Origin of the sequence: Acidaminococcus timonensis (assembly GCF_900106585.1) — a bacterium.
In the GTDB taxonomy this organism is placed as follows: domain Bacteria; phylum Bacillota; class Negativicutes; order Acidaminococcales; family Acidaminococcaceae; genus Acidaminococcus; species Acidaminococcus timonensis.
This window is the reverse complement of the sequence record NZ_FNWH01000006.1, coordinates 748,106-863,145: the sequence shown is the minus strand read 5'-3', so window position 1 is coordinate 863,145 and position 115,040 is coordinate 748,106. Positions and strand designations below refer to the sequence as shown.

The window sequence follows — 115,040 nt, the reverse complement described above, 5'->3', positions numbered from 1 at the left end:
GACGCCGAAGGAATTTTACGACAAGTATGTGGGTATTTCCCTGGCCGATTTCCAGCCGGTGATCAACGAACCCACTCCGGATAAGGAAATGGACCGGCTCATCGCCTTCCATGCGGTGGAGAACATGGTGGGGAAGGATATGCTGGCTCTGAACCTGTCCCAAAAGGCGCTGGAGGACCTTTGCGTGAAACAGCTGAAGGCCGGCCAGCCCGTGTGGTTCGCCTGTGATGCCGGTGCTTACGGGGCCCGGAAAGAGGGCATCTGGGATCCGGCCAGCGTGCAGGTGGAACAGCTCCTGGGTGGGTTCGACACCACCATGGCAAAGGGCGATCGGCTGTGGTACGGCGCCAGCTCGGCCACCCATGCCATGCTGCTCACCGGCGTGGACTTTGACGCCGAAGGCAACCCCACCCGCTGGAAAATCGAAAACTCCTGGGGCAAGGATGTGGGCAGGGACGGTTATTTCGTCTGCTCGGAAGCCTATTTCAAAGAATTCGTGTACGAAGCCGTCATCCACAAAGATTACTTCACCCCGGAACAGCTGGAAATGCTGAAGAAAAAGCCCCAGTACATCAATGCCTGGGACGAGGACGTGTGATCTTCACCCGGTTTTCATCCAAAGCTGATACAGTGGAGCTGCAGAAGGGCGTCTCCTTCCTGCAGAAAAGGAGCTGATACCATGGATCTGATGAAACGCTGCCGGGTGCTGTTATTGGCAGGCTACCTGGCCCTAACGGGTGCGGTGCCGGCCCTGGCCGATTACACCTCCTGGCAGGATCCCCAATATGATTTCAGCAAAGTCAGGACCGTTTATATGGCCCAGATGGATATGAGCGGCTATGGGCTGCAGAATCTGGCCAAAAAGCAGAAGATGGTGGACCATTTCAACACCAGGGCAGCCAAAACGAAGCTGAAGAAGGCCAAACTGGTGGTGGAGCCGGTGAGCCAGCCCCGGGCCCTGCTGCCCGGGGAAAAGCCGGCAGTCCCGGAGAAGGGGACGGAAACGGCCCGGCAGCAGGCCCTGGAAAAACAGCTGGAGCCCAGTAAGATAAATGACGCCACCCAGGTGACCATCCCCCAGGCGGCCCTGGACGCCAAAGCGGATCTGTACATCCTGCCCCGGATGGACTATTGTGCCGTGAGCAGTTATCTGGTGCCGGCCCATACGGAATGGAGAACGGATGAGATCCCGGAAAGCTGGCGGGATGACGATGGCCACTGGCACACCTTTTACCGGACGGTCACCTATCCGGAATATTATCCGGATTCCTACGTGCCCTATACGGCGGTAAGCGTCCAGTTCCAGTGGTTTGACACGAAAACCGGAAAGCTGGTGGCTTCCAGCCAGGACGCCCGGGCCCGGGGCAGCGAGAACAACCCCATGGATATCTACGACCGGATCCTGGACCGGTTCTTCAAGAACATGAAGACAACATTGAATAAGTGATCAGAGGGTGTGAAAAAATTGTTTTCACACCTCCTGTCACTAGTCTCTAGTCACTAGTCATCAGCCGTTGGAAGCCAGCTGCGCTGGCAGGAATAGAGGAGCTGTGAACGATTGTTTCACAGCTCCTTTCCTCTGTAGAAAAAGCTGTATTTCAAGTCAGAGCTGTGCTATAATATGGATAATAATTATTATTTAGAAAGCAGGTGGATCCTATGGCCTTTCCTTTGTACTGCATCACGAACCGGAAATTATACAATCGGCCTTTGCTGGAAGCTCTGGAATCCATCCTGCGGAGGCACCCGGCGGGGCTGATCCTGCGGGAAAAGGATCTGACGGAAGCAGCGTACCGGAAACTGGCCATCCAGGTGCTGGCCCTGTGCCGGCGCCATGGGGTGCCCTGCTGGCTCCACACCTTTGCGGGAGTGGCGCGGGAACTGCAGCCGGAGGGGCTCCACCTGCCCCTGCCTGTGCTGCGCAACCTGGGACCGGCAGAACGGCAGGGGCTGCCCAAACAGATTGGAGCCAGCTGTCACAGCCTGGACGATATCCTGGAAGCCGCAGAGCTGGGGGCCACCTGCTGCACCTTCAGCCCGGTGTATCCCAGCCAGTGCAAGCCGGGGGTACCGCCCAAGGGGCTGGTATTGTTGCAGCAGGTGTGTCAGGAAAGCCCCATCCCGGTCTACGCCCTGGGCGGCGTGACACCGGAGCGGGCAGCAGAATTGAAAGCTGCCGGGGCAGCCGGCGGAGTAATGATGAGCGGGTGGCTGAAGGGGGAAGGGGGGAAGAACCCACCACCATCTCCTGCGGAGATGGTCCCCCGCCCTTAAAAGGGCGGATAATCGCAGAATGGACGGATACGTTTCTGAATGGGGAATGCTTCAAACTGAATTTACTGTTCAACCTGTCTTTGGCCAAGAAACGTCAATCATCTGATACCCAGGATATCCGCCCTTTCTAAGGGCGGGGGACCGTTGCGCTTCAGCGCAATGGTGGTGGGTTCAATCCCCAGGAGGTGTACAATATGGGTTTCTTTACGAAAAAAATCACTGTGTATAAGGAAAAAGGCTGCAAGGCGGACTGGAAAGCGGCAAAGAGGCTCCTGAAGGAGCAAGGCATAGACTTTTCTTCCACGGAGCTCCCCAGCGAAGCTCCCACCTGCGGCTGCGGGGCCAAGCTGGACATCCGGGATTTTGGCCCCAAAGGCAAGATCGACCGGAATTTCTACTACATCGACGTGGCCGAGGCCGACGTGCCCCGGGCCAGAGAGCTGCTGGCAGGCCGGGTGCGGACTTCCTCTTGACTCCCGGGCAGGTATCCTATAATATGGAAGGGAGAAATTACCAGAGATTGGAGTAGGCACATGAAAAAACAACTGCTGGCCCTGACCGCCGCCTGGGTGACCCTGTGGGGGTCCGGCACGGCGCTGGCCGCCAAACCTGTGGAATGGAGCCTTCTGGGGGAGAATCCCTCCGGAGCGTACTATGCCGACCTGGCTTCCTTCCAGCAACAGCCCAGGACCCCGGACATCATTACCGCCGATACCCGGGCGGTGATCAAAAGTGCTTCTTTCATCCGGCTGCTGAACCATCTGTATGAAAAGCACCTGCCGGAGGCGGATTCCGCCAGGGAATGCCTGATGACCGTGGAAATCAACGGAAAGGATCACACCTACCGGATCGACCAGATCCAGGTGCTGACCCGGAAGGGAAAGAGCCTGGAAAAGAAGAACGTCAAAGAAGCATTCACCCCCATTCCCCAGAAGACCTTCGTGGCCGCCCTGGAAAAAGAGATCCAGGCCTGGGACCTGGAAAAAGGAAAGGTGTCGAAGCAATGACAAAAGTCCGCGGTTTTGAAAAAATCACTTCTTATAAGGATGTCGACTTCCCACTGCCCAGCCGGCAGACGGCCCGCAGCGCCGGATACGATATTTACCTGCCGGAAAGGGTGACCCTGCCGGCCCATACCCAGAAAATGGTCCCAACGGGGATCAAGGCCTATATGCAGGACAACGAATACCTGGGGATCCACATCCGGTCCAGCATGGCGGTGAAACGCCACCTGCGACTGGTGAACAACGAGGGCATCGTGGATGCGGATTACTACAACAATCCCGACAATGAAGGCCATCTGCTGCTGGCTCTGTACAACGACAGCGACAGCGATGTGACCCTGGAAAAGGGCGAGCGGGTGGCCCAGGGAATCTTCTATACCTATCTGCTGGCGGACGACGATGCCAGAGCTCCCAAAAAGGAGCGCAGCGGCGGCTTCGGCAGCACATCAAAGTGAGGCGTACACATATTGGACAACAACTGGAAGACCCTGATCTCCGTGGTGGATACCATGGGAGACTGGGGCGGCTATCAGCTTTATGAGTGGTTCAAACTGTTCCCGGAACAGCGGGAAACGGCCCTGCGGGAATACATCTACCTGAAGGCCCATCTGGTGCGGGGCTGTATGGCGGCCCTGAAGCAGGACCTGACCCCGGAGGAATGGAACGGGTTCTACCTGGCACTGGGCAAACAGATGGAGGCCACCCCGGATTACAGCTACGGGGCTACCTATGAGGGACTCCTGGAAGCCCTGCACAGCTATGAGGGGCAGAGCCTGGCCAATCAGAAGGCCATCTTTGCCAAACGGAGTACCCTGGACAGTACGGTCTATTCCCGGCAGTTTGTAAAAGACTTAACAAATTTCTTCAGCCGGACCCAGGCCGAACTGCGGAAAAATCTGCGAAAATAAAAAAAGTACAAAATTAGGGGGTTCCCAGTTGACAAGTGAGCGGGAAACTCCTATACTGTAACCATAATTCAAAACAAGATAGAGGCGCGGAAAACATGAGTAACTCCCAGAGGGACACCGTTGAAGGAAGCGAAAGGGGAACCGCCGAAGCAAAGCTGCGGGTGCGCGCTTATGCTGGGCTGCAGGTGAACAAGCTGCAGACTGTCGCCTTTGGGTGGAGAGCTATCAATGGGAACGGAATCAAGTCCCCTGCTGTGGCAGGAGCGGCTTCCTTTCTTGCAGGTCATTGGGCTCGACTCGATGACCTGCTTTTTTGTCTCCCAAAGGAATCGTAGAAGGAGCGATGGACAAGATGATCAAAGTGATGGTAAACGGTGCGCTGGGCCGCATGGGCCATACCGTGGTACAAACGGTCCTGCAGCAGAAGGACATGGAACTGGTGGGGGCCGTGGATGTCTTCGGCAAGGATAAAGCTGTGGAAGGCTGCCCGGTGGACACGGATCTGAAAGCCGCCCTGGATGCCCACAAACCCGATGTGGTGGTGGACTTCACCCGGCCGGATGTGGTCATGGCCAACCTGCGGGTGATCCTGAACGCCGGCGTGAACGCCGTGGTGGGGACCACCGGATTCACCCAGGAAAACCTGGATGAACTGAAGGGCCTGGCGGAAAAGAACAACGTGGGCATCCTGGTCTGCCCCAACTTCGCCATGGGCGCTGTGCTCATGATGAAAGTGGCTGCCGAGATCGCCAAATATTTCCCCCAGGTGGAAATCATCGAAATGCACCACGATAAGAAGCTGGATGCTCCCAGCGGCACCGCCATCCTGACGGCCCAGAAACTGGCCCAGGTCCGGGGCGGCTTTGTACAGCAGGGCAACCCGGATGAAGTGGAGAAACTGCCCCATGCCAGAGGCAGCGAATACGAAGGCATGCGGATCCACAGCGTACGGCTGCCCGGGTTCGTGGCCAGCCAGGAAATCATCTTCGGCAGCATGGGCGAGACCCTGACGGTACGCAACGATCCTGTGAGCCGGGAATGTTACATGCCGGGCGTGATGCTGGGCTGCCGCACCATGGTGGAACGCAAAGGCCTGGTGTACGGACTGGATCAGATCCTGGATTGAGAACCATCACCGTACAGACACGGTTCCCCGCCCCTGGAAAGGGCGGATCGAAACAGAAAGGGGCGCCGCAGTGCTGCGTCTGCTGAGATAAAGGAGAGACAATCATGAAGGAATACAACTTAGCAATCTTGGGTGCCACGGGCGCCGTTGGCCATGAATTCATCAATCTGCTGAACGAACGGGATTTTCCCTTCAAGAACCTGAAACTGCTGGCTTCCGCCCGCAGTGCCGGTACGGAACTGACCGTACGGGGCAAGACCTATACCGTGGAAGAAGCCAAGGCAGATTCCTTCAACGGGGTGGATGTGGCCCTGTTCGCCGGCGGCAGCATTTCCAAGACCTTTGCTCCCATTGCGGTGAAGGCCGGGGCTGTGGTCATCGATAACTCCAGCACCTACCGGATGGATCCGGATGTGCCCCTGATCGTTCCGGAAGTGAACCCCCAGGACATCACCAAACATCACGGCATCATTGCCAACCCCAACTGCTCCACCATCATCATGGTGATGGCCCTGAAACCCATCTACGACCTGGCCCGGATCAAACGGATCATCGTTTCCACCTACCAGGCGGCTTCCGGCGCCGGCAAGGACGGGCTGGATGAACTGGAAAACCAGATCAAACAGGCAGCCCGGGGCGAAGAAATGACCGCCAAAATCTTCCCCAGCGCTTCTGCCAAGAAGCATTTCCCCCTGGCCCTGAACCTGGTGCCCCAGATCGATATCTTCCTGGATAACCTGTATACCAAGGAAGAAATGAAGATGGTCAACGAAACCAAGAAAATCTTCTCCGATCCGGAAATGCGCATCACCGCCACCACTGTCCGGGTACCGGTGTACCGCAGCCACAGCGAAAGCGTCAACGTGGAACTGGAACATGATGTACAGCTGGAAGACATCCGCAAGGCCCTGTCCAATTTCCCGGGTGTGGTGCTGCAGGACGATCCGTCCCAGCAGATCTATCCCATGCCTCTGTACACCTCCGGCAAGAACGATGTGTATGTAGGCCGTCTGAGAAGAGACGAAAGTGCTGCTAACAGCTTCAACTTCTGGTGTGTGGGCGACCAGATCCGCAAGGGTGCCGCTCTGAACACCCTGCAGATCGCAGAAACCATGGTGAAGAACGGCTGGCTGTAAGATAGCAGTGTGAGAAGCGCAGGAATTTGAGAGGGGAGCCTGACTTAGATGAAAATCATTGTACAAAAATTCGGAGGAACTTCCGTAGCTACGCCCGTAACCCGGGAAAAAGTCGTAGGAAAAGTCCAGGAAGCCATTGACCAGGGGTATGCCCCCATCGTAGTGGTATCTGCCATGGGCCGCAGAGGGGATCCCTTTGCCACCGATACCATGATCGATATGCTCAAGAGCGTAAATCCCAATCCGGCGCCTCACGAACTGGATCTTTTGATGGCCTGCGGGGAAATCATCTCCTCTACGGTGATGGCTTCCACCCTGCAGGAACACGGCCTGAAGGCCAGAGCCATGACGGGTGGCCAGGCCGGTATGATCACCGATGAAGAATACGGCAATGCCAAGATCCGCACGGTGGAACCGGACAACCTGCTGGAACTGGTGGAACAGGGCATCATCCCTGTGGTCTGCGGGTTCCAGGGCGTTACGCCGGACCACAAGAACATCACCACCCTGGGCCGGGGGGGCAGCGATACCTCTGCGGCCGCCTTCGGGGTGGCTGTCCATGCGGACAAGGTGGAAATCTACACGGACGTGGACGGGGTCATGACCGCCGATCCCCGGATTGTGAAGGATGCCCATATCATCAAACAGATTTCCTATGACGAAATCCGTGAAATGGCCCACCAGGGCGCCAAAGTCATCCATCCCAGAGCGGTGGAGATCGTGATGCGCTACGGGGTTCCCATGGTGGTGAAGAGCACCTTCAGCGATGCCCCCGGGACCCTGATCAGCAAGGAAGACCAGCCCAAGGAGATGGAGGAGGGGGACACCCTGGAAAGCAACCATGCCTGCGGCGTGGCCAGCAAGAACAACATCACTTTCTTCTCCGTATCCCTGGATACCCAAAACGGGGCCGAACTGTTCGATACCCTGGCCAGAAACGGTGTCAGCATCGGGACCATGAGCCTGCAACCTCATTCCCTGATGTTCGCGGTGTACAGTGCAGCCACCGCTGACGCTGAAAATGTACTGAAACAGGAAAACTGCAACTATACAAAAGTGGAAAACTGCTCGAAAGTAACCGTAGTAGGCTCCCATATGGGTGGGGTGCCCGGCATCATGGCCAGATTCATCAATGCCCTGGCCAAAGCCGGCATTGAAATCCTGCAGACCACGGATTCTGACAACCTGATCTCCGCCATCGTACGGGAAAGCCAGGTGAAGGAAGCCGTGAATGCCCTGCATACGGCGTTCCAGACTCAGGAAGGTGAAACGAAATGAATACAAAACCCTATTTTGGCCGTCTGATCACCGCCATGGTGACCTTCTTCAACGAAGACGGTTCCCTGAATGCAGACGGGACCGCAGACTTTGCTGCCTGGCTGCTGGATCATGGCTCTGATGCCATCCTGGTCAGCGGGACCAGCGGGGAAGCTCCCACCATGACCTATGAAGAAAAAGAAGAACTGTTCACCAAAGTCATTGCCAAAGTGAACCATAAAGGCAAAGTCATCGTTGGTACCGGTTCCAACAACACAGCCGATGTACTGAAGATGAACGAACTGGCAGAAAAGGTGGGTGCCGACGGTGTCCTCATCGTCAGCCCCTATTACAATAAGCCCTCCCAGGAAGGGATCTATCGCCACTACAAGACCATTGCAGAGCACACCCGGCTGCCCATTGTGATCTACAATGTGCCCGGCCGTACCGGCTCCAATGTACTGCCGGCTACCGTGGCCCGCCTGGCTCACGACTGCAAGAACATTGTAGCTGTGAAAGAAGCCAGCGGCAGCGTGAACCAGGTGGCTGACCTGTACCGGCTGTGCCCGGATGACTTCTCCATCTACAGCGGTGACGATGGCGAGATCCTGCCGTTCATGAGCGCCGGTGCAGTGGGCCTGATTTCTGTGCTCAGCAACGTGAACGGCCAGCTGCTTCAGGACCTGATGCAGAGCTACGAAAAGGGCGATGTGCAGAAGGCCCGGGATCTGAACAAGGTGATGATTCCCCAGGCCCGCAGCATGTTCCTGGTCAGCAATCCCATTCCGGTGAAGGAAGCGGTGGGGAAGATGACCCCCTTCAACCCGGGGCCCTACCGTCTGCCCCTGTGCCCTATGACCGACGAGGAACGGGCCAGAGTGACGAAGGCCTGGAAGGACAGCGGTCTGCTGAAATAAGAGAAACCCCGCGCCGATGGTGGAAATCCGCCATCGGCGTTTTTTTGCGTGGAAGACAGGAACCGGCCTGTTTTGCACTTTGCATGGACGCCCTGGCCGACGCCTGCTATCCCGGCAACCCCAGAGAAGCCACCAAGGAACAGGTCATCGAAATGTTCCGCCAGCTGATGTAAGCGGCAAAGCAATCCAAACTCCACACATAAAAGGAAAGGGGCTGTGATAACAGCTCCTTTCCTTTTTGTCATACGTCGATAGCAGAACCCACCACCATTGCGCTGAAGCGCAACGGTCCCCCGCCCTTGAAAAGGGCGGATATCCTGTTATCGGAAGTTTTACGTTTCTTGTCGATGAATTAGTTTAACCGAAACAATCAATTGATACAAAACTCCAATTCGAAACGCAGCACTTCGCTTCAGGATTATCCGCCCTTTCCAAGGGCGGGGGACCAGCCGAATGGCTGGTGGTGGGTTCCCTACACTAGCCACTAATCACTAATCACTTCCTCAGATTTCTGTTATAATAAGTCTATCCTACAATCCACGGAGTGACCCTTATGCCTGAATCCTTACCGACCATTGCACAGCTGGAATGTTTCATCATTTATGGACGGGTGGGCAATTTTGCCCGGGCGGCCCAGGAGGCCCATATTACCCAGTCCGCCTTCAGCGCCCAGATCAAGCGGCTGGAAACCACCCTGGGCGTCACATTGATCCACCGTTCCAGGCGGGGCAGCCAGCTGACGGAGGAGGGGAAACTGTTCCTGGCCCGGATCACCGGCTGGATCGACGGGCTGCGAAAAATTGTCTACGACACCCGGGCCACCGCCGAAACAAAGCCCACGGAATTGAACGTGGGGATCCTCCGTTCTCTGGGAGACATCCATATGAACCGGCATATCGCCCATTTCCGGCGGGATCTCCCTTCTCTGCGATTCAATGTACTGGACCTGCCCACCTACCAGATCCACCGGGCCCTGACAGAGGGACGGCTGGATGTGGTGTCCACTTATTTTGTGAAGGAGAGCCTGCCCCAGAAGGCCCGGCCCGGGGATTTCACCATTGTCCATTTCTGTACGGACAACCTGGTCTACTATGCGCCGCTGCTGAAACTGGAGGAAAGCCGCCTGACCCGGGAACGGATCCTCAGTTTTCCCCTGGTGCTGTATCCCACCAGTTATTACATGAACGAGATCTACCACCGGTACTTTGCCGATTCTCCCATGGAACCGCTGATCTATGCCCGGCTTTCCACGCCCTATGCCATGATCCACTACTGTCAGGAAAACGAAGTGGGAGCACTGCTGCCGGAACGGCTGCTGAAGACCCTGGGGCTCCGGGATGGGTGGCACCAGCTGGAGAAACCTCTCAAAGCCGGAGGATTCCTGATCTATCGGAAAAACAATCCCAAACGGCCCCTGATCGAAGCCTATGTGAACCAGGTGCTCTCCAGTTTCCATGGGAAAGAGTCGCCGGCCATCCAATAAAGGCGTCCTTTGCATGTTATCGTTTTTTGCGATCACATGCATCTTTTTTATCCGCTATAAAAAGGAGCGGCATCCTCGTATAATCAGAGTAGATACAAAGAACCGTAACCCTGTACAAAGAAAGGATGCTGATTTCTGTTATGGCTGCCAAACCTCGTCTGTGGACCAGAGGGTTCGTGCTGGACACCCTGGTCAATTTCCTGATCTACATCATCTATTATATGCTAATGGTCATCATTGCTTCCGAGGCCATCCATTCCCTGAATGCTTCCGTCAGCGAAGCGGGCCTGGCTTCCGGGCTGTTCGTGCTGGGGACCCTGGTGGCCCGTCTGTTTGCCGGCCGCTCGGTGGAACTGTACGGTCGGAAGAAGATGCTGTACGCCGGGATCCTGTTCTACCTGGTGACCACCTGCATGTACTTCCTGGTGGACTCCCTGCCCATGATGTACGGGGTCCGGCTGCTGAACGGGGTGGGCTACGGCATTGCCTCCACCGCCACCAGCACCATCGTGTCCGCCATGATCCCTGCCGAACGCCGGGGCGAGGGCATCAACTACTATGCCCTGAGCATGAGCCTGGCTGCGGCCATCGGACCCTTCATCGGCATGCTCCTGCAGCAGGTTTTCCCCTTCAGCGTGATCATTATGTTCTCCATCGCCATGGTGCTGGTGTGCCTGGCCGCTGCTTTCGTGATGAAAGTAGACGAGATCCAGCTGACCGAAGAACACCGGGCTGCCCTGAAACAGCTGTCCCTGTCCAATTTCCTGGAACCCCGGGTCATGGGGATCTCCATCGTGGGCTTCTTCGTGGCCGTGTGCTATTCCAGCGTGCTGAGTTTCCTGGCCACCTATGCGGCTGAACTGAAACTGATGACCGCCGGGACCCTGTTCTTCGTGGTCTATGCCCTGTCCATCACGGTGGCCCGGCCCATTGCCGGCGTCCTGTTCGACCGGAAAGGGGAGGACTTCGTGATGTATCCCACCTACGCCTGCCTGGCCATCGGCCTTTTGGTGCTGTCCTTCACCACCCAAAGCTGGGAGATGCTCGTGGCCGGTGTATTCGTGGGGCTGGGGTACGGGACCTTCATGTCCAACGGACAGGCCATCTGCGTGAAGCTGGTGGAAGAAGTCCGGATCGGCGTGGCTGTTTCCACCTACTTCGTGATGCTGGACCTGGGACTGGGGGTAGGGCCCTACATCCTGGGTGCCTTTAAGGAATCCCTGGGCTTCCAGGGCATCTACTCGGCTGTGGGCCTGGGAGCCATCGGCTGTGCAGCGCTATACTGGCTGCTGTACGCTAGAAGACGCAGCAGCAGGGTAGAAGAGGAAGAAGCCGAAGAACTGGAAGAGGTGTAATAGGTAAAACGGAGACTGCAAAATTCGCAGTCTCCCGACGTATGACGAGCGAGTGAAAACTTTTTCACTCGCTCTATTTTTTTGCACCACTCCCCGTGCACACCACCCTGTATACTACCCGTAACAAACCAAAAAGGAGTGGATATCATGGCATGGCACAACTGCAAAATCTGTAACGGTTGCGGGCAACCTATAAAAAACAAATGACAGAAAACACAATAAATAGGGTAAAATTAAAAATATGAAGCTTTGGTGTAGAAAATAGAAACGACTGCGATTTGACTGAAGGAGGAGTGTTGAATTGAAGAAACAACGAAACTGTCTGACCAAAAATGATAAGCAATGGGTGCCCTGAAAACAGTAAATTACGATCATGCACTGATTCTGGTGCACTACTTTTTTTAAACTTGAATCAGAAAAAGCCTATGAAAAATAATGTGGAATCCGAGCTTACTATAAGGCATTTTGAAAGGAGTTAAAGACCATGACTGAGAAACAACCCTCCCTTTACCGGATCAATTTGAAACCCGGAAATTGTAAAGATAGAAAGAAACTGATTCAATTTTGTTTAAAGGATGATTTTGAGAAACAGTATGTTGTCATCGGCTGGAGTTCGATTTACAAAGACGATAATAATTCTCAATTTACTGATTATAATGGATTCTATGATGCAGTATTGAAAAAAAGAGGCAAGTCTCATCATGCCTTGAATGTCTTTCGGAATGTAGTACCGAACGATTTGTTCTGGACCCGGGATCTGAACGGATATTACTGGATCTGTCGGGCTAAAGAGGGGGCTGCGCCATATAATCAAGAGAATGATCTGGATATCGGGGCCATGGTCCCTGTAGAAGCTTACAAAGTGGGACTGGAAGTTCCTGGGCAGATTAAGGCATCTTTTACTGCAGTAAGAAATACTATCCATGATTTAACTGGTAACGAATTAGTTTTGAATTACTCAAAGTATGAATTCAATAAACGGTCCCGAAAAGATGTGTACAGCTATGATTGCAAACCGGGGGAAGGCTCATTCCTGGATAATCTTCCGGATTTCGATCTGGAGGAACTGGTCATTTCCTACATTCAGCTGAAGGAAAACTATTATGTGCTTTCCAACTCCATTGCCAATCATTCTACAACTATCAAAATTGAATGTGAATTCATTTCCAGGGACCCGGCAAAAAAAGGGCAACGTGCAGTTGTACAGGTTAAAGGAGGCAGAGACAGAAAGCTGAAGGCTGAAGATTTTAAGGAATTTACGGAAAAAGGGTGTTTGGTGTATTTGTATGCCCCTTATATCGAGAATCCGGAAAAGGATGAGCGGATCATCGTCATTACAAAAGAAGAACTGGAGCGATTTTATCAGGAGTACAAAGGGCTCCTGCCGGACTCCATTACCCAGTGGGAGAACCTGTTCCAATAATGTAAAAAGGAGTCCTTATCGTGTCTCACTTAGTGGACATCCAACCTTGGTTATTGATGCATCCGGGAAATGATGTGCTGGCGCCGGACGAGATGAAAGCTGCTACAAAAATCATGGGGAAGTTACTCAGAGGATATATCGATTTCACAGGAGATTTGATTGAATCCTATGTAGATTTCGCGAAAGAGGAGATTACGCCAGAAGTGGTTGTTGCCATCGGTAAGCTGGCAGCTGCGGGGAATCTATCGGCTCAGACTTGTATCGGTATCCTGTTTGAACATGGATTACAATTTCCTTTGTCAACACGGCGTGCTTACAGGGCCGCTTACAAGGCGCTCTGGGTTCCTGCTTGTCGGGGCTATGCCCCGGCACAGTACTGGCTGGGGCTTCTCTATGTATTGGGGGAGGGGTGCCGGAAATCTTACAAGAAAGCGACCGAGTGGTTCCTGAAAGCGGCGGAACAGGGGTATTCTCTGGCACAGCATGATCTGGGAATCTTGTATCGCGATGGCCTGGGAGTTCCAGCTTCTGAGCATCAGGCTGCGGTTTGGTTTCGCAGGGCGGCAGAGCAGGACCTGGACAGGGCGAAATTCAAGCTGGCGGAGTTGTACGAGAAGGGGAAGATAGCCCGTTCCATCCCGCTGGCGATGCAATGGTATGAACGGCTGGCGGAAGTTGGGTATATTGTAGCTCAATATCGGCTGGGTATGATGTATTATAAGAACAGGAATATTTCTCAGGCTGAAGGAAAAGCTGTCCACTGGATCCTGAAAGCTGCAGAAGGAGGGTTTGGAAGGGCACAATACTGGCTGGGGATGAAGTATTACAGGTACAGAAAAAATCCTCAGGCTGAAGAAAAAGCCATCCATTGGATCCGAAAAGCTGCGGAAGGAGGACATGAAAGGGCTCAACTGGTGTTGATTTCCCTGTTTCTGCAAGGAAAAGTGTAATCATCCATAGAAAAGGAGGCTTCCCCTTGCTTGACCAGAAAGACAAACGTGTTACCCTGCTCTTGTTGGTGCAGGTGTTGAAGAATCATACGGATGCCCGGCATCCGCTGCCCATAACCGGTACGGTGAGCCTCCAGAGCCGGCTTTGCGAAGATTATGACCTGCCGGCGGCGCCTTCCCGGAATACGCTGGGACGGGACCTGGCTCTCTTACGGGACGGGCTGGGGTATGACATCCACCGGGTGCCCCGGAAGGGGTTCTACCTGGAACAGCGGACGCTGACCCGGCCCCAGAAGCAGCTGTTGAAGGACATGGTGGAACGGGCGGGCTTTTTGACAACCGGCAATCGGGAGACGCTGCTGCGGAACCTGGACAGCCTTTTCGGAAAGGCGAACTACCGGGGCGTGGCCCAGGTTTCCAGGCCCTTTTCGGGCATCAACCTGCGGAACCCGGACTTTTTCCACAACCTGGAGGTGCTGAACGACGGGCTGGACCGGGGGTGCCAGGTGCAGTTCACTTACAACCAGATGCGGCCGGATGGGTCGCTGGAGCCCCTGCCCATTGCGAAACGGGTCCGGGGCGGCTGGCAGGTGCATCCCTTCGGGCTGGTGTACACCAATGACCAGTATTACCTGATTGCCAGCGTGGGGGCGTACCGGAACCTGCGGCATTTCCGGGTGGACCATATGACGGGAGTGACGCTGCTGCCCCAGCAGCCCCGGCGGCCCCTGGCGGACATCGAGGGGTACGAGGGAGAGACCCGGCTGGACCTGGAGCGGTACATCCGGGAACACCTGCAGATGTACGGGGGCGAGGCGATGCCGGTGACCTTTGCGGGCACGGAGAAGCTGAGCCGGTACCTGTGGGATACCTTCGGGGACCATGTGAAGGTGGAAAGCCGGGATCCGGAAACGGGAGACATCCGGTTCACGGTACCCCTGTCCGAAGCCGCGGCCCGGCAGTTCGCCCGCCAGTACGCGGGAGAATGTACGGTGGTGGCGCCGGAGGAATTGAGGAAAAAGCTGGCAGATGAATTCCGAAAAATTGCAGAAAGATACAAATAGCGGGCTTACCTTGTCATACGTCATAGGTCATACGTCATACGCCGAAAGGTGCCAGCTGACGCTGGCTTCCTTCAGCTAGTGACTGTGGACTAGTGACGAGTGACTGGGAAGGGGGGAGTGAAACTATTTTCACTCTCCCTTTCCTTATGGTATAATCAAACTGTAGTGAATACGGAGGAAGATACCATGCTGGCTGACTTACATATCCATACCACATTTTCGGACGGGGTCTATACCCCGGAACAGATCGTGACCCAGGCCCAGGCTGCGGGCATGGGCTGCATCGCCATCACCGACCATGATAACATCCAGGCCTACGACCGGGCCGAACGGCTGATCCATTCCCGCCACCTGGGGCTGAAGCTGCTGCGGGGCGTGGAGATGGACACGGACTACAAGGGCAAGGATGTGCACGTATTGGGCTACCATTTCGACCCCACGAACCAGGAATTCCTGCAGGCCTTGCGCTGGAACCGGGTGAACCGAATTGGCCGGACGGAGAAGATGGTGGCCAAAGTGAACTCCCTGGGGTATCCCATCACCTTTCATGAGGTGCGGGAGGAGGCTGGCGGGGCCAAGAGCCTGGGCCGTCCCCACATCGCCCGGACGCTGGTGAAGAAGGGCCTGTTCCCCACGGTACAGGCGGTGTTCGATGCGCTGCTGGGCGCGGGCAAGCCGGCCTACTACCGGCAGGTGAAGATGAGCCCCAAAGAGGCGGTGGACCTGATCCACCGGGCGGGGGGCATTGCAGTGCTGGCCCATCCGGCGGAGATCGAGAATCCGCCCATGGTGGAAGAACTGCTGGACAGCGTACCTTTTGACGGCATGGAGGTCTGGCATCCTTCGGTGCTGAAGGAGGAGCCGCACCATGACTGGCTGCAGGTGGCCAGAAATCATCATCTTATTCCCAGCGGCGGCAGCGACCTCCATGGCAACAAGGGACGGTTCCCCCTGCACCTGGGAGAATTCCCTGTGAATTACGAGGACGTGGCAGGTATCATTAACGCATAAAGCAGGTGTTACTATGAAAGTTGTAGCCTTTGTGGGTCCCAGCGGTACCGGGAAAAGCTTCCGGGCCATCGGGGTTGCCCATGACCACGGGTGTGACGGCATCATCGACGACGGGCTCCTGATCGAGGGGACAAAGATCCTGGCCGGCACCAGTGCAAAGACGGAACAGAATAAGGTACAGGCGGTGAAACGGGCCATCTTCATGGAAAAGGACCACTGCCAGGCCGTGCGGGAGGCCCTGACCCAGAGCGACATCAAGACCCTGCTGGTGATCGGCACCTCGGACAAGATGGTGCGGACCATCTGCAAACGGCTGCAGATCCCCATGCCTTCGGAAACGGTGTATATCCAGGACATTTCAACCACCCGGGAAATGAAGAAAGCCCGGGAAATGCGCATCAAAGAGGGCAAACACGTGGTGCCGGTGCCCACCATCGAGCTGAAGCCCCATCTTTCAGGGGTCCTGGTGGATCTGCCCCACCGGCTGTTCTCCCGGAACAGGAAGCACCACGCCCTGCCGGAAAAATCCATTGTGCGCCCGGCGTTCAGCTACTATGGCAAGATCACCGTATCGGATTACGTGGTCAGCGACATTGTGCGCATCGTGGTGAAGAAGAACCGGGAAGTGGACCGGATCACCGGCATCAAGGTGCGCCGGCCTTCGGACACCAGCAAGGGCATGACCATCTTCCTGGAAATCGTGCTATTTTTCGGGGCGCCCATCTACGAAGTGGTGAAGGCCCTGCAGACCAGGATCAAACTGAAGGTGGAAGGCATGACCAGCATGCCGGTGAAAAATATTGACGTTTCCATCCGCAGCCTGACGGTGCGGCCCCCGGATATTCCGAAGCATCTGGCGGAGCACGGAGAGATGGCGGAGGGACAAAAGGAGGAAACCGGGGCATGACCCCTTACGATTTCGACCAGTATGTGAGTCTGGTCAAGGAAAAACTCCAGCTGCTGACGGACGAACCGGTGGAGCAGAAGGAGATCAACTACGGACAGCAGCTGAAGGTGAAACAGGCGCCTTCTTCTGTGACCCTTTCCCTGTATAACGGCAAAAAAGGCTTGAAAACCGTATGGGGCGGCAAAGAGACGCCCCTTTTGCATGCCTGCAAGGCGGCGCTGGACGAAGCTCCGGAAGAGGCGGGTGCCCTTCCGGAAAACCCCTTCCACCATGGCTGCCTGCTCAAGGAAAAACCCGGGTTCGACGGCCTGTGGTGCGGCAGCGACGAAAGCGGGAAGGGGGATTATTTCGGCCCCCTGGCAGTGGCAGCCGTGTGTGTGGATGAAGCCACGGCGGCAAAGTTCGCTTCCTGGGGCGTCTGCGACAGCAAGGCCCTGACGGATGACAAGATCCACCAGCTGGCAGCGAAAATCCGGGAAACGGCCCGGGCTCATGCCACCCTGGTCCTGAGACCCCAGTTCTACAACCAGCGGTACCAGCAGCTGAAGGACCAGAAGATGAACCTGAACCATCTGCTGGCCAGCGGGCACATCCATGCCCTGGGCAAGGTGCTGCAGCAAGTGCCGGAGTGCCATTTCGCCCTGGTGGATCAGTTCACCCGGCACAACAGGATTACCGGGACCCTGGAACAGGCCTTCCCCGGCCTGCAGGTGTACCAGCAGCCCCGGGCGGAGGCGGACATGGCCGTGGCCGCAGCTTCCATCCTGGCCCGGGATGCCTTTGTGGCCGTCATGGACCAGCTGACGGAACAGGCCGGCTTCCCGCTGCCCAAAGGGGGCGGGGCCCAGGCTACGGCTGCAGCCCGGCGGATCGTGGAGGAACAGGGAAAAGACGCACTGGTCCGGTTCGTGAAGCTGCATTTTGCCAACAGCCGAAAGGTATAGAAGCCGTTTTACGGTTTGTTCCCCTTTTTGTCACGTACTTATGCTATAATATAAAATATATGTACTCAATTGGTAGAAACAGGGATCCAATCCCTAATATAACATACTGGCAGGTTATCATTTATGAATAAAAATGTTTTTCGCGTGCTGTGCGTCCTGTTTGTGGTCATCGTACTCGTATCAGCAGGCGTTATTTACTTTACGTTTGATGTCCGGGCACTGGAATACCTGACCACCTTCAAGTGGTATTATGCCCTGCTGGCTCTGGGGACGCTGTCCATCGGGCTGTTCTTCGATGCTACCCGGCTGATCACCCTGACCCGGATCTCTGGGGAGAAGATGGACTATGCCCATATCTTCTATGCGGTGTTCAGCAACTATTTCCTGGCGCTGATTACTCCCGGCCAGGGCGGCGGGGGCATCGCCATGCTCATGTTCATGAAGCGGGCCGGGGTGCCGGTGGCCAAATCCACGCTGATCATCATCGTGCGGACGGTGTTCTCCATCCTGTTCCTGTTTTTGATGATGCCCATCGTGTTCTTCTTTGACCCGGCCCTGGTGGACTGGATGCCCACCAGTGTCATCGCACTGGTGTGTGCCTTCTTCATCGGCGCACCCTGGCTGTTGTGGCGTCTGGTGATGGGGGGCCGGGTGGAGAAATGGCTGGCCCGGTTCAGCCGCCGGTTCTCGCCCCGGGTACAGGAAGCCATTTTCCTGGGATACCGGGATTTCCAGCAGGCCATGTTCATGCTGAAGGACAATCCCAGGCAGGTATTCCGTGCGTTCCTGGAATCCGGCATCAGCCTGCTGTTTATCTATTCTGTGGTACCTGTCTTCATCAAGGCCTTCGGCATCAACCTGCCCCTGCACATCATCATGGGGCGGATGTGCCTGATCAACCTGATCCTGTATTTCACCCCCACGCCCGGTGGCAGCGGCGTGGCCGAAGGGGGATTCCTGATGCTGTTCAACAGCCTGCTGCCGCCTGGGGTATCCGGGGTACTGGCCGTACTGTGGCGTTTCTTTTGTGAATACATTCCGTTCACCATTGGCGCTGCCGTCACCATCAAATGCTTCGGATTCGATATTTTGAACAAGATCCGTGATCGGAGGGGGATGGATTCATGAGAAAGATCCTGGTTACAGGGGGAGCGGGGTTCATCGGCTCCCATGTGGTGCCGGAACTGCTGGCCCATAATGATTGTGAAGTGGTGGTCCTGGACAACCTGTCCACCGGAAAACGGTGTCATGTCCCGGAGGGAGCCCGGTTCCAGCTGCTGGATATCCGCTCCCGGGAGCTGTGGGATTTCATGGCCCAGGAAAAATTCCAGACGGTGATCCATCTGGCGGCCCAGACCCTGGTGCCCTATTCCATGGAGCATCCGGAAGAAGATGAGGACCTGAATGTGACGGCCATGGTCCACCTGCTGGAAGGCTGCCGGAAGACGGGGGTGGAACAGATCATCTTCTCTTCCAGCGCAGCCGTTTACGGGGACAACCAGAACCTGCCCCTGAAGGAAACGGAAGTTCCGGCCCCCACGTCCTTTTACGGACTGTCCAAGGTGGTGGGGGAGGAGTACATCCGCATGTACAGCCGGTGCTTCGGACTGAAGCACCTGATCTTCCGGTTTGCCAATGTATACGGTGAACGGCAGGGAGAAACCGGCGAAGGCGGTGTGATTTCCGTATTTGCCCGGAAAATCGCTGCCGGTGAACCGGTGACCATTTTCGGAGACGGCAACCAGACACGGGATTTCGTCTATGCCGGCGACCTGGCACGGGCAATCTCCGCAGGGATCGGCTATGAAGGCTGCGCCACCCTGAATGTTTCCACCAATCAGGAGGTATCCCTGAATCAGCTGATCGCCATCCTGGAAAAGATCCTGGGACGGCCCATGGAAGTGGAGCATGGCCCGGTGCGGCCGGGGGATATTTACGCTTCCGTACTGAGCCACCGGGCCCTGGTGGAGACCCTGGGCATGAAGGAGTATACGGACCTGGAAACAGGCCTGGGGAAGACCCTGGCTTATTTCCTGAAATAAAAGAAGTGGGGGAGAACAAGGAGGATTGGCTATGAAAAAACGGCTCCTTTTGGTTCTGGCCCTGCTTTTTTTGGTTGCAGCAGGATGCGGCCAGAACAGGGCCCAGGTGCGGGGCGGCCATCAGGCTCCGAAGGAACTGGTCCTGGCGGCCGGCCAGAATGATGGAGATTACGGCACCCTGGGAGGAGAACTGGTCAAGCTGTACAACGGGGACGGCAGACAGCCCCTCCTGAGAGAAACGGGCGGTTCCGGTTCGGTGGCCAATGTGGAGCTGCTGGCGGAGGGCCGGGCGGACCTGGCCTTTGTCCAGAGCGATGTGGCGGATGCGGCCGTTAACGGGACGGATCAGTTTGCAGGAAAACCCATGGAGAACCTGCAGGTGCTGGGGGTCCTGTATCCGGAGACGGTGCAGATCATCACCTACGACGTGACGGGCATCCGGAAACTGGCAGACCTGCGGGGCCGTACCCTGGCCGTAGGGGCGGCCGGTTCCGGATCCGCCTACGATGCCCGGAAGGTGCTGGAGGCTGCCGGGATCCCGGAAGATGAAGTCCGCATCCAGTACCTTTCCGTGGAAGATGAAGTGAGGGCGTTGAAAGAAGGCACGGTGGATGCGGCCTTTGTGACCTCGGGGGTGCCCCACCAGGCCTTCCGGGATCTGGCCCGGCAGCGGCAGCTGGTGCTGGTACCGGTGGAGGGGCGCACGGCAGAGGATCTGCTGGAGGCCTACCCCCGGTTCCGGAAGACCGTGATCCCGGTGGGGACCTATCCCAACCAGTTCCAGGCCTGCAACACGGTGAGCGTGGACTGCCTGCTGCTGGCTACGGATCGGCTGGATGCCGGCCAGACCCGCAGTTTCCTGGAACGGCTGTGGAGCCACTGGGGTGAACTGCACAGCAGATACCCGTTCCTGCCGGCAGATCCGAAACAATCGTTCTTCCGGGAAGGGGATTTGCCGTTAGCACCCGGTGCCGAACAATTCAGGAAAGACCAGAAAGTCAGTTCCTGACTATTTTGGTAAAACTTTATTTGCAAAACAGGCGTCAAACCTGTATAATGTTGAACAAGAGACTAGTCCTATAGGGTCCGGAACGAAGCGTATCGTTCGGATTCGTAGGGGATACGGGAATTGAAAACATAGTTTCGAAAACGGAGTATGGACGAAAGATACTCCAGTATTTCTATATGTCAAAATCAGGAACAAGAAAGAGGAGGTACCCCTTTGAAAGAGGAAACGAACAACAATACCAGTAAAGGGCAGAAGAGAGAACAGAAACGGGAACAGAAGAGAGAAAACAGGCGGGAACAGAAGAAACTGTCCATCATCCCCCTGGGCGGTCTGGGCGAAATCGGCAAGAACATGACCGCTTTCGTGTACGGCAACGATATGATCCTGGTGGATGCCGGCCTGGCATTCCCTGATGATGATATGCTGGGTGTGGATCTGGTGATTCCGGATACCACCTTCCTGCAGGAAAACAAGGACAAATTCAAGGCCATTTTCCTGACCCACGGCCATGAAGACCATATCGGCGCCCTGCCTTATGTGATGAAGGATTTCGACGTACCGGTATACGGCACGCCTCTGACCCTGGGCATCCTGAGCGGCCGGCTGAAAGAAAACGGTGTCTCTGACAGCAAGTGCAAAATGGTGAAACCGGGCGCCACTGTACGGGCCGGCGCTTTCCGGGTGGAATTCATCCGGGTCAACCACAGCATTCCCGATGCGGTTGCCCTGGCCATCCATACCCCGGTGGGCGTCATCGTGCACACCGGCGACTACAAGTTTGACCAGACCCCGGTGGACGGCCAGGTGGCGGACTATGCCAAGCTGGCAGAAGTGGGCCGCAAGGGCGTACTGCTGCTCATGAGCGATTCCACCAACATCGAACGGACCGGGTATACCCCCAGCGAAAAGAGCGTGGGCAAGACCCTGGACGAACAGTTCCGCGCCGCCAGGAACCGGGTGATCGTGGCAACGTTCTCCTCCAACGTGCACCGGATCCAGCAGGTGATCGACGCAGCCGTCATGACCCGCCGGAAGGTGGCTGTCATCGGCCGCAGCATGGTGAACGTGGTGAACATCTCCATTGAAATGGGATACCTGAAGGTGCCCCAGGGTGTGCTGATCGACATCGATGAATGCCGCAACTATGCACCCCGGCAGATTGCCATCATCACCACCGGCAGCCAGGGCGAACCCATGAGTGCCCTGACCCGGATGAGCAACAACGACCACCGGAAGGTGTCCATCATGCCCGGGGATACGGTGATCATCTCCGCCACCCCCATTCCCGGCAACGAGAAGGGTGTGGCCCGGACCATCGACAATCTGTACAAACAGGGTGCGGAAGTGGTATACGGCCGTGAACAGGGCATCCACGTTTCCGGCCACGCCAGCCAGGAAGAGATCAAACTGATGCACCGTCTGATCCATCCCAAGTTCTTCATGCCGGTCCACGGCGAATACCGTCACCTGGTGAAGCATAAGAAACTGGCCATGCAGCTGGGCATGCCCAAGGAAAACATCGTCATTGCCGAAAACGGCTCCGTGGTGGACCTGACCCGGGATTCTATCGGGATCACCGGAAAAGTGACGGCCGGCCGGGTGCTGATCGACGGCCTGGGCGTGGGCGACGTGGGCAATGTAGTGCTGCGTGACCGCCGTCAGCTGTCCCAGGACGGGATCCTGATCGTGGTGGTGACCATCGACCACAGCACCTACCGGATCGCTGCCGGCCCGGATATCGTATCCAGAGGCTTCGTGTATGTGCGTGAATCTGAGGAACTGATGGAAGGGGCCCGGGACCGGGTGCTGAGCACGCTGGACAAATGCCACGAGAACAACATCACCGAATGGTCCGCTCTGAAGAGTGCCGTCCGGGACAGCCTGGGCCGGTATCTGTTCGACAAGACCAGACGGCGTCCCATGATCCTTCCGCTGATCATGGAGATCTGATTGCCATAAAATAAAATCTTCAGGAAGGGAACAGCGTGGAGAAAAAAGAACGAACTCGCAGAAACAACAAAAAAATCGAATTCACCTTCAACCGGGAAGTACTGGGCATCCTGCTGGCGGCTTTCGCCATGGTGATGCTCTGTGCCCTGGCCGGGCTCCCCATGGGGAGTGCCGGGGCGTTCCTGGAAAGAGTGCTGAGATTCGCACTGGGAATCGGGGCTTTCCTCTTCCCTCTGTATGTGCTGGTTCTGGGGCTGGGGTATATCCTGAACCACGAACATCTGCGGTTTTCCAGGAAGTTCTTTACTCTGCTGCTGTTCCTTGTTTCTGTCCTGAGCCTGTGGCACATGCATAAGGTGCCGGAGGGCCGGGAACTGATCCCTGAATACCTGATGAACGGTGGTGGCCTCCTGGGAGGCGCCATCGTGTTTGTTTTAACGAAGGTGGTGGGCCGCATCGGGGCCATGATCGTGCTGATCGCCTGGGCCCTGGCTTCCATGGTGCTTTCCGGCAAATTCTCCCTGCGCTCCCCTCTGCGGACGGCCAGCGACGGGGTGAAGGAAGGGGCCGAGAACGTGGCCCAGAAGTGGGAGGAATACCAGGACCAGCGGAAGCGCAGCCATAATGCCTTCTATGACCAGGAAAAGGACGATGGAAACTACCCGAAATCCAAAGCCGGGACCGGGGAAAAGAAACCCACCCTGGCCGAACGGCTGAAGGAAAAGGTGAGCAGAGCCGGGAATGCGCCGCTGCTGAAGTTCCAGAAAGACCAGGTGGATACGGCGGAACCGCCCCGGAAGTTCACCATTACCAACGGCCAGGATACGGCCCGGCCTGTGGCGGCAGCAGATGAGTCCCAGCCGGTCCAGACCACCCGTCTGGAAAATGCGGAGACCGGGGAAGTGATTCCCTATGAATTCCCATCCCTGGACCTGCTGAATCCGGATGCTTCGGTGAACCCCCGGAACTACCAGGCGGAAATCCAGGAGCAGGGCGGCACCATCGAGCAGACCCTCCACGATTTCGGCGTGAATGCCACGCTGGTGAACGTGACCCGGGGACCTTCGGTGACCCGGTATGAACTGGAGCCGGCTCCTGGGGTCAAGGTGAACAAGATCCAGAACCTGGCGGAGGACATTGCCCTGAAACTGGCGGTTTCCAGCGTGCGGATCGAGCCCATCCCGGGCAAGGCGGCCATCGGCATCGAAGTGCCTTCCAGGACCAGCCAGCCCGTTTCCTTCCGGTCCATTGTGGACTGCCCGGAAGTGAAGAATGCCAAAGGCAAGCTGGCCATTGGCCTGGGCAAGGATATTTCCGGCCATGTGGTGGTGGCCGACCTGACCAAGATGCCCCACCTGCTGATTGCCGGCAGCACCGGCAGCGGCAAGAGTGTCTGCATCAACACCATCATCTGCAGTCTGCTGTACAAGGCAGCTCCCGACGAGGTGAAGCTGATCCTGGTAGACCCCAAGGTGGTGGAACTGACCAATTACAACGGCATCCCCCATCTGCTGACCCCTGTGGTTACAGGACCCAAGCAGGCGGCCAGTGCCCTGCACTGGGCTGTGGTGGAAATGGAACGGCGGTACAGCCTGTTCGCCAAGACCCAGGTGCGGAAGATCGACGATTACAACAAGCTGGTGCAGCCGGGAGAGAAGCTGCCGTTCATTGTGGTCATCATCGACGAATTGTCCGATCTGATGATGGTGGCAGCGGTGGATGTGGAAGATGCCATCCTGCGTCTGGCCCAGAAGGCCCGTGCGGCCGGCATCCATCTGATCCTGGCCACCCAGCGGCCCAGTGTGGACGTGCTGACCGGGACCATCAAGGCCAACATCCCCAGCCGGATCGCCTTTGCCGTATCCAGCCAGATCGACAGCCGGACCATCCTGGACACCAGCGGGGCCGAAAAGCTGCTGGGGAAAGGGGACATGCTCTTCTTCCCCACTGGCGAAAACAAGCCCATCCGTGTCCAGGGTGCCTACATTGCGGATGATGAACTGAACCGGGTGGTGGACTTCATCAAGGCGGAAGCCATCCCCACCACCTATCACCAGGAAGTGACCACCCAGGAGCTGAATGGGGAAAAGGACAGCAAGAAGGATGGCGCAGAGGACGAACAGGACGAGCTGTTCCAGGATGCGGTGGAAGCCGTCATGGATGCCCACCAGGCGTCCTCCTCCATGCTCCAGCGCAAGTTCCGCATCGGGTACACCCGGGCGGCCCGGCTGGTGGATGCCATGGAAGAAAAGGGCATTGTGGGACCGGCTGACGGGAGCAAGCCCAGGCCTCTCCTCATGAGCCCCACCACCATCAGGCAGAAGTTCTTCACCAAAGGGCTGAAAGAAGACCCGGATGAATCTCTATGACCTATCCTGCTAAGAAAGAGGACGAACCATGAAAAACAAAATTGGAACCTATTTACGGCAGCACCGGGAGGAAAAGAAGCTGACCCTGGAGCAGGTTGCCGAACATACCGGAATCCGGGAACCCTATCTGGAAGACCTGGAAAACGGGGACTTCCACAAGATCCCCGGTGATGTGTTCATCCGCGGTTTCCTGCGGAATTATGGGAACTATCTGGGCCTGGACGGCAATGGCCTGGTGGAGGCCTACCGCACCGGGAGCGAACCGGGCAAGATCCTGAAGGAGGTGGACCAGGCCGCACCGGCTCCGAAACCTCCTGTAAGTACGGATACCGTCATCCTGCGGAAGGCGCTGGATACCATGGAACCCAGAAGCACCACGGAACCGGAACCCCAAGGGGCAGAGCCTGCGAAGCGGGCTGCCGAACCGGCCGGACCGGAAGCGGAGCCCTTCGATAAGGTGGCAGCCCTGAAGGAAATGGAACCGGTGGGGTATGGCCATCCATCCCACAAAGAGAAACCGCAGCCGGCAAGGCCGGTGGATCCTCCGGAGAAACAGGCCATGGAAGAGACCCGGATCATGAAACCGGTGAAGCCTTCTGTCCGGCCGGAGCCGGCGAGCACACCGGAGGAGAAACCGGCAGAAACGGCCAGAACCGGGGCTCCCAAAGCGGCTCCGGAAAAACAGAAGGCGGCTTCCCCGGCCCCGAAACCGGCAGAGGCCACGAAAAAGGGCCCGGACGGAAAACCCGAAACGGCAGCTGTGGCTGCAGCTCCGGTACAGGGAAAGAAACATGGTTCGCCCAAACAGACCCTGAAGAAGATGGAAAAAGCCCTGAACAAGGAACATGTGGAGGAAGCACTGACGGACAGCAAAGCCAAGATGGGGGGCTTCCTGGATCGTATCCATCAATTCATCGACGACAACCTGTACGAGACCGTGCCCGAGGACGAAGAGGGCGAGGAGTATGGCGCCACTTCGGTGGATACCGGCAGCAAAGCTCCGGCCTTCAGCTTCAAGGTGTTCACCGGTGTGTTCGTGGTGTGCCTGGCCATCTTCACGGTGGTCATGGCCTACTTTGTGTTCGGCGGCAAGACCACCCCGGATCTGAAGGCCACGGAATCCATCACCGACGGGGTGAAGTCCGATCATTCTTCGGAAAAAACGCCGGAGAACAAGAAAGAGGCCGAAGCAACCAAGGCCCAGCAGGAAGAAGCCAAAGGCGATGACAAGACCCTGGGCAAGGGCAATGGAGTCACCGTTGTGGTAACTTATAAGAAACCGGTGTGGACCCAGACCACCATTGATGGCAAACAGGTGGAAGCTGCCACCATCCCCAAGGGTTCCACCCGGACCTACAAAGGCAGCAAAAGCGTATCTGTAAACGTGGGCAGCATCCGTGACGTGACCATCAGCGTCAACGGCAAGGAAGTGCCCTATGGTTCGAAGGAATGGGGCGTAGTGACCCGTACCTTCAAGGCAAAGTGAGGCAGGGGGCGCCCCTTAGGTGCGCCCGCTCGTCGTAACCCGCAGGGACGGCCCATAAGGGACGTCCGCAAATGGAAGGAGTAACAATTTGGAAATCGGAGTAGTCAGCCTGGGGTGTCCCAAGAACCTGGTGGACTCGGAAGTGATGATGGGGCTCATCAGAGAGCGCCACTGGACCATCACCAACGATCCCACCCATGCGGATGTGATCATCGTGAACACCTGCGGCTTCATCGAAAGTGCCAAGACAGAATCCATCAACACGATCCTGCAGATGGCCGAATACAAGAAGGACGATGCCCATCGGAAACTGATCGTCACCGGATGCCTGGGACAGCGGTATGCCGATGATCTGTTCAGGGACCTGCCGGAAGTGGATGCCATCATCGGTACCGAATGCTATGACCAGATCGGCAGCGTCATCGACCGGGTGGAAGCCGGCGAACGGTTCACCCTGCTGAAACCGCCCCATACATATACCCAGAAGACCAAACGGGTGCTGACCACCCCCCGGTATACGGCCTATCTGAAAATCGCCGAAGGGTGCAACAACCGGTGTTCCTACTGCGCCATTCCCAAAATCCGGGGCCCCTACCGCAGCCGTCCCTATGAGGAAGTGCTGGAGGAAGCCCGGGAGCTGGTGAGCCAGGGCGTGCGGGAACTGATCCTGGTGGCCCAGGATACCACCCAGTACGGCATCGACCTGTACCACAGGCTGCGTCTGGCCGACCTGCTGAAGGACCTGGACCGGATCCCCGAGCTGAAGTGGATCCGCATCCTGTACTGCTATCCGGATTCTTTCACCGATGAACTGATCGAGACCATGGCCACCTGCAAAAAGGTATGCCATTATGTGGATCTGCCCCTTCAGCATGCCAGCAACAGCCTGCTGAAGACCATGCACCGCCGGGATACCCGGGAACAGGTGGAGGAACTGCTGGCCAAACTGCGCAGACGGATGCCGGACATCTGCCTGCGGACCACCTTCATCGTGGGCTTCCCCGGAGAGACGGAGGAACAGTTCCAGGAACTGCTGGACTTTGTGGAAAAAGAACGGTTCCAGTGTGCCGGTGTGTTCACCTACAGCCAGGAAGAAGGCACAGAAGCCGGAGAGATGCCCAACCAGATCCCGGAAGAGACCAAGCAGGACCGGTACCACCGGCTTATGGCCCAGCAGGCCCAGATTTCCGAGGAAATCCAGCAGGAGCGGGAAGGCCGTGTGCTGGAGGTGCTGATCGAGGGCAAGGACCAGGAAGACCCGGAACTGGCGGAAGGACGCAGCTATGCGGAAGCTCCGGACATCGACGGCAAGATTTTTGTGGAACAGGCAGGAGCCCTGAAGGCAGGGGACTTTGTAAAGGTCCGGATCAGCCAGGGTTTCACCTATGAAGCGGTGGGACAGATCGTAAAGGAGTGAATTTCCCGTGAACGTGGAAGTCATCAATACCGGAACGGAGCTGCTGCTGGGAGATATTGTCAACACCAATTTCCAGTATCTTTCCCGGATGCTCAATGACGCCGGTTTCAATGTGCTGTACCAGACCACCATCGGGGACAATGGGGACCGGCTGCTGGAAGTGCTGGACATTGCCCTGAAACGGGCGGATATCATCATCACCACCGGAGGCCTGGGGCCCACCCGGGGGGATATCACCAAGGAAATGGTGGCCAGGAAGCTGGGACTGCCTCTGGTGCCCAGTACATTCTGGATGGATAAGCTGACCCGGTACTTCGCCGCCCGCAGGGTGACCATGACCGAGAACAACAGGAAGCAGGCCATGATCCCGGAAGGGGCCGTGGTGTTCAACAACGAAGTGGGGACAGCGCCGGGCATCGGGGTCTGGACTCCGGACCACAAGCTGATCGTCATGCTGCCCGGACCTCCGGCAGAGACCACCCACGTGTTCAGCCAGCAGGTGATGCCCTACCTGCGGAAAAGCTATGCGGCCCAGGGCATCATCCATTCCCGGGTGCTCCATCTGCGGGGCCTGACAGAATCCATGGTGGCGGAAAAACTGGACAGGATCATCATGGCCCAGACCAATCCCACCATTGCCCTCTATGCCCGGAAGGGTGAAATCATCATCCGAATCACCGCCAAGAGCGATACCCTGGAAAAAGCGGAAGCTATGAACCATGGCATCGAGGAAAAAATCCGGGAGGTGCTGGGCCACTATATCTATGGGGTGGATTATGAAACCCTGCCTGAAGCCCTGGGAAAACGGCTGAAGGAGAAGAAACTGACCATCGCCTTCGCCGAATCCTGTACCGGCGGCCTGGCTTCCAGCCTGGTGACGGACATCCCGGGCAGTTCGGAGTATCTGATGGGTTCGGTGGTTTCCTATACCAATGATGTCAAACACCGTCTCCTGGGCGTAAAGCAGGAGACCCTGGACAAATACACGGCCGTCAGCGAACAGACCTGCCGGGAAATGGCCGAAGGGATCCGGAAGCGGATCGGCACGGACCTGGGCATCAGCATTACAGGCATCGCCGGTCCCGGCGGTGGTACGCCCACCCAGCCTGTGGGCCTGGTGTATGTAGGGGCTGCTGACAGGAACGGTACCCAGGTGCTGGAATGCCGGTTCAAGGCTTCCCGGACCACCATCAAGCTCCGGGCGGCCATGAATGCCCTGAGCCTGGCCATGGACCGGGTCAAGAAGTTATAAATAAGGAGAAATCAATGACTGAAACTCTGCAAGAAGAAAATAAGCAGGAAATCACTTCTTTTGAAGACCTGCAGCTGGATAAGAAAATCCTGAGCGCACTGAAGGAAATGGGCTTCGAAGAACCCTCTCCCATCCAGAAGCGAGCCATCCCTCTGGCCCTGGAAGGGGACGACCTGATCGGCCAGGCCCAGACCGGTACCGGTAAGACCGCCGCCTTCGGGATCCCCATCATCCAGAAAATCAACGAGAAGGACCGCCACATCCAGGCGCTGGTCATGAGCCCCACCCGGGAACTGTGCATCCAGGTGGCCGATGAAATCACCAAGATCGGCAAGAACAAACGGGTCCGGGTCCTGCCGGTGTACGGTGGCCAGCCCATCGAACGCCAGATCCGCAGCCTGAAACGGGGCATCCAGGTGGTCATCGGGACCCCCGGCCGTCTGCTGGACCATATCCGTCGGGGGACCATCGACCTGGAATATGTGAATTTCCTGGTGCTGGATGAAGCCGATGAAATGCTGGATATGGGCTTCGTGGATGATATGGAGAACATCATCAAGAACGTACCGCCCGAACGGCAGACCATGCTGTTTTCCGCCACCATGCCCCGGCCCATCCTGAGCATCAGCAAAAAGTACATGCGCACCCCCAAGATGGTGGCCATCCACAAGGAAGTGGTGACGGCCCCCACCATCGACCAGTACTACTATGAGACCCGGGATAAATTGGACGGTCTGTGCCGGATCCTGGACACCACCGACGACTGCAAGATGATCATCTTCTGCCGCACCAAGAAAGGTGTGGATGAACTGGTCATCGCCCTGGCCACCCGGGGATACGAAGCCGAAGGCCTGCACGGGGATCTGAGCCAGAACCAGCGGGACCGGGTCATGAAGAAGTTCCGCAACGGCCAGGTGGATATCCTGGTGGCCACGGATGTGGCAGCCAGAGGGCTGGACATCGACAACATCACCCATGTGGTGAACTTCGACGTGCCCAGTGACAGTGAAAGCTACGTGCACCGGATCGGCCGTACGGGCCGTGCCGGCAATACCGGTGTGGCCCTGACCTTCATCACCCCCCGGGAATTCCGCCAGCTGAAGCTGATCGAACGGAGCATCAAGACCCGGATCATCCGGGGCACCCTGCCCACCGATGCCAGCGTGCTGGAACGGCAGCGGGAACAGATCGTCTCCAAGATGCAGACCATCCTGGAGCAGGACCGGTTCCAGGATTACCTGCCCATTGTGGAAACCCTGGAAAAGGATTATGACATTCAGGATATTGCAGCCGCAGCCCTGAAGTTCATGCAGGAAGGGGCCAAGGCCCTGGAGGAACCCCAGGAGGAGGGCGCTCTGCCCGATGCCCTGGCCAATACCGGTGCCAAACCGGGCATGGTCCGGCTGTTCCTGAACATCGGCCGTTCTTCTCGGGTGACGGTGCGGGATATTGTCCAGAGCATTGCCATCGAAGCGGAAATCCCGGCCCGGAGCATTGGCCGGATCAGCATCTATGACAAATTCAGCTTTGTGGAAGTTCCCATGGAATATGCAGAAAAAGTCCTGGTGGTCATGCACCGGAACACCATCCGGGGCTGCCGGGTGAATATGGAACCTGCGAAAGCACGGGTATAATCGACAAGGAGTTCTCTTATGCCTCAAACGATCTACGGAAGGACGGAGGGCCTGAAGAAACAGGTCCTCACCCAATTGGAAGCGATCTATGAGCTGAGAGCCGACGAGGGCCAACTGATCAGTCATGAGTTGGCCCTTGTTTTGCGCGACCTTTCGGAGGAAATCAACCGGGAAATCTCCCTGTACATCGACCGGAAGGGCAAGGTGACGGCTGTGGCCGTGGGCAGCGACTGCCATGTGGATCTGCCCCAGGTGGAGTCCCGGCGCAGCCAGAACCGGCTGTGCGGGGTAGCCTGCATCCATACCCATCCCCACGGGGCACCCCGGCTCAGCGGCGTGGATTTTTCCGCTCTGCGGGATCTTCGCTTCGATGCCATGGCGGCCCTGGCCTGGGAAACGCCGGGCAGCGAACCGGTCCTGGGCTTTGCCATAATCACGGATCTGGACGACAATCAGCAGCCGGTGCTCCAGGAATTCGGACCCTATACGGCCAAGGACGTAGCGTCCATGCCCTTTGGCAACATCGTTCATCTGATCGAGAAGCTCCTGGCCAAACGGTCCCGGAACCATAATCTGGAGGAAGGGCCGGAGCGGGCCATGCTGGTTTCCCTGGCCTGGGGGGACCTGAATGCTCGCTGGAGCGCTGAGGATTCAGTGGAAGAGCTGGCCCAGCTGGCCGAGACTGCCGGAGCCCTGGTAGTCGGGAAATTTGTCCAGAGCCGGCCCAAGCCGGATCCGGTGTTCTTCATCGGCAAGGGCAAGGTCCAGGAAATGGCCCTGTTCGCCCAGCAGGAAGACATCGATCTGTGCATCTTCGATGACGAACTGTCCCCGGCCCAGCAGCGGAACCTGGAACGGGCCCTGGGGGTGCGGATCATCGACCGTACCGGCCTGATCCTGGACATCTTCGCCAAACGGGCCCGGACCAGCGAAGGCAAGCTCCAGGTGGAACTGGCCCAGCTGCAGTACATGCTGCCCCGGATCATGGGACAGGGGACCAGTCTTTCCCGGCTGGGCGGCGGTATCGGGACCCGGGGGCCCGGTGAAACCAAACTGGAAGTGGACCGGCGCCGGATCCGGGACCGGATCGCCTTCCTGGAAGAACAGATCCGGAAGATGAAGGGAAGCCGGAAACAGCAGCAGCGGGCCCGGAACAAGAGTGAAGTGAAGCAAGTGTGCCTGGTGGGCTATACCAATGCAGGCAAGAGTACCCTGCTGAACCAGCTGACCCATTCGGACATCTACGCCCAGGACCAGCTGTTTGCCACCCTGGACCCCACCACCCGCCAGCTGGAACTGCCTGACGGCGATGTGTGTACCCTGACGGATACGGTAGGGTTCATCCAGCGGCTGCCCCATCAGCTGGTGGCGGCGTTCCGATCCACCCTGGAAGTGGTGAAGGATGCGGACCTGCTGGTCCATGTAATCGACTGCTCCCACGAACTGTACAGGGAACAGGCCGAAGCGGTGTACCAGGTGCTCCAGGAACTGGAGGTCACCGACAAACCCATCCTGACCGTCTATAACAAGGTGGACAAGCTGCACCAGTTCCAGGGACTGCAGCACCGGCTGGAACAGGAGGAACATACGGTCTGCGTCTCTGCGAAGACCGGCGACGGCATCCCCCGGCTGCTCCAGACCATGGCTGGGATGCTGGGCCAGGACATGACGGAAGTCACCCTGTGCATCCCCTACGCGGAAACCAGGCTGGCGGCCCGGCTCCACAGCGATGCCAGGGTCCTCAGCGAGGAATACGGCGACCAGGGGATCCTGGTGAAAGCCAGAATGAAAAAAACAATGGCCGACAAACTGGCGGCCTATCGAAAATAAAATGCAAAATGCGACGGGAAGGAAGTAGAACCTAAATGATCCAATGGGATGAAATTGAGAAAAAAGCGCTGGACACCGTTGCCCGGCATACCCAAATCCATGAAGAAGCGGCCCTGGCCAACACCAAAAAGGTACTGGATGCCTTTGCCAAATACCAGGTGGCTGATTATTACCTGAAACCCACCACCGGGTATGGTTATTCCGATGTGGGACGGGATCAGCTGGACCTGATCTATGCGGACATTTTCAAGACGGAAGCGGCCCTGGTCCGCTCCCAGTTCGTTTCCGGCACCCATGCTCTGGCCGTGGCCCTTCTGGGGAACCTGAAGCCGGGGGATGAAATGATCGGCGCCACAGGGGAACCCTACGACACCATGCAGACCATCATCGGGTATCCGGTGAAGACGCCGGGCAGCCTGGTGGACATGGGGGTCACCTACAGGGAAATCCCCATGGAAGGCGACCATCCCGACATCCCGGCCCTGCTGAAGGCCATCACTCCCAGGACCCGTCTGATCCATGTACAGCGCTCCTGCGGGTACAGCAGCAGGCGGAAGACCCTGACCGTGGCCGAAATCGGGGAGATCTTCCAGGCTGTGAAGGCTGTCCGCCCCGATATCATCTGCTTTGTGGACAACTGCTATGGGGAATTCATCGAGAAACAGGAACCTACGGAAGTGGGGGCCGATCTGATGGCCGGTTCCCTGATCAAGAACCTGGGGGGCGGTTTCGCTCCCACCGGCGGCTATATCGTGGGGAAGAAAGACCTGGTGGAACAGGCTTCCTATCGTCTGACGGCTCCCGGCCTGGGCGGCGAAATGGGCTGTACCCTGGGGGACACGGCCCGGGAATTCTACCAGGGCCTGTTCATGGCACCGCACGTAGTCCTGCAGGCTGTGAAGACTTCCATGTTCGCCGCTTCCGTCTTCCAGGCCCTGGGATTCGAAGTGTCTCCGCTGCCTGATGAGGTACGCAGCGACATCATCCAGACCATTACCCTGAAGACCCCGGAGAACCTGTGTGCCTTCTGCGAAGCCATCCAGGCCCATTCTCCCATCGATGCCCATGTGACCCCGGTACCGTCTCCGTTGCCAGGCTATCAGGATGACATCATCATGGCAGCCGGCACCTTCGTACAGGGGGCTTCCATCGAACTGAGCGCCGATGGTCCCATGCGGGCCCCCTACAAGGTCTTCATGCAGGGCGGCCTGACCTTCGAACACGGCCGGATCGCCGTCATGGCTGCGGCCAGACAGATCATGGCCAGACAGGAAGGCAAGTAACAGGAGCTTTCAGTAGCATCGTAACTTGACTCTGGAAAGGAATGCATGTCCATGGACACTTTACAGGAAAAACTGCTCCATCGTTTTGAAGAGTATATTTCGTTCAACACCCAGTCCAATGAAACCAATACCCAGGCTTCTCCCAGTACCCCCGGCCAGATGGTGCTGGCCAGGCATCTGGCTGACCAGCTGAAGGCCCTGGGCCTCAGTGACGTTTCTCTGGATGGACACGGCTATGTGATGGCCACCCTGCCGGCCAACAACGGCAAAGAAGGCCCGGTGATCGGCTTCATCTCCCATATGGATACGGCTCCTGATGCTCCCGGAGGCCCGGTGAAGCCCGTGCTGGTCCGGAACTATGACGGCAAGGACATCGTCCTGAACAAAGAACAGGGCATCCTCTTTTCCACCAGGGATTTCCCGGAAGTGCTGCAATACAAGGGACAGGATATCCTGTTCACCGACGGTACCACCCTGCTGGGAGCGGACGACAAGGCGGGCATCACCGCCATCGTCACGGCTGTGGAATATCTGCTGGATCATCCGGAGGTGAAACACGGCCCCCTGCGCCTGGGCTTTACCCCCGATGAAGAAGTGGGGCGGGGGACCCGGTATTTCGACGTGGAGAAATTCGGCGCCGATTTTGCCTATACCGTGGACGGCGGCGAACTGGGCGGCCTGGAATACGAGAATTTCAATGCGGCCAACGCGGTGATCACCTTCCACGGTCGCAGTGTCCATACCGGTTCTGCCAAAGGAAAGATGAAGAATGCCCTGACCCTGGCCGGAGAATGGCAGGAAATGTTGCCGGCCGGAGAAAAGCCGGAATACACCGAAGGCCGGGAAGGCTTCTTCCATGTGTATGGCATCCAGGGCAGTGTGGAAACCTGTCGCATGGACATGCTGATTCGGGATCACCACAGGGAAAAATTCCAGGCCCGGAAGGCACTGCTGGAAAAAATGGCGGAGTTTTTCAATGCCAAATACGGAGCCGGCAGCGTGGAAGTAAGCTGCCATGATGTATATTACAATATGCTCAGTGTCATCGAAGACGGCCACATGGATGTGGTGGAGCGGGCCAAAAAAGCCATGGAAAAGGTGGGGGTGACGCCTGTGATCAGTCCCATCCGGGGCGGTACCGACGGAGCCGTCCTTTCCTATAAAGGGTTGCCCTGCCCGAACCTGTTCACAGGCGGCGCCAATTTCCACGGCCGGTTCGAATATCTGCCCCTGCCGTCTCTGAAAAAAGCCTGCGAAACCGTCATCGCCATTGCCGAAGAAAAGTAACACGCGAAAGGACCCACCCCGGTTGTTTCCATACCGGGGAGAGGATCCTTTTTCATTGCTGAAATTTTAATATTCTGAAAAAAATATCTGTACCTTGAACTGTAAATATGCTATAATGACTGTACTGTAGAGGTTTACAGTTTTATTATTTTTTACCATGCGTAATGAAAGGGGTTGTTTACTATGGATGCTGTCCAACCGAAGAAAAAAATGCCGCTGGCCGCACAAATCTTCATTGCTCTGATCCTGGCCATTGTGGCAGGTCTGGCTCTCCAGGGAAATGTGCCATTGGCCGTGAATTACATCAAACCTTTTGGAACAATTTTTCTGAATCTTGTGAAATTCGTAGTAGGCCCCATTGTACTGTTTTCCATTATGGCAGGGGTGGTATCCCTCAGTGATCTGCGGAAGGTAGGCTCCATCGGCGGTCTGACCCTGGTATATTATTTCTTTACCACCGCCGTGGCCGTCACCATCGGACTGGTCATCGCCAACAGCTTCAAAGGGGCGTTTCCCGCACTGTCCACAGCCAACCTGGCCTATAAAGTGAAAAATTCCAATCCGGGTTTCATGAAGATGATCGTGGATCTGTTCCCCTCCAACTTCATTGCCCCCCTAAACAGCAGCAACATGCTCCAGGTCATCGTCATGGCCATCCTGATCGGCATCGCCATCATCGCCCTGGGCAGGAAAGGGGAGAAGGCCGCTGAATTCATCAATACCTGGAACGATGTATTCATGAAAGTCATGGAAATGATCCTGTCCCTGTCGCCCATCGGTGTCTTCTGCCTGCTGTGCCCGGTGGTGGCCCAGAACGGTCCGGCGGTGATCGGCTCCCTGGCCAAGGTCATCCTGTGTGCCTACATTGCCTATGCACTGCACGCCATCATCGTGTACTCTCTGGCCGTACGGGCCATTGGCGGTATGAGCCCGCTGAAATTCTTCAAGGGCATGATGCCTGCCATGATCTTTGCCTTTTCCAGTGCCTCCTCCGTAGGGACCCTGCCCATCAACATGGAATGTGCCTCTAAACTGGGGGCTTCCAAAGAAGTGGTCAGCTTCACCCTGCCTCTGGGTGCCACCATCAACATGGATGGTACGGCCATCTATCAGGGTGTCTGCGCCGTCTTCATTGCGTCCTGCTATGGCATCGACCTGACTCTGCCTCAGATGCTGACCATCGTGCTCACCGCCACCCTTGCTTCTGTAGGCACCGCCGGTGTCCCCGGAGCCGGCATGATCATGCTGGCCATGGTGCTGGCGTCCGTGAACCTGCCCGTGGACGGCATTGCCCTGGTGGCTGGCGTGGATCGGATCTTCGATATGGGTCGTACCACGTTGAATATCACCGGTGACGCTTCCTGCGCCATCATCGTGTCACACATTTTGGACGAAAAGAAGAAGAAATAAACCCTGTACGGATCAGCTGAAATGGCGCACCCGCAACTTGATGCCACAGCTTTCCGCCACCTTCCGGCTGGCTTCGATCTGTTCCGGCGGCAGCACGTCCACCACGGTCATCCGGGTGTCCGGAATGGCTTTCCTGCATTCCCGGGCAAAATCCAGCATGGCCTCATAAGCACCCGGCAGGGTGGGGCGGGTCACCTTGTTGTAATCGGCTTCATCCGGGGCATTCAGGCTGATGGAAACCGCATCCAGCACCTGGGCCAGATCCGGAACGATATCCCTCCTGTTTTCCAGATTGCCCAGGCCATTGGTATTCACCCGCAGTTTCATCTGCGGGTGGATTTTTTTTACGTACCGGGCCGTCTGCAGCATCAGATCCAGGGCACAGGTAGGTTCTCCGTACCCGCAGAACACCAGCTCTTTGAAACCGGTAAAATCAAAGGCATCCACCGCTGCCTTTACCTGTTCCCAGGTGGGATTCACCTTGTGCCACAGGGTGGGGGCATCCCCAATGCCCTGGTGCTGGAACCGGACACAGAAGGTACAACGGCAGTTGCACAGATTGGTCAGGTTGGCGTATACGCCATCTTTATAGGTATATAAGATCTTTGCCATTTACAATCATCCTTTCTCCACAGCAGACAGCCGGGAACCGCTGTCTGTGAAAACTTTACTTTTGACATCCTGCCGGTCCAGCACGCCAGCCACCAGATAAAAGAACAGCAGGCTGCCGCCGGACTGCAGGGCACTACCCATCACAGAGGTGATCAGGGCTGCATACTGGCCGAACAGCAGGCCTTCCGCCAGGTAATACCCGATGGTGGAAAGAATCCAGGAAACAAAGGGTGCAATCCGGTTCCGGGTGCACAGGAGCTTCCGGCCCTTCCAGGTAAACGGCAGGGTGATCAGCGCCTTGATGAGGATGGTGGCCGGTGCCCACATGGGTGCTGTCAGCAGATCGGCCAGCCCGCCGCCGATGGATGCCGCCAGCAGCGCATAGGGCTGGGGCAGCAGAGCCGCGGCTACGTAAATCAGCGTATCTCCGAAATGCAGGTAACCGCCGTTGGCGCCCATAGGAATATGGCAAATGTACGCAGTAAACAGGCAGATCACAGCGGCAAACAGACCGGTCAGCACCAGCAGCCGGAGTTTTTCCTGAGGGGTTCTTTGTCGTTTCATCCGTTGATCATTCCTTTCTCAATAAAAACAGGTAAGGCTCATAGTTGATACCATCGTTGCAGGGGGTCCCTTCCTTTTTGGAGGATTGGATGGCCCGGCCGATCAGTGTTCCCGCCAGCCGTGCGCCCTGGATCAGGTCCCGGCCCTGGAGCTGGCTTCCCAGAAGGACTGCAGCAAGGAGATCTCCGGTACCGGAATAGGTGCCTCCCAGATGGGGAAAGGTCACCGGAACAGGGTGGCCCTCTGTCAAAACCAGATTGGTGACCAGGTGTTCACCTTCTGGTGAAGAGTGGGGGATGCCGGTAATGACAAGCTTCTTCCCTTTATAAAGAGAAGCCTTTTCCTCCAATACCTGGAACAGCTCCGCCGGTTCCTCCCGGCCCATCCTGAATATGGGGTCCATGTCCGTGCCGGTCAGGATGCAGAATTCTGTCAGATTGGGGGTCAGCAGATCCGCCCGCAGGGTCAGCTTTTCCATGGCCCGTATGGAAGCTGCTGAAAAGCCCCGGTAGACATGGCCATTGTCACCCAGCACCGGATCACACAAATACAATGTATCCGGCTTCTGGAAGCGATCCAGGAAGGCTTCCACCTGGTCCGCAGCTTCCGGGGTGGCCAGATATCCGGAAAGGATTCCCTGGAACGCCATACCCAGCTGCGCCCAGTGGAGGCGATAGTCTTCCATATGATCTGTCAGAGAGATACAACGGTAACCCGGATACCCGGTTTGGGTGGTCAGTACCGCCGTAGGCAGCGGACAGCATTCCAGCCCCATGGCAGCCAGGACCGCAATATCAGCCGTCAACGAACATCGTCCCAGGCCGGACAGATCATTGATGGCAGCAACACGTTGGTGCATGGCAAAAACTCCTTTGCAAGAAAATCAGATTGATCAAATATAAGATGGGAACCCTATAGTCAGGGAAAGTTAACATTCCATAAGCCAGTGATGGGAATCTTTCAGGTCTTTGTGAGTACGAATCCAGTTATACCATGGAACCACTTGACAAAAAAGAACCAATTTGAGAAATTTTTAAGCAGAACTGTGCATGTTTTCAGGCCCATCCTGTGATGAAAGACAAAGGCCCCCATCGTTTTATCAACATTTATTAACATAATATATATTATAGGACGTAAAATTTTCTCGAAAAAATGGGTGTCCATTGGTGTCGGGACACTTTCTCTTTTTTGTATGCAGGTAAACTTCCTGGAGCTCAAACAGTTGTTTGACACACAATTGTTTTCTTGTTATACTTAATAAAAGTGTAACTTGCTGAATTGACCTCAAAGCCGACATTTCGTTCGCCTGGATTGCCGGTCGTTTGATTCCAATACTTTTTCATCAACAGTGGTATGATTTCCGATTTGAGCCCTGTTGTTTGACTGACATGATAAGGAGAGTTGTCCTATGGCTGAAGCGACTGATAAGAAAATGGGTTCCCGGAGTTCCATCAATGCCCGGCAGAGCCAGATCCTTGAATATATCAAACAATATATCTTTTCCAACGGGTACCCCCCTTCCGTCCGTGAAATTGGCAAGGCTGTGGGCCTTTCTTCCAGTGCCTCTGTGCACAACAACCTGAAAAAGCTGGCAGAAGCCGGTTTTGTCAGCTGGGACCCTGAAAAACCCCGTACCTACGGCCTGACAGAAGAAATCAGCTGGAGAAAAAAGAGCATGGTCCCCGTTCCCCTGGTGGGCGCTGTCCATGCAGGTGACCCCATGCTGGCCGTGGAAAATATTGAGGACACCTACCCCATCCCCCTGGATCTGATTGGATGCAAGGAAGATGTTTTTATGATGGTGGTGGAAGGCGACAGCATGAAAGATGCCGGAATCCTGGATCACGATTATGTGTTCGTACGCAAACAGAATTATGCCACCAATGGGGATATTGTGGTGGCACTGGTCAATGGTGAGGAAACCACCATCAAACGGTATTTCCGGGAGTTGAAACAGATCCGTCTCCAGCCGGAAAACGATGCCTACACTCCCATTGTGGGGACCGATAACATTGAAATCAAGGGAAAAGTCATTGCCGTGTTCCGTACCCTGTAATTCAAAAAATGATTCAAAAAATCGTCTCTGAATTTGACTTCAGAGACGATTTTTCTATATGCCGCATGTACTTACTCATAAAATCAGCAAAAATCGCTCACAGACGAAATTTGGACGTCTGTGAGCGATTTTGCGTTTTTTGGTTTATTCATCGATCCATCTCCGGCCGTCGCAGGCCCAGGAGAGGGTATCGCCGGCAATACTCACCAGCTGATCATCCATAGCCGCAGCTGACAGGTGGGTTGAACCATCCATCTCTTTTGCAAGTCGTCCGGCTTTTTGTAACATTGTTACAGACGGTTTCGGAAAAATTCCTGCTGGCACAAGCACTTTGACTGGTAGCGGGACAAATTTTGACCATGGGTTGCAAAATTTGTCCAATGCTGTCATACTATAAGTGAAGGGAATTCCTGAAAGCAAATAGAATAGAAATTGATGATAGAGAAAGTGCGGTGACTTGGTATGATCAAAATCGGAATCAATGGGTTTGGACGTATCGGACGGTTTGTACTGCGTGTGGCTGAGCAGCGGGATGATATGCAGGTGGTTGCCATCAACGACCTGCTGCCCCTGGACTATATGGCCTATCTGCTGAAATATGATTCGGTCCATGGCCGTTTCTCCGGCACTGTGGAAATTGATGAAAAAGACGGGGATCTGATTGTGAACGGTCACAAGATCCGCATTACGGCGGAAAAAGATCCGGCCAACCTGAAATGGGATGAAGTGGGTGCGGAGTATGTGGTGGAATGCACCGGCCGCTTCCTGACCCATGAACTGGCTTCCAAACACCTGGAAGCCGGGGCCAAATACGTGGTGCTGTCCGCTCCCTCCAAGAAGGGCGCCGACGGCAAGCAGCCGGATATGTACGTGATGGGCGTGAACTCTGACACCTACCATGGGGAAAAGATCGTTTCCAATGCTTCCTGCACCACCAACTGCCTGGCACCGGTAGCCAAGGTCCTGAATGATGCATTCGGGATCGAATCCGGGCTGATGACCACGGTGCATTCCATTACCGCCACCCAGCATACGGTGGATGGACCGTCCGTGAAGGACTGGCGCCGGGGCCGTGCCTCCGCCTGCAACATCATCCCCTCCTCCACCGGGGCGGCCAAGGCTGTGGGCAAGGTGATCCCGGAACTGGCCGGCAAACTGACGGGGATGAGCATGCGGGTACCGACGCTGGATGTTTCCGTGGTGGATCTGACAGTGAACCTGAAAAAACCGGCCACCTACGAAGAAATCTGCGCCGCCATGAAGAAGGCTTCGGAAACCAACCTGAAAGGGATCCTGGGCTATACCGATGAGGACGTGGTATCCTCCGATTTCCTGGGCTGCTCCTACACTTCCATTTTCGACGCCAAGGCCGGCATTGCCCTTACGGACAACTTTGTAAAGGTGATTGCCTGGTATGACAACGAATTCGGGTATTCCAGCAAGGTGCTGGATCTGGTTGCCACCATGGACAAATACAATCGGGCACATTGACAATCAAGCAAAAGAGGCATCGCTGCGGCGGTGCCTCTTTTTTAGCTTATAGTCACTAGTCACTAGCCGAAGGAAGCCAGCTGATGCTGGCAAAAAACAAATGGCCCGTTGGGCGACCTGGGAGTTGGATTGGAATGTTTTATTTTTCTACAGGCAGGTTTTATGGTAAAATAGTTACATTATATTGTAGAAAAGGAAGTACCCATACATGACTGCTTTGACTGATGCCTGGGAAAATAAGGCAGAAATTTCGCTGGAAGAACTGGCGGCACTGCCGGCTGACCAGGTGTATTTGATAGATATCCGGGATACGGCGGCTTTTGGCCGGGGGTCCCTGCCCGGCGCTGTGAATGTGGACCCTCTGGCCCTGCAGCAGGGCGCCGTGGACCTGCCTGAAGACAAACTGCTGGTGTGCCTGTGCATGTGGGGCAAAATCAGCCTGGGCCTGGCGGCCAATCTGCGGGAACAGGGGTATACAGCCGTTTCCCTGACCGGCGGCTATTCCCTGTGGCTGCAGCAGAAGCTAAAAAAGGACGCGGAACTGGCGGCCCAGGACGAGAATCGGCTGAAACGGATCGAGACCTCCCTGCGGCGGAAATACAAGCGGCGGATCCTGAACAAGTTCGTCCAGGCCATCTGCGAGTATGACATGCTCCAGCCCGGGGACAAGATTGCCGTGTGCATTTCCGGAGGCAAGGATTCCATGCTCATGGCCAAGTGTTTCCAGGAGTTGAAGCGCCACAATAAGTTCCCCTTCGATCTGGTGTTTTTATGCATGGATCCGGGCTATAACGAAATGAACCGGAAGGTCATCGAGGAAAACGCCAAGCTGCTCCAGGTCCCCCTGACCTTTTTCTCCACGGACATCTTTGAAAACGTGTTCCATGTGGAGGACAACCCCTGCTACCTGTGCGCCAAGATGCGCCGGGGCTACCTGTATCGCAAGGCCCGGGAACTGGGCTGCAACAAGATCGCCCTGGGGCATCATTTCGATGATGTCATCGAGACCAATCTGATGAGCATGCTGTATTCCGGAGCCATCCGTACCATGCTGCCCCGGTTGAAAAGCACCAGCTGTCCGGGTATGGAGCTGCTGCGGCCCCTGTACTATGTACGGGAACGGGACATCAAGAGCTGGCGGGATGAAAACGGGCTGTACTTCATCCAGTGCGCCTGTAAATTCACGGAAACCTGCTCCACCTGCCATACGGACGGTACCACCGACTCCAAGCGGCTGGAAGTAAAGAAGCTGATTGCCAGCCTGGAAAAAGAAAATTCCCAAGTGCCGGCCAATATCTTCCACGCCCTGGAAAATGTGAACCTGGACACGGTGCTAAAATACAAGCTCCACGGGAAGGAACATCGTTTTTTAGAGGATTTTGAGTAAAAAAAAGAGGCGCTGTGAAAAAATCATCCACAGCGCCTTTATTTCGCTAGCGTCAGCTGGCTTCCATCAGCTAGTGACTAGAGACTAGTGACTAGTGACGGGGTGTGAAAAAGCATTTTTTTCACACCCCCTTCTTTATTGCCAGCAAAGCTGGCTTCTTTCGGCTAGAGACTAGTGACTGGCTTTCAAGCCATACACGTGGTGCAGTTCTTTGTCTGGGGAACCAGCAGCTTCCACAGGCAGCCTTCCAGGACTACGCCCTCATGGGGATCCGTCCCTGCCTTGATTGTGGTGTCGATGACAAAGCTCAGAAAATCGGCGGCTTCCTGGACACACCGGTTCAGATCCCGGCCGTTCAGCAGGTACCCCACCAGGGTGCTGGCGAACACATCGCCGGTGCCGCAGGTGGCAAAGGGCTGTTTGGTGACCAGGTAGGATTCCGGAAACAGGGAATTCTTTTCCATGCTGGCGATGCGGATCTTGTCTTCGGCACAGGGTACGCTGGTGACTACCACCGCTTTGGGCCCCATGGCCAGCAGTTTTTCACACAGGGTATCCAGTTCATCGTCCGTGGGGGCACCGGCTTTATAAGGCGTCCCCGTCAGCAGACAGGCTTCTGTATAGTTGGGGGTAATCAGACTGGCTTTGGCCACCAGTTTTTTCATGGCTTCCACCATGGAAGAATCGAAGACCGGGTACAGCTTGCCGTCGTCCCCCATGGCCGGGTCCACCACCACCAGCTGATCACCGGTGGCAAACCGGTCGATGGCGGAGATTACGGCTTCCACCTGGCCAGGGCCGGCCAGGAACCCGCTGTAGATGGCATCAAAAGGCAGTTTCAGTTCCTGCCACTGGTCCATATAGCTGGGCATCAGGTCCGTCAGATCCCGGGAAACAAATTTCCCGTAGGTCAGGTTGTTGCTGTAGAGCGCCGTGGGGAACGGGCAGACCTGGTGCCCCATGGCGGACAGCACCGGGATGGCGGCCGTTAAAGAGCAGCGGCCAAAGGAACAGAGATCATGGATGGCCAGAACACGTTTTATTTTCATGGGTGTAATTCCTCCTTATTTGCGTTTTAGTATCATTATAGCATATAAATTGCAATAAAAAATGTCCTCCCCTGAAAGGGGAGGGGTAAGCAGGGAGCCCACGCTTTAGCGTGGAACTCATCGCTTATGCCGTAGCTGACCAGCCGAATGGCTGGTGGTAGGGTCTAACATCGGACGAAAGATTTAACATCGGGTGCTGGACCCCCTACCCGCAAGCGGGCCCTTTCCCCCTTCCAGGGGGACACAGGTTAGGTTCTACTGGTTCTTGCGATTGAAGTAATCTATGATCTGGGGCGACAGGTCGATGTGCAGGGTGCCCATGGCGTAACAGGCCAGGCTGTAGGGCGGATAGATCAGGGCCAGGGCTCCATCGCCCAGCATGTAGTAGTTGCTGGAAATCTTGATGGTAGAGATGTACCGGCCCGTGGCAAAAGTCTTTTCCAGGGGTACCCGCTCCCCCCTGCTGTCGATGATGGGCTGGCGCAGAATCGTCATCTTGTCCTCCGGACGCACCTTTACGAAATAACTCAGAGGCAGCTTTTCCCCCGTGACCTTGCTGTAGTTCAAGCCATAGGTATTTGTATATCCGTGGGCAGCCCCCTGGTTGTAGCGGTAATCGGCCACTGTCAGGGAAATCACCTGGTCATCTTCATACTGCACTTTATAGGAAAAATTGCCACGATAGAACTTGCCGCCTTTGTACTGGTTCAGGAAACTGTCCACGTATTTCTGGATGTCCTCATTGATGGCCGCCTGGGCGGCAGCGTTCTTCTCCACGGTCACCACCGGGTAACGCATCTTGTAATTGATGGCCGAAGCTGTTTCTTCTCGAACACTGGCTCCTGCCAGCGGGGGCAGGCTTAAAAGCGCCGCCAGGATGAATCCCAACACTGCTTTCCGTTTCATAAAGATCACCTCCAGGGAGATTGCAAGTTCATCGTTCATAGTTGAGACTCGGTGCTTGTCGATTTGTTGTATTTTCTTACTTTTCAGTATAGCACAGATGAAGGAGAATATAACATAAAATCCCTTTCCATTCTATTTATCTCAGAATGGCATATATTAATTGCATTTGCAAGCAATTAACAACAAAACGCAGGCCTAGGACAGGCCGATCAGAGCAATCAGCACCTACACTGATAGTGTAGAATCAAATCCTGATTAACCCTGCCTCGTTTCCCTGTTTTCGGATCAGTTCCAGCAGATCGTCTGCCTGCAGCCAGACGGTGGCCGTATTGTCGTTGGGATGAATGCCGATCTTATGCCCGGCAAATTCTTCGTCCATCAGGAAATGGACCCGATGCTCCCTGTCGTTCAGGATACCCAGGGGCGTGACCGAACCGGGGGTCAGGCCCAGGATGGCCTGCAGATCGGCAGCTGAGGCAAAACACAGGGGCCGCAGGCCGTGTTCCCGGCGGAAGGTCTTCAGGTCCACCCGCTTCTCTCCCTTTACGGTGATCAGGAAATAGTTGCGTTTTTTATCATCCCGGATCAGCAGATTCTTGGCCAGCCAGTCAGGATAGGGCAATTTGGAAGGATCCAGTTCCCCCATGTGGAACACGGCCTTGTGTTCCGTCACTTCATAGGGGATATGCTGTTCAGTCAGGTATTGGCAGGTTTCTTCTTTGTCCATGGTTACCCTCTATTTCTTTGCTGTAGCCTTCTTTTTTGCAGGCTTCAGCACTTCCTTCACCCAGTAGAATTCAGGACATGGATTTCAAGCCGCAGACGCTGAAATTCACGGGGTTCCCGGCCCAGATCATCCAGCACGAGGTGGACCATCTGGCGGGGATTTTGATTTAAAAAATGGGGGCGTGAAAAAATGATTTTCACACCCCCGTCACTAGTCTTTAGTCACTGGTCACTAGTCTCTAGTCAGCAGTTCCCGGGCATCGGGGTCGGAAGGATCCTGGGTGCCCAGCTGCCCCCGGAACGCTCGGGCCAGGATGCTTTTTTTCAGCAGGTCGATTTGAGATAAAGAGCTTTGGGCAATTGTAGAAGCTTGATACTCTTTGTTTAACAAAGAATCAAGAATATCAACAATACGACACTGTTCTTCCAATGGAGGTAACATAAAGTTGTAGTTTTCAATAAAATCCTTTGGTACTCTCTGCTGTCCTACTGCTCCTGTCATATGTGCCTTCGCTTCACTTCTAAATTTAGGACTTCGAATAAAATAAAAAAGAAATTTGTTGTATAAATCTTGAGTTGATCTCAATACAAAAAATTCAGTTGTACCATAACCAATATGATTCATTAAAGGTCCAATAATAGCAGCTTTTCCATTTTCAAAACAGGGTGTGATTTTAGCCAATACAACATCAGCTTCGCTAAAATTTGTAAAGCCTTTTTTTACTTCGCTTAAAGTCCTTATTTCTGGTTTCGTAATCTTGCCAAGACGCTCATCCAATGATGCCATTGGAAAGAAAGATACTTTAAGGGAGTCATCAAGTCCTTTAGTAGAAATCTTTTTGGGATTAATGGCACATACTTCGGTTAGCTTGACTTTTTTCCACCCCTCTGGCACGAACTCCGTCCCTTCCGGATTTTTCGACCTCTCCTCTTCCCTCTTTCCTCTGCACTCTGCACTGCCTTTATGCCCCGTCAACTGCCCCGTGAACGCCTTGTGCAGAATGGCGGCTCTCCGGGCTTCCTGGGTATCCAGCACCTGCTGGAGCTTGTCCCGGGCGGCATCCAGTTTGGTGAACAGGCTCTCGATGCGGGCCACGATCCGTTGCTGTTCCGGGAGAGGAGGAAGAGGAATAATACATTTCCCCATTTTAGCTTTATTTACGATAGAAATAGTAGTAGATGATGATTTTTCAATTAGTTCTGTTTGAAATAAAGGGGATTGGCATAAGTAATAAATATAGAGATTATTAAAATAAGGGATTACAGAAGTTATTTGTTGGTTTGTACAACCTGGATTTTCTATAAAGCCACATTTGCCAATTGAACCTATACAACAAACTGACGTAGCACCTGTAGGTATTAAACGTCCAACAGCAGCTCCATTTTTGCTTAAATATTCTGATGGAGTACAAACATGTCTTCCAGCATCTAAATCAGCTGGTTTATAGAATGGAACATCATTACCATAATAGGTCTGTTCTTTTTTGCTAGGTGTATTACCCGTAATTAATTCCGCTATATTTTCTAACCTCGTCCACACCCATCCTTTCGGCAGCTTGTAGGGCTGCTGGTCTTGGGGCACCAGGGCCCGGGCCAGCTTTTCTTCCGGGGTGAAAGACTGTTTCTTTCCGGCCATCAGGCATCCTCCCCTTTCTGGCAGGCTTCCAGTTCCTGGATCACCTGCTGGAGCAGGCCGGTGGCTTCCTCCAGGTTTTGGGCGGCCTCCCGGGCGCTTTCGATGGGGTCTGGCAGGTCCTGGTAATCCAGTACGCTGTCGTCTTTGATCAGCCCCAGATCCAGGCTGTTCCCTTTCCGGGCAATTTCTTCCCGGGTGAAGCACTGCCACCGTTCGTCCGTTACGGCGGCCCGGTCACTGGCTCCATAGGCGGCCTCGAATCCGGTAAAGTCCTCTTTGGCCAGGGGATGGGTCTTGCCAAAGGAGGGCATGTTGGTGCGCAGGTCGTAGTACCACACTTCCCGGGTGTTATCCGTATCGCTCTGGCCCCGGGTAAAGAACAGCACATTGGTCTTTACCCCCTGGGCGTAGAAAATGCCGGTGGGCAGGCGCAGGATGGTATGGAGGTTGCATTTGTCCATCAGGTCCACCCGGATCTTTTCCCCGTCGCCGTCGGCAAAGAGCACGTTGTCGGGCAGGACCACGGCCGCCCGGCCGCCCCGTTTCAGGGAGCGGTAGATGTGCTGCAGGAAGTTCAGCTGTTTGTTGCTGGTGGGGAAGGTCAAGTCTTCCCGGGTGGCCCGCTCCCCGCCTTTCTTCGTCCCAAAGGGAGGGTTCGTCAGCACCAGATCGTAGTCTTTGAAGCTTTCGCCCAGGCTGGACAGGGTGTCCCCCAGGGTGATGGTACCATTCATATCGTGGAGCATGGCGTTCATCAGAGCCAGCCGGTGGGTGTCATGGACCAGCTCACAGCCGGTAAAGGCATCCCCTGCTTCGAAATCGGCCGTATCCTGATCCAGGCTGAAGAAATCGTCCGTCTGCTGCCGCACGTATTCGTGGGCCGCAATCATGAACCCGAAAGTGCCACAGGCCGGGTCATTGCACCGTTCTCCGGGCTGGGGCTTCATGAGCCGTACCATTACGTCGATGAGCACCCGGGGCGTGAAATACTGGCCGGCACCGGATTTTTTCTCGTTGGCGTTCTTTTCCAGCAGTCCTTCGTACAGGTTCCCCAGCCCTTCTTCCCGGGCGGAGAACCAGTCCAGTTCGTCGATGGTCCGGATGATCTTTTCCAGGTTTTTGGGCTCGTCGATCTTGGTCTGGGCTCCCTCGTAGATTTCCCGGATGCGACCGGTCCCGTTCTTTCCCAGTTCGGAAAGCAGCTGCTGGTAGTATTCCTTCAGTTCCAGTCCGCTTTTCCGGGCCAGTACGTCCCAGCGGTAGGCTTCGGGGATATGGGCTTCGGCGCCTGTCTCCTTGGCCATTTTCAGGAACAGGATATAGGTCAGTTCGGTGACGTATTCGTGATAGGTAATGCCGTCATCCCGCAGTACGTTGCAGAGATTCCACAGCTTTTGTACGATTTCCTGGGTATTCACGCCAGATTTCCTCCATTGGTATCGTCATATAAATAGTCGTTCAGTTCATCCAGGATGGCCCCCAGCTGGTTGCCAAAGGCCTTGTTGATCTGGTTGAAACCGCCGGCTTTCCTGAACCGGCTGTCTTCATCCAGGCTTTCCCGGTTGAAGATCTCTTCGTTCTGCAGCACATCTTCGAACCGCTTCAGCCAGTTTTCTTCCGTTTTGGTAAACGTATGGTTCTGCCGCAGCTTTGCCATGGCCCGACGGACCCGTTCTTCGTGGCTCACCAGGGGTGAACCCAGGGCAGCTTTCCGGATCAGGCTGATGATGTCGGCGGCCATGTCCTGACTGCTGACTTCCTTCAGCGCCGTATTCAGCTTCTTTTCGGTATACCCTTCCAGGTCCAGTTCGGCCACCAGTTTCTTCAGCTCGCTGCGCTTCAGGTCACGGGGTTTGGTGCACAGGATGTGCAAGGCTGCAATCTGGTTTTCGTTGCTGCGGATGAAGTCCGTGAACTCATCCAGATAGTCCTGGGGCCGTTTCGTGATATTGTCCTTGCCGTAGCCACGGGTGATTTCCACGATCTGATCCTGGGTATCGGCAATGTACAGGGGTTTGGGGTCGATGATTTCGTAGCTGTGGCTGTCCAGCCGGGTCAGTGCCTTTTCCCTGCTCAAAAGGTCCTGTTTCACCTGTTCCAGGGGCTTTTGCCGCAGCTGGTGCACATAGGCCTTTACGTCCGTTGTGCCCAAGGCAAGCAGCAGCTTTTTCTGGGTATCGGGCTGCAGCCGGGGCCATTTGCGCTGGAGCTTCACCACGATCTGGTCCACCTGTTCCTGGATGCCGGTTTCTCCGGTAAGGGCCTTCAGCCCGGCGAACAGGTCCTTAAAGGTGGTGGTGACGCTGGTGGCCACGGGCTTCATGGAGGTGACACTGGCCATTTGGGCGAATTCCCCCACCGCATCGTAGATGTCGAATTTGGCTTTGTGGATAGCGTCACAGCGGCGGGTGGCCCGGCCCAGCATCTGTTCGAACAGGATGCGGGACTTTACCCGGCGCAGGAACACCAGGCTGGTGATGGAAGGCACATCCACCCCGGTGGTCAACAGGTCCACGGTGACCACTACGGAGGGGTAATCCTCATTCTTGAACCGCTTGATGGCGTCGTTGATCTTTTTCCGGTCTCCCCCGCAGGCAGCCCCGGTGATCTTCATGATGGCATCTGCGGAAACACCCAGTTTGCCATAGATTTCCTTCAGCAGCTGCACCACCATATCGGCGTGCCGGTCGGTGGCCGCAAAGATCAGGGTTTTGCCGCTGTCCCGGGGGCTGGAGGGATCGATGTGCCTGGAAAGCTCCGTGAGCACGGCCCGGTTGAAACTTTCGGTGATCACGTTTTTGTTGAAGTCTTCCACGTCGAAATCCACATCGTCGGCCAGGGTGGTGGTATCCACGTTGCCCGGGTCGTCGGGCTGCAGCACCTTTACCTGGCTCCCCTTCTTCAGATGGATGCCGTTTTTTGACAGTTCCGTTTCGATTTGGACGGGGGCATCGTGGTCGATCAGGTAGCCATCGATGACCGCTTCCCGGTAGGTATACTGGTAGACGGGTTTGCCGAAGATTTCCGTGGTCTGCAGGGCCGGGGTGGCCGTAAGACCGATTTTCACTCCGTCGAAGTAATCCAGCACCCGGCGGTACTGGCTCTGGTAGGTGGCCTCATCCCGGTACACCAGTTCGTTCTGGCTCATTTCCCTATCCAGCAGGTAGCCCCGGTGGGCTTCGTCCACAATGACCAGGTCAAAGGCGGATACGGAAGGGATGGCTTCTTCAGTACGGCCGAACAGGCGGCGGATCATGCTCTGGACCGTGGCAATCTGCACCCTGGTTTCCGGCGCCAGGGCCGTGTCGGTGAGCTGGTTCACGTTATAGATCTGGTTCAGGGTCTTCAGGTCTTCCAGTTTCACTTCCGTAAATTTGTCGAAGGCCTGTTCGCCCAGGGTGTTCCGGTCCACCAGGTACAGGATCCGATGGAAACGGCCGCTTTTCAGGAACCGGTAGATCAGGGCCAGGATGACCCGTGTCTTTCCGGTACCGGTGGCCATGGCCAGCAGGATCCGCTTTTTCCCCTGTTGTACGGCTTCCTCCGCCTTTTTCACGGCCGTAATCTGGTACGGGTACAGGTTGAGGCCATTGGGGTCTTTCAGGAGCCAGTCTCCCAGGGCTTCCAGGGCCTTGTTTTCTTTGGGGATGTTCCGTTCCAGCAGGGTACGGAGTCCGTCGGGGCTCATCCAGCCCAGCAGGGCTCTGGGCGGGTTGTCCGGGTGACGCACGTCCCGGAACCAGATGCCGCTTTCGATTTCACACTGGCGGATGTAGGGCCGGCCGTTGGAGGCAAACAGGAAAGGGACCTGGTATTCGCCCCACTTGCCCATCAGATAGGCCTGGTCCTGGGGACGGATGTGGGTGGCGTATTCCCGGCACTGGCCGTCCAGCACGCTGCTCACGTTTTTGAACCGTTTCTTCGCTTCGATGATGCCCACCAGCTGCTTGCCGATGAACAGGGCATAATCGGCCCGATGGGCCCTGTGGGCGCTGGTTTCGGTGGGGTCTGTGGCTGCGGTGGGCCATTCGGCGATGGCCCGGCAGGTATTGCGGGCAGGACGGGTGCCTTTGGCGTAGGTCAGGTTCAGGGAATCCACCTCCCACCCCACCTGGCGCAGCTGGGCGTCGATGAGGTACCGGGTCTCCGCTTCGCTGATATCCCGATGGTAGGCTACATCGGCGTTTTTGGCGATCCGTTGCTTTTTGGGTACTTTGGGGGCCTTCCGGGCTGATTGAAGGGCAACGTTGGCCAGGGAGTGCTCTTTGGGGGTGATGGAAGGCGTGGTCGGTGCAGGGGCAGGGACAACGGGGCCGGAAGGCACAATGGTGGGCGCCGGGGCTTTTTCAGGCAGCACAAAAGGCCTGTGGGTGTACCGATAATCCCCATAGGTTGCCATGAACCATTCACAGATGCCATAGGCCACCTGCAGACAAAGGCCGGCATCCCGCTCGGAGGCATAGTTGTCGTGTACGGCTTTGTTCCCCACTTTACGCAGGACTGTCAGGCTGTCGGCCACTGTACGTGGCAGGTAGTCTTCAGCCTCCAGGTACCGGATGCGCTGGACCTGGGAGTGGTCGGTGGGGTCGGGCTCCTTGTCGTACTGGAACATGAGCTCCACCACTTTTTCTCCCAGGAACCGGAGCTTGAACAGGCAGGCGTTGGGGTCGGTATAGAGATAGTGCTCCCCTTTTTCGCCCAGTTCGGCCAGCAGGGGGAATTGATCCTGTAAAAAAGAAAAGTTGCTCATGCCCGTATCTCTCCTCTGTCAAAAACTGGAATATAAATATTATAGCATATTTCTGAAAGCGGAGGGAATGCGGCGGTTTTTCCGGTATTTTTCCCGCTCTTTGGTGGAGTCTCCTAGTCCCGTGGAAAAGGGGGAAGGGGCCCACTTGGCGGGTAAGGGGTCTCACTGCCGATGTGAGACCTATCCACCGTCCATACGGACGGTCCCCCTTCCCTTTCAGGGAAGGAATCTGGAGAACGGACTTCCCTGATGGCACATACCTGGGACGGGCGCACCGGGCGACACGGCTTCGCCGGTCTTGGTGCGCCCCTACAGTGACGGTGTTTTATAACGACATACGACAACAGAGCAACCCATCCATCACGGTATTCGTAGGGGGCTGCCAGCGGCGGACCCGCCCCCGAAACGTATTCTGCGACCGTAACACCCGGAGTGTGCGACCGCAACCCCGTAGGGCGGGTCGGCGACCCGCCCGCCTGCAGAAACTTGCGGCAAGCGAGGTTCCAGTATGATAACAAACAGCCCCATGCCGCATGGTATGGGGCTTCCTGGGCGATGGTATTAGCGATAAGATGATACCTTACATCGGGGAATCCGTAGTTATACTTCCAGGCTGCAGCAAATGGTGTGGATCATGGATGACTGTAAAACAGGAAGCCGGGTACCAGTAACAATCAAAGCTTTCATCCATAACCAGGTAAAAACCGTTCTCGTTACAACCGATGGCTTCATAGCACTTTCCGTAGTTCAAGTCCTCTGCGTTATCATCATATCGATGAGTTATGCATTTGACGATTGCAACGAAGTCGTTCAGTACATGATTTGGGTCTTCCAGTATCTCAAATTGATCAAGCTGATTGAAATCCCAAATCTCTCCATTGTCATCTTTGGCAACCAGCCCATTTCTTACTCCCAGCCAGAATTCAATATAATAGGCAGAATAAACCTTACCGTGTGTGAAATGGCCTGTGACCAGGTTAGGATCTAAACCAACGTATCTGACTTTTGCGCTTCTGGACATTGAAATGAGTCCTTTTTTATAAAATGCTACGGCTTAATTCCAGAACGTGGATAATGTGATGCTGTTCGGATAGTCATTGAACCACAGAAATTCGCCGTGGCCGATGCCGTAGGCTCCGTATTGGCCAGCTTTTGGAGCCCGTTTAAAACCATAGGCTTCCTGGAATTCAAAAGGTGCATTGGCACAGTTGAAGCCAGTACGGTCGAAATGGCGATCACCATTACGATACATCTTTATGATCCAGACCCGGCCATGCCTCATGGTCAGTTCCAAACCCAATTTTTGGTATTGCCAAGTATCCAGTTGAATCCAGGGCTTTACGCTTTGGATAGAATCAGGGCTGCCATATTTAGCCTGGACTTCAGTTGCAGGCATATCCAGGCCGATCCCACCCACGGATTCATAGTACTGCGCATTCGGGGCATGCAGGAGCAGCGTACCTTTCCGTTCATCCTGATTGTCATCGTTCATGATGACATGAGAATGATAACTACCTTTATACAGATTTTCACCGATAATCGGCAGGTCTCGGTAGCCCTGAGCTTCGATAATCCGGATGATGCAGCTGAAATCGCTGCTGCCTCCGGCAGGATTGTAGGCCCCCACGATGGTACAGCCGTTTACAGTGTTGCCCTGGAAATCTAGGACTACTTTACCGGAGGCATCATACCATTGTCCCTGGAGTCTGGACAGGATTCCCGGGGTTGGGTCATAGGATGCAAAGGCAAAGGGAATGAAGCAGAAACAAAGAAGCAGGGTAAGTAGCATCAACGATTTTTTAAAAATTTTCATCATATTGACTTCCTTTCTGCTTTTATTGTATCAGATTCTGTGGGTAGAAGAATGGACAGAATCAGAAAAATTCCCAGGCCTGGAGCGGGCTGATCACCGATCAGCACCTACGAAACAAAGTAAACTGCGGAGGTACAGGCCAGGGACAGACAAGGTTTATTTGTCGCCCTGCAGGCGACCTGTTTGGAATCCACTTCTGCTACAATGACAAATAGATCAAAAAGGCTGAGAAGCCACAGGAGGAATGACTTATGGAAAAGAGCAGAACCATCCGCGTCACGGGTAAGGGGAATTTGAAGGTCCATCCGGATATGACGAGGATCACCATGGAACTGACCGACGTATGCCCGGAATATGGGAAAACTCTGCAGCAGGCAGCCCGGCAGACCGAGACTTTGAAGAAGCTGCTGGCGCCGTTCGGCTTTGCACCAGCCGACTTGAAGACACTGCGTTTTTCCGTGGATACGGAGACGGAACGCTATGAAGAGGACGATGTATATAAGACCCGTTTTGTGGGCTATCGTTTCACTCATGTCCTGAAGGTCGAATTCGACTCTGACAACAGGCGGCTGGGAAAGATTGTATATGTCCTGGCCAAAAGTCCCCTGAACCCTGAATTCCACCTGAGCTATACTGTGAAGGATCCGGAAACCGTTAAGAACCAGCTGCTGGGTAAAGCAGTCAAAGATGCCAGAGAAAAAGCAAACGTGCTTACTTCTGCAGCGGGAGTCACCCTGGGAGCCATGCTTTCCATCGATTATTCCTGGAGTGAGATGCGTTTCGAAGAACGGCCGTTGGAATGTCTGGAGCCTCACCTGATGTGTGCGGAAGAAAGCTGTGACCTGGACATTGAACCGGATGATATCCAGGCGTCCGATACGGTGACCATTGTGTGGGAGATTCAGTAAGAGGAGTAAAAAGCAGACCTGTGGCGGGCTGATCAGGGCGATCAGCACTACGCGGGGATGTCAAGAATTTTGTGTTTTTAGATTAACCAATCGTATTTAGCGATTAGTTTGCTCATACGTTCGTCAATCAATAATTGGTTCATAACAGCCTGCCAGTTAAAGACCTTTCCTTTGCCCTTCCATTTGGTGTTCTTGAGCTCAAGAACACGGAGGTAGAGAAGCTTATGGAGATGAAACCGTGGTATTCCACACAATTCTTTCCCCAGAGGCGGAACATGTCCGGGCATTGCCGGATATTGTCTTTTGGGAAGGATTTTGTGTCCCCCGCGACGGAGACGACGAAGAGGAGTCTCCTAGTCCCGTGGAAAAGAGGGAAGGGGCCCGCTTGGCGGGTAAGGGGTCTCACTGCCGATGTGAGACCTATCCACCGTCCATACGGACGGTCCCCCTTCCCTTTCAGGGAAGGACAAAAGAATATATCATTATAAAAAAGTCAGGGCAGCTGCCATTCAGTTGGCAAACTGCCCTGACTTTTTATGCTCTGATTTCCGTCCCGTCCTTGAAGGTCACTCGGATATCGTCTTTGCTGTACACCTTGAACTTTCCGTTGCATCGATAGATGGTCCTGCGGTACTTGTTTGAGGAAAAGAGAAGGGGGTGCATTTGCACCCCCTCGGTGGGGATTTTGCTCCCCCCTAAATTGGACAAGTTCTGTCACTTTTCCATTTGTTCCATTAGCCAGTACGGATTCTTCAAAATCTCTCTGCCAACCCCAATCAAGTCCGCAGCATTATTTTTTAGGAGAGTTTCTGCATCTTCTAAGGTCTTAACTCCCCCCGTCAGCATGACGGGAATGGAGACAGCTTTTTTTATAGCACTGGACATATCCTGAAAATAACCCGGCTCGTTATGCCCTTGCCGTGTGTAGCGACACATTCCTCCGGTGATGTTAAGCATATCCACTCCGGCATCGGCCAATGCCTTGCTGGCATATACACTGTCTTCAATCGTGTTGCCGCCTTCAGCGTAGTCACAGCCACCTAAACGAAGGGAAAGCATAAATTCTTTGCCGACGGCACTACGCACAGATTGAATGATCTCCCGATGAATCCGCAGCCTCCTTTCTATGTCACCGCCGTAGTCATCCTCTCGATGATTGGTGAGCGGCGAATAAAACTGGTTCAGCAAATAAGCATGAGCAGAGTGGATTTCAACACCATCATATCCCGCCGCCTTTGCTCTCTTAGCAGCGCAGGCGAATTGCTCCACAATTTCAGCAATCTGCGATACGGTCAATTCTTCCGGTGCAGTTCCGTCACCCATCATCGGCGAGACGGGGAGGATCACGCTGCTCGGAGCTACTGCCCTTTCTCCTGTAACATCAGAGGGTGCGGCACTGCCGGCATGATTCAGTTGCGCTATTGCTTTTGCACCGCCTTGATGGATGGTATCCACCAGCCGCTTCAATCCCTCAATATCCTCATCGGAGGAGATGGAGAGTTGGTTCTTTCGCGCCTTGCCGCAAATATCAATGTAGCTGTGTTCCGTGATTATCATGGCGAGATTGCTGCCTGTTGCCCGCATTCCGTAGTACTCCAGCATTTTGCTCGTTACTTTTCCGTCCTCTGTACTTTGATAGGTTGCGATGGGCGGCATAACGATACGGTTTTTTAATGTCAAATTCCCTATGGTCATAGGTTTCATTGCCAGCTCGTATTTTTCTTCCACTCTGTCTTTCTCCCCTAAATCAGTTCAAAAATGGCGCATACCACGAGCGTTCCCGTTCTGCCCCCACCGTAGTCGGTTCCGTATGTCCGGACAGCAAGACGGTTTCCTGCGGCAGTTTCAGTATACGCTGTGTGATACTCTGCATCAATGTTTGCTCATCCCCACCGGGAAAATGTGTCAGCCCGAAACTGTTCTTGAAAATGGAATCACCCACGAAGGCCACATTGTCCCTGGCGCTATAATAGAATACGCTGTCCGTAGTATGACCGGGAACGTAGTGCATGGTCAAAGAAAATACAGGATTCCTTTCGAGGGCGATCCTGCTCCCGTCCGGCAAATAGCTCACATCATCCAGTTTGATATATAGCCCGCAACCTTCCGAGAGATTCCAACGAGGATTCTCTGTATATTCCCGCCCTCTCTCGTGCATACAGATAGGGATGGACAGTGCATCCTGGATTTGCGCTGCGGCACCCATGTGGTCGAAATGTCCATGGGTGAGCAGAATTTTTTCGATGACGAATCCTCTTTGTCGAATAACGGCTAAAAGAGTATCTGCTTCTGCGCCGGGGTCGAGCAAAAAGCCGTGTCCTGTGGCATCATCAACATAAAAGTAGGCATTGGTGTTAAAAACGCCTGTCACGGGCAACGATAAAATCATGATGCTCCCCCGCCTTACTGCGCAAAATGACAGCCATCCGCCCCGCAGACCATGCCATCTAATGATGTTGCTGCTGACGTTTCCTCAGCCAGTATCTTTTCGATGGCTTTTTTCAGCATGGCCGTCGGTTGTGCACCTGATGCCGTGTACTTGCCGTTGATAAGGAAATAGGGTACGCCGTGAATGCCGTGCTCCATTGCTTCCTGCTCATCGGCGCGTACCTCATCGGCGTATCGGTCGCCGGACAACACTGCAGTCACTTCGTCCTTGTCCAAGCCACATTCGCCTGCGATTTGTGTCAGCACATCATGGTCGCTGAGTTTCAGATTCTTGGTGAAGTAAGCATCAAATAACTTCGTGATAATTCCTGTTTTCCCTTTTTCCTGGGCATATTTCGTGAGACGCAGGGAGTCAAAGGTGTTGGTGTAACGTGTAGAGACGTAGCGAAAGTCGATTCCCTCACTCCTGCCCATGCGGGAGATGGCTTCAATACGCTCTGCTGCCTCCTCTTTGCTCAGATGATACTTCGCGGCAAAACGATCTACCGTAGAGGAAACGACATCCCGGCTGGCATAAGGGTCAAGTTCAAAGCTCTTGAATTCGATTTCCACTTTATCTCCGCCGTCAATTTCCGCCAAGGCCTTTTCCAGCCGCTTCTCACCGATATAGCAGAAGGGACAGGCGTAGTCCGACCATAATTCGATTTTCATTTTCCGTGCCTCCTTAGCAATATATAGAACTTGTTCGATATTGCAATTATACACAGGGCAGTATATAATGTCAATAAAAATAGAACGTGTTCTAAAAATAATTTTGAAGAAGGTAAGCGACATGAAAAAATGTGGTCGTCCTCCTAAAAAGGACAATCCCGAAGAAAATAAGGAAAAAATCATAGCTGCGGCCATAGCCCTCATCGAGGAACAAGGCGCGGACTGTATCACGGTGCGGCGTGTCTGCGAGAAAGCGGATATTGCCACGGGAACATTTTATTATCACTTCCGTAATAAGGATGACCTGATGATGCACTTTGTGCGAGGGCTCTCCTTCGAGACAGTCGAGCTTACGGCTCCACCCTCCGATATTGCCGGACGCATAGCAGAATTATATATGCTCCTTATCCGGAAGTACATGAACCTTGGCATAGCTTTTATGCGTAGTTTTTACACGCCGGACAATCAGGCACTCCACACCTATATGGGAGAAAAAGACGGGAAGTTTGCCGCTGGAACGGTCATGGCCAGATGCGAGCAGGAGTTTGTCAAGGCACAGGCAGAAGGCTTCATACAAAAAAATGCAGATATCCACCAAATGAGTGCGGATATCTGCACGATTGTAAAGGGCTGTATCTTCGAGTGGTGTCTCAGCGAGGGCAAGATGAAGCTGGAAATGGCTGTTCAACGGATGTTAAAAACTTATCTTGCCTAAAAAACAGCTCATTCCAAACTATACTCCTTCGGCCCTTCAGCATACCGAAGGAAGGCATGCGGAGCGGCGGTGAACAGTTCCTGGAAGCGCAGCTCCATCTCATCCATCGTCTTCCGCAGGAACGCTTCATTCCTGCCGCACAGATAGAGGATGCCCAGCGTGATGGACCCCGCCTCGGCCACCGCAACGATATAGCTCAAGGATTGGATCGTCATGCGCTCATCCTCCACTTCCCTGGCACCCGGAAATCATACGACGCGATAGCCTTCCGCAGCCAAGACGCTCAATGCCCGCGCAAAGTTTTCTTCTTTGACCAAAATGTAGTCTGTATTGTACGTGGATATCGCAAAGATGCCGATCTCATGTTTGGCAAGGATCCCGGACAATTTCGACAGGATGCCGATGAGCGAAAAGTCAAGGACGCCTTGAATGCGGAAGCCTCTCCACCCGTCATCCCGTTCTACCGTCTTTGCAGGTGTGTTCTCTGTCCTGCACACCAGCGACACTTCTTCATCCGTTTTCCCGACAAAGTAAAAATCAGCGGCCATATCGATCTCGGATGCATCTGCCACCTTACAGACCGTCAGCTTGTATTCGATTTTCTTCAGTTCCATTTCCCTGCCCCCGCTAGTTCACAATCAATAGTAGTACCCGCCATTACGAATATAATACGACCAGCCAATCTGATTCATAGTGTACTCAAACACACCGTTATGCACGATGACAACCGTCGTGTGTGTCCTGTCCATTGTGTTCGTCTCATATACCTCCTAGAATCAGCGGTTCATAAACTGGAATATAAATATTATAGCATATTTCTGATTGTGTTCCCCTTTAGGAAGGACAACTATGGTACAATGGTAGCAAATTTGATCAGTAACGGAGGTCTTTCTCTATGATTCGTGAAATCATGCGTGACGAGTATTTCCTGCAACAGAAATCCCTGCCTGCTTCCCCTCTGGATAAACCAGTAGCCATCGACCTTCTGGAAACCCTGAAAGCTCACCGGGAAGAATGTGTGGGCATGGCAGCCAATATGATCGGGGTGGCCAAATGCATCATTGTGGTGAACCTGGGGCTGATGGACATGGTGATGTTCAACCCGAAGATCACCAAACAGAAAGGCCCCTACGAAACGTCGGAAGGGTGTCTGTCCCTTTCCGGCGAGCGGAAAACCACGCGGTACCGGGAAATCGAAGTGGAATTCCAGGACATGGATTTCAAGCCGCAGACGCTGAAATTCACCGGGTTCCCGGCCCAGATCATCCAGCACGAGGTGGACCATCTGGCGGGGATTTTGATTTGAAAAATGGGGATGTGAAAAAATGATTTTCACATCCCCATCACTAGTCTTTAGTCACTGGTCAGTAGTCAGGCTGAGTCAAAATATTTACTTTATCATTCTGTCTATCAAATCGGTCTAAAAATTGCACAATCTTTTGTTGTTCATCTAATGGTGGTAAAGTAATGTTTAAATTTAAAACAACTTACGGAGAGTCTTATACATGTTTTGTAGATAGTAGTACAAGAAACGATTGTTTATGAAAGCATTGGGACGAAAAGCCATAATTTGCCTTGCAATATGTGCCTCTTGAAAATCTGCTATACAGACCTTTCCATATCCTGATCCTTTACATACTAATAATATGTCATTTTCTTTTGTGTGAATGCTAATATAAAAGTGAGCCATTTAAGATCTAAATGCTCATGAAAAAGTGAGCCACTCTGAAACAAGTTCCCCTATACTAGAGTCAGTAATTTGATTCTAAGGGGATTGATGTTAGGATGGTCATCACTATGAAAGATTATGGTCAAATTCGCCAGATGTACATTCGCGATGGAAAATCTATCCGCCAGATTGCCAGAGAAATGCATATCTCCCGTAATACTGTGGCCAAGTATTGCAAAGGAAATGCACTCCCGGGCATCCGCTGCGAATATCATCGGACATCTGCAGTGATTACAGAGGAGGTGACTCGATTCATCCAGAGCTGTCTGGATGAAGATGCGAAAGAACCCAATAAGAAGCAGCACCACACAGCCAAGCGGATTTATGACCGCCTGGTAGAAGAAACTGGATTTACAGGAGGTGCAAGCACAGTCCGGCGCTGCGTTCATCTGTTACGTGGCAATCTTCAGGAAGCCTTCGTCCCTTTGGCTCACCTTCCAGGTGATGCGATGCAGATTGATTGGGGTGAAGCTGTGGTTTACCTCAAAGGAGTGCGTACTAAAGTCAATTTCTTTTGTGCCCGCCTTTGCTACAGCTGTGCTCCTTTCGTGGTCTGTTTCCGCAGGAAGAATACGGAAGCTTTACTTGAAGCATTGAGAAAAGCTCTGGAATTCTTTGGGGGCGTCCCTGCTAAGGTCATTTTTGACAATGACCGGGTAGCCGTTAAGGAAAAAGGTGGCAAAGAAGCCATTGCCCAGGAAAAGTATGAAGCATTTGCAGCCCATTATTGCTTCCATACCGTTTTCTGCAATGTCCGGAGTGGAAATGAAAAAGGACTGGTGGAGAATCTCGTAGGCTGGGTCCGCCGGAATGTCTTTGTCCCTGTACCCAGAGTAGATGCGCTGGACGAATTGAACAGACTCCTGCTGGATAAATGCAAGGTGTATGCGAATACGCATAAAATCCCTGGACGGGAGAACCCTGTAAAGGATCTGCTCCTGGAAGACCAGAAACGTCTCTGCCCACTGCCGGGCAGCCCTTTTGATGCAAGCAGAGCAGCAGTCTGCCGAGTAACACCCTTTTCTGTTGTCCGATTCGTCGCTAACGATTATTCTGTGCCCGTGAAATATGTGGGACAGGAGGTCACGGTGCGAGCCTATGCTGAACAGATTCGGATCTTTGCCAAGGGGGAACTGATTGCTGAACACGCCAGAAACTATGGGCAAAACCAGCAGATTCTGAAACTTGCGCATTATCTGCCGTTGCTGGAATACAAGCCGCGCAGCATCCTGGAAGCAAAACCGGTACGGCAGAACCTCAGTGCTGCCCTGCTACAGTTCCTGGAGACCAATGCATTCAGCAGCGAACAGCTGGTTGAGATTCTGCGGCTATGTGCTGCCGACGGAGAGAACGCTTTTTGGGAGCACAAAGAGCAATTTATGGTTTCCGACAGGAAAGCGCATATCCTTACCGACCCGGTAAAAGTGCAGCAGACAGATCTTTCAATGTATGACCAGCTTTTACAGGAAGGAGGCACTATGTGCAGGACGCAGGTGTAAAGGAAGCACTCCGTTTCTATGCGAAACAGCTTAAACTTCCCACTTTCAAAGACGTCGGTGAACCAGCGGAAAAATTCCGCCCCGGACAAAGCCTGGAAGAATTCGTGCTCGGGTTGATGAAGCGGGAATATGCATCCCGTCAGGAAAAACAGCAGCAACGCAGGCTGAAGAGAGCGCACTTTCCCATGCTCAAGACCCTGGAAGAGTTTGATCTCACAAGGCTGGAACATGTTCGGCCTGAATATGTGAAGCAGCTGGCAAGCTGCGATTTCATAAAGAGGCATGAGAACCTGGTGATGATCGGTAATCCGGGGACGGGGAAAACACATCTGATGACAGCCCTTGGAGTGAAAGCCTGTCTGCTGGGCTGGAAGGTCATTTTCTGCAATGCCACAACGCTGGCAACTGAGCTATGTGAAGCCCATGATGATTACCAGTTGCGCAAGATGGAAAAAACTTTGAGCGGAGCAGACCTGCTGCTCATAGATGAATTAAGTTATGCAAGATTCAACCAGGAAGAATCTGAAATGTTGTTCAAAGTGATTGCCGAAAGGAGTGAAAGAGCCAGTACAGTGATTACGACAAACCTGGAGTTTTCCAAATGGACGGAGATGTTTGCCAGCGAGACGCTGGTTGCCGCATTGGTCGACCGGCTCACCTACCACTCCAGTGTTTTAAATATGAATGGACAGTCTTACCGTTTGCACAGCAGCAAACAGAAGATGACGAATGCTTAAGTGGCTCAAAAATTCGTGAGCAGGTGGCTCACTTTTTCATGAGCATGAGTGGCTCAAAAATTCGTGAGCAAGTGGCTCACTTTTTGGTTGACATTCACACTTTTGCAATTACTGTAGGAGTAGAAGTTCAGCTGTTTGTTGCTGGTGGGGAAGGTCAAGTCTTCCCGGGTGGCCCGCTCCCCTCCCTTCTTCGTCCCGAAGGGAGGGGGCGTCAGCACCAGGTCGTAGTCTTTGAAGCTTTCGCCCAGGCTGGACAGGGTGTCCCCAAGGGTGATGGTACCGTTCATATCGTGGAGCATGGCGTTCATCAGAGCCAGCCGGTGGGTGTCATGGACCAGCTCGCAGCCGGTGAAGGCATCCCCTGCTTCGAAATCGGCCGTATCCTGATCCAGGCTGAAGAAATCGTCCGTCTGCTGCCGCACATTCGTGGGCCGCAATCATGAACCCAAAGGTGCCACAGGCCGGGTCAATGAATTTAAAATTGCGGGGCTGGATGCGTTACGGTCACATAAAAAAGGTAGGAAAAAGACTTTGAGCCAATCAAAAACCCAAAAAATAGAGAAACAGGTTCATCAACCGATGGTCGACGTCAGTGTGGAACATGTCCAGGAATTGGAGGATGAAAATCTTAAACTTCGTATAGAGAATGCATTTTTAAAAGAAACGAGGAGACTGCGTTTAGAGGACGAAGCAAAAATGAGAGAGTTGCGAAAATCATCTCCAGTCTCCGAGGAGCATTCAAATTGAAAGATATTCTCTCCTATACGCAAATGCCCAAAGCAACCTATATGTACTGGCAGAAACGGTTTGACCGCGAGAATCCAGACCAGGAAGTAGGGAACAAAATACAGGAAATCCGCAGTCAGCATAAAGATTATGGATACCGGCGCATGACCGGTGAGCTAAAAAAACAGGGGATATGCGTAAACAAGAAGAAAGTTCAACGTATCATGCAGAAACTGAGCCTTCAGGTAACATCTTTTACCCGGAGGAGCCGTAAATACAGCTCCTATAAGGGTAAGGTAGGAACCGTTGCTCCGAATAGGATACATCGTCGTTTTGAGATGAATATCCCCCACCAGAAGATTACGACCGACACTTCAGAATTCAAATACTACGAAGCAGATTCACAGGGACACATGACCCTGCACAAGCTTTATCTGGATCCTTTCCTGGACATATTCAATAATGAAATCATCAGCTATGGAATAGCCAAATATCCTTCGGCTAACAGTATACTGGAAGCTCAAGCCGAAGCAATCGAAATTACTGCTGATTGTCCGTATCGAAGAACATTTCACTCCGATCAGGGCTGGGCATACCAAATGAAATCCTATACCAAAAGACTAAAAAACGAACGAATTTTTCAGAGCATGTCTCGAAAAGGCAACTGTCATGATAACGCTGTAATGGAAAACTTCTTCGGCTTACTGCAGTAGGAAATATATTACGGAGTAACCTACTACAGCTACAAAGAATTAAAAGGCGCTATCGAACGATATATCAAATACTATAACGAGCAAAGAATCAAGGAAAAACTGGGCTGGAAAAGTTCTGTTAAATACCGGCTTTCCTTGCAGGCAGCATAAAAAAGTAACGAGACGGTAAAAACCATCTCGTTATTAAGGTCTAACTTTTTAGGGTCACATCACCTATGCGATGGGGCAGTCTCTTCTTTATTGCTTCTTTACCATAAGAAACGAAGTCCTGCATTGAATTGCCATTTTGTTGTTACATCCCCACCAAAAGACTTTTCAACGTCTCCATAAAAAACAGTATTGTCCGTCAGGGAAACTTTACCACCAATTCCAAAGGTATACCACGTATCTCCGCCATCACAATGCTGATAATAGGAGGCATCGGTTCCCCAAAGGGCCATGTCCCAATCTCCGGAAAATTCATGGAGAGCATTGAATTTTAAGTAAATCTGGTTGGGTTCCTGTCCTTTTGCTGTAGTAGCAAAAGATTTGCCCAGGCGGAACCCCAGTCTGCCAATCAGACTGTCTTCTCCATCATCATGTACTTTAACACCATTCGATAACGTATAGTCGCTTCCACCAGATTTGCCATATACCAGCTGAGATTGCGGCTCGATGAACCATTTACCGCCCATGTCGAACTTACGGCCATATTCGGCACTAACCATCCAGGCATGATCCGAATAGTCTGCATCTGCCGCTTTCATGCCATCATGGTAAACATTGTATTTGTTGTTATAATGGCTGTAGGACAAGACATAATCCATATAATGGCCTTTGCTGCCAGCCCAGCCGGCATACAAGGAGCCACCGTAGCTACGCATGTCACCATCGCCATGATGGAAGTCTACATCCCCCATCGTACTGTGGAAAGCTCCGCCGATATGCCATTTGCCATTCTGATTATCGGCCACAGTCCGGTCATACCCTAATTGATAGAAGTTCCAACGATAGTTGTAATGACCATATTTATCCGATTCCGTTTCCCCAGATTTCATGCGGAACCAGACACCATCTTCCGTGTCACTATAGTCCCGCAGTTCACCCAGGCGCTGGTTCAATGTGTCGATGTTCCGGTGCGATAACAAATCACCATGTACGGCAGAGGCAGCGGCTACAGGAATCTTGATATTATCCGTCGGATTTTCAGAATAATCGACAAAATACCAGTCATTGCCGTTAGTCCCAAACCGTTCAGACACAATATTCTTATCAATGATCGGCGTATAATCAAACAGGGCCCCATCTGAAATATCCGAAGTTTTAGTAATCGCTTTAAAAGTAATGCCCGTAGCGGCATCGGCAAAGCGGACTGGATTATCAGGGCTGACGCCTTTTAATGCAGAAATATCCGCTGGCTGGACATAGACCAGGCCCGAGCCATCTTTAATGGTGAAGAAATCGGTACCCACGTTGCGATAAGCATTATTTACTTTAGCCCCACTGGCATCCATGACGAAAGTCCCTTCATTGGATTTAAAGTTATACAGGACCAGATTATTGACTGTATCCTTATCCTCAGTATGGACATTATAGGCATGCGTATCAATGATGCCACCTTTATCGAGGGTAATGGCACTCAGATAATTGCTCCGTGTATCCAGCCCCTGTTCATCTTTTCCGCGCAGCATAATGTCGGGAACCCACTTGGCACCATCGGCCAACGTAACCTGCAGCCAGCTGTCACCGCGGACATCACCATACGTTTGTGTCGCTTCATCATAGTTAATCAGGCCGACACCGGCACCATACCAATAGGAATCTTTACCAGAAAAGCCGACGCGGATAGTTCCTTTTTTTGCATCAAGGTTACCGTAAATTTGGACGGTATTCTCCGGATTCAGGATGGTTCCATCTTCGTTGGCATTAATATTGACCGTCGAACCGTCACCGTGCTTAGCTGATACGGCATCGTTCTTGCTGATGGTATTAACGTTTCCCTTAGTATCGATTTCATACTCATTGTCATAGCCTTCATGGGTTCCCGTGGCGATATAATCGTTGATATAGGTATTCCCCGTGACATTAATGACGGCCCCCTGGTCAGCATATAAGCCGTTATGTGCAATGCTGGCTCCCGTCGTGCTATTGGGATCCAGTTTGGTATCAATACATAAATTGCCGATTTTAGTGGTCCCTTTGTTGATGAAATAGGCATTGGTATTGACGATACCGTTGTCTTTAATGGCATTTGTTAAATCCGACTTTATCGTCAGATTATCAAGACTCATAGCACCTGAGCTATAAATGCCATAAACGCCAACACCACCGCCATACTTATGGGCTAGCAATCCATCGACCTGAAGATTCACATCGCGAATCGTAGCACCATTGTATTTCGGTTCCAACAAAACAGTCTGATAATCACTCTTTACGTAATCAGCCATGGTCTTAGACGAATCGGCTCCAAGTGTGGCACGAACAGTATATGAATTCAGGTCTTTCTTAGAATTCATGATGATAAGGCCCCGTTTTTCTTTTGAAAGCTTGTCGCCTGTATTATACGTAAAATTTCCATCCTTGAGCAATCCACTCGTATCTACTGTAAGGCTGGGATTTTTGTCATTCTGGGTTACCGTATTATCTTCGTTGATATACAAAATCTGTTCATAAGGGGGATATCCGTTAGCATACACATCTCCGCTACCTAATCCTCCCAGTGTACAACCAGCAACCAAACTGAACAAGATAAGTCGTCGCAAATTCCGTCCGTTCTTCATATGCATACCTCCATGTTTTTATATTTTTTTATGTACGACGAATTGTCAAGCTAAGTGAGACACTTTTGAGAAATAGACCTCATATGGTGTTTTGTAGCCAAGGCACTTCCTCGGGCGCAGGTTCAGCTCATGGTACTTCCGTTGGATGTAATCCTCTGGCGTATCCGTGATGCCTTTGCCCTTCGGGAAGAACTCCCGTAAAAGGCCATTGGTGTTTTCATTGGTCCTGCGCTACCATAAATGGTGCGGAGCAGGAAAGTAGAACGTCACACGCTTCAGCTCCTTTCTGAGCTGAGCATGTTTCGAGAATTCCTTTCCTCGGTCGGTCCGGCGTAACCGACAGATGCGGCTGCCCAGAGAGCGCTTCACACATCACCTTGTTGACTGCAGCGGCGGTCTCATGGCTTTTCCACCAAGCAAGTACCGGCTCTTCCGGTCCACCAGTGTGACGAGGCATGCCTTTCCTTGCTTGCCCACCACAGTATCCGCTTCCCAGTGGCCACGGACGGAACGGTTCGCTGCACTGGCAGGACGCTCTTCGATAGGGTGCGATATGACGAACTTGCCACGATGTTCTTCGCTGCCTTTCTTGTGACGCCGTTTCCCGTGATGCCGTAGTTTCCGAAGTACGAACTTCGCTGAAGCTCCTGGCGGGTTCAGCAGTCCTGCGTGGATAGCGCGGTAGATCGTCGGAACGCTGAGGAGACGGCAGCCATGCTCCAACTGGATCCGTCCGACAATCTCCTCTGGCGACCAGTGGTACTCCACGATACAGGTTTAGGTTTGGATGTAAGCGTGCAGTGGCGCATAGGCTCTCCTTTTGTTATAGGTAGTTCTTTTCAAACACCATTATAGCAAAGAAGTCTATGTGTCATTTTAATTTGGTTGTCTAGGAGCTATTGCACTTAGATTGTAAACCCATCACTATATGTTAGTACCAGCAGTTTACAACTTTATGTTAATATTATATATCTTATTCTAATTATTTCAATGTAGCATGTCAAGGCCGGGTTCAATTTGGTTAGTGTCAAGAAGTTTTCGGTCTTTCCTTTAGACCTAGGTAATAAGCGGGGTCTTATTTCCCCAATTTTACAAAACATGTGCCATTTGCAGTCCTTTTACCAGCTTTCCTAACGGACTGCTTGCTGAGGCTGTACGTTCCTATACTTCCTTGATGCACGCCCTTGTGAGGATGCACAGGGACACGTTTCATCACTTTCCTCATAATGTTCTTAAATCACTGGCTGATGGGCTTGTGGCCATACACGGCATCCCATTCTTCGTTTTTCATGGCTGTGATGAGCTGTAACCATGGCTTCCGCCCCTTCCTGGCTCCAGCACCGTCCCTGATGTTTCATGCGATAGCTGTATATACGATGGCCCGCCTCACATGCTCCGGGCTGTATCAGATGGATTTTCTCCGGCATCTGCCGCTGATTCAGTGGCTCTATATACGTCCAGTTTCGCGTTAAATACTTTCGTAACCGTTCCACGTCTTGTAATTCATCGGTTCCTTCTGCCTCCGATTCAGCTGTATCCAGCCAGAGCGCCAGACTCGTTTTATCATGGTTCCAGATACTCTGCCGGATTCCTTCCTGTACCTCCGGTGCAGCAAAATGCAGCCGTTCTTTCACCTTGCGGTGTACATGATATACATCCCGCTGGTGCTCATGCCACTTGCACCCTGCTGCCAGTTCCTGAAAGGCCTCATAGCCATATCCCATTCCGCCATCCCCGTTGCTGATCACTATCGTATGGCTTAATCCATACTGCCGACGCATGTACCACCCTGCTCGTTCCCATGTCTTTTCATATTCCGTAGAAGCCATGTGATACGCATGAATCAGCCGGGTCCGTTTCCCTTCTTTTTCCCGTCTTTCATACACCTGTCTCCGGTGTATTTCCAACTGCTTCTTATGCTGTCCCCGCAAGACCAGCCCGTCTCCTTCGATGTACACAACCGGGGCTTCCGTTTCTTCTACGGAAGTTTCCTACCGCTGAATGTCCTGCCATTCCTGACACAACGTCCCCGATTGCATCACAATATGCTTCACCGTTTGATGACTCAGGTTCGTCAGAGTAAATCGGTTTACGATATCGGCTGTTTTCCGATAGACACAGCTGGTAGCCGTTTCTGCCACTTTCTTCATCAGCAAAGCGGAAAACCGTTGGTAGGGTTTCAATCGTAGCTGCTTATCCAGTGGATAGATGCCTTTCTTTCCCGGCTTTTTCATCCGCCAGCGGACAAACGATATGGTACCGCACAAGCATTGCACTGTCCGTCCATCCTGGCGCTCTACGATATATCCCTGCTTTTTATATTCCGTTGCTAATTCCCGGTCGAGCTGTTCTAATGCTATCCCTAGGGCCGTTCGGAATAATTCGAAAAACAGGGTCAATAATTTCATATCCCGTTCAATAACTGTATCGGAATCCTTTATTGTTTTGATGATTTCTGTTACAATAATTTCCATAGAAGACCTCGGTTTGATGAGATTGGTGTGGTGACCTCTCAGTATTATCAGGGTCTTCTTTCTTTTTGACAAGTCTTACCGAGAACTATTTTACACTAAGTACTAAACAATAGAAAACTAGTCAGGTGACACGACAAATTATCTTTCTATGCCATTAAGGATGCCATTGCTATCGTTAATGGCATATCCACAGTGTTGCTAAGAACTTATACGATACCTTCTGATTCTACCAGCATTTCAGAGCATAAAAAATGCCGGCATTCTGCCGACGTTTGCCAAGCCCCCGCTATATATGGACTTTTCCACTATGCACACCGTTCTCAATATTGTATCAATTTCAAGCATCTTTGCTCTCAAAGGTGTCTGTATTTGATACAATCGAACGATAGCAGGGCTTTTGAACACCCCCGTGTTCAAAAGCAAATCGGTAATCGCAAAAGACATAATTATCCTTTCATGCGTAAAAATATAAAAAGAAGGACTCCCTTGGTGTATAGCAAAGTGTAAATTGCACACGCTAAAGGAATCCTTCTTGTCTTTTAACCTAATATAGCAAATTGTCAATAATTATCTAAAAAATCTTCCCATGTGAGCCTGGAATAAAAATGTCAAAAATCTGTTACTAGCGCATCTGCCTGCTGACAAAGTCCCGAATTTCCCTAAAGGAAGCCACGCTGTCATCCAGCTCCGGCATCATCAGAGAGAATTCATGAGACATACCGGGATAAACGGTCAAGGTTACATCCACATCATTGGATGCCGCCTTACGCATAAGCTCAATACTGTCATCCAGCAGGAGTTCATAGCCACCAGCCTGTATCAACATTGGGGGAAGCCCCGTAAGATTGGCATATAATGGGGAAAGTTGATGTTCTCCGGCTCAACACCTTGATTCAGGATATACTCATATGCTTTAAAGGCATCCTCTAAAGCAGCGGGGAAGGGATACTCTGGTGCAAGACGATAATGAACCATGTAAAGCGACTGTGCTTCCGTAAGCACTGCCTGATTTACCCCCATCTGACGGTGTCTGTCATGGAGTCCCTGTACATAGCCGCCGCCATGTAATTTCAGCAGAACCCGGCCCTTCTTGCCAGATGGATTTTGCACCTGCTCCATCTTCAGGCCATCTACTGTAAAAGTACGGTAGATCCAACCATCCGGCACCTCGAATTTCACAGGAGCAGGTTTTGCGTCTCCCGGTTGAGGATGGAAAAACTTGCCCATTTCCTTTGCAACATAAGCCTGTTTGGCTTGGCTTTCCATCTGCAGGCCAGTTTCAGGAAGCATCCAAGCTGCTGCAGACATGGCAGTCTGAGCCCCTGCCAGCATGACCCCAATGACGCCTACGGTGATGCCATAGATAATTTTATTTTTCATACCGCTCCCTCATAATCACTTATTATGGATTCCCTTATCACTAAGCACGATATTGCCAGGCATATTCTCAACCATGTGAGTCATGCTGAACATAGGCATGACCTCCATCATATATGTTTGGCATGCTTCGGAAGCCTGATATTTTTCGAAAGCTTCTCTGTCACGATAGATTTCCATGGTATGGATGACGTTTGGTGCGTCGTGTTCTGCAGTAACGAACATCCCCAGAACACCGTCATCTTCGTTTACAGCCCTGCGAGCCTCCTGGGTTGTCAGCTTCTGATACTTGGCCAGCTTTTCCGGGATGACTTCATAGCGGTGCATGTAAACCACCTTGCCCACGCCCTTGTCTTTTTGCTCCAAGGCGATGCCATTCGCTTCCAATATCCGCAAATTTTTCAAAACAGGCAGTCTGGCTGCCCGATATGCCTGAAAAGCTTCACTGGTGCTGTGTATGCGATAAGCTTCATAGCTTTCATAGATTTCCAGAAGCCTCATCACATCTGGATTCTGGGCATCGACACCACCATACAGCGCATACGTGCCTGCTTCGCGGGCCGACTGCGGTCCAACCGTTTCCTGGGCAATGCGTCCCATAGCTGTCATACCTCCCGGCGTAGATTCCACCACTGCCCAATGCACCATGGGCATATTCCCCTCCGGGGTACGGATAGAATGGGCTGAGCAAAAGGAATTTGCCATAAATATACCTCCAAGAAATGTGAAATGCTTATATTTTAGCTTGCATCATACATTAAAGTACCTGCTCCCTAAAATAGAAGCAGGTACTTTTATTGCATACGGACGAAAAGGGAATCTTTGATGGAACTGGGCACATCGCGCTCGTCAATCAGACGGAAGATGAACTCGGAAGAAATACCGCCTGCTTTCAAAATCCAGCAATGTCTTCCGCCAAGAGCTCCGGAAGCACATCGCCGAAGCATCAAAAACGAACAGTAATCTGCCATAAAGCCACTTGTTACGAGCCGATAATACAATCCGTCGCCTGTTGCTCATCTGCCCGGCAGTGTACAAACTTTGTGAGCAGCAGGGCAGCGGCCGCCAGCAGCAGGCCACCGCAGACGACGTAGGGCAGTCCGAGGCTGTGTATGAAAAAGCCGCTGATCATGGTTCCCGCCATGCAGCCGAGATTGGCCGCTGTCAGGAACAGGCCGTTGCTGAAATCCGGCGCATCCGATGCCACGCAGGCCAGCAGGTACTGATTGATGTTCGCATTGATGCCACCGAGGATGCCCCAGGCCCCAATCAGTGCCGCAAGAAGAGGCAGCAACTTCCCACCGCCCGCAAAGAGCAGGCAGTAGAGCGCGATGGTACACAGCGGGAAAAGGCGTACGGTCGTGCTGGGACACCTGGCGAGGAGATTGCCCCCCAGATAGCTTCCGAAGATGTTCAAGAGACCATAGACGAAGAGCAGCGCTGCGATAAGCTCTCCCGGCAGTGCCGCGATCTTCTGCAAATAATCAGCGAGGTAGTTGTAGACGCCGAAGATGGAGCCATTGAGGCAAATAACCGCCACGATGGCCAGCCAGACCGGCGGACGCTTCAGAACGGAAAGCTGCGCGCCGTAGCGCATTGGCTGCGTCACCGGCAAGTCCGGCACAAAGGCCATTGTCAGCAGAAACATGAGGCCCGTCACGCTTGCAAAGAAGGCCATTGCCACTGAGAAGTCAAACGTCGCTGCCAGGACATTGCTGATTGGCACGCCGACAACCATGCCGGCCGCGACGCCCATGTTGATGCGCGCCACAGCCCGCGGCGCATCCTCTGGAGCCACCGAAGCGGCGGCCACGCTGAAGGCGAGTGCACAGTAGACCGGGTGGAAAAAGGCCGGCACGACGCGCAGGACTAAAAGGAGCTGGAAGTCGCTCGCAACGACGGCCAATGCATTGCAGAGAGTGAACACACCCAGAACAAGCAGCATCACGTGCTTGCGATTGAAGCGCGAGAACAGCAGCGGCATCGTTGGCCCTGCGATGGCCACGCCAAGTGCGAACAGACTGACGAGCATCCCCGCCTGTACGATATCCACCTGGTACATCTCCGCCGCCATCGGCAAGATGCCGATGATGCCCATCTCCGTATTGAGGATGCTGAACACACCAAATGCCAGGATCAAGAGCAATAGCTGCTGTCGTTTCATATCATCTTATCCTTTCCGCCACCAGACCGCTCTCCCCATCTCATGGTTGCAAGGTCAGGAATACATCATCTGCCCCCAGAGCAGCGTCCAGATCATTGGCTGCTTCGACGCGACCCAGGCGCGTGTAGCGGTAGGTCGTCTGAAAATCCTGATAGAACACCACGACATACTGGCCGTCAAACAGCATGACATCTCCCTTATGGATCTCGCGGACATCTTCGTCCGCCGCTGTCAGGTGCTGCGGCAGTTTGTAGTATTTCTCGTTGCCATGGAGTTCTGTAAACGTCTTGGCCAGCGGCAACTGCTGCCGCAGCTCGGCAGCAGCTTCCGTGTCATCCCACTTCAGAGTATACGCTTTGCTGCCCGCCAGCAGGGATGCCGTTCCTGTCTCGTGCATCTCTGCCTCCTTCCCGGACAAGGATGTGGCTGTCACTCCGGGGCCGGCACATCCCAGCACGAGAAGTGCAATCAGAGCACAACAGCAAAAGAACAATCTGCTCATCAAACATCCTCCTCCCAGGTACGTCTTTCCAGCAATCATTCACCGAGGTACTTGTTGAAAAACGCGACGAGGCGGTCGAAGGGAATCTTGTCCATCTGGTCGTAAAGATCCGTATGCGTAGCACCCGGAACGACAATCTCCTCCTTCGGACCATCTGCCGCTGCATAGACCGCATCCGAGAAGTACTTGGAATGCGCCTTGTCCCCTGTGATAAGCAGCAGCGGGCGCGGGCTGAGTTCCTTAATGTGATCCATCAGCGAGAAGTTGAAGAAGCCGTACGGCGTCGTCGAATCCCAGGCCAGCGTGTTGGAGTTGATGGCGCGCGGATGGTAAGCGCGGCTGACGTAATAATCGTAGAAGCCCTTCACGACATCCGATGCATCCGCCGGCAGCTTGTCGGGGAACATGGTCTTCGTCGAGATCACCTTGCCATCCTTGTCGACGGCGAGCTCATGCGAGCCGGGAATGGACTTGCCTGTCTTTGCCTCCTCATCGCGCATCTCGGCCAATTGTTGCATCGTTGCAGCTCATCGCTGCATGCCCAGTTGTTTTACTTGATGCAATCATTATAAGGGAAGGGGTATATGATTACAAATACTTGGTTTTAATAACCTATGATACTCTTTAGGCATGATGAGAGAACGCAAGGACAAAACAATATATCATAGGGATGTTTTTGATGGGGAGGGTTTTGTGTTCCCCTTCAGGAAAAACAACTGGGGTGTGAAAAAATTTTTTCACACCCCTTTTTTTCAGGCTGTCAGCCTTTTGCTTCTTTGATTAGTGCCTGTCCCAGCTCATATGCCTGTTGCAGATCTTTGGGCCAATGCTCCTGCCGGTAGGCTTTTTTCTCGGCTTCGTTGAACATGGAGGACTCGTACTTGCTGTAATCGTTGAACTGCACCGTATTGTAGGCAAAAAGTCGGCGGGGCATCATGCCCAGGAGCGTAGAAGCCGCCATTTCGTAGAACAGCAGGCTGTTTTTCAAATGGTATTCCTCCCCCTGCTGTTCCGTGGCATTCATGGTATAGATAAAGGCAGAGGGCATTTTCTTCCCCAGCACGGTGGGGATTTCCCGGCTGTAGATGGTCAGGGGAAAGAAGAACCGCTCCAGGAATGCCTGCAGGCCGGAAGTCAGGTTCATGAAGTAAATGGGCGAACCAAAAATAACAGCGTCGGCCTCCCTGACTTTTTCCAATATCGGGGTCAGATCGTCCTTGATGGCACAGTGGCCGTGTTCTTTGTCTTTCCGCTTGCAGGAAAAGCAGCTGATGCACCCCTTATAGTTCAGGGTGTACAGATCGATGCATTCCGTTTCGGCACCGGCGGCTGCGGCTCCTTCCAGGGCTTTGTGCAGCAGGGTGGCCGTATTTCCGTTCCTGCGGGGGCTTCCGTTAAGGGCAATGATTTTCATGGTGAAGATTTCCTTTCAATTCAAATGCGTGTCCTGCATCCGGGCTTTTTCCAGTTTCAGGATCCGGGTCAATTCCTGGCTTTCGTCATTTTCCACGCTGCCGCAGGAGATGTGGTTTCCCTCTCCATCCCAGCTGTACAGCCGGTAGCCCATGGCGCCGGCATCATATTCCACGGTATAGTACCGGGGATCTTCTCCCTGGAGACCGTGGACCAGATAGGCTCTCGGGCACAGGGTATCCTGTGCCCAGCTTTCCTGGAAGGGAAAGTGCATGCGGAGTACGTAGCACTGGGGGGCCCCGGTATGTTCATTGCGGATTTCCAGCCCTTCGGCGGTGAAATCCTTTTCGGTGCAGGTGAGGGTCTCTCCCTCCCCTGCTTCTGCCAGGTCTTTCAGGACACTGGTACAGAAGGATCCAAAGGCGTTCCCCAAAAGAAAGGGGCTGATCTGGGGCCCTTCCGGGCCGGGATAGACGATGGATGGCAGGAACTGGTGTTCCAGGAAGTATAAGGGATTCATGGTTTCATTCCTTTCAGGCAGTTGCTTTTTTTGCGGCCAGGGAGTTCAGCACCATGGCGGCCACGATGCAGGCAGCGCCGATCAGGAGACTGGGGGTCATTTCCTCTCCCAGGAGCAGTACGCCCAAGATCATGGACGTGAGGGGCTGGAGCGGGTAGAACGACGCACAGTAGGTGGCAGGCAGCTTCTGCAGCAGCTCGTTCCATAAGAGGTGTGCAAAAGCCGTGCACACCAGACAGGTGTACAAAAGGGGTGCCCACAGGCTGTCCGTAAAGAGCACCGGGTCCCCAGTGAGCCGGACGAAAGCCCAGGCCGTGGGCAGGGACAGTAGGGCGGCAATGGCCATGCCGTAGCCCGTTACCAGCAGCGGATCATAGATGGCCGTGAGTTTCTTCAGGTGGATGGTGGCGTAGGCCCAGGAGAACAGGGCAAAGACGCAGATGCCCATGCCCAGGGGGGTCACCCCTGCGGTGGGTTTGCCGATGATGATCCCGGCCCCCAGCACGGCCACCAGCAGGGACAGCCCCTGGAACTTTGCGACCTTTTCTCCCAGAAGGGCGATGGCCAGGCCGGAAATCACCACCGGGGTCAGGGAATTGATCAGGGAGGCGAAAGAGGCGCTGGAATACTGGATGCCCAGGAACAGGGCGGCATTGGAAAGGTAGTATCCCACCACCCCGACAAAAAGCAGCTCGCCCCAGTCTTTCCGGGCGATGGCAATGTGACCGTGGAGGGTACGGTATCCCACGCCCAGCAGGATGACGGAAGAGAGCGCATAGCGGATGAACAGCACCAGAAGGGCCGGGATCTGCTGCAGCACCAGGCGGCCGGAGATGTACAGGCTGCCCCAGATGACGATGACCAATGTGCAAAGCAATGGGCTTTGCCAGGATTTTTGCATATGTAACGCCTTCTATTACTCAATAAGATAGGGGGTGTGATGGCTCACACCCCCGTCACTAGTCACTAGTCTCTAGTCACTAGCCAAAGGAAGCCAGCTGATGCTGGCGGAACTGGTTCCTTCCGGGAGGCTACGGACGAATTCTTATTGTCTTCAGCCTTCTACGGAGACCAGTTCGATCTTGAAATTCAGTTCCTTGCCGGCCATTTCGTGGTTGGCATCGAAAGTGATGGTGGTGCCGGTCTTTTCCGTGACCCGCACCGGGATCTGGTGGCCGTCAGGGGTTCCCAGGCCCACCCGCTGGCCCACTTCCAGATTTTCAGAACCGGGCATCTTGGCGATTTCCATGGTCAGGATGTTCTGGGGGTTGGGCATGCCGTAGGCTTCTTCAGGCATCAGGTGGATGTTCTTCACTTCGCCCACTTTCATGTCCCGGACAGCGTCATCGAAGCCTTTGATCATCATACCGGCGCCCACCACGAATTCCAGGGGCTCTCCCCGATCGTAGGAGGAGTCGAATTTGGTTCCGTCATTCAGGGTGCCTTCGTAATGGACTTTCACTTTTTTGTTTTCGTTGCTCATGAGCTTGCTCCCATCATGTAGTTTTTCCGAAAAAATTCAGATGATATCTATTGTACATGAATCCCAGGAAATTGTAAATGACAGGGACTTTTGTGTCCTTCCCTTTCAGGGAAGGACACAAAACCCTACACCGTCGCCAGCCGTCCTGCTTCTTTGATCACCCGGGCGAAAGCCGCCGGTACTTCCCGGCGCTCCAGGCTCTGTCCGATCAGCCGGCCCAGGATCACCCCCTTGTTGCTGTAGAGCCAGGCGAAATACGGGACCCACAGAGGGGCACCGTTATGGGTTTTGGCCTTGTTCAGGGGGCCGGGGGGAAAATCCCGGGGATCCAGCTGCAGCTTGTGGCAGGCCCGTTTGATCATGTCGGCGCTGGTCCGTCCGGTGGAGCCGCAGGCACTGTCAATGATCCTGTCCAGTGCCTGCCGCTTGCCCTTCTGGAGCATGGTCTGGGCCAGGTCCTGCTCGAAGCAGATGCCCTGGGTGAAGAATACGCCCTTTTCTTTGGCGTGGGCTTCCTTTACATCCGCGTCATAGAGCGCCACCACCGGAAGCTGGAAATATTCCAGCAGCTTCTTGATCTTGGCGATGGAACTTTCGCCCCGGGCGTTGATCAGGCAGATGCCGTAGTAATCGAAGGGGACTCCCACCTTCTGGCCGAACAGCTGGAAGCAGCCGAACTCCGTCTCCCCTTCCACCAGGATCACGCTGCGGGCGTACAGGGCCTCCTTCACTTCGGGAAAGTGCATGATCAGGTGCTTTTCGATCTCCCGTTTCACGTGGAAGCTGGAGCCGCAGGCAGCCCGGACCTGTCCCCTGGGGTTCCGGTACAGGCGGACGATGTTCCGGTAGTCGTCGATCAGGGAGTCGGTGGAATGGGTCACCACGAACAGCTGGCCCCGCAGGCCGTCCAGCCCGAACAGGTCCTTCAGGAGCGCGCAGAACTGGGCATCCTCGTTGCGCAGCAGCTGCTGGTAGTATTCCAGAATGGACCGTTGCATATAGGGATGGAGGTGGATCTCCGGTTCGTCGATGGAGATGATCAGGGGCAGGTACTGCCGGCCGTCTTTGTCCACGATGATGTTGTGCTCCAAGGGCACCGCCAGGCTGTGGGCCATCTGGTAGATCTGGGTGATCACCCGCAGGGCCGCCAGGGAAATGAACTTCAAATTGTCGGCCCGGTGCCGGTTGCTGCGGCACAGGATCCGGGACAGGTAGAAGATGCATTCATAATAGGAGGAATCGAAATTGCCCACGTTCACTTCGTGCTGGATGTACTGCCGCTCCTCTCGGGGAATGGGTCCGCAGTGACTGGCTTCCCACTGGGCCAGCCACCGTTCCAGGGCCCGGTACACCTGGGGACGCACCTGGGCATCCTCCTGGCTCAGGGCCGAGTAGCTTACGTAGCGCAGCCGCCGGATGGTCTCCAGAGGCAGCGTTTCTCCGGTGTCCAGGTCGTACAGCCGGGGTACGATGTCCGACACCTGCATTTCCAGCCGCACCCGGATGGTCTGCCGATGATCATCCGGGGTATCGGCAAAGTGTTCCTTTTTTCCTTCCAGCAACTGGACCTCCAGGTCGATGCGGATGGGCTGACGGGGATCGTCGTATTCGATTTCCTCCACGTTCCGGGCTCGGGTCACAAAGGAGACCAGGCGCAGGAAGCTGCTTTTTCCGATGTCGTTTTCCCCCACCAGATAGTTGGCCAGGGGATGGAAGGTCATGGAAAGGTCTTTGAAGTTGCGGTAATTTTGGATCCGCATTTGGGTGATATACATACGTTACCTCCCGAAGGTTTTGGCCAGGGCGGCCAGTTTTTCTGCCAGCGCCGGGGTCAGCTGGCCTTCCTGCAGCTGCCAGCGCCAGTTGCCGGTGGCTACGCCGGGTACATTCATCCGGGCCTGACTGCCCAGGGCCAGAAGATCCTGCACCGGGGTGATCACCGTTTCCGCCCGGCGGCTGTAAAGCAGGGCCAGCAGGGCCCACACGATGGTTTCCGGGGAGGCATCCCCAGGCAGCCCCAGTTCCTGGAGCAGCTGTCTCTGTTGCCAGGAGGGAAGCTCTTCCGTGAACCAGCCCCACAGGGTATTGTTGTCATGGGTGCCTGTATAGGCCAGGCACCGGGCCGGGGTATCGAAGGTCAGGTGGACGTCGCTCCGTTCCTTCAAGTGGAACTGGAGGATCTTCATGCCGGGCAGATCCAAGCTGTCCCGCAGCTGGAACACGTCCGGGCTCAGGCTGCCCAGGTCTTCCGCCACCAGGGGGAAATCTCCCAGACCGGTTCGTACAGCCCGGAACAGGGCTTCTCCGGGACCGGGGCGCCAAGTGCCTTCTTTGGCCGTTTTGGCACTGCCAGGAACGGCCCAGTAGGCGGCAAAGGCCCGGAAATGGTCGATGCGCAGGGCATCCACCAGGGTCTTCATCCGTTCCAGCCGGGCCTGCCACCAGCCGTAGCCGTCTTCTGCCATGGCCTGCCAGTTGTACAACGGGTTCCCCCACAACTGGCCATCCTTGCTGAAGTAATCGGGCGGCACCCCGGCCACTTCCCGGGGCAGGCCGCTGGGCAGCAGGTCGAACAGCTCCTGGTGGGCCCAACAGTCCGCACTGTTGTGGGCCACATAGATGGGCAGATCCCCCAGGAGGGTGATGCCCTTTTTCCGGGCAGATTCGTGGAGGGCCTGCCACTGGACCTGGAACAGGTACTGGAGAAATTTGATGTGATCCACGGTGCCCCGCAGTTCCCGTTTGTACCAGCTGAGGGCATGGGGCTGGTGGGTCCGCACGTCCTCAGGCCACTGGGTCCAGGGACGGCCTCCGAAGAAGGCCCCGATGGCTTTGAACAGGGCATAATCCTCCAGCCAGTCTCTGTTTTCCTGGCAGAAGCCGGCAAAGGGAGCCCAGTCCATGTTGTTATGGGGATCGTGGCTCAGCTGCCACAGGATTTTATTTTTGGCCCGGCGGATGGTATGCCAGTCGGTCTTTCCGGCGATCTTCTGCCGGAAGGATTGCCACAGGGCGTCGGACAGCCAGCCCCGGTCGTGGAGGTCTTCCAGGGAAATCAGGTCCGGGTTGCCCGCAAAGGCAGAATCCGCCAGGTAAGGTGAATCCCCCACAAGAGGCGGGGTCAGAGGCAGGATCTGCCACACTTTCTGGCCGGCCCGGTGCAGGAAATCCAGGAAGGCAAAGGCTTCCTTCCCCAGCACCCCATTCCCTTCATTGGAGGGCAGAGAGGTAATGTGGAGCAGCACACCGGCCTGTTTGCAAGTCGGTTCTGCCTTTTGCAGCACGGCGGCACCCAGGGGCGGCAGGGTCAGAGTCATGTCTCCATCGGAATTCCGGAGGGGCGCCTCCAGTTCTCCGGCTACACAGTGCCATGTTCCGGCCAGAAGGCCGTCGGAATGAATAGTCAGTGTGGCAGACTGGGTGCCGTTCCGGTTCAGGGCCACCAGAAAGGCCCCGTCCTCTGCTTTGTGGCCGAACACATCCCGACCCCCTTCGATGCTGCGCACAAAGGCAAACCCATCCCCGCTGGCATATACCGGCAGGAAACGGCCGGTGCGCAGGGCAGCGTGGCTTTGCCGCAGTTCAGCCAGCTTCCGCACCCAGCCCAGGATTTCCCGGTCCTCCCGGCCCCAGGGATAGGTGCGCCGGTTGTCCGGGTCCTTTCGGCCGGTGACGCCCACTTCGTCCCCATAGTAGATGCAGGGAGCCCCGGGCTGGGTGAACTGCCAGGTGAGCAGCAGGTGCAGACGGGCCTTGCCGGCCTCTGCTGCGTCCCGGCTGCCGGCGGCGCCTCCGTCGGTGAGCAGGGTCAGCACCCGCTCCACGTCATGGCTCCCGATCAGGTTCAGCATGGCATAGGTGTGCTCCAGGGGATAGTTCTCCCAAAGCTTCTGCAGCCCCATCGCCATGGCTTCCGCCGGTTGCTTTCCCAGTACGTAATCCAGCTGCAGGGCCCGCTGGGCGTAGTTCATGGCACTGTCCATGTCCCGGCCGCACAGGTACTGGCGCTGCTGCCCGTAGCTGACCTTGTTGGAGGCATCTTCCCACACTTCCCCGATGAGCACGGCGTCGGGGTTTTCCTTTTTCAGGGTGCGGTAGAACAGCTGCAGGAAGGGTTCCGGCAGTTCGTCGATCACATCCAGCCGCCAGCCGCTGATGCCCATTTTCAGCCATTCCTTCAATACGCTGTGGGGCTCCCGGATGATGAAATTCAGGTAGCTGGGGTTCATCTCATCCACATTGGGCAGATCCTTCACCCCCCACCAGGCTTCGTAGTCGTCCGGGTAGTGGCTGAACCGGTACCAGGAATAGTAGGGGGACTGTGGGGACTGGTATGCCCCCGTTTCCGGGTAGTGGCCGAATTTGTTGAAGTACCGGCTGTCGGCCCCGGTATGGCTGAATACCCCGTCCAGGATCACCTGCAGGCCGGCCTCTCCGGCGGCTTTGCAGAACCGGGTGAATTCCTCGTTGGTGCCCAGGAACGGGTCGATCTTATGATAATCGCCGGTGTCGTACCGGTGGTTGCTCACGGCCTCGAATACCGGGTTCAGGTACAGGGCCGTCACCCCCAGGCTCTTCAGGTAGTCGAACTTTTCCCGGATGCCGGCCAGGTTGCCCCCGAAGAAGTCGTAGTACAGAATGTCCCCGGTGGCCGGATCCTTCCAGTAGGCCGGTCTGTCATTCCAGTCGCTGTGGAGCACGGCGCCGGTCTTTCCGGTCAGGGTGGCAGTGGTGTTGCGGCCCCGGCGGAACCGGTCGGGAAAAATCTGGTAGACAATGGCCTCTTTGAACCAGTCCGGGGTGTGGATCTCTTTTTCAAAGACCGTGATCTGGTAGCTGGCAGGCTCCTTTGCCCACTGCTGGCCCCGGCCTCCCAGCTGACCGGCGTTGTTGCCGTAGTACCAGCGCCGGCCCTGCTGCTCCAGGATGAAGTAGTACCAGAGCAGGCAGCCGGTCCGGGGCAAAGCCAGGACCCCTGTAAAGGTATTGCCTTCCCGGACCATGGGGGTTATGGTCTCCCCTGCCCCGTTCTGCCACACCCGCAGGGTCACGGTCAGGCCCTCCAGGTCCTGACCGTCGGTTTCCAGACGCAGGAAAACAGAGCTGCCCGCAGGGGCAGCTCCGAAAGGAAACCTGTCATAGGGATTGTGGGAATCATGCCAAACCTGTACCGTCATAGGGTTCTCCTTTTACATACGATGGATTGTGTCCGGCGGGAGGTCACTCCGTCACTTTCTGATACAGCGCCAGGTACGCCTCTGCCGAACGGTCCCAGCCGAAGTCGCTGGTCATGGCATTGTGGATCAAAGAGTCCCACTGGGCCGCATCTTCGTAGCAGCCCATGGCCCGCTTGGTGGTGAACAGCAGTTCATGGGCGTTGTAATCGGCAAAGGTGAACCCGTTGCCCTGCTTCGTGTATTTGTCGTAGGGCTGTACCGTGTCTTTCAGGCCGCCGGTTTCCCGGACCACCGGGATGGTGCCGTAGCGCAGGGCAATCAGCTGGCTCAGGCCACAGGGCTCGTACCGGGAGGGCATGAGGAATATGTCCGCCGCTGCATACACCTGGTGGGCCAGGGCTTCATTGAAGCACAGATGGGCCGAGCATTTGGTGGGATGGCGCTGGGCCAGGCCCCGGAAATAGTCCTCGTATTCTTTGTCGCCGGTGCCCACCACTACCAGCTGTACATCTTCCTCCAGCAGTTCGTCCATGATCCGGGTCACCAGATCCAGGCCCTTGCTTTCGGTCAGCCGGGTCACCATGGCCAGCATGGGGACGCCCCGTTTGATCCGCAGGCCCAGCTGCTGCCGCAGGGCATCCTTGTCCACCCGCTTGGCCGCCCGCACGTTCTCCACGGTGTACCGTGCCTTCAGGAAGGGGTCTGTGGCCGGGTCATAGGCCCGGGTGTCCAGGCCGTTGATGATGCCCGTCACCTTGTCCTGGTGATCCCGGATGTACCCGTCCAGCCCTTCTCCGAAGTAGGGATAGGTGATCTCTTTGGCATAGGTGGGGCTCACGGTGGTGATCTGGTCCGCATAGACCAGACCGGACTTCATATAGTTCACGCAGCCGTTGCATTCCAGGTTGCCGTTGTCGAACAGTTCCTGGGGCAGGCCGATGATGTCGCTCATGATGCTCCGGTCATAAATGCCCTGGTATTTCAGGTTGTGGATGGTGTATACCACTTTGATGCCCTGGTACCAGGGATCATGCTGGAAGTCTTCCTTCAGGTACACCCCCATCAGGCCCGTGTGCCAGTCGTTGCAGTGGAGCACATCGGGATGGAAGCCCACTTTGGGCAGCATGGTCAATACGGCCCGGCAGAAATAGGCGAACCGTTCGGCGTCATCACCATAGCCGTACAGCTTGTCCCGCTTGAAATAGTATTCGTTGTCGATGAAGTAACAGGTCACCCCGTCCAGCTGCACTTCTTCCACGCCATAGTACTGCTGGCGCCAGGCCAGGTTCACCTGTCCCCGCACCACTTCCTGCATCTTGTTCTTCCATTCCTGGCCGATCCGGCTGTATTTGGGGATGACCAGCCGTACGTCCAGGCCTTTGGCCGCCAGAGAACGGGGCAGGGCTCCCATTACGTCGGCCAGGCCGCCGGTCTTGATGAAGGGCACGGCTTCGGAAGCCACGAACAGGACCTTCAGCGGTGCCTTTTTCGGGGCTTCTGCGGCTTTGGCTCCCGTCTCAGGAGCTTCCACTTTCTCCCCTTCGGGGATCAGTCCTTCCTTGGTCTCAATGGCCACTTCCCGCTTCACCAGCTTCCGCCGAACGCGGGTCTTTTTTGTCTTCAGGGTTCTCATGGGAATCACCTTCCTTTACCAGTTGCAAATAAATGGTACCCAGCGGCGGCAGGGTCAGTTCCAGGGATTGGGAACGTCCGTGCATGGGGATCGCTTCGGTGGTGAGATCCCCCGCATTCAGGATGCCTGAACCTCCGAACTCCGTGGCGTCGCTGTTCAATACTTCCTGATATACACCGGGCCGGGGGGCTCCGATCCGGTAGTGATGACGGACCACAGGGGTGAAGTTGCACACCACCAGGGTCATGGCTTTTTCGTCTCCGGCCAGCCGGCAGAAGGCAATGACGCTGTTATCGCAGTCGTCACAGCTGATCCACTGGAAGCCCTTCCAGTCGTAGTCTTCCTCCCACAGTTCCCGGTGGGCTCCGTAGTATCCGTTCAGGGTCTGCAGATATTTGTGCATGGCCGCATGCATGGGATAGTCCAGCAGGTGCCAGTCCAGGCTGTCGTCATACTTCCATTCGATGAACTGGCCGAAATCGGCCCCCATGAACAGGAGCTTCTTGCCCGGGTGGGTCATCCAGTAGCCGTAGAAAGCCCGCAGGCCGGCGAACTTCTGCCAGTAGTCCCCCGGCATCTTGTCCAGCAGGGATTTCTTCCCATGGACCATTTCGTCATGGGAAAGGGGCAGGATGAAGTTCTCCGAGAAGGCGTAGCACAACGAGAAGGTAATCAGATTCTGGTGGTCTTTCCGGAACAGGGGATCCATGCTCATGTATTCCAGCATGTCGTTCATCCAGCCCATGTTCCATTTGTAGTTGAAGCCCAGGCCGCCGTCCTTCACCGGACGGGTCACCATGGGCCAGGCCGTGGATTCTTCGGCAATCATGAGCGCCTGGGGTACTTCTTCGAACACGGCGGTGTTCAGCTTCTGCAAAAAGGCCACGGCTTCCAGGTTCTCATGGCCGCCGTTCCTGTTGGGGGTCCATTCCCCGGGCTTTTTGCCGTAATCCAGGTACAGCATGTTGGCCACGGCGTCGATCCGCAGCCCGTCCAGGTGGAATTCCTTCAGCCAGAACAGGGCGCTGGAGATCAGGAACGACTGCACCTCCGTGCGGCCGTAGTCGAAGTTCATGGTGTCCCACTCTTTGTTCTCGGCCAGGCTGGGGTTGCCTGATTCGTAGCAGGGTTCCCCGTCGAAGAGCCGCAGCCCGTGGGCATCCCGGCAGTAGTGGCCGGGTACCCAGTCCAGGATCACGCCGATACCGTTTTTGTGGCACTGGTCCACCAGGTACATGAAATCTTCCGGTTTGCCGTAGCGGCTGGTGGCGGAAAAATACCCGGTGGCCTGGTAACCCCAGGAGCCGTCGAAGGGATACTCGCACAGGGGCATCAGCTCGATGTGGGTATAGTGCATCTCCTTGACATATTCCACCAGCCGGGGAGCGATTTCCCGGTAGGTCAGGAGCCGCCCTTCCTCGCCCCGGCGCCAGGAGCCCAGATGGACTTCGTAGGTGAGCATGGGGTTATGGTAGGAATCGTACTGGGGCCGCTGTTTCTGCCATTTCTGGTCGTGCCACCGGTACGTGAGCTTCGTCAGCCGGCTGGCCGTGTTGGGCCGCACCTCCGACCAGAAGGCGTAGGGATCGCTTTTCAGGATCTCCTCCCCGCTGGCCGTGGTGATGGCGTATTTGTACAGATCCCCTTCCTTGAGGCCCGGGATGTAGGCCACCCATACCCCGTTTCCCAGGGGACTTTTTTCCATGGGACTTGCGGCCGGATCCCAGCTGTTGAAATCCCCCACTACACTGACTTTCTGCGCATGAGGTGCCCATAAGGCAAAGCGCACACAGGGTTTCCGTTTGTACACGGTGAAATGGGCCCCGAACAGGCGATAGCTTTCATAATTCGTTCCCTGATGGTACAGGAACGTACTGTATTCATCGATGGCGCTGCGCTTCATGGTCCATGCCTCCCTGTTTCCAATCGTTATTTTTTCGGTCCCACCGGTTTGATGTGCCAGATGTCCTCCGCGTACTGGCGGATGGTCCGGTCGGTGGAGAAATAGCCGGAATGAGCAATGTTGATGGCACTGCTCTTCCGCCAGCCCTTCTGGTCCTTATACCGCTGTTCGATCTCTTCCTGGGCAGCACAGTAGGGCTTGAAATCCTTCAGCACAAAGTATTCGTCGTTCCGGTCCAGGAAGGAATCGTACAGCATGCCGAAATGCTCGCCTCCCAGCTTCAGGTTCACCAGGTCGTCCATCAGACGGTGGATGTCCGGGTCGCCGGTGTACATGGACCAGGAGGAATAGTTGCCGTTGTGGTAGTAAGCCATCACTTCCTCGGCTCGCAGGCCGAAGATCACACAGTTGTCGTCCCCCACCTCCCGGTGGATCTCCACGTTGGCCCCGTCCAGGGTGCCCAGGGTGATGGCCCCGTTCATCATGAACTTCATGTTGCCCGTACCGGAGGCTTCCTTGCCGGCAGTGGAGATCTGCTCGCTCACATCCGTGGCCGGCATGATCAGCTGGGCCAGGGACACGTCATAGTTCTCCAGGAACACCACTTTCATGAGCTTGCTCACCCGGGGGTCGCTGTTCACCAGGTTGGCTACCACATTGATGAGCCGGATGGTCTCCTTGGCTTCCCCGTAGCTGGCTGCCGCCTTGCCGGCGAACAGGTAGGTATGGGGGATGATGGTCTTTTCCGGGTGGTCCCGCAGCTGCAGGTACTGGTACAGCACGTGGAGGATGTTCAGGGTCTGGCGCTTGTACAGATGGATGCGCTTTACCTGGGCATCGAAGATGGAATCCAGGTCCACGGTAGTGCCGGTGGTCTTTTCGATGTACCGGGCCAATACTTCCTTCCGGGCCCGCTTGATGCGGCCCAGGCGCTCCTGGACTTCAGGATCCGTGGCGTAGGGCTCGAATTCGATGAGCCTGGACGGGTCCTGCCGCCAGCCGTCCCCGATGCAGTCATCCAGCAGGGCGGACAGCTGGGGGTTGGACTGGATCAGCCAGCGACGATGGGTGATGCCGTTGGTCTTGTTGGAGAACCGCTGGGGGAAACAGGTGTAGAACGGGTGCAGGGTGGAATCCTTCAGGATCTGGGAATGGATTTCCGCCACCCCGTTCACGCTGTGGCTGCCCAGCACGGCCAGATGGGCCATGTGGACCTGTCCGCCCCACAGCACGGCCACGCCCCTGGCCTTTTCCTCGTCGCCGGGGAATACTTCCCGCACCTCTTCCAGCCACCGGCGGTTGATCTCGTCGATGATCAGGTAGATCCGGGGCAGCAGGCTCTTGAACAAGGGGATATCCCATTTTTCCATGGCTTCCGGCAAAATGGTGTGGTTCGTGTAGGCCATGGTCTTCGTGGTCACTTCCCAGGCCGCATCCCAGCTCAGCCCCTCGTCATCCATGAGGATGCGCATGAGCTCGGGGATGGCCAGGGCCGGATGGGTATCGTTGATGTGGATGGCCACGTATTTATGGAAATCGTACAGGCTCTTTTTATATTTTTTCTTGTAATGGCGGACAATGCTCTGGATGCCAGCGCTCACGAAGAAGTATTCCTGCATGAGCCGCAGCCGGCGGCCTTCCTCCGTGCTGTCATCCGGGTATAAAAACCGGGAGATCTGCTGCACATTGTCCTTGTAGCGGAAGGCCCGGTGCCGGTCGCCGATGGTCAGTTCCCGGTACACTTCCTCCCGGGAATATTCGGCCCGCCACAGCCGCAGGGTGTTCACCGTGTCGTTGTGGTAGCCGATGATGGGCACGTCGTAGGGCACGGCCCGTACGGTGTCATATTTTTCATGGACACATTCCAGGCCGCCGTGGCCGTCCGGACGCATATAGGCATTTCCTCCGAACCGCACGTACACGGCCTTGTCCACCTTCTTCACTTCCCAGGGGTAGCCGTCCACCAGCCAGTTGTCAGGCAGCTCCACCTGCTGTTCGTCGATGATCTTCTGTTTGAACAGGCCGTACTGGTAGCGGATGCTGTTGCCGTGGCCGGGCAGCTGCAGTGCGGCCAGAGAATCGATGAAGCCGGCTGCCAGCCGTCCCAGGCCGCCGTTACCCAGTCCCGGGTCCCGTTCTGCAGGGATCACCTGGTCCAGGTCCCAGCCCAGGTCAGCCAGCCCTTCCCGGCACAGCGCCTCCATATCCAGCCCGATCAGGTTGGAGTCCAGCAGCCGTCCGATCAGGAATTCAATGGAAAAATAGTACACCTGTTTGGCTTTTTCCTGGTCATACCGGCGGTTGGTGGCCACCCAGTCATCGCTGATCAGGTCCCGGATCATGAAGGCCAGGGTCTGGTACACTTCATTCCGGTTCATGTCCTGGATCTCTTTTTCCCACAGGATATGGGCCTTTTCGGTAAATAGCGCCTTGAATTCCTCTTTATCCTGCCACTTTTTCATAGGCCTGTCCTACTCGTTCCTTTCTTACAGTACGGCCTTCTTGCCGATGCACAGGGGCTGTTCGTCCGTGCCCGAAAGAGCCGCTTCCGGCTGGATCACCGTGTTCTTGTCGCAGATCACATGGTCCAGACGGGCATCATCACCGATTTCCGTATACTGCATGATGATGCTGTTTTTCACCACGGCGTTCCTGCCCACCTTTACCCGGCGGAAGAAAATGGAATTCTCCACCGTGCCTTCGATGATGCAGCCGTTAGCGATCAGACAGTTGGAGGCTTTGGCTTCTTCCATGTATTTGGCCGGGGCCTCATCGTTGATCTTGGTGTAGATCCGGTGCTGGGGATTGGGGTTCAGCAGTTCCCGCCAGGTCCTGGGATCCAGCAGGTCCATGTTCACCTGGAAATAGCTTTCCACGCTGCCCACCCTTTTGGCATAGCCCTTGAACTCATACCCGAACACCCGCAGCCGCTTCAGGCTTGTGGCCAGTACGTCTCCGATGAAATGATGATAGCCTTCTGCATAGGATTTTTCAATGGAATCCTGGAATATTTCACAATCGATCAGGATGCAGCCCAGGAACTTGTTGTCCCCTTCGGAAAGGGTGGCCGGTTTGTTCAGTTCCAGGACCCGGTCCTTGTCGCTGAAGGTCAGGGTATAGCCTTCCTCCGGACAATCAGCCGGGACCTTCTGGTAGATCAGGGTCACGTCCGCATTGTGTTTCCGGTGGAAATGGAGGGCTTCCTCGTAATCGATGTTGATCACCATGTTGCCGGAACTGAGGAGCAGGTATTTGCTCTTGCCCCGTTTCACGAACAGCAGGTTCTTATAATAGGTATCGATGTCCCCTTCGCTTTCCTTGCCGTTTTCCTCGGGCAGGTAGAACAGGCCGTCGCCTTTGTGGGCCAGGCCCCATTCCTTGCCGGAACGGATATGGTCCAGGATGGAACGGGACTGGTGGGGCAGCAGCAGCCCCACAGTGGTGATGCCGGAATTCACCATGTTGCTCAGGGTGAAGTCGATGAGCCGGTATTTGCCCCCGATGGGGATGCTGGTCACCGGCCGGCTTTCGTTGATTTCCTTCAGAGGCAGGGCATTGCGCATATTGATGAGTCCGATCATTTCTCTGGTCATGGTTATTTCCCCTCCTTGGCTGCTTTGCTGCATCGTCCGCCACGGCCCAGTACGGCCACGCTGCCGTCGCTGTTGCGGAAAGTGGCTCCGGCTTCCACCACGCAGTGTTCGCCCAGGATGGCTTTCTCCACCACGGCATTCTTTTCCACCACGGTACCGGGCATGATTACGGAGTTGGTCACCCGGGCCCCCTCCTGGATGACCACGTCATAGAAGATGACGGAGTTGGTCACGGTGCCCAGCACTTCGGACCCTTCCGCAATGAGAGAGCTCTTGGCGGACCCCTTGGGACCGATGAAATGAGGCGGGAAATTCAGGTTGCCGGAATAGATGCGCCAGTCTTTGTTGCGCAGGTCCATGGGCGGTTCGTCGGCCAGCAGGTCCATATTGGCCTGCCACAGGCTGTCGATGGTGCCCACGTCCTTCCAGTACCCTTCGAACGGGTACGCATACAGGGCCAGCTGATCGTGGAGCATGGCGGGGATCACGTTCTTGCCGAAATCGTGGTCGCTGTGTTCGTCGGCGGCATCGGCCTTCAGGTATTGTTCCAGGATGCTCCGGTTGAAGATGTAAATGCCCATGGAAGCCAGGTTGCTTTCCGGTTTGGCCGGCTTCTCCTGGAATTTGGTGATCTTCATCTGGCCGTCGGCCACCATGATGCCGAAGCGGCTGGCTTCGTTCCAGGGTACCCGGATGGTGCCGATGGTTACCTGGGCCCCGTGCTTTTTGTGGAAATTCAGCATTTTGGCATAGTCCATGGAATAGATGTGGTCCCCGGACAGGATCAGGACATAATCGTCCCCCACCATATCCACGAAATTCAGGTTCTGGTAAATGGCGTCCGCGGTGCCCCGGTACCAGTTGCTGCCCCCGTCACTCTGGTAGGGAGGCAGTACGAAGGTGCCGCCCACGTCCGAATCCAGGTTCCAGGAACTGCCGTTGCCGATGTACCAGTTCAGTTCCAGGGGCTGGTACTGGGTCAGGATGCCTACGGTGGAGATACCGGAATTCCGGCAATTGCTTAACGGAAAATCAATGATGCGGTATTTACCGCCGAACAGCAGGCCCGGCTTGGCCAGGTCCTTGGTCAATACGCCCAGGCGACTGCCCTTGCCACCGGCCAGGATCATTGCCAGGCAATTGGATTTTCTCATGTCACTTCCTCCTTTGATTGTGCAGACAGGACGGCGCCCAATGAGGAATATCGTGCAGCAGTTCCTGCTGGATGGATTTTTCAAGAAAACACATTATAGCAATAATTATACAACTGTATGCACAGAAAGCCAACCGGGAAAACCTTACCCCTGGTCCTTTGCCGGGATGGTCCGGAGAAACTTCCGGATCAGCAGGGCAGCCAGTGTGAAGGCGCAGACATCGGATACGCTCTGGCACCATACCAGGCCGTCCAGCCCCCAGAGCGCCGGCAGTACCAGAAGGGCCGGCACCAGGAACAGCCCGCTCCGTCCGGCGGCCACTACCATGGCACCGGCTGTGCGGCGGGTGGTCTGCAGGCACATGTTGGTCAAAATGGTGAGAGGCACCAGCACGAAGGTATAGGCCTGGCAGCGCAGGGTCCGGGTGCCGATGGCGATGACCAGAGGATCATCCCGGAACTGTTCCAGGATGGGGGTGGCGAAGGAAATGGCCACCAGGGCAGCCAGCAGGGAAAACACCGTCCCCGCCTTGACGGCGAACCAGAACCCTTCCCGCAGCCGGCCAAATTTCCGAGCCCCGTAGCTGAACCCGCATACGGGCTGGAACCCCTGGCCGAAGCCGATGATCACCGAAGCTGCAAAGAAGCTGAGCCGGGTGACGATGCTCATGGCCGCAATGGCTGCATCGCCGAAAGCCCCGGCGGACACGTTCAGGAAGATGGTGGAAAGGCTCTGGGTGCCCTGCCGTACCAGGGAAGGCGCCCCGCCGGCCACGATTTCCTTCCAGATGGCCCGGGAGGGATGGATGTTCCCCAGCCGGATGGGGATGTTCCCTCCCCGCCTCGTCATGGCAAACAGGATACAGAAGCTGACTCCCTGGCTCAGGATGGTGGCCAGAGCTGCCCCGGCCACGCCCATGTGGAATTGAAAAATGAACAGCGGATCCAGAAACATATTCAGGAAGCCTCCGATGGTGATGCCTACCATGCCGAAAGCGGCACTGCCCTGGAAACGCAGGTGGTTGTTCATGACCAGGCTGGTTATCATCCAGGGGGCCCCCATGAGGACGATGCCCATATATTGGATGGCATAGGGCAGGATGGTGGGCGTGGAACCGATGAGCACGGCCAGCTGGGGCGCAAACAGATTGCCCAGAAACGCGATGAGGATCCCGCAGACAAAGGCATAGAAAAAGGCCGTGGAGGCCATCACTTCTGCCTCCGGACGCCTTTTGGCCCCCAGGAGACGGCTCATACTGTTGCCGGACCCCATGCCGAAGAAAAAGGCGATGGCATGGAGGATCGCCATGGTGGAAAAGGCCACCCCCACCGCCGCTGTAGAAGCGGTGTCCAGTTTGCTGACGAAATAGGTGTCGGCCATGTTGTAAAAACTGGTACACAACATGCTCACGATGGAAGGCAGGGCCAGGGAAGCGATCAGGGGCTTCACCGGCCTTTCCAGCATTTTTTTGTATTTTTGTTGTTCTTTTGTCATTTCAGCCGTAGCGCATCCCACCATTCTGTCCGCCGGGGCAGGCGGACTCAAGAGTTATGATACTCATTATAACATAAAATCAAAAGAACCCATCCCCAAAGGGACGGGTTCAATATATATTGTGTCCCCCTGGAAGGGGAAAGGACAAATACTTTTCTTATTTCCCCAGCGCGTCGGCCTGCACAATGGCGGCGTACAACTGGTCTTCCGTCACGTCGGCCACCATGTTGTGGATGCTTTCGCCGGGTACGCAGGCGGCTTTGGCGATCTGGCGGATCTGCTCATCGGTGGTGATCCCCAGTTCGGCCAGGGTGGTGGGCAGACCCACTTCTTTGCAGAAGCCCTGCACATCCCGGAATTCGTCCTCTTCCACCCCTTCCAGCACCAGCTGCACCAGGGTGCCGAAGGCTACGCAGTTGCCATGGGGCGCACTGTGGCCACCCAGGGAAGTGATGCCGTTATAGAAGGAATGGGCGCAGGCCAGGCCGCCGTTGTCGGCGCCCACTCCGGACAGGTACACATTGGCCTCGATGATGGCATCCAGGGCCGGGGTGACCACCTGTTTTTCCACGGCCATTTTGGCCTGGGCACCGTAGTTGCGCAGGGTCTCATAGCACAGTTCGCACAGGGCCATGGCGCTGCGGGTAATGCCGCCGTTTTCCAGGCTGGGAGCGTCGGTGCGGTAGCAGGCCCGGGCTTCAAAATAAGTCCCCAGGGCGTCCCCCATACCGGCCACCAGGAATTTCACCGGAGCATGGGCGATGATGTCACTGTCCACCAGCACTCCGTCCGGGTTGTTGGGATAGAACAGATAGGTGTTGAAGGAACCGTCATCATTGTAGATCACGGACAGGCCGGTACAGGGAGCATCGGTAGCCACCACCGTGGGGATGATCACCACCCGCTTGCCTTCATAGTAGGCCGTGGCCTTGGCCGTGTCGATGGCGGAACCGCCCCCCACGCCCACTACCACGTCGATGGATTCCTCCCGGACCATTTTCCGGAACTTCTCGATTTCTCCTACGCTGGAGATGCCGCCGAACACCTCATAATGGCGGTGGGTATCAGAATCGCCAAAGCCCTTTTCCAGGGGATCGTGACAGGTACGGTTGCCGCTGCGGCTGCAGATGAACAGCCAGTTTTTGCCCAGATCCTTGAAGTAATTGTAGAATTCCAGCAGGGCCCCTTTGCCCTGTACATACTTTAACGGTGCACGCATCAAACGAAGTCTTGCCATACGTATCTCCTCCTTGGATCCACCCGTCTTCCTGACGGGTTCTCTTATTTGATATCAGTATACCATATTTTGAAGGATTTTAACAATAATTATTAATTTATAAAACAATAACTGGAAATGGCCGGAGGATCTGGAAAAGGAATTCCGGCCGTGACTTTACTGTTCTGTCACAGTACTCTAAATTATCTGTAGGCGAATGTTCGGAAATATGCTACAATAAGATTGCAAAGTTTTTACACTTTTTTTACACATACTTTACAAAGGAGGAACTTGTTATGAAACTGAAGAAATGGCTGGCGGCTTCTGCCCTCTGTGCGCTGACGGTAGCGGTGGCTGCCTGCGGAGGAAAGACGGCCCAGAAGAACCAGGGAGAATGGAAACCCAAGAAGGACATCAAGGTGATCGTTGCGTACAAGGCCGGGTCCGGTACGGATACCGGGGCCCGGGTGCTGTGCAAGGACGCGGAGAAGTTCGTGGGCAAGACCCTGGTCATCGAAAACAAACCGGGTGCGGATGGCAAAATCGGCTGGACGGAACTGGCCAAGGCCAAACCGGACGGCTATACCATCGGTTTCATCAATCTTCCCACCTACACCACCCTGGCCCTGGCCAAGAATGCTCCCTTTGATGACAAGAGCATCGTCCCCATCTGCAACCACCTGAAGGAAACCGGTGTGGTAGTGGTCCGGAAGGACAGCAAGTTCAACAGCCTGAAGGAACTGGTGGAATACGCCAAGGCCCATCCCGGCGAACTGAAGGCTTCCACCAACGGCGTGCAGGCTTCCAACCATACGGCGGCCCAACTGCTTTCCACCACGGCCAAATTCCAATACAATGCGGTGCCCTACGGCGGTACGGCTGACCAGCTGCTGGCCCTGCGTCAGGGCGAAGTGGATTTCTCCTGCGCCAAACTTGGCGATGTGGAACCTCTGATCCGCGGCAACAACCCTGCCCTGAAACTGCTGGGTGTGTTCAGTGAAAAACGGCTGGATGCCTACAAGGATGTCCCCACCCTGGGTGAACTGGGCTACTATAACAAATGGTATGGTTCTGCCCGTGCTCTGGTGGCACCGAAGGGCACTCCGGAAAACATCATCAAATTCTACGAAGACGCCTTCAAGATGACCATGACCGATGAACAGACCATCCGGGATCACAAGAACGCCGGACTGGAACTCCATTACATGGACAGCAAGGAACTGGGCAAACTGATCCAGGAACAGATGACCTTCTGCAAAGACGTGGTCAGCAAGCTGTACACCAATGCGTGACTGACTGGCAGGCCGGGAGCTGCCGGAGGGCGGCTTCCGGCCTTTGTATAAGAACCCACCACCAGCCATACGGCTGGTCCCCCGCCCTTGCAATGGGCGGATAGAAAGGTGAAATCAAATGAAAAAATCGGAACTTAGTGTAGTGATCTTTATGCTGGGGTTCTGTGCCTTCTTCTTTTACGAAACACTGCAATTGCCTCCGGCGGCACAGAGCTACCCCAAATTCGTCATCGGCCTTCTGACCGTGCTGACCCTGATGCAGCTGGTCAAGATGGGCGTAAGCGGCCATGGCCACTATAAAGTGGTCAACGACCTGCCAGAAGTCTGGAAGGGCTTCCTGTCCAGGCAGTTCTTTACCTTTTTCTTCGGCTGTATCAGCTTCTTTGTGCTCATGTACCTGGTTGGTTTCTATCTTTCTGCCATCATCTATCTGGTTGGCATGATGCACTATTTCCACATTGCCGGAAAGTATATGGCCATCACCGTTGCGGTACTGATGGTCCTGATCTATGTAGTGTTCAGCGAGTTCCTGGCCGTGCCGCTGCCGGACGGGCTGCTGCTGGAAGAAATCCTGTGAGAAGCGGAGGAATGGACAAATGGAAAATCAATATGCATTGATGGCCATGGGGTTCCTGAACGCACTCACGCCCATGAATATCGTCATCATGATCGCCAGTGTGACCATGGGGATCATCATCGGCTGCATGCCGGGTCTGTCGGCGGCCATGGGCGTGGCATTGCTGCTGCCCCTGACCTTTGGGATGGAACCTTCGGCCGGTTTGATCATGCTGGGTGGCATCTATTGCGGAGCCATTTTCGGGGGCTCCATTTCGGCCATCCTGATCCACACGCCGGGCACACCGGCTTCGGCGGCCACGGCCATCGACGGCTACGCCATGACCCTGAAGGGCAAGGCCGGGAAAGCGCTGGCCACAGCCTGCATCGCCTCCTTCTGGGGCGGTCTGCTGAGCTGCATTTCCCTGTATTTCTTCGCCCCGGCCCTGGCCCGGCTGGCCATGGAATTCGGCAGCCCGGAATACTTCTGGCTGAGCCTGTTCGGCCTGACCATTATCGCCGGCATCAACACCGATTCCATGATCCTGGGACTGATGAGCGGAGCCTTCGGGCTGGTACTTTCCACCATCGGCATGGACCCCATGCAGGGGGTGGAACGGTTCATGTTCGGCCAGGATTCCCTGTATAACGGCATCAACATCACCTGCGCTCTGATCGGGCTGTTCTCCATGAGCCAGGCCTTCATCCTGGCGGAAAAGGCCATTGTGAAACGGGCCAAAGCCGCCAACTTCAAGGACAGGATCATGCTGAGCCTGCAGGAAATGAAGCAGATCACCCCTACCGTGATCCGCAGCTGGATCATCGGCAACATCATCGGCATCCTGCCCGGAGCCGGTGCCTCCATCGCCTGCTTCCTGGGCTATAACGAAGCCAAGCGGTTCTCCAAACATCCGGAGGAATTCGGGAAAGGTTCCATTGAAGGGATCGCCGGGTCGGAAGCAGCCAACAACGCCGTGACCGGCGGTTCTCTGATCCCCACCCTGACCCTGGGCATTCCTGGGGAAAGCGTGACGGCCGTCCTGATGGGCGGGCTGATCATCCATGGGCTGCAGCCCGGACCGGAACTCTTTACAAAGTATGCTCCCATGACGTATACTTTCTTTGGCGGTTTCGTGGTGATCCAGTTCTTCATGCTGGCCATCGGCCTGTTGGGCTGCCGGCTGTTTGCCAAGATTGCCCGGGTGTCCGATGCCATCCTGATCCCCAGCATCTTTGTGCTGTGCGTGGTGGGTTCCTTTGCCATCAACAACAGTGCCTTTGATGTGAAGGTCATGTTCGTCTTCGGCATCATCGGCTATCTGATGCGCAAATGCAACATGAATACGGCAGCGGTGGTGCTGGCCCTGATCCTGGGGCCTCTGGGCGAAAAAGGATTGCGCCGCAGCCTGAGTCTGTCAGGCGGCGATACAAGCATCCTGCTCTCCACCAACATCTGCAAGATCCTGCTGGCCCTGTGCCTGCTGAGTCTGCTCTCCCCCTTTGTGATGAAGCTCTTCAAGAAGGAAAAGAAAGCCGATGAAGCGGTACTGGAAGCAGAAGACAAAGAGATCCGGGAAGCCGAAAAGGAGAAGAAAGAGTAGTCATCTCACATCAAAAGGCCCCTTGCGATGGAAGATGCGCAAGGGAAATGATCAGGGGCTGTCGCATATGCGGCAGCCCTATTTTGTTTCGGAGGATTTTCATATGAACGAACAAACCCGTGTGGCGCTTTTGGGCATTATTGTGGAGGACCCGGATGCGGTGGAAGCGCTGAACGCCATTTTGCATGATTTCGGTCCCTATGTGATCGGCCGGATGGGCATTCCCTACCATGCCCGGAACATCCACATCATCAGCGTGGTGCTGGACGCTCCCCAGGACATCATCAGCAACCTGTCCGGACGCATCGGCAAACTGAAGGGTGTTACGGCCAAGACGTCCTATGCAAAGGTGGATGGGGATCATGGGCTCCCTGAGAAGTAAACTGCAGGTCCTGCTTCCCTTTGTGGTGGTGTTGCTGCTTTGGAAGGAGGCCACGGACCAGGGCCTGTGGAGCAGCTACATCCTACCCTCCCCCCAGCGGGTGTGGGAGACCACCATCCATATGGTGCACAACGGGGAACTGGCCAGACACATCGCCATCAGCCTGCGGCGCATCCTGTGGGGCTTTGGCTGGGCGTTTGCAGCCAGCTGCATCCTGAGCAGCCTGAACCTGCTGTTTCCCCGGTTGCGGCACTGTTACAGCGGCCTTCTGGAGGTGTTCCGTCACGTACCGCCCCTGAGTCTGATTCCTCTCCTGATCCTGTGGTTCGGCATCGGGGAGCTGCCCAAGACCATCATCATTGTGCTGGCTTCGTTTTTTCCCATGTATCTGAACATGGACGACGGATTCCGCCGGTGCGACCGGAAGCTGCTGGAAGTGGGCCGGATGCTGGGGTTCACGCCCTGGCAGACTCTTTGGAAGATCCGGCTTCCGGCGGCCCTCCCCGGCATCCTCACCGGACTGCGGGTGGGCATGGGCTACAGCCTGCGGGCCATCATCGGCGCAGAAATGATCGCCGCCGACAGCGGGCTGGGGTATCTGATCCTGGACGCTCAGGCCATGAGCCGCAGCGACAAGGTGATCATCGGGATTCTGGCCATCGGAGCCCTGGGGCTGGGGCTGGACGGGGTGTTCGCCCTGGTGGAGAGGAGGCTGCTGCGGTATGAGCGGAACTGAAATCACCTTACAGCATATCAGCAAAGTCTATGGCTCCCGCACCGTCCTCCACGACCTGGACCTGACCCTGGATACCGGGGAATGTACGGTGATCCTGGGCAAATCCGGGTGCGGAAAGACCACCTTCCTCCGTCTGCTGGCAGGGCTGGAGGAACCTTCTTCCGGCACCCTGAAGCGTCCTGCAGGGCTGAAGCTGGGTATGATGTTCCAGGAGGCCCGGCTGTTCCCCTGGCTTACCTGCCGGCAGAACATCGCCCTGGGCCTGCCCCGGAGGGCGGATCCCGGAGAGGTCGACCACTGGCTCCAGCTGGTGCAGCTGACCGATGCGGCGGACCAGTATCCCCACCAGCTTTCCGGAGGCATGCAGCAGCGGGCTTCCCTGGCCCGGACTCTGGCCATGCACAGCCAGCTGATCCTCATGGATGAACCCTTTGCAGCCCTGGATTACTTTACCCGGGCCCAGTTGCAGCAGGAACTGCGGACCATGCAGCAGCAACTCAAAAGGGGCATCGTGCTGGTGACCCACAATGTGGACGAAGCCCTGACCCTGGGGGATCGGCTGCTGATCCTCCGGCAGGGCCGTTTTGCCCGGGAGATGCACCTGCCGCCAGGTCCCCGTGACCTGCTCTCTCCGGAACTGATCAAGGCGAAACGCAGCCTGCTGGCTGCTTTGGCATAAAAATCTCCAACCAGAAAGAAAGGATCTGACAGAATGATGATGAAAAAAAAGTGGATGGCATGGCTGGCGGTGGGGGCTCTGACCCTGGGCACCCTGGTGGCCGGCTGCGGCAGCGATAAGACGGCCCAGAAGGCCGCTGCCCCCAAAATGGACAAGGTGAGCATCACCTATGTGCAGGCGCCTCTGAACGTGCCTTCCATTGTGGAAAAAGCCAACCAGAGCTTTGAAAAGAAGTTCAAGGAAAAAGGCGTTACCGCCGGCTACAGCACCATCACTTCCGGTGCCGATCAGACGGCGGCCCTGGCCAGCGGCGACATCCAGTTCCTGAACTGCGTGGGCGGTTCTTCTGTGCTGTTGTCTGCGGCCAACGGGAACGACATCAAGATCATCAGCCTGTATTCCCAGGCTCCCAAAGCGTTCAAACTGTTCTCCAAAGACGGCAGCATCCAAAGTGCCGCTGACCTGAAGGGCAAGACCATTGCCGGACCCAAGGGCACCATCCTCCACGAACTGCTGGCCGCCTACCTGCAGAAGGCCGGCCTGACCATGAAGGACGTGAAATTCGTTTCCATGGGGCTGCCTGCCGCCGCTTCCGCCATGGAAAACGGTTCTGCTGACTGTGCCCTGCTGGCCGGCCCTCTGGCCTACAACGCCGAAAAGAAGGGCATGCATGTGGTGACCACCGGCGAAGGACTGGTTTCCGGCCTGACGGTGACCGCTGTCAGCGGCAAGTTCTACAAGGAATACAAGGATCTGGTGGACACCTTCCTGGCCGTCCAGAAAGAAACCCTGGACTTCATGCAGAAGAACCCGGACAAGGCCCTGGAAATGACCGCCAAGGCCACCGAGCTGAAACCGGAAGCGGTCAAAGACATGTATCCGCTGTATGACTTCAGTATGAAAATCACACCGGAAGCCATCGAATCCCTGAAGAAGACCCAGGATTTCCTGGTTGCCTCCGGCATGATGGAAAAGAAGGTCGACGTGGACGCGCTGTTTGTGAAATAAATTGAAAAAGTCACTAGTCTCTAGTCACTAGCCACTAGCCATAGGAAAGGACCCGCCCTGACGGACGGGTCCTTTTACTTTTGTGTTATCTATTCAAAAAATTTGCCTGCAAATTTTATCCTCCAGCTAGAGACTGCAGACCAGTGACGAGTGACAAAAAACCGCTGCAGCTTGTGCAGCGGTTTTTTCATACTCAGCGCGGTTCCACCAGCAGTTTGATGGCCGTACGTTCTTCGCCGTCGATGTTGATATCGATGAATGCGGGGACACAGACCAGATCCATACCATGGGGTGCCACGAACCCACGGGCAATGGCAACGGCTTTCACGGCCTGGTTCAGAGCGCCGGCTCCAATGGCCTGGATCTCAGCTTTGCCGTTTTCTCTCAATACTCCTGCTAACGCACCTGCTACAGAATTCGGATTGGATTTTGTCGAAACTTTTAGTACATCCATGATTGTTCCCCCTCATCTTTTTGTGGGATTTCAGGAAAACGTTCATTCCCTCCTGTCCCAATCTTGACTCGGAGGCGCTTAACGTTTCCCAAAATCAATTTATGGATATTATAACATATATTCTGGGAAAAGGTTACATTAATTTTTAATTTTACAAAAGAATTACGAACTTTTTATCAGGATTCTTTTTTCAGGAAGTACAGAAGAAGCGCTGCAAGGGTTTTTGCATCAAAGATGTCTTCTGTCAAGACCATTTGTCTCACTTTTTCTTCGGGCAGGGTTACAACATCCAGGAACTCGTCCGGATCCGGATGCTGCCGGCCCTGGTGGAGTCCTTTGGCAAGGAACAGATGGATGGTTTCATCAGTAAAGCCCGGCGTGGTGCAGATGGAGGTAAGTTTGGTCCAGCTGTCGGCGGTGAGACCGGTCTCTTCGGACAGCTCCCGTTTGGCACTGGGCAGGAATTCCTCCCCTTTTTCCAGTTTGCCTGCCGGGATCTCGTAGATCACCGAATGGACAGGGTACCGGTACTGCTTCACGAACACCATGCTCCCGTCTTCCGTCACCGGCAGGATGCCCACAGCACCCGGGTGTTTGATGTACTCCCGGGTAGCACCGTCCCCGTTGGGCAGCCGCACCTTGTCCACGAACAGGTGCAGCAGTTTGCCGCTGAAGGCTTCCTCACTGGAAAGCTCTGTTTCGTCCAAACGATCCTCATGCATGGTTTTCATGGTTACCAAACTCCTTCTTCTTGTACTGCGCGGCCATGGCCAGCAGCTCTTTGGCATTGGCCCGGGCCGACCGGGAGGCATTGGTGCCCCCGGTCATGCGCATGATTTCCTGGATGCGTCCCTGGGTATCCAGGACCTGCACCTGGCTGGTGGTGCTGCCCTGCTCCGTGCTCTTGCTGATATACAGCTGGCGGTCGGCGAAGCAGGCAATCTGGGCCAGGTGGGTGATGCACAGCACCTGCCGCCGGTGGGCGATCAGGGCCATTTTTTCGGCCATTTTCTGGGCGGTGACGCCCCCCACCCCGGTATCGATCTCGTCGAAGATCATGGTGGGCACTCCGAATTTTTCCAGCAGCACCGTTTTCAGGGCCAGGGCGAACCGGGACAATTCCCCGCCGGAAGCAATCCGGCCCAGGGGTTTCAGGTCCATCCCTGCATTGGCTGAAAACAGGAACACCACCTGGTCCTGTCCTTTGCCGTGGCATTCCGGCAGCCGGGTGAACTGCAGATCCACCCGGCCTTCGGGCATGGCCAGATCCCGGATGTGGGGCAGCAGGTCCTTGACCAGCTGGGTGGCCGCCTTCTTCCGGGCCCGGGTCAGGGTGTCGGCTTCGGTCTGCATTTCCGCCTTCAGCAGGGCTTCCTGTCTGCGCAGCCGGGCCAGGGTGGATTCCAGGCTCAGCAGTCCTTCGTATTCGTTCTGGGCCTTCTCTCGATAGGCCAGGACTTCCTCCAGGCTGCCGCCGTACTTCTGCTTCAGCCGGTACAGCTGGTCCAGCCGCTCCTGGGCCGCTTCCAGGGTCTCCCGGTCATCGTGGTCGGCGGACAGGATGTCCCCCAGGCTCTGGCGCACATCCTCCAGGGATTCCCAGGCAGAGGACAGTTCCTCGGCGATGGGCTGCAGTTCCGGCGCATAGGACACCACCCCTGACAGGGTGGCCTGGGCGTTGTTGATGGCGTCCAGGGCGCTGGGCATGGTGTCATCCCCGCCCTCCAGCAGGTGATGGGCTTCCCCTACCGCCTGGAGGATCTTCTCCTGGTTGCTCAGCTTCCGCACCGTTTCCCGCAGGGCTTCGTCCTCTCCGGGCTGGATGTGGGCATCGTCGATTTCCTGGATCTCCTCTTCCAACCGTTTCAGGTCCTCGGTCTGGTGGGCGTCCTTCAGGAGCCACTTTTTCACCGTTTCCCGGGCCTTGTCGTAGGCCACGAATTTTTCCTGGTACCGTTCCAGAAGGGGCGGCAGGCTGGCGTCGTAGCTGTCCAGCACCGAAAGGGCCGCACCGGGGGCCAGCAGGGTCTGGTTCTCGTGCTGCCCGTGGATATCCACCAGCTGGGCAGCCAGCCGGGCCAGTACGTACACCGGCACCTGTCGTTCATTCACATAGGCCTGGCTCTTGCCGGAGGCGGTTACCTTCCGGCGCAGGAACAGGGTATCATCCCCCAGGTCCAGATCCAGTTCCCGCAGGATGTCGTGGACCGCCACCAGCCCTTCGATGTCGAATACCGCCTGGATCCAGTAGGCATCCGCCCCCTGCCGCAGATAATCCACACTGGCCCGGCTGCCCAGCACAATGCTGAAGGCGTCGATCAGGATGCTTTTCCCGGCCCCGGTCTCGCCGGTGAATACATTGAAGCCGGGGGTGAAATCCACCCGCAGATGATCGATCAGGGCAAAATTATGTACTTCCAGACTGGTCAGCATGGGATTACCGGGCCTTCCTGGCGACCAGACGGCGTTTGACCACATCCACGTTTTCCTTGCTGTCCACGATGAGCAGCACCGTGTCGTCGCCCCCGACGGTGCCCAGCAGTTCCTTCCAGTTCAGGTGGTCCAGGGCATAGGCCACGGCCTGGGCCGTACCGGGCAGGGTGTGGAGCACAATCAGGTTCTCGGCAGAGCTGATGGTCAGGGTGTAGCTCCGCAGGGTGTCTTCCAGCCGTTCTGCCGTCAGGATCTTGCTGTTTTCCGAGGGGAAGGAATATTTGTACCGGCCATCTTCTCCGGGGATCTTGATCAGCATCATTTCCTTGATGTCCCGGGATACGGTGGCCTGGGTCACGTTGAAACCGGCCTTCTTCAGCGCTTCCGCCAGATCGCTCTGGGTCTCGATGGCCTGGTTCTTGATGATGTTCTTGATGGCTTCCTGTCTGGATAATTTCATGCTCTGGGTACCTCCTATAAAATGGTCTGCCCCTCGTTTTTCAGCATCCGTTCCTGCCAGGTGGCGTAATAGGAAAGAGGGGTGATGCGGACGAAATGGGCGTCACTGGGACTTTTTTCGATGAGAGCCCGCTGGTCCCAGTCCAGATGGCTTACGGTCATCCCGTCCGCAGAAATCAGGATGGTCTCGTAGGGCGGCCGGGGCGTGATTTCAATGGGATGCTCCATGGGAATCACCAGAGGGCGCGCATGGAGTGCGTGGGGACAGATGGGGGTGATCAGGCTTACCTTCAGGCTGGGATGGACCACCGGCCCGCCGGCGGACAGGGAATAGGCCGTGGAACCTGTGGCCGTGGAGATGATCAGCCCGTCACTGGGGGCGTTGGCCGTGGGTTCGCCGGCGATTTTCAGGCTCAGCCGGGTCAGCCGGGAGCGGTCGGCGCTTTCCAGCACCATATCGTTCAGAGCGTGGGCCTTGCAGGTCATCTTTTCGCCTCGCCATACCGTGAGCTGGAGCATGTTCCGTTTTTCCAGGGTGTAGTCTCCCTGCTTCATTTTCAGCAGGGCCATGTACAGGTCCGGGGCCCCCACTTCGGTCAGAAAGCCCAGCTTGCCCATGTTCACCCCCAAAAGGGGGATGTTCAGAGGAGTCACATACCGGGCAGCCCGCAGGATGGTACCGTCGCCGCCCAGGGTCAGGGCCAGGGAAAGCTGGCTGAGACTGGCCGGATCCTCCTGGTCATAGCCCATGACCCCGTAGGTCCCTGCAATCTCCCGGGGAAAGGCAATGGGAATTTCCTGCTGTCGGCAGAATTCCACCACTTTGGGCAGGATGGCCCGTACCTTTTCCTTGGGCAGATTGGGAAAGATCCCGATCCGCAGCCGCTTTTCCATAGTTATTCCCCCTCTTTATTTCTCCAGGGTCTCGTGGGAGGCTCTGACCACTGCCTGGATGGTTTCCGGCGTGATGGCATCCTCCCCCTGTTTCCCCATATAGAACAGATATTCGATATTGCCTTCCGGTCCCCGGATGGGTGAAAAGTCCAGTCCCAGGGGCACAAAGCCCAGCTCCCGGGCCATATTCACCACGTTTTCGATGACTTCCAGATGCACGGCCGGATCCCGGACCACGCCCTTCTTGCCCACTTTTTCCCGTCCCGCCTCGAACTGGGGCTTGATCAGGGCAATGACAAAGCCGTCCGGCTTCAGGATCTTATAGGCGCTGGGCAGCACCTTGTCCAGAGAGATGAACGCCACGTCGATGGTGATGGCATCCACCAGCTCCCCCAGGGAATCGGCTTCCAGAAAGCGGACGTTGGTCCGTTCCATGTTCACCACCCGGGGATCCTGGCGCAGTTTCCAGGCCAGCTGGCCGTAGCCCACGTCCACGGCATATACCTTCACAGCTCCGTGCTGCAGGGCACAGTCGGTGAAGCCGCCGGTGGAGGCTCCCAGGTCGGCCACCACCTTGCCTTCCAGGCTGATGGGGAACACCTTCAGGGATTTATCCAGCTTATAGCCACCCCGGCTCACAAAGGGCATTTTCTTGCCCAGCAGGGTGATTTTGGCATCCGGTTTCACCATAGTGCCGGGTTTGTCGATCTTCTGGTCATTCACCAGCACCTCTCCTGCCATGATCACGGCCTGGGCCTTGCTGCGGGATTCAAATAATCCCTGTTCTGTTAAAAATACATCCAAACGTTCTTTTTTCATTGATCCAATTCCTTTTTGACCGTTTCTGCCACGCCTTCCGGATCCAGCTTCAAATCCTCCAGCAGCCGTTCCCGCTTGCCGTGGAGCACGAATCTGTCCGGGATGCCCAGGTTCAGCACCCGGCAGTGCCGCAGGGCTCCATGACGGTTCAGGGCTTCCAGCACCCCTTCCCCAAAGCCTCCGATCAGAGCGTTTTCCTCCAGGGTCACAATGCATTTCACCTTTTGGCCGGCAGCCACCAGGGCTTCTTCATCCAGAGGTTTCACGAACCGGGCGTCCACCACTCCGGCGGAGATTCCCTGCCGTTCCAGCAGCCGGGCCGCCTTCCGGGCCGTATCCACCATGGTGCCCACCGCCCACAGGTCCACATCCGTACCACGTTGCAGCCGTTCGCTCTTTCCGATGGGCAGGGCATGGATCTCCTTGTCCAGAGGCACGCCCAGGCCGGACCCTCTGGGGTACCGCAGACTGCTGGGCCCCGGATATTCCAAAGAGGTCTTCAGCATGTGCCGCAGCTCGTTCTCGTCCCTGGGGACCATCATCACCAGTTTGGGCATCAGCCGCAGGTACGACAGATCGTATACCCCGTGATGGGTCATACCGTCGTCTCCCACCAGCCCCGCCCGGTCCAGGCACAGGGTAAAAGGCAGTTCCTGCATGCACACATCGTGGAGCAGCTGGTCGAAGGCCCGCTGGGCGAAGGTGGAATACAGGGCCACCACCGGATGGTAGCCATTGGCCGCCAGCCCGGCGCCCATGGTCACCGCATGCTGTTCGGCAATGCCCACATCGAAGAACCGGTCCGGGTAGAATTTACCGAACACATCCAGCCCGGTACCTTCCGGCATGGCTGCCGTAATGGCCACTACCTTCCGGTCCTTCTCCGCCAGGTCCACCAGGGCGTCGCTGAACACTTTGGTGTAGCTGGGCGGGGCATCCGGCCTGGTCAGCTTCCTTCCGGTTGGGATGTCAAAGGGCCCCGTACCGTGGAAGGCGTTGGGCCGCTGTTCTGCCGGCCTGTAGCCCTTGCCCTTGGTGGTGAGCACGTGGATGAACACTGGCTCGTTCAGGGTCTTTGCCTTTTCGAAGGTCTCGATCAGGGCGGGCAGATCATGACCGTCCACAGGCCCCAGGTATTTGAATCCGAAATCCTCGAACAGCATGCCCGGCACAAAGAAATACTTAAAGCTGTTCTTCAGCCGTTCCACCGTACGGGCCACGCTGGTCCCGATGGAAGGAAGTCCTTTCAGGAAAGTCTCCACATCGGATTTCACCCGGGAATACTTGGGATCGGTGCGCAGCTCCGTCAGATAGCTGGACAGGGCTCCTACGTTTTTGGAAATGGACATTTCGTTGTCATTCAGGACCACGATCAGCTTCTTGTGCAGGTCCCCGGCGTTGTTCAGGCCTTCCATGGCCTCCCCGCCGGTCAGAGCCCCATCCCCGATTACGGCGATTACATTGTAGTCCTCCCCGGCCAGGTCCCGGGCACAGGCAATGCCCAGGGCCGCCGAAATGGAGGTGCTGGAGTGCCCGGTGCCGAAGCAGTCGTAGGGGCTTTCACTCCGTTTGGGGAACCCGCACAGGCCCCCGTACTGCCGCAGGGTAGGAAACTGTTCCAGACGCCCGGTGAGCAGCTTGTGGACGTAGGACTGATGCCCCACATCCCACACGATCTTGTCCCGGGGCATGGAGAATACCTTATGGAGGGCTACGGTAAGCTCCACCACTCCCAGGTTGGGTGCCAGATGGCCCCCGTTTCTGCTGGTAACCTCCAGGATCTCGTCCCGGATCTCCTGGCACAGTTCCGGCAGTTCCCCATTGGGTATCTTTTTCAGATCCGACGGTGCGTGTATGGTTGGTAAGATTCTCATAAGGCTCCGTCCCCCCTGTTTCTTATTTTTTCCGGTTGTACAGATAGCGTGTGATCTCTACCAGAGGCTGGGCCTTCTCACCCAGAGGGGCCAGGGTTTCCTCGGCCTGTTTCAGGGTATCGGCCGCCATTTCTTTGGCTTTTTCCAGCCCGAACAGGGAAACATAGGTGGATTTGTGAAGCTTTTCGTCGCTGTGGGCCGGTTTGCCCATGACCTTGGCATCCCCTTCCACATCCAGGATGTCGTCGGTGATCTGGAAGGCCAGGCCGAAGAGACCCGCGAATTTCGTCATGATCCGCAGGGTATCGGCATCGGCACCGCCCAGCATGGCTCCGCCCCGGACGGCTGCTACAAACATGGCACCGGTCTTCGCTTCGTGGAGCTGCTTCATCTGTTCCAGGGTCAGAGGTTTGTCCTCGCTGGTGATGTCCAGGGCCTGGCCGCCCACCATACCGGTGGGGCCGGCGCATTTGGCAACCAGCTGCACCACCTGCAGCAGTACTTTCGGGTCCACACCCCGCTGTTCCAGCATCACTTCAAAGGCCTGGGTCAAAAGGCCATCCCCAGCCAGAAGCGCCATGGCATCGCCGAATACCTTGTGATTGGTCAGACGGCCCCGGCGGTAATCGTCGTTGTCCATGGAAGGCAGGTCATCGTGGATCAGGGAATAGGTGTGGATCATTTCCAGGCCGGCCGCCACGGAAACGAAATCCGTGCCGTTGGCGCCCACCGCATCGGCCGCCGCCATGAGCAGGATCGGCCGCAGCCGTTTGCCCCCTGCTGCCACAGAGTACATCATGGCTTCATCCACCGGGGAAATGCTGCCCACGCCCAGGCGCACCCGCAAATATCCGTTGACCAGAGCCCCGCGGTTCCGCAAATAGCTTCTCAGTTCCAAGTTCATTGTTCGTTCTCCTTCGGGAAGAGCGCCAGCTTAAATTCATCCTGGCTGGTCTCTACGATTTTTTTTACATCCTGCTGGACCTTCTTCAGCTGGGCGGCACAGTTTTTGCTCAGCTCCATGCCTTCCTTGTAGAGGGCCACCGTCTGGTCCAGGGGCAGGTCCCCGCTTTCCAGTTGTTCCACAATGGTTTCCAGCCGTTTCAGGCCATCTTCAAAGGAAACCGTTTCTGCTTTCTTTCTGGGCATTGTTTTATCCTTCCTTCACCGCAGCCACCGTGGAGACAGCCGTCCCCTCGGTGAACCGGGTCACCAGGGTATCGCCGGGCTGCAGCTGGGCGGCATTGCGCACCACCTGTCCCCGGTGGTTTTCTGTTATGGTATAGCCCCGTCGCAGCACTGCGTAGGGGTCCAGGGCCGTAAGCTTCGTGGCAAGGAGCTGCAGTTTCTGATCCTTCTTCGTCAGCTTGTCACGGGCGGCCAGTTCCAGCCGCCGGTCCAGGGTATCCAGGGCCTGGCTGGCCGATTCCCACAGCCGCTCCGGATGGGTCAGCACCCATTCCTCTGTAAGTCGCTCCAGGGCCGTCTCGCTGCTGGACAATTTCACGTCCATGGCCCGCTCCAGCCGGCGCACCAGCTTGGAGAGGAGCTCCCGGTCGCCGCTGCGTTCCGGCACGGCCAGTTCCGCAGCTGCTGAAGGGGTGGGTGCCCGCAGATCGGCGGCAAAGTCACTGAGGGTAAAGTCGATTTCGTGGCCCACGGCCGAGATCACCGGGATGTCCGAGGCGGCAATGGCCCGCACCACACCCTCGTCGTTGAAGGCCCACAGGTCTTCCATGGAACCGCCGCCCCGGCCCACAATCAGCACGTCGGCCAGCTTGTGGCGGTTAAAGAACTGGATACCGTGGATGATCTCCGGGGGCGCCTCCGTGCCCTGCACCTTCACCGGGTACAGCAGCAGCTTCACCGAGGGATCCCGGCGGCCGGACACGTTGATGATGTCCCGCACAGCCGCCCCGGCCGGACTGGTCACGATGCCCACCGTTTTGGGATAGGCCGGGATCGGCTTCTTGCGGCTTTCATCGAACAGCCCTTCCGCACTGAGTTTCTGCTTCAGCTGCTCGTAGGCCACCATCAGGTTGCCGGCTCCCAGGGGCATCAGCATATCCACATAGAACTGGATGGCACCGTCCCGCTCGTACAGGTCAATGCGGCCCAGGCCCAGCACCTGGTCCCCGTTTTTCGGCAGCTGCTTCAGCCACCGGGCACTGCCGGCGAACATGACGCATTTCAGCAGCGTCTTGCCATCCTTCAGCGCAAAATAACAATGGCCGGAAGGATACTGGCGAAAGTTGGATACTTCGCCCTGGATCTGCAGGTTGCTGAATTCCGGCTCCTGCCGGATCAGTCCCTTCAGGATCCGGTTCACTTCCGATACCGTATAGACTTTTCCTGCAATGGTGGTCATACCCCCGCCTGCCTTTCTTCCAGCACGGCCGCCCAGGCATTGCCCACGGCACCGTCCACGCTGTACTTCGGGTCCGGGGCCCACAGTTCGATCTGCCGTTTCTGCAGATAGTCCCCGATCTGGCGCCGCAGCTCGCCGTTGGCACTGACACCTCCTGCCAGAAGCACCTGGTGGAGATTTTCCTGCTGGCACACATAAAAAAGAGTCCGGGAAAGCCCCCGGCTGATGGCCCGTTCCACTCCCAGCGCCAGGCTGGCCGGATCCGCACCCTTCTCCACTGCCCGCAGCGCCTGACTGCAGGGGCCCGATAAGGAGAGCTGGGCTTCCTGCGTCCAGACCTTCAGGGGATAGGGCTCTGCCGCCTGCTGTGCCAGTTTTTCCAGATGGGGACCACAGGGAAAGGAAAGACCCAGGGCCACCCCCACCCGGTCGATGAACTGGCCGGCATGGAGGTCGATGCTGGTGCCCTGGGGCGAAAGGGTAAAGTGCCCGTCCGCCTGTTTTTCACACAAAAGGAAATCCGTGGTCCCGCCGGAAATGTGTACCAGCAGGAACCGGTCGGGCGCCTCTTTGCCCACGGACCACAGGCCCGCATACATGTGGTTGTGCTGGTGGGTGAAGTGGTGGACCGGGATGCCCAGCACTTTTCCCAGGCTCCGGGCCAGACCCAGCCCCGTCAGAAAGGCCGGCATATAGGAATCCTCCCGGGGCCGGGGTTTGGCGCTGACGCCGATGGCCCGCACCGTAAGCCCGGTCAGATCCAGCTGTTCCACCAGGTCCGGCAAATTCCGGGTGTGCTGGAACACCATTTCTGACTGGGCCAGGCCCCGATGGCCGGGTTTCACCGTCAGCAGGCGCCGCACATCGGCCACCAGAGACCCGGTCAGGTCCATCAGGGCCACAGAGGTGGTATAGCAGCTGGTATCCAGCCCCAGTACCACTTCTTTATTGGGCATGCTTCTTCACCAGGCTCCCCAGCAGGCCGTTCACAAAGGCCGGAGATTCGTCTCCCCCATACACTTTGGCCAGTTCCACCGCCTCGTTGATGGCCACAGGGGCAGGGACCTTTTCCGCATTGTAATAGATTTCAAAATCGGCCATGCGCAGCAGATTCCGGTCGATGCCATTCATCCGTTCCAGCTTCCAGTCCGGATTCAGGGTGTCCAGTTCTCCGTCCAGGTCGGCCAGATGGTCCCGCACCCCCTGTACCAGGGTCAGGGCATAGGCCAGATCATTTTCGTTGGCATCGTGGATGTCATCTTCCGCCGCCATGAACTGCACCGTATCTTCCACAGACTGGTCTCCGTTGAAATCCAGGGCAAACAGGCTTCTCAAGGCAATGGTACGTGCTTCTCTTCTACTCATACGATTTGTACTCCTTTATTTATGGTACGGAGGCAGCAGGTTGTCCAGCAGATCCACCAGATCTTCCCCTGCATCCATTTTATAGCCGATATAGAACCCGATGCCGATGCACAGCAGCAGGAACACCGTTCGGAAAAAACCCAGAAGAAGGAACAGGATCCCCACCACCAGGCCCACGGTCGCTCCAATGATGCGCCACCGACTGGTCATAAACAATTTACGCAATATTTCCTGCCACATGGTCCATTCCTCCAGCTATTCCTTGGCTTTGATGTGCTTGAAATAGACGGCCACATCAGCCACGTCCACGCCGACCACGTTCCTGATGTTCTTTTTCACCGTCCGTTTCACCTCATCGGTGGTGTCCGGGATGTTGATCCCCGGCTCGATGGAGGCGTTGATCCGCACACTGAGCTGGTTATCCTTCAGCAGCTTCACCCGGGTCTTGGAACCGAAGACCCCGTAGACATCGTTGGTAAAGCCGGAGATATAGTCTTCCATGGCTCTCTGGCTCACATGGATCTTCCCTTCCCGTTCGTTATCGAAGGTCAGGTCATTGCTGCCGCCCCGGCTCCAGCTGGCAAACAGCAGCCGGCAGCTTACCAGCAGCACCACGGCGCCGGAAACCGTATATTCCCAGCGGCCCGGCACCCGGGTGGCAAAAGCCACCAGGTCGTTGAGAGGGATGGCGTTCACGCTGACAATGATGGTCAGCACCGCTACCACTCCCATGATGATGGTATACAGCGTCAAAATGATCCGGTCGAAAATGCTCATTTCTCTCCCCCCGAAGTCTCTTCCTCAGTGGTTTCCGCCGGCTGTGGCTCAGCCAGCGCCTCTTCCCGGTCCCCTTCCCCTGCAGGGGCATTTTCTGGTTCCGGCAGGATACCGGCCAGTTTTGCAGGTTCCTCCGGCTCTTCTTCCCATTTTTTCACCAGCTCATCGGTGTTGTCCCGGTCGATCTGGCTCTTTTCCTTCTTTTTCTTGACCCCTTCCACGTGGATGTCCACGCCGGTCACTTCGTACCCCGTCATGGATTCCACCGCTTCCTTCACCTTTTCCTGGAGCTTGATGGCCACGTCGGGGATGTTGAACCCGTAGGTGATGATCACGTGGACCTCCACACGCACCGTGTGTCCTTCCGTATAGACCTTGATGCCCTTGGAAAAGTTCTGCTTGCCCAGCATGTCCGTAAGCCCTTCCCGGATGCCACCGCTCATGCCGTAGACACCGGGCACCTCGGAAGCAGCAAGGCCGGCCACGATGCTCAGTACCTCGTCAGCCACCTTGATGGCGCCCATATCATCGTCCGGGGCGGGGATTTCTCCTTCCGGCTGCGTCTGTTTCAGTTCTTCATCGTCGTTCATAGGCTTTCTCCTCAAACGAAAGTTTATACACTTTGAATCATATTATTATACCATAAGTAGAGAAGAAGGGATAGTGCAACAGCGCTCCATTGGCAGAGGTGAAAATGCGCAGCACAAAAAATCCACCCTCGAAAGGGCGGATTTTCTCCCTGGCGTATGATCCCTATAAACCATTCAGCATTCCCATCAGTCTCATTGTCTGTCCGCTGACCATCAAAATTCCGAACAGCAGCAGGAACGCCCCTGCGGCTTTCTGGATCCGGGGGAGCCACGAGTACCCCTTGTGCAGGGCAGGACTGAGACGCTGCCAGAACAGAGCCGCCAGGAAGAACGGCAAAGCGAACCCCAGGGCATAGGCCAGCAGCAGCACCACCCCCTGCTCCACCGTTTTCTGGCTGCCGGCGGCCAGTAAGATCGTGGTCAGGATGGGCCCGGTGCAGGGCGTCCAGCCCAGGGTGAAACTGGCCCCCAGCAGGAAGGAACCCAGGGTTCCCTGCCGCTTTTTCTGCAGGAAAGGCCGCCGGTCCCGGAGCAAAAAAAGCGGTGTCCACAGACCGGACAGGAACAAGCCCAGCAAAATCAGCACCACCCCGGCCACTTTTTCCAGCACGCTCCAGTACGCCAGCACCAGCCGGCCCAGAGCCGTTGCCGTGGCGCCCATGGCCAAAAACACCACCGTGAACCCGGCCAGAAAGGCCAGGGTATTCACCAGCAGGGTCCCCCGCCCTTTTCCCGGCCGAGATGGGCTGGAACCAGCCAGCAGCAGCAGGAACGTGGGCAGAAGAGGCAGCACGCAGGGGGACGCAAAGGACAGCAGCCCACCGGCAAAAGCGGCGCCCAAAGTCAGGGAGCCCATTACAGCCTCCCTTTCAGGGCCTCTTCCAGCTGCCTGGCAGTAGCCATCCCCTCCTGCCGCAGCAGCACATGGCCTTTTTCGTCCAGGATCACGGTGGTGGGGATGGCCCGTACGCTGTACAGACGGGCCGCCCGGCCATCCTTGTCCAGAAGCACCGGCAGGGTGTAGCCATTGTCCTGCAGGAAGCCCTGGACCTTGTCACCGCTTTCCTGTACGTTCAGGGCATAGAAAGCCACCCTGTCCTTATGGGCTTTGGCAAATTGGTCCATTTCCGGGAATTCGGCCCGGCAGGGCGGGCACCAGGTGGCCCAGAAATTGATCACATAGATCCTGCCGTCACCGGGCTTTACCCTATGCTCGGTACCGGAAAGATCGTCCAGCGCAAACCCCGGGGCCACAGCCTGCTGCGAGGAAGACGCCATGGGTGCAGCGGCTCCGCTGCCCTGGGCCCCGGAGGATTTTTCTCCGCACCCGGCCAGCAGAAGGGTGAAAGCAGTCAGGAGAACAGGGATGAAGAGTTTGTGTTTCATAATGACCTCCGTAAGTGAAATTATTTTAGTTACAGTATACCATGGAGGGCAGCAGGGTGACAAGGAGGGAGTGTCCGTCGTTGAACCCACCACCATGCATTCGCATGGTCCCCCGCCCTTATGAAGGGCGGATACTCGTGGATCGGGGTGCCAGGTTTCTGATGGGAGTTTGGGCTTGCTGCCGGCATCTGGTTCAAAAAGATCCGATCCCCGGGCAACGCCACCCGGCGACAATAGGGGTATCCGCCCTTTTCAAGGGCGGGGGACCGTTGCGCCCTGGCGCAATGGTGGTGGGTTCTACACGCTGGCACAAAAAATACGCCGGCAGAATATGTTCTGCTGGCGTATTTCCTTTGTCCTTACAGGACTCTTGCCGCTCCGATATATCTTGCACCCCAGTATCCGCCGAACACGTTGGATACGGTGACGCCGGTGCTGCTCCCTGCCTGCAGCATCTGGCCGTTGCCGATGTAGATGCCGCAATGGGACGGACCTGGTTCGTAGGTTTCAAAGAACACCAGATCCCCCGGCTGCAGGTCGTCAGACGAAACTTTCGGGTAGGCATAATATTGAGCATCTGCCGTCCGCGGGATGTCGATTCCCATCTGGGCAAACACGTACTGGGTATACCCGGAACAATCGAACCCCCAGGGAGTGGTTCCGCCGAATACATAAGGCACGCCTACATAATCATAGGCGACGCTGATCAGCTGGTTTGCCATACCGCTGCCATAGTTGCCATAGCCGTAACCGCCATAGCTTCCCCGGTTGTCGTGCAGCTGCCGACGGGTGGGCATATTTTTGCCCATTAATTTCTTATAGGTAAAGTCCCCGATGATCCCGTCTGCTTTCAGGCCCATGCTGGCCTGATATTTCTTTACCGCAGACACGGTCCGGGCCCCATATACCCCATCAGGGATCCCGATATCGTAGCCTTCCATCAACAGCTGTTCCTGGATGGCTGCCACTTCCGGCCCTGACTGGCCTTGCTTGAAACTGGCAAATACGTTCTGCATCGGTACTACTGTAGCCGCCGTGGTGGCCGCCGCCAGTACTACGCCCAGCATCATCCTCCTAAATATAATGAACACATCCTCTCGATTACGCCTACGAAGTTAGCTGCCGGGTGCGGGTCGAGATGCCCTATTCCGAAGAAATTAACCCCACTTTGGTTCCCCCGTTCACATTGCTGTGATTCGGCTTTTTAAATTTAGTTTTGCCGGTTTTTATTATAACAATTCCCTTATTCGATGTCTATTGCTTGTCAGCAGTTTTCACGATATGTTCACGAATGATATACAAAGGTCTCTGCTTCACTTCGTCAAAGATCCGACCCACGTATTCACCCACAATCCCAATGCCGATCAGCTCCACACCGCCCAGAAAGAATTCCGCGCAGGCCAGGGTGGTCCAGCCCGGTACGGCATCCTGCTCCACATATTTCACATAAATGACATGAAGCAGGAGCAGAAGGCTGCACAGCCCTGCCACGCATCCCACATACAGGGCCAGCCGCAGGGGCACCCGGGAAAAGGCCGTGATACCATCCAGGGCGAACCGCAGCATCTTCTTCAGGCTGAACTTGGAATGGCCGGCAAACCGGGGCGGCGCCACGAATTCCAGGGTAGTGGTCCGGAACCCCAGGTTGTTCACCATGCCCCGGATGAACCGGGCACGTTCCCGGAATCGGTTCAGGGCATCCACGGCCTTTCGGTCCATCAGCCGGAAATCGCTGCCCCCAGGGGTGATGCGCACTTCGCTCATGGAGTTGATGAGCTTGTAATATAAGCGGGAGGTTATGTTCTTGAACCAGGTGGCGTCCTCGGTGGCCTTGCGTACCGTCTGGACGATTTCGTACCCCTGTTCCCACTTTTCCAGCAGCTGGGGAATCATCTCCGGCGGGTGCTGCAGATCCCCATCCATGGAGATCACCGCATCCCCGTTGCTCTGATCCAGCCCGCAGGTCAGGGCCAGCTGATGCCCGAAGTTCCGGGCAAACACGTATCCCTGGACATGGGGATCCTGCTGCGCCAGTTCCCTCACCAGCTGGGACGTATGGTCTTTGGAACCATCATCAATGAACAGGATTTCGTAATCATACGGCAAAGGCGCCATTACTTTCGTAAGGCGCCTGTAGAACTCGTGGATATTCTCCTCTTCATTGAAGACGGGCACTACAAAAGAAACCTTCTTCATGCAACGTCTTCCTCTCAGAAATTACAATGCCTTGAGTGCCTGTTCGTACACGCTTCTGGGCTGCACACCCACGAACCGCTGCACTTCCTTGCCGGCCTTGAACAGCACCACCGTAGGGATGGCTGCCACATTGAACCGCAGGGCGATGTCCGGAACCTGGTCCACATCCAGTTTGGCGAACTGCACTTCTGTATGTTCCCCGGCCAGATCTTCGATGACCGGAGCCACCATGCGGCAGGGACCGCACCAGGTTGCCCAGAAATCCACCAGCACCGGTTTTTCGCTGTTTTGTACCAGCTTTTCAAAGCCGGCTGCATCACCGATCTGAATCATATCCATCTGTATCTCCTCCTCTACGCAAAAACGCAAGGTGTTATGAACAAAGTTGTGAGTGCCCGGTAAGCCGAGTTCTGTTAGTGATAATCATTTATCTAGTCCTGCCGTTGCCGACAGGCTCAAGCGACGC

At 55.4% G+C, this 115,040-nt stretch carries 110 protein-coding genes, 1 other RNA gene, 4 pseudogenes and 2 riboswitches (2 of these 117 running past the window's edge); of the genes and pseudogenes, 52 read left to right on the top strand and 63 right to left on the bottom strand.

What is annotated here, in order from left to right:
* From BQ5462_RS07930 to BQ5462_RS07770, 33 genes are all read left to right on the top strand, one after another.
* Positions 1–598 carry the final stretch of a C1 family peptidase gene (locus BQ5462_RS07930; protein ID WP_071142805.1) on the top strand. 716 nt of this gene lie to the left of the window's left edge, so 598 of the gene's 1,314 nt are visible here — the last part of the coding sequence; its start codon lies beyond the left edge, outside the window; the stop codon is at positions 596–598.
* Between the two features lie 81 nt (positions 599–679).
* A complete protein-coding gene (locus BQ5462_RS07925; protein WP_071142804.1) occupies positions 680–1,447 on the top strand; it encodes a hypothetical protein in 768 nt (255 codons plus the stop codon).
* Between the two features lie 212 nt (positions 1,448–1,659).
* Positions 1,660–2,274: a thiamine phosphate synthase gene (locus BQ5462_RS07920; RefSeq protein ID WP_071142803.1), complete on the top strand. Its 615-nt coding sequence runs from the start codon at positions 1,660–1,662 to the stop codon at positions 2,272–2,274.
* A gap of 194 nt (positions 2,275–2,468) precedes the next feature.
* Entirely contained in the window at positions 2,469–2,747 is a 279-nt protein-coding gene (locus tag BQ5462_RS07915) for a hypothetical protein (protein WP_071142802.1), read from the top strand.
* 60 nt (positions 2,748–2,807) lie between these two features.
* Positions 2,808–3,281, top strand: coding sequence for a hypothetical protein (locus BQ5462_RS07910; protein WP_071142801.1), 474 nt, complete (start codon positions 2,808–2,810; stop codon positions 3,279–3,281).
* Entirely contained in the window at positions 3,278–3,733 is a 456-nt protein-coding gene (locus BQ5462_RS07905; protein WP_071142800.1) for a dCTP deaminase/dUTPase family protein, read from the top strand. Before BQ5462_RS07910 ends, BQ5462_RS07905 begins: the two co-directional genes overlap by 4 nt.
* Before the next feature lie 12 nt (positions 3,734–3,745).
* Positions 3,746–4,186: a hypothetical protein gene (locus BQ5462_RS07900; RefSeq protein WP_083378112.1), complete on the top strand. Its 441-nt coding sequence runs from the start codon at positions 3,746–3,748 to the stop codon at positions 4,184–4,186.
* Positions 4,187–4,257: 71 nt separating this feature from the next.
* Positions 4,258–4,419, top strand: a riboswitch (Lysine riboswitch).
* 119 nt (positions 4,420–4,538) lie between these two features.
* Positions 4,539–5,312, top strand: coding sequence for a 4-hydroxy-tetrahydrodipicolinate reductase (dapB, locus tag BQ5462_RS07890; protein ID WP_071143352.1), 774 nt, complete (start codon positions 4,539–4,541; stop codon positions 5,310–5,312).
* 104 nt (positions 5,313–5,416) lie between these two features.
* Complete coding sequence (locus BQ5462_RS07885) at positions 5,417–6,448, top strand: aspartate-semialdehyde dehydrogenase (protein WP_071142798.1); 1,032 nt, start codon at positions 5,417–5,419, stop codon at positions 6,446–6,448.
* A gap of 48 nt (positions 6,449–6,496) precedes the next feature.
* Positions 6,497–7,726 carry an aspartate kinase gene (dapG, locus tag BQ5462_RS07880; protein WP_071142797.1) on the top strand — a complete coding sequence of 410 codons (1,230 nt, stop codon included), beginning with the start codon at positions 6,497–6,499 and terminating at the stop codon, positions 7,724–7,726.
* Positions 7,723–8,622, top strand: a complete 900-nt coding sequence (dapA, locus tag BQ5462_RS07875) for a 4-hydroxy-tetrahydrodipicolinate synthase (RefSeq protein WP_071142796.1) — start codon at positions 7,723–7,725, stop codon at positions 8,620–8,622. Before dapG ends, dapA begins: the two co-directional genes overlap by 4 nt.
* Positions 8,623–8,666: 44 nt before the next feature.
* Complete coding sequence (locus BQ5462_RS11520; protein ID WP_268873076.1) at positions 8,667–8,795, top strand: hypothetical protein; 129 nt, start codon at positions 8,667–8,669, stop codon at positions 8,793–8,795.
* Between the two features lie 380 nt (positions 8,796–9,175).
* Positions 9,176–10,105, top strand: a complete 930-nt coding sequence (locus BQ5462_RS07870; protein WP_071142795.1) for a LysR family transcriptional regulator — start codon at positions 9,176–9,178, stop codon at positions 10,103–10,105.
* Between the two features lie 140 nt (positions 10,106–10,245).
* On the top strand, positions 10,246–11,460 hold the full coding sequence (locus BQ5462_RS07865) for an MFS transporter (protein WP_071143351.1): 1,215 nt from the start codon (positions 10,246–10,248) through the stop codon (positions 11,458–11,460).
* A gap of 484 nt (positions 11,461–11,944) precedes the next feature.
* Entirely contained in the window at positions 11,945–12,883 is a 939-nt protein-coding gene (locus tag BQ5462_RS07860) for a hypothetical protein (protein ID WP_071142794.1), read from the top strand.
* Between the two features lie 20 nt (positions 12,884–12,903).
* Positions 12,904–13,833 carry a tetratricopeptide repeat protein gene (locus BQ5462_RS07855; RefSeq protein WP_071142793.1) on the top strand — a complete coding sequence of 310 codons (930 nt, stop codon included), beginning with the start codon at positions 12,904–12,906 and terminating at the stop codon, positions 13,831–13,833.
* 26 nt (positions 13,834–13,859) lie between these two features.
* A complete protein-coding gene (locus BQ5462_RS07850) occupies positions 13,860–14,897 on the top strand; it encodes a helix-turn-helix transcriptional regulator (RefSeq protein WP_071142792.1) in 1,038 nt (345 codons plus the stop codon).
* A gap of 186 nt (positions 14,898–15,083) precedes the next feature.
* Positions 15,084–15,908, top strand: coding sequence for a PHP domain-containing protein (locus BQ5462_RS07845; protein ID WP_071142791.1), 825 nt, complete (start codon positions 15,084–15,086; stop codon positions 15,906–15,908).
* Positions 15,909–15,921: 13 nt separating this feature from the next.
* Positions 15,922–16,815, top strand: coding sequence for an Asp23/Gls24 family envelope stress response protein (locus BQ5462_RS07840; RefSeq protein WP_071142790.1), 894 nt, complete (start codon positions 15,922–15,924; stop codon positions 16,813–16,815).
* Complete coding sequence (gene rnhC, locus BQ5462_RS07835) at positions 16,812–17,759, top strand: ribonuclease HIII (protein ID WP_071142789.1); 948 nt, start codon at positions 16,812–16,814, stop codon at positions 17,757–17,759. The genes BQ5462_RS07840 and rnhC overlap by 4 nt, the downstream gene beginning before the upstream one ends.
* A 123-nt stretch (positions 17,760–17,882) precedes the next feature.
* Positions 17,883–18,887: a lysylphosphatidylglycerol synthase transmembrane domain-containing protein gene (locus BQ5462_RS07830; RefSeq protein ID WP_071142788.1), complete on the top strand. Its 1,005-nt coding sequence runs from the start codon at positions 17,883–17,885 to the stop codon at positions 18,885–18,887.
* Positions 18,884–19,801 (top strand): NAD-dependent epimerase/dehydratase family protein, encoded by a 918-nt coding sequence (locus BQ5462_RS07825; protein WP_071142787.1) that lies wholly within the window; start codon positions 18,884–18,886, stop codon positions 19,799–19,801. The genes BQ5462_RS07830 and BQ5462_RS07825 overlap by 4 nt, the downstream gene beginning before the upstream one ends.
* Before the next feature lie 31 nt (positions 19,802–19,832).
* On the top strand, positions 19,833–20,810 hold the full coding sequence (locus tag BQ5462_RS07820) for a TAXI family TRAP transporter solute-binding subunit (protein ID WP_071142786.1): 978 nt from the start codon (positions 19,833–19,835) through the stop codon (positions 20,808–20,810).
* A gap of 306 nt (positions 20,811–21,116) precedes the next feature.
* Entirely contained in the window at positions 21,117–22,760 is a 1,644-nt protein-coding gene (locus BQ5462_RS07815) for a ribonuclease J (RefSeq protein ID WP_071143350.1), read from the top strand.
* A 35-nt stretch (positions 22,761–22,795) separates the two neighbouring features.
* A complete protein-coding gene (locus BQ5462_RS07810; RefSeq protein WP_071142785.1) occupies positions 22,796–25,129 on the top strand; it encodes an FtsK/SpoIIIE family DNA translocase in 2,334 nt (777 codons plus the stop codon).
* Between the two features lie 28 nt (positions 25,130–25,157).
* Positions 25,158–26,615, top strand: coding sequence for a helix-turn-helix domain-containing protein (locus tag BQ5462_RS07805; RefSeq protein WP_071142784.1), 1,458 nt, complete (start codon positions 25,158–25,160; stop codon positions 26,613–26,615).
* A gap of 88 nt (positions 26,616–26,703) precedes the next feature.
* Positions 26,704–28,032, top strand: coding sequence for a 30S ribosomal protein S12 methylthiotransferase RimO (rimO, locus tag BQ5462_RS07800; protein WP_071142783.1), 1,329 nt, complete (start codon positions 26,704–26,706; stop codon positions 28,030–28,032).
* 7 nt (positions 28,033–28,039) lie between these two features.
* Complete coding sequence (locus tag BQ5462_RS07795; RefSeq protein ID WP_071142782.1) at positions 28,040–29,284, top strand: competence/damage-inducible protein A; 1,245 nt, start codon at positions 28,040–28,042, stop codon at positions 29,282–29,284.
* A gap of 14 nt (positions 29,285–29,298) precedes the next feature.
* Complete coding sequence (locus BQ5462_RS07790) at positions 29,299–30,918, top strand: DEAD/DEAH box helicase (RefSeq protein ID WP_071142781.1); 1,620 nt, start codon at positions 29,299–29,301, stop codon at positions 30,916–30,918.
* Between the two features lie 18 nt (positions 30,919–30,936).
* Positions 30,937–32,748 (top strand): GTPase HflX, encoded by a 1,812-nt coding sequence (hflX, locus tag BQ5462_RS07785; RefSeq protein ID WP_071142780.1) that lies wholly within the window; start codon positions 30,937–30,939, stop codon positions 32,746–32,748.
* A gap of 35 nt (positions 32,749–32,783) precedes the next feature.
* Positions 32,784–34,031, top strand: a complete 1,248-nt coding sequence (locus BQ5462_RS07780) for a methionine gamma-lyase family protein (protein ID WP_071142779.1) — start codon at positions 32,784–32,786, stop codon at positions 34,029–34,031.
* A gap of 51 nt (positions 34,032–34,082) precedes the next feature.
* Positions 34,083–35,318, top strand: coding sequence for a peptidase T (gene pepT, locus BQ5462_RS07775; RefSeq protein WP_071143349.1), 1,236 nt, complete (start codon positions 34,083–34,085; stop codon positions 35,316–35,318).
* Between the two features lie 183 nt (positions 35,319–35,501).
* Positions 35,502–36,728, top strand: coding sequence for a dicarboxylate/amino acid:cation symporter (locus BQ5462_RS07770; RefSeq protein ID WP_071142778.1), 1,227 nt, complete (start codon positions 35,502–35,504; stop codon positions 36,726–36,728).
* Positions 36,729–36,740: 12 nt separating this feature from the next.
* Here the strand turns inward: BQ5462_RS07770 and BQ5462_RS07765 are convergent, their stop codons facing one another.
* From BQ5462_RS07765 to BQ5462_RS07755, 3 genes are read right to left on the bottom strand one after another with little or no spacing between them, the layout of a single operon-like run.
* Entirely contained in the window at positions 36,741–37,340 is a 600-nt protein-coding gene (locus BQ5462_RS07765) for a TIGR04100 family radical SAM protein (RefSeq protein ID WP_071142777.1), read from the bottom strand.
* 6 nt (positions 37,341–37,346) lie between these two features.
* A complete protein-coding gene (locus BQ5462_RS07760) occupies positions 37,347–37,904 on the bottom strand; it encodes a TIGR04002 family protein (protein ID WP_071142776.1) in 558 nt (185 codons plus the stop codon).
* A gap of 7 nt (positions 37,905–37,911) precedes the next feature.
* Positions 37,912–38,763: a bifunctional hydroxymethylpyrimidine kinase/phosphomethylpyrimidine kinase gene (locus BQ5462_RS07755; protein WP_071142775.1), complete on the bottom strand. Its 852-nt coding sequence runs from the start codon at positions 38,761–38,763 to the stop codon at positions 37,912–37,914.
* A gap of 549 nt (positions 38,764–39,312) precedes the next feature.
* On the opposite strand from BQ5462_RS07755, the gene lexA reads away from it, so the two are divergent.
* The 3 genes from lexA to BQ5462_RS07735 all read left to right on the top strand — a co-directional run bounded on the left by lexA (position 39,313) and on the right by BQ5462_RS07735 (position 42,838).
* Positions 39,313–39,960, top strand: a complete 648-nt coding sequence (lexA, locus tag BQ5462_RS07745; RefSeq protein WP_235819605.1) for a transcriptional repressor LexA — start codon at positions 39,313–39,315, stop codon at positions 39,958–39,960.
* A gap of 462 nt (positions 39,961–40,422) precedes the next feature.
* Positions 40,423–41,451: a type I glyceraldehyde-3-phosphate dehydrogenase gene (gene gap, locus BQ5462_RS07740; protein ID WP_071142773.1), complete on the top strand. Its 1,029-nt coding sequence runs from the start codon at positions 40,423–40,425 to the stop codon at positions 41,449–41,451.
* Between the two features lie 208 nt (positions 41,452–41,659).
* Positions 41,660–42,838: a PP-loop family protein gene (locus BQ5462_RS07735; protein WP_071142772.1), complete on the top strand. Its 1,179-nt coding sequence runs from the start codon at positions 41,660–41,662 to the stop codon at positions 42,836–42,838.
* A gap of 185 nt (positions 42,839–43,023) precedes the next feature.
* On the opposite strand, the gene BQ5462_RS07730 is transcribed toward BQ5462_RS07735, so the two are convergent.
* From BQ5462_RS07730 to BQ5462_RS07720, 3 genes are all read right to left on the bottom strand, one after another.
* Positions 43,024–43,887, bottom strand: coding sequence for a pyridoxamine kinase (locus tag BQ5462_RS07730; RefSeq protein ID WP_071142771.1), 864 nt, complete (start codon positions 43,885–43,887; stop codon positions 43,024–43,026).
* 255 nt (positions 43,888–44,142) lie between these two features.
* Positions 44,143–44,793, bottom strand: coding sequence for a DUF3298 and DUF4163 domain-containing protein (locus tag BQ5462_RS07725; RefSeq protein ID WP_159429682.1), 651 nt, complete (start codon positions 44,791–44,793; stop codon positions 44,143–44,145).
* 244 nt (positions 44,794–45,037) lie between these two features.
* Positions 45,038–45,520, bottom strand: coding sequence for a prolyl-tRNA synthetase associated domain-containing protein (locus BQ5462_RS07720; protein WP_071142769.1), 483 nt, complete (start codon positions 45,518–45,520; stop codon positions 45,038–45,040).
* A gap of 71 nt (positions 45,521–45,591) precedes the next feature.
* Between BQ5462_RS07720 and BQ5462_RS10960 the strand changes: the two are divergent.
* A pseudogene (locus BQ5462_RS10960) lies at positions 45,592–45,690 on the top strand (peptide deformylase); the annotation flags it as partial.
* Between the two features lie 61 nt (positions 45,691–45,751).
* Here the strand turns inward: BQ5462_RS10960 and BQ5462_RS07715 are convergent.
* From BQ5462_RS07715 to BQ5462_RS07695, 5 genes are all read right to left on the bottom strand, one after another.
* Positions 45,752–47,155 (bottom strand): restriction endonuclease subunit S, encoded by a 1,404-nt coding sequence (locus tag BQ5462_RS07715; protein WP_071142768.1) that lies wholly within the window; start codon positions 47,153–47,155, stop codon positions 45,752–45,754.
* Positions 47,155–48,573: a class I SAM-dependent DNA methyltransferase gene (locus tag BQ5462_RS07710; protein WP_071142767.1), complete on the bottom strand. Its 1,419-nt coding sequence runs from the start codon at positions 48,571–48,573 to the stop codon at positions 47,155–47,157. Before BQ5462_RS07710 ends, BQ5462_RS07715 begins: the two co-directional genes overlap by 1 nt.
* The gene (hsdR, locus tag BQ5462_RS07705; RefSeq protein ID WP_071142766.1) at positions 48,570–51,905 is read right to left on the bottom strand and encodes a type I restriction-modification system endonuclease; all 3,336 of its coding nucleotides are present in this window, start codon (positions 51,903–51,905) and stop codon (positions 48,570–48,572) included. Before hsdR ends, BQ5462_RS07710 begins: the two co-directional genes overlap by 4 nt.
* A 580-nt stretch (positions 51,906–52,485) precedes the next feature.
* The gene (locus BQ5462_RS11170) at positions 52,486–52,926 is read right to left on the bottom strand and encodes a hypothetical protein (protein ID WP_143038039.1); all 441 of its coding nucleotides are present in this window, start codon (positions 52,924–52,926) and stop codon (positions 52,486–52,488) included.
* A gap of 33 nt (positions 52,927–52,959) precedes the next feature.
* Positions 52,960–53,721 (bottom strand): hypothetical protein, encoded by a 762-nt coding sequence (locus BQ5462_RS07695; protein ID WP_071142764.1) that lies wholly within the window; start codon positions 53,719–53,721, stop codon positions 52,960–52,962.
* A 248-nt stretch (positions 53,722–53,969) separates the two neighbouring features.
* Between BQ5462_RS07695 and BQ5462_RS07690 the strand changes: the two genes are divergently transcribed.
* Positions 53,970–54,626, top strand: coding sequence for an SIMPL domain-containing protein (locus BQ5462_RS07690; protein WP_071142763.1), 657 nt, complete (start codon positions 53,970–53,972; stop codon positions 54,624–54,626).
* Positions 54,627–54,703: 77 nt separating this feature from the next.
* On the opposite strand, the pseudogene BQ5462_RS11795 reads toward BQ5462_RS07690, so the two are convergent.
* The 4 genes and pseudogenes from BQ5462_RS11795 to BQ5462_RS07670 form a co-directional block, all read right to left on the bottom strand.
* Positions 54,704–54,850 (bottom strand): annotated as a pseudogene (locus BQ5462_RS11795) (IS256 family transposase); the annotation flags it as partial.
* A gap of 490 nt (positions 54,851–55,340) precedes the next feature.
* Positions 55,341–56,330 (bottom strand): NADH:flavin oxidoreductase, encoded by a 990-nt coding sequence (locus BQ5462_RS07680; RefSeq protein ID WP_071143347.1) that lies wholly within the window; start codon positions 56,328–56,330, stop codon positions 55,341–55,343.
* Between the two features lie 43 nt (positions 56,331–56,373).
* Positions 56,374–57,015, bottom strand: coding sequence for an MBL fold metallo-hydrolase (locus BQ5462_RS07675; protein WP_071142761.1), 642 nt, complete (start codon positions 57,013–57,015; stop codon positions 56,374–56,376).
* Positions 57,016–57,029: 14 nt separating this feature from the next.
* Positions 57,030–57,848, bottom strand: coding sequence for a DsbA family oxidoreductase (locus BQ5462_RS07670; RefSeq protein WP_268873074.1), 819 nt, complete (start codon positions 57,846–57,848; stop codon positions 57,030–57,032).
* Between BQ5462_RS07670 and BQ5462_RS07665 the strand changes: the two genes are divergently transcribed.
* Positions 57,847–58,440 (top strand): TetR/AcrR family transcriptional regulator, encoded by a 594-nt coding sequence (locus tag BQ5462_RS07665; protein WP_071142760.1) that lies wholly within the window; start codon positions 57,847–57,849, stop codon positions 58,438–58,440. The two genes, BQ5462_RS07670 and BQ5462_RS07665, sit on opposite strands and share 2 nt — an antisense overlap.
* An 8-nt stretch (positions 58,441–58,448) precedes the next feature.
* On the opposite strand, the gene BQ5462_RS07660 is transcribed toward BQ5462_RS07665, so the two are convergent.
* Together BQ5462_RS07660 and BQ5462_RS07655 are read right to left on the bottom strand one after the other, a co-directional pair.
* Positions 58,449–58,655: a hypothetical protein gene (locus BQ5462_RS07660; protein WP_071142759.1), complete on the bottom strand. Its 207-nt coding sequence runs from the start codon at positions 58,653–58,655 to the stop codon at positions 58,449–58,451.
* Between the two features lie 33 nt (positions 58,656–58,688).
* The gene (locus BQ5462_RS07655) at positions 58,689–59,054 is read right to left on the bottom strand and encodes an ACT domain-containing protein (RefSeq protein ID WP_071142758.1); all 366 of its coding nucleotides are present in this window, start codon (positions 59,052–59,054) and stop codon (positions 58,689–58,691) included.
* 281 nt (positions 59,055–59,335) lie between these two features.
* Here BQ5462_RS07655 and BQ5462_RS07650 point away from each other — a divergent pair, with 281 nt between their 5' ends.
* Complete coding sequence (locus tag BQ5462_RS07650) at positions 59,336–59,746, top strand: peptide deformylase (protein ID WP_071142757.1); 411 nt, start codon at positions 59,336–59,338, stop codon at positions 59,744–59,746.
* Between the two features lie 58 nt (positions 59,747–59,804).
* Here the strand turns inward: BQ5462_RS07650 and BQ5462_RS11725 are convergent, their stop codons facing one another.
* Positions 59,805–59,909: a restriction endonuclease subunit S gene (locus BQ5462_RS11725; RefSeq protein WP_083378159.1), complete on the bottom strand. Its 105-nt coding sequence runs from the start codon at positions 59,907–59,909 to the stop codon at positions 59,805–59,807.
* Between the two features lie 8 nt (positions 59,910–59,917).
* Positions 59,918–60,130, bottom strand: a complete 213-nt coding sequence (locus BQ5462_RS11720) for a restriction endonuclease subunit S (RefSeq protein WP_143038038.1) — start codon at positions 60,128–60,130, stop codon at positions 59,918–59,920.
* Between the two features lie 95 nt (positions 60,131–60,225).
* Between BQ5462_RS11720 and istA the strand changes: the two genes are divergently transcribed.
* Together istA and istB are read left to right on the top strand one after the other, a co-directional pair.
* Positions 60,226–61,668 (top strand): IS21 family transposase, encoded by a 1,443-nt coding sequence (gene istA, locus BQ5462_RS07645; protein WP_071141677.1) that lies wholly within the window; start codon positions 60,226–60,228, stop codon positions 61,666–61,668.
* Positions 61,650–62,405, top strand: a complete 756-nt coding sequence (gene istB / locus BQ5462_RS07640) for an IS21-like element helper ATPase IstB (RefSeq protein ID WP_071141678.1) — start codon at positions 61,650–61,652, stop codon at positions 62,403–62,405. The genes istA and istB overlap by 19 nt, the downstream gene beginning before the upstream one ends.
* 53 nt (positions 62,406–62,458) lie before the next feature.
* Here the strand turns inward: istB and BQ5462_RS07635 are convergent, their stop codons facing one another.
* The gene (locus BQ5462_RS07635) at positions 62,459–62,842 is read right to left on the bottom strand and encodes an N-6 DNA methylase (protein WP_205407945.1); all 384 of its coding nucleotides are present in this window, start codon (positions 62,840–62,842) and stop codon (positions 62,459–62,461) included.
* Between BQ5462_RS07635 and BQ5462_RS07630 the strand changes: the two genes are divergently transcribed.
* From BQ5462_RS07630 to BQ5462_RS11715, 3 genes are read left to right on the top strand one after another with little or no spacing between them, the layout of a single operon-like run.
* Positions 62,832–63,152: a transposase gene (locus tag BQ5462_RS07630; protein ID WP_143038037.1), complete on the top strand. Its 321-nt coding sequence runs from the start codon at positions 62,832–62,834 to the stop codon at positions 63,150–63,152. The genes BQ5462_RS07635 and BQ5462_RS07630 overlap by 11 nt on opposite strands.
* Positions 63,056–63,844 (top strand): IS3 family transposase, encoded by a 789-nt coding sequence (locus tag BQ5462_RS07625; RefSeq protein WP_143038036.1) that lies wholly within the window; start codon positions 63,056–63,058, stop codon positions 63,842–63,844. The genes BQ5462_RS07630 and BQ5462_RS07625 overlap by 97 nt, the downstream gene beginning before the upstream one ends.
* Positions 63,845–63,847: 3 nt before the next feature.
* Entirely contained in the window at positions 63,848–63,994 is a 147-nt protein-coding gene (locus tag BQ5462_RS11715; protein ID WP_083378158.1) for an IS3 family transposase, read from the top strand.
* Positions 63,995–64,092: 98 nt separating this feature from the next.
* Here BQ5462_RS11715 and BQ5462_RS07620 read toward each other — a convergent pair whose 3' ends face one another.
* The 22 genes and pseudogenes from BQ5462_RS07620 to BQ5462_RS07510 form a co-directional block, all read right to left on the bottom strand.
* Positions 64,093–66,603, bottom strand: coding sequence for an autotransporter outer membrane beta-barrel domain-containing protein (locus BQ5462_RS07620; protein WP_071142755.1), 2,511 nt, complete (start codon positions 66,601–66,603; stop codon positions 64,093–64,095).
* A 45-nt stretch (positions 66,604–66,648) separates the two neighbouring features.
* Positions 66,649–67,428: pseudogene (locus tag BQ5462_RS11790) on the bottom strand (IS30 family transposase); the annotation flags it as partial.
* Between the two features lie 407 nt (positions 67,429–67,835).
* Positions 67,836–69,011: pseudogene (locus tag BQ5462_RS11455) on the bottom strand (ISLre2 family transposase).
* Positions 69,012–69,699: 688 nt separating this feature from the next.
* Positions 69,700–69,903: an alpha/beta hydrolase gene (locus BQ5462_RS07600; RefSeq protein ID WP_071142752.1), complete on the bottom strand. Its 204-nt coding sequence runs from the start codon at positions 69,901–69,903 to the stop codon at positions 69,700–69,702.
* Complete coding sequence (locus BQ5462_RS07595; protein WP_071142751.1) at positions 69,897–70,457, bottom strand: alpha/beta hydrolase; 561 nt, start codon at positions 70,455–70,457, stop codon at positions 69,897–69,899. The genes BQ5462_RS07600 and BQ5462_RS07595 overlap by 7 nt, the downstream gene beginning before the upstream one ends.
* A 15-nt stretch (positions 70,458–70,472) precedes the next feature.
* Positions 70,473–71,159 (bottom strand): putative quinol monooxygenase, encoded by a 687-nt coding sequence (locus BQ5462_RS07590; protein ID WP_071142750.1) that lies wholly within the window; start codon positions 71,157–71,159, stop codon positions 70,473–70,475.
* A gap of 277 nt (positions 71,160–71,436) precedes the next feature.
* A complete protein-coding gene (locus BQ5462_RS07585; RefSeq protein WP_071142749.1) occupies positions 71,437–72,618 on the bottom strand; it encodes an MFS transporter in 1,182 nt (393 codons plus the stop codon).
* A 40-nt stretch (positions 72,619–72,658) separates the two neighbouring features.
* Complete coding sequence (locus BQ5462_RS07580) at positions 72,659–73,120, bottom strand: cyclophilin-like fold protein (RefSeq protein WP_143038034.1); 462 nt, start codon at positions 73,118–73,120, stop codon at positions 72,659–72,661.
* A gap of 35 nt (positions 73,121–73,155) precedes the next feature.
* Positions 73,156–73,638 (bottom strand): alpha/beta hydrolase, encoded by a 483-nt coding sequence (locus BQ5462_RS07575; protein WP_205407943.1) that lies wholly within the window; start codon positions 73,636–73,638, stop codon positions 73,156–73,158.
* A 242-nt stretch (positions 73,639–73,880) separates the two neighbouring features.
* The gene (locus BQ5462_RS07570) at positions 73,881–74,534 is read right to left on the bottom strand and encodes a flavodoxin family protein (RefSeq protein WP_071142747.1); all 654 of its coding nucleotides are present in this window, start codon (positions 74,532–74,534) and stop codon (positions 73,881–73,883) included.
* Between the two features lie 15 nt (positions 74,535–74,549).
* On the bottom strand, positions 74,550–75,053 hold the full coding sequence (locus BQ5462_RS07565) for a hypothetical protein (protein WP_071142746.1): 504 nt from the start codon (positions 75,051–75,053) through the stop codon (positions 74,550–74,552).
* A gap of 13 nt (positions 75,054–75,066) precedes the next feature.
* Positions 75,067–75,954 carry a DMT family transporter gene (locus BQ5462_RS07560; RefSeq protein WP_083378109.1) on the bottom strand — a complete coding sequence of 296 codons (888 nt, stop codon included), beginning with the start codon at positions 75,952–75,954 and terminating at the stop codon, positions 75,067–75,069.
* A 153-nt stretch (positions 75,955–76,107) separates the two neighbouring features.
* Positions 76,108–76,536 (bottom strand): FKBP-type peptidyl-prolyl cis-trans isomerase, encoded by a 429-nt coding sequence (locus BQ5462_RS07555; protein ID WP_071142744.1) that lies wholly within the window; start codon positions 76,534–76,536, stop codon positions 76,108–76,110.
* 125 nt (positions 76,537–76,661) lie between these two features.
* Positions 76,662–78,311 carry an ATP-dependent nuclease gene (locus tag BQ5462_RS07550; protein WP_071142743.1) on the bottom strand — a complete coding sequence of 550 codons (1,650 nt, stop codon included), beginning with the start codon at positions 78,309–78,311 and terminating at the stop codon, positions 76,662–76,664.
* A gap of 3 nt (positions 78,312–78,314) precedes the next feature.
* Positions 78,315–81,713 (bottom strand): 4-alpha-glucanotransferase, encoded by a 3,399-nt coding sequence (gene malQ, locus BQ5462_RS07545; RefSeq protein WP_071142742.1) that lies wholly within the window; start codon positions 81,711–81,713, stop codon positions 78,315–78,317.
* Between the two features lie 43 nt (positions 81,714–81,756).
* Complete coding sequence (gene glgA / locus BQ5462_RS07540; protein ID WP_071143345.1) at positions 81,757–83,190, bottom strand: glycogen synthase GlgA; 1,434 nt, start codon at positions 83,188–83,190, stop codon at positions 81,757–81,759.
* An 88-nt stretch (positions 83,191–83,278) separates the two neighbouring features.
* Positions 83,279–85,249, bottom strand: a complete 1,971-nt coding sequence (gene glgB, locus BQ5462_RS07535) for a 1,4-alpha-glucan branching protein GlgB (protein WP_083378108.1) — start codon at positions 85,247–85,249, stop codon at positions 83,279–83,281.
* Positions 85,250–85,275: 26 nt separating this feature from the next.
* The gene (locus tag BQ5462_RS07530; protein WP_071142741.1) at positions 85,276–87,711 is read right to left on the bottom strand and encodes a glycogen/starch/alpha-glucan phosphorylase; all 2,436 of its coding nucleotides are present in this window, start codon (positions 87,709–87,711) and stop codon (positions 85,276–85,278) included.
* 24 nt (positions 87,712–87,735) lie between these two features.
* Complete coding sequence (gene glgD, locus BQ5462_RS07525; RefSeq protein WP_205407942.1) at positions 87,736–88,842, bottom strand: glucose-1-phosphate adenylyltransferase subunit GlgD; 1,107 nt, start codon at positions 88,840–88,842, stop codon at positions 87,736–87,738.
* A gap of 2 nt (positions 88,843–88,844) precedes the next feature.
* A complete protein-coding gene (locus BQ5462_RS07520) occupies positions 88,845–89,996 on the bottom strand; it encodes a glucose-1-phosphate adenylyltransferase (protein ID WP_071142740.1) in 1,152 nt (383 codons plus the stop codon).
* A gap of 144 nt (positions 89,997–90,140) precedes the next feature.
* Entirely contained in the window at positions 90,141–91,490 is a 1,350-nt protein-coding gene (locus tag BQ5462_RS07515) for an MATE family efflux transporter (RefSeq protein ID WP_071142739.1), read from the bottom strand.
* Between the two features lie 157 nt (positions 91,491–91,647).
* Positions 91,648–92,727 carry a glycerol dehydrogenase gene (locus BQ5462_RS07510; RefSeq protein ID WP_071142738.1) on the bottom strand — a complete coding sequence of 360 codons (1,080 nt, stop codon included), beginning with the start codon at positions 92,725–92,727 and terminating at the stop codon, positions 91,648–91,650.
* 275 nt (positions 92,728–93,002) lie between these two features.
* Here BQ5462_RS07510 and BQ5462_RS07505 point away from each other — a divergent pair, with 275 nt between their 5' ends.
* From BQ5462_RS07505 to BQ5462_RS07475, 7 genes are all read left to right on the top strand, one after another.
* Positions 93,003–93,998 carry a Bug family tripartite tricarboxylate transporter substrate binding protein gene (locus tag BQ5462_RS07505; RefSeq protein ID WP_071142737.1) on the top strand — a complete coding sequence of 332 codons (996 nt, stop codon included), beginning with the start codon at positions 93,003–93,005 and terminating at the stop codon, positions 93,996–93,998.
* Positions 93,999–94,116: 118 nt separating this feature from the next.
* Positions 94,117–94,575, top strand: coding sequence for a tripartite tricarboxylate transporter TctB family protein (locus tag BQ5462_RS07500; RefSeq protein WP_071142736.1), 459 nt, complete (start codon positions 94,117–94,119; stop codon positions 94,573–94,575).
* A gap of 19 nt (positions 94,576–94,594) precedes the next feature.
* Positions 94,595–96,154 (top strand): tripartite tricarboxylate transporter permease, encoded by a 1,560-nt coding sequence (locus tag BQ5462_RS07495; RefSeq protein WP_071142735.1) that lies wholly within the window; start codon positions 94,595–94,597, stop codon positions 96,152–96,154.
* A 103-nt stretch (positions 96,155–96,257) separates the two neighbouring features.
* Positions 96,258–96,536 carry a TM1266 family iron-only hydrogenase system putative regulator gene (locus BQ5462_RS07490; protein ID WP_071143343.1) on the top strand — a complete coding sequence of 93 codons (279 nt, stop codon included), beginning with the start codon at positions 96,258–96,260 and terminating at the stop codon, positions 96,534–96,536.
* Complete coding sequence (locus BQ5462_RS07485; RefSeq protein ID WP_071142734.1) at positions 96,517–97,272, top strand: ABC transporter permease; 756 nt, start codon at positions 96,517–96,519, stop codon at positions 97,270–97,272. The genes BQ5462_RS07490 and BQ5462_RS07485 overlap by 20 nt, the downstream gene beginning before the upstream one ends.
* The gene (locus BQ5462_RS07480; RefSeq protein ID WP_071142733.1) at positions 97,259–97,951 is read left to right on the top strand and encodes an ABC transporter ATP-binding protein; all 693 of its coding nucleotides are present in this window, start codon (positions 97,259–97,261) and stop codon (positions 97,949–97,951) included. The genes BQ5462_RS07485 and BQ5462_RS07480 overlap by 14 nt, the downstream gene beginning before the upstream one ends.
* Before the next feature lie 33 nt (positions 97,952–97,984).
* Positions 97,985–98,959 (top strand): ABC transporter substrate-binding protein, encoded by a 975-nt coding sequence (locus BQ5462_RS07475; protein ID WP_083378107.1) that lies wholly within the window; start codon positions 97,985–97,987, stop codon positions 98,957–98,959.
* A 193-nt stretch (positions 98,960–99,152) separates the two neighbouring features.
* Here the strand turns inward: BQ5462_RS07475 and BQ5462_RS07470 are convergent, their stop codons facing one another.
* From BQ5462_RS07470 to rnpB, 21 genes are all read right to left on the bottom strand, one after another.
* The gene (locus tag BQ5462_RS07470) at positions 99,153–99,413 is read right to left on the bottom strand and encodes a stage V sporulation protein S (protein WP_071142732.1); all 261 of its coding nucleotides are present in this window, start codon (positions 99,411–99,413) and stop codon (positions 99,153–99,155) included.
* A gap of 176 nt (positions 99,414–99,589) precedes the next feature.
* On the bottom strand, positions 99,590–100,144 hold the full coding sequence (locus tag BQ5462_RS07465) for an NUDIX hydrolase (protein WP_071142731.1): 555 nt from the start codon (positions 100,142–100,144) through the stop codon (positions 99,590–99,592).
* On the bottom strand, positions 100,128–101,846 hold the full coding sequence (gene recN, locus BQ5462_RS07460; protein ID WP_071142730.1) for a DNA repair protein RecN: 1,719 nt from the start codon (positions 101,844–101,846) through the stop codon (positions 100,128–100,130). Before recN ends, BQ5462_RS07465 begins: the two co-directional genes overlap by 17 nt.
* Positions 101,847–101,850: 4 nt before the next feature.
* A complete protein-coding gene (argR, locus tag BQ5462_RS07455; RefSeq protein WP_071142729.1) occupies positions 101,851–102,306 on the bottom strand; it encodes an arginine repressor in 456 nt (151 codons plus the stop codon).
* Between the two features lie 14 nt (positions 102,307–102,320).
* A complete protein-coding gene (locus tag BQ5462_RS07450; RefSeq protein WP_071142728.1) occupies positions 102,321–103,199 on the bottom strand; it encodes an NAD(+)/NADH kinase in 879 nt (292 codons plus the stop codon).
* 15 nt (positions 103,200–103,214) lie between these two features.
* Complete coding sequence (locus tag BQ5462_RS07445; RefSeq protein WP_071142727.1) at positions 103,215–104,018, bottom strand: TlyA family RNA methyltransferase; 804 nt, start codon at positions 104,016–104,018, stop codon at positions 103,215–103,217.
* The gene (gene dxs, locus BQ5462_RS07440; RefSeq protein WP_071142726.1) at positions 104,015–105,892 is read right to left on the bottom strand and encodes a 1-deoxy-D-xylulose-5-phosphate synthase; all 1,878 of its coding nucleotides are present in this window, start codon (positions 105,890–105,892) and stop codon (positions 104,015–104,017) included. Before dxs ends, BQ5462_RS07445 begins: the two co-directional genes overlap by 4 nt.
* 22 nt (positions 105,893–105,914) lie before the next feature.
* Positions 105,915–106,796 (bottom strand): polyprenyl synthetase family protein, encoded by an 882-nt coding sequence (locus BQ5462_RS07435; RefSeq protein ID WP_071142725.1) that lies wholly within the window; start codon positions 106,794–106,796, stop codon positions 105,915–105,917.
* Positions 106,793–107,041, bottom strand: a complete 249-nt coding sequence (xseB, locus tag BQ5462_RS07430) for an exodeoxyribonuclease VII small subunit (RefSeq protein WP_071142724.1) — start codon at positions 107,039–107,041, stop codon at positions 106,793–106,795. Before xseB ends, BQ5462_RS07435 begins: the two co-directional genes overlap by 4 nt.
* A gap of 4 nt (positions 107,042–107,045) precedes the next feature.
* Positions 107,046–108,260 (bottom strand): exodeoxyribonuclease VII large subunit, encoded by a 1,215-nt coding sequence (xseA, locus tag BQ5462_RS07425; protein ID WP_071142723.1) that lies wholly within the window; start codon positions 108,258–108,260, stop codon positions 107,046–107,048.
* Positions 108,257–109,216: a Kae1-like domain-containing protein gene (locus BQ5462_RS07420; RefSeq protein WP_071142722.1), complete on the bottom strand. Its 960-nt coding sequence runs from the start codon at positions 109,214–109,216 to the stop codon at positions 108,257–108,259. The genes xseA and BQ5462_RS07420 overlap by 4 nt, the downstream gene beginning before the upstream one ends.
* Complete coding sequence (gene nusB, locus BQ5462_RS07415; protein WP_071142721.1) at positions 109,206–109,625, bottom strand: transcription antitermination factor NusB; 420 nt, start codon at positions 109,623–109,625, stop codon at positions 109,206–109,208. The genes BQ5462_RS07420 and nusB overlap by 11 nt, the downstream gene beginning before the upstream one ends.
* Before the next feature lie 15 nt (positions 109,626–109,640).
* Entirely contained in the window at positions 109,641–109,865 is a 225-nt protein-coding gene (locus tag BQ5462_RS07410) for a DUF2273 domain-containing protein (RefSeq protein ID WP_071142720.1), read from the bottom strand.
* A gap of 15 nt (positions 109,866–109,880) precedes the next feature.
* Positions 109,881–110,402 (bottom strand): alkaline shock response membrane anchor protein AmaP, encoded by a 522-nt coding sequence (gene amaP / locus BQ5462_RS07405; RefSeq protein WP_071142719.1) that lies wholly within the window; start codon positions 110,400–110,402, stop codon positions 109,881–109,883.
* The gene (locus BQ5462_RS07400; protein ID WP_071142718.1) at positions 110,399–110,992 is read right to left on the bottom strand and encodes an Asp23/Gls24 family envelope stress response protein; all 594 of its coding nucleotides are present in this window, start codon (positions 110,990–110,992) and stop codon (positions 110,399–110,401) included. Before BQ5462_RS07400 ends, amaP begins: the two co-directional genes overlap by 4 nt.
* 163 nt (positions 110,993–111,155) lie before the next feature.
* Complete coding sequence (locus BQ5462_RS07395) at positions 111,156–111,848, bottom strand: cytochrome c biogenesis CcdA family protein (protein WP_071142717.1); 693 nt, start codon at positions 111,846–111,848, stop codon at positions 111,156–111,158.
* Positions 111,848–112,378 (bottom strand): TlpA family protein disulfide reductase, encoded by a 531-nt coding sequence (locus BQ5462_RS07390; RefSeq protein WP_071142716.1) that lies wholly within the window; start codon positions 112,376–112,378, stop codon positions 111,848–111,850. The genes BQ5462_RS07395 and BQ5462_RS07390 overlap by 1 nt, the downstream gene beginning before the upstream one ends.
* A 359-nt stretch (positions 112,379–112,737) precedes the next feature.
* On the bottom strand, positions 112,738–113,445 hold the full coding sequence (locus tag BQ5462_RS07385) for a C40 family peptidase (RefSeq protein ID WP_162840532.1): 708 nt from the start codon (positions 113,443–113,445) through the stop codon (positions 112,738–112,740).
* Between the two features lie 22 nt (positions 113,446–113,467).
* Positions 113,468–113,590: riboswitch (cyclic di-AMP (ydaO/yuaA leader) on the bottom strand.
* 42 nt (positions 113,591–113,632) lie between these two features.
* Positions 113,633–114,574 (bottom strand): glycosyltransferase family 2 protein, encoded by a 942-nt coding sequence (locus BQ5462_RS07380; RefSeq protein WP_071142715.1) that lies wholly within the window; start codon positions 114,572–114,574, stop codon positions 113,633–113,635.
* Between the two features lie 21 nt (positions 114,575–114,595).
* Complete coding sequence (gene trxA, locus BQ5462_RS07375; RefSeq protein WP_071142714.1) at positions 114,596–114,913, bottom strand: thioredoxin; 318 nt, start codon at positions 114,911–114,913, stop codon at positions 114,596–114,598.
* A gap of 45 nt (positions 114,914–114,958) precedes the next feature.
* Positions 114,959–115,040: RNase P RNA component class A (gene rnpB, locus BQ5462_RS07370), an RNA gene on the bottom strand; it runs 259 nt beyond the window's last position.

What these genes read in the sequence shown, in the direction of transcription:
- BQ5462_RS07925 (WP_071142804.1), top strand. Translation starts at nt 680, where the DNA reads ATGGATCTGATGAAACGCTGCCGGGTGCTGTTATTGGCAGGCTACCTG.
- BQ5462_RS07920 (WP_071142803.1), top strand. Translation starts at nt 1,660, where the DNA reads ATGGCCTTTCCTTTGTACTGCATCACGAACCGGAAATTATACAATCGG.
- BQ5462_RS07915 (WP_071142802.1), top strand. Translation starts at nt 2,469, where the DNA reads ATGGGTTTCTTTACGAAAAAAATCACTGTGTATAAGGAAAAAGGCTGC.
- BQ5462_RS07910 (WP_071142801.1), top strand. Translation starts at nt 2,808, where the DNA reads ATGAAAAAACAACTGCTGGCCCTGACCGCCGCCTGGGTGACCCTGTGG.
- BQ5462_RS07905 (WP_071142800.1), top strand. Translation starts at nt 3,278, where the DNA reads ATGACAAAAGTCCGCGGTTTTGAAAAAATCACTTCTTATAAGGATGTC.
- dapB (WP_071143352.1), top strand. Translation starts at nt 4,539, where the DNA reads ATGATCAAAGTGATGGTAAACGGTGCGCTGGGCCGCATGGGCCATACC.
- BQ5462_RS07885 (WP_071142798.1), top strand. Translation starts at nt 5,417, where the DNA reads ATGAAGGAATACAACTTAGCAATCTTGGGTGCCACGGGCGCCGTTGGC.
- dapG (WP_071142797.1), top strand. Translation starts at nt 6,497, where the DNA reads ATGAAAATCATTGTACAAAAATTCGGAGGAACTTCCGTAGCTACGCCC.
- dapA (WP_071142796.1), top strand. Translation starts at nt 7,723, where the DNA reads ATGAATACAAAACCCTATTTTGGCCGTCTGATCACCGCCATGGTGACC.
- BQ5462_RS07870 (WP_071142795.1), top strand. Translation starts at nt 9,176, where the DNA reads ATGCCTGAATCCTTACCGACCATTGCACAGCTGGAATGTTTCATCATT.
- BQ5462_RS07865 (WP_071143351.1), top strand. Translation starts at nt 10,246, where the DNA reads ATGGCTGCCAAACCTCGTCTGTGGACCAGAGGGTTCGTGCTGGACACC.
- BQ5462_RS07860 (WP_071142794.1), top strand. Translation starts at nt 11,945, where the DNA reads ATGACTGAGAAACAACCCTCCCTTTACCGGATCAATTTGAAACCCGGA.
- BQ5462_RS07845 (WP_071142791.1), top strand. Translation starts at nt 15,084, where the DNA reads ATGCTGGCTGACTTACATATCCATACCACATTTTCGGACGGGGTCTAT.
- BQ5462_RS07840 (WP_071142790.1), top strand. Translation starts at nt 15,922, where the DNA reads ATGAAAGTTGTAGCCTTTGTGGGTCCCAGCGGTACCGGGAAAAGCTTC.
- rnhC (WP_071142789.1), top strand. Translation starts at nt 16,812, where the DNA reads ATGACCCCTTACGATTTCGACCAGTATGTGAGTCTGGTCAAGGAAAAA.
- BQ5462_RS07830 (WP_071142788.1), top strand. Translation starts at nt 17,883, where the DNA reads ATGAATAAAAATGTTTTTCGCGTGCTGTGCGTCCTGTTTGTGGTCATC.
- BQ5462_RS07825 (WP_071142787.1), top strand. Translation starts at nt 18,884, where the DNA reads ATGAGAAAGATCCTGGTTACAGGGGGAGCGGGGTTCATCGGCTCCCAT.
- BQ5462_RS07820 (WP_071142786.1), top strand. Translation starts at nt 19,833, where the DNA reads ATGAAAAAACGGCTCCTTTTGGTTCTGGCCCTGCTTTTTTTGGTTGCA.
- BQ5462_RS07805 (WP_071142784.1), top strand. Translation starts at nt 25,158, where the DNA reads ATGAAAAACAAAATTGGAACCTATTTACGGCAGCACCGGGAGGAAAAG.
- BQ5462_RS07790 (WP_071142781.1), top strand. Translation starts at nt 29,299, where the DNA reads ATGACTGAAACTCTGCAAGAAGAAAATAAGCAGGAAATCACTTCTTTT.
- hflX (WP_071142780.1), top strand. Translation starts at nt 30,937, where the DNA reads ATGCCTCAAACGATCTACGGAAGGACGGAGGGCCTGAAGAAACAGGTC.
- BQ5462_RS07780 (WP_071142779.1), top strand. Translation starts at nt 32,784, where the DNA reads ATGATCCAATGGGATGAAATTGAGAAAAAAGCGCTGGACACCGTTGCC.
- pepT (WP_071143349.1), top strand. Translation starts at nt 34,083, where the DNA reads ATGGACACTTTACAGGAAAAACTGCTCCATCGTTTTGAAGAGTATATT.
- BQ5462_RS07770 (WP_071142778.1), top strand. Translation starts at nt 35,502, where the DNA reads ATGGATGCTGTCCAACCGAAGAAAAAAATGCCGCTGGCCGCACAAATC.
- BQ5462_RS07765 (WP_071142777.1), bottom strand. Translation starts at nt 37,340, where the DNA reads ATGGCAAAGATCTTATATACCTATAAAGATGGCGTATACGCCAACCTG.
- BQ5462_RS07760 (WP_071142776.1), bottom strand. Translation starts at nt 37,904, where the DNA reads ATGAAACGACAAAGAACCCCTCAGGAAAAACTCCGGCTGCTGGTGCTG.
- BQ5462_RS07755 (WP_071142775.1), bottom strand. Translation starts at nt 38,763, where the DNA reads ATGCACCAACGTGTTGCTGCCATCAATGATCTGTCCGGCCTGGGACGA.
- lexA (WP_235819605.1), top strand. Translation starts at nt 39,313, where the DNA reads ATGGCTGAAGCGACTGATAAGAAAATGGGTTCCCGGAGTTCCATCAAT.
- gap (WP_071142773.1), top strand. Translation starts at nt 40,423, where the DNA reads ATGATCAAAATCGGAATCAATGGGTTTGGACGTATCGGACGGTTTGTA.
- BQ5462_RS07735 (WP_071142772.1), top strand. Translation starts at nt 41,660, where the DNA reads ATGACTGCTTTGACTGATGCCTGGGAAAATAAGGCAGAAATTTCGCTG.
- BQ5462_RS07730 (WP_071142771.1), bottom strand. Translation starts at nt 43,887, where the DNA reads ATGAAAATAAAACGTGTTCTGGCCATCCATGATCTCTGTTCCTTTGGC.
- BQ5462_RS07725 (WP_159429682.1), bottom strand. Translation starts at nt 44,793, where the DNA reads ATGAAACGGAAAGCAGTGTTGGGATTCATCCTGGCGGCGCTTTTAAGC.
- BQ5462_RS07720 (WP_071142769.1), bottom strand. Translation starts at nt 45,520, where the DNA reads ATGGACAAAGAAGAAACCTGCCAATACCTGACTGAACAGCATATCCCC.
- BQ5462_RS07715 (WP_071142768.1), bottom strand. Translation starts at nt 47,155, where the DNA reads ATGGCCGGAAAGAAACAGTCTTTCACCCCGGAAGAAAAGCTGGCCCGG.
- hsdR (WP_071142766.1), bottom strand. Translation starts at nt 51,905, where the DNA reads ATGAGCAACTTTTCTTTTTTACAGGATCAATTCCCCCTGCTGGCCGAA.
- BQ5462_RS11170 (WP_143038039.1), bottom strand. Translation starts at nt 52,926, where the DNA reads ATGTCCAGAAGCGCAAAAGTCAGATACGTTGGTTTAGATCCTAACCTG.
- BQ5462_RS07695 (WP_071142764.1), bottom strand. Translation starts at nt 53,721, where the DNA reads ATGATGAAAATTTTTAAAAAATCGTTGATGCTACTTACCCTGCTTCTT.
- BQ5462_RS07690 (WP_071142763.1), top strand. Translation starts at nt 53,970, where the DNA reads ATGGAAAAGAGCAGAACCATCCGCGTCACGGGTAAGGGGAATTTGAAG.
- BQ5462_RS07680 (WP_071143347.1), bottom strand. Translation starts at nt 56,330, where the DNA reads ATGAAACCTATGACCATAGGGAATTTGACATTAAAAAACCGTATCGTT.
- BQ5462_RS07675 (WP_071142761.1), bottom strand. Translation starts at nt 57,015, where the DNA reads ATGATTTTATCGTTGCCCGTGACAGGCGTTTTTAACACCAATGCCTAC.
- BQ5462_RS07665 (WP_071142760.1), top strand. Translation starts at nt 57,847, where the DNA reads ATGAAAAAATGTGGTCGTCCTCCTAAAAAGGACAATCCCGAAGAAAAT.
- BQ5462_RS07670 (WP_268873074.1), bottom strand. Translation starts at nt 57,848, where the DNA reads ATGTCGCTTACCTTCTTCAAAATTATTTTTAGAACACGTTCTATTTTT.
- BQ5462_RS07660 (WP_071142759.1), bottom strand. Translation starts at nt 58,655, where the DNA reads ATGACGATCCAATCCTTGAGCTATATCGTTGCGGTGGCCGAGGCGGGG.
- BQ5462_RS07655 (WP_071142758.1), bottom strand. Translation starts at nt 59,054, where the DNA reads ATGGAACTGAAGAAAATCGAATACAAGCTGACGGTCTGTAAGGTGGCA.
- BQ5462_RS07650 (WP_071142757.1), top strand. Translation starts at nt 59,336, where the DNA reads ATGATTCGTGAAATCATGCGTGACGAGTATTTCCTGCAACAGAAATCC.
- BQ5462_RS11720 (WP_143038038.1), bottom strand. Translation starts at nt 60,130, where the DNA reads ATGGCTCACTTTTATATTAGCATTCACACAAAAGAAAATGACATATTA.
- istA (WP_071141677.1), top strand. Translation starts at nt 60,226, where the DNA reads ATGGTCATCACTATGAAAGATTATGGTCAAATTCGCCAGATGTACATT.
- BQ5462_RS07620 (WP_071142755.1), bottom strand. Translation starts at nt 66,603, where the DNA reads ATGAAGAACGGACGGAATTTGCGACGACTTATCTTGTTCAGTTTGGTT.
- BQ5462_RS07600 (WP_071142752.1), bottom strand. Translation starts at nt 69,903, where the DNA reads ATGTTGATACAGGCTGGTGGCTATGAACTCCTGCTGGATGACAGTATT.
- BQ5462_RS07595 (WP_071142751.1), bottom strand. Translation starts at nt 70,457, where the DNA reads ATGAAAAATAAAATTATCTATGGCATCACCGTAGGCGTCATTGGGGTC.
- BQ5462_RS07590 (WP_071142750.1), bottom strand. Translation starts at nt 71,159, where the DNA reads ATGGCAAATTCCTTTTGCTCAGCCCATTCTATCCGTACCCCGGAGGGG.
- BQ5462_RS07585 (WP_071142749.1), bottom strand. Translation starts at nt 72,618, where the DNA reads ATGAAACGACAGCAGCTATTGCTCTTGATCCTGGCATTTGGTGTGTTC.
- BQ5462_RS07580 (WP_143038034.1), bottom strand. Translation starts at nt 73,120, where the DNA reads ATGAGCAGATTGTTCTTTTGCTGTTGTGCTCTGATTGCACTTCTCGTG.
- BQ5462_RS07575 (WP_205407943.1), bottom strand. Translation starts at nt 73,638, where the DNA reads ATGCAACAATTGGCCGAGATGCGCGATGAGGAGGCAAAGACAGGCAAG.
- BQ5462_RS07570 (WP_071142747.1), bottom strand. Translation starts at nt 74,534, where the DNA reads ATGAAAATCATTGCCCTTAACGGAAGCCCCCGCAGGAACGGAAATACG.
- BQ5462_RS07565 (WP_071142746.1), bottom strand. Translation starts at nt 75,053, where the DNA reads ATGAATCCCTTATACTTCCTGGAACACCAGTTCCTGCCATCCATCGTC.
- BQ5462_RS07560 (WP_083378109.1), bottom strand. Translation starts at nt 75,954, where the DNA reads ATGCAAAAATCCTGGCAAAGCCCATTGCTTTGCACATTGGTCATCGTC.
- BQ5462_RS07555 (WP_071142744.1), bottom strand. Translation starts at nt 76,536, where the DNA reads ATGAGCAACGAAAACAAAAAAGTGAAAGTCCATTACGAAGGCACCCTG.
- BQ5462_RS07550 (WP_071142743.1), bottom strand. Translation starts at nt 78,311, where the DNA reads ATGTATATCACCCAAATGCGGATCCAAAATTACCGCAACTTCAAAGAC.
- malQ (WP_071142742.1), bottom strand. Translation starts at nt 81,713, where the DNA reads ATGACGGTACAGGTTTGGCATGATTCCCACAATCCCTATGACAGGTTT.
- glgB (WP_083378108.1), bottom strand. Translation starts at nt 85,249, where the DNA reads ATGAAGCGCAGCGCCATCGATGAATACAGTACGTTCCTGTACCATCAG.
- BQ5462_RS07530 (WP_071142741.1), bottom strand. Translation starts at nt 87,711, where the DNA reads ATGAAAAAGTGGCAGGATAAAGAGGAATTCAAGGCGCTATTTACCGAA.
- glgD (WP_205407942.1), bottom strand. Translation starts at nt 88,842, where the DNA reads ATGACCAGAGAAATGATCGGACTCATCAATATGCGCAATGCCCTGCCT.
- BQ5462_RS07520 (WP_071142740.1), bottom strand. Translation starts at nt 89,996, where the DNA reads ATGAGAAAATCCAATTGCCTGGCAATGATCCTGGCCGGTGGCAAGGGC.
- BQ5462_RS07515 (WP_071142739.1), bottom strand. Translation starts at nt 91,490, where the DNA reads ATGACAAAAGAACAACAAAAATACAAAAAAATGCTGGAAAGGCCGGTG.
- BQ5462_RS07510 (WP_071142738.1), bottom strand. Translation starts at nt 92,727, where the DNA reads ATGGCAAGACTTCGTTTGATGCGTGCACCGTTAAAGTATGTACAGGGC.
- BQ5462_RS07505 (WP_071142737.1), top strand. Translation starts at nt 93,003, where the DNA reads ATGAAACTGAAGAAATGGCTGGCGGCTTCTGCCCTCTGTGCGCTGACG.
- BQ5462_RS07500 (WP_071142736.1), top strand. Translation starts at nt 94,117, where the DNA reads ATGAAAAAATCGGAACTTAGTGTAGTGATCTTTATGCTGGGGTTCTGT.
- BQ5462_RS07495 (WP_071142735.1), top strand. Translation starts at nt 94,595, where the DNA reads ATGGAAAATCAATATGCATTGATGGCCATGGGGTTCCTGAACGCACTC.
- BQ5462_RS07490 (WP_071143343.1), top strand. Translation starts at nt 96,258, where the DNA reads ATGAACGAACAAACCCGTGTGGCGCTTTTGGGCATTATTGTGGAGGAC.
- BQ5462_RS07485 (WP_071142734.1), top strand. Translation starts at nt 96,517, where the DNA reads ATGGGCTCCCTGAGAAGTAAACTGCAGGTCCTGCTTCCCTTTGTGGTG.
- BQ5462_RS07480 (WP_071142733.1), top strand. Translation starts at nt 97,259, where the DNA reads ATGAGCGGAACTGAAATCACCTTACAGCATATCAGCAAAGTCTATGGC.
- BQ5462_RS07475 (WP_083378107.1), top strand. Translation starts at nt 97,985, where the DNA reads ATGATGATGAAAAAAAAGTGGATGGCATGGCTGGCGGTGGGGGCTCTG.
- BQ5462_RS07470 (WP_071142732.1), bottom strand. Translation starts at nt 99,413, where the DNA reads ATGGATGTACTAAAAGTTTCGACAAAATCCAATCCGAATTCTGTAGCA.
- BQ5462_RS07465 (WP_071142731.1), bottom strand. Translation starts at nt 100,144, where the DNA reads ATGAAAACCATGCATGAGGATCGTTTGGACGAAACAGAGCTTTCCAGT.
- recN (WP_071142730.1), bottom strand. Translation starts at nt 101,846, where the DNA reads ATGCTGACCAGTCTGGAAGTACATAATTTTGCCCTGATCGATCATCTG.
- argR (WP_071142729.1), bottom strand. Translation starts at nt 102,306, where the DNA reads ATGAAATTATCCAGACAGGAAGCCATCAAGAACATCATCAAGAACCAG.
- BQ5462_RS07450 (WP_071142728.1), bottom strand. Translation starts at nt 103,199, where the DNA reads ATGGAAAAGCGGCTGCGGATCGGGATCTTTCCCAATCTGCCCAAGGAA.
- BQ5462_RS07445 (WP_071142727.1), bottom strand. Translation starts at nt 104,018, where the DNA reads ATGAAAAAAGAACGTTTGGATGTATTTTTAACAGAACAGGGATTATTT.
- dxs (WP_071142726.1), bottom strand. Translation starts at nt 105,892, where the DNA reads ATGAGAATCTTACCAACCATACACGCACCGTCGGATCTGAAAAAGATA.
- BQ5462_RS07435 (WP_071142725.1), bottom strand. Translation starts at nt 106,796, where the DNA reads ATGAACTTGGAACTGAGAAGCTATTTGCGGAACCGCGGGGCTCTGGTC.
- xseB (WP_071142724.1), bottom strand. Translation starts at nt 107,041, where the DNA reads ATGCCCAGAAAGAAAGCAGAAACGGTTTCCTTTGAAGATGGCCTGAAA.
- xseA (WP_071142723.1), bottom strand. Translation starts at nt 108,260, where the DNA reads ATGACCACCATTGCAGGAAAAGTCTATACGGTATCGGAAGTGAACCGG.
- BQ5462_RS07420 (WP_071142722.1), bottom strand. Translation starts at nt 109,216, where the DNA reads ATGCCCAATAAAGAAGTGGTACTGGGGCTGGATACCAGCTGCTATACC.
- nusB (WP_071142721.1), bottom strand. Translation starts at nt 109,625, where the DNA reads ATGAGTAGAAGAGAAGCACGTACCATTGCCTTGAGAAGCCTGTTTGCC.
- BQ5462_RS07410 (WP_071142720.1), bottom strand. Translation starts at nt 109,865, where the DNA reads ATGTGGCAGGAAATATTGCGTAAATTGTTTATGACCAGTCGGTGGCGC.
- amaP (WP_071142719.1), bottom strand. Translation starts at nt 110,402, where the DNA reads ATGAGCATTTTCGACCGGATCATTTTGACGCTGTATACCATCATCATG.
- BQ5462_RS07400 (WP_071142718.1), bottom strand. Translation starts at nt 110,992, where the DNA reads ATGAACGACGATGAAGAACTGAAACAGACGCAGCCGGAAGGAGAAATC.
- BQ5462_RS07395 (WP_071142717.1), bottom strand. Translation starts at nt 111,848, where the DNA reads ATGGGCTCCCTGACTTTGGGCGCCGCTTTTGCCGGTGGGCTGCTGTCC.
- BQ5462_RS07390 (WP_071142716.1), bottom strand. Translation starts at nt 112,378, where the DNA reads ATGAAACACAAACTCTTCATCCCTGTTCTCCTGACTGCTTTCACCCTT.
- BQ5462_RS07385 (WP_162840532.1), bottom strand. Translation starts at nt 113,445, where the DNA reads ATGCTGGGCGTAGTACTGGCGGCGGCCACCACGGCGGCTACAGTAGTA.
- BQ5462_RS07380 (WP_071142715.1), bottom strand. Translation starts at nt 114,574, where the DNA reads ATGAAGAAGGTTTCTTTTGTAGTGCCCGTCTTCAATGAAGAGGAGAAT.
- trxA (WP_071142714.1), bottom strand. Translation starts at nt 114,913, where the DNA reads ATGGATATGATTCAGATCGGTGATGCAGCCGGCTTTGAAAAGCTGGTA.